Genomic DNA, 115,343 nt, shown 5'->3' with positions numbered 1-115,343 from the left:
CAAGTCCCTCGTCAAACCGTTCACAAAGCCATGCCTTCTTTGAAGCGACCTGCACATCCTTGTTATTTGAAATGGCACAGCAGATGTGTTCCTTTGAAAGATCGTCTTTTGTAAGTTTAATGTAATCCATATGCGTCATTCTCCATTATAATCTGTATTCCAGCTGACAGTCGCAGGGTTCATTTTCAACGTGTGGAGGACTGTATTCCTCGGTTTCTGTGCAGCCCATAGCCTTGTAGAAGCTCTGACTCTCCACCGAGGAATGAGCGGATATGTAAAGCTTTTCCGCTCCCTGCTCCCTTGCCCATTCACATATGAGCCTGAAAAGCATTTTGCCGATCCCGCTGCCACGCAGCTCTTCGGTCACGTGAATGCTTGAAAGCTCAAGATACTGCCCCCTGCTTCCGAAAAATGTATTCTCCGCCGAGGCAAAACCCGCAAGCTTTGAGCTTTGAAATGCTCCGATGACCACGCCGCCTGTTCGGACGGTGTTTTTCAGACATTTTACAAGATATTCAAACTCCTTTTCGCCCCAGTCCTCCACAAAGGGGTTGTCGATGATGACCCATTCGCCGTTTATTTTTCTGTGGCATTTTGTAACCACCTGATGACGGTGGAAATCGGAAAATAGATCCGTATTTATCCTCTCGTCCGTAAGCTTTATGAAATCTGTATTCACTTATTACCGTCCTTTCTGTAAACCACACAAAATTCCTGAAATATCACGGGCATATCCTCGGAAAATTCGTATCCAAGCTCTTTGCCCTCCTCGGTGAAAAATGCCCTGTGACCCTCCTGCCAGGACTTTAGATCATCGTCCTCGCCCTCACGGCTGCATATGTCGAATGTGATATCCTTAAAGGGGATCATGGTCACAGCTGTGGTCTCTATGACACATTCGGGCTCGCCGTTCCAGTCTGTGACAATGCTCAGCTCGCCCTTTTCGGGAACTTTATCCCCCTCAAGCTCATATCCCCACAAACTGCTTGAAGTTGCCTTCTTCCTGCCCTCAAGCACAAGGCGCAGAAGCTCGTTTGCCCAGTATTCCGTCAGCTCGAAGTGAAAGCACTCGGAATATCTGAGCTTAGGGTCTCTGCCTGTTTCCCTGAGAAACTCCTGCCAAAATTTTTCTGCTTTTTCATTCATATGTCAGCTCTCCCATATCCTTGAGTCCATATTAAAAACCAGCTGCCATTTTCCGTCAGCTTTTTTCCAGACCGAAGCTACATGAAATACTCCTGCCAGATCGGCGTTTTCGGGTTTGTCGGCGCAGGTCCTTACTATGTAATGAACCGACGCAAGCCCGTCATTTTCTGCTGTGACCTCAAAGTCTGTTATTTCAAATCCCGATATCCCGAAGTCCTTTATCAGCTCCGAATATTCCGCTCCCGAACAGCGGTACCCTCCGCATACCATTACCGCTCCCGGAGAGACAAGCTCCGAAAAGCCCTCGCTGTTTCCTGCTTTCGCCGCATTCCACATTCCGGTCTCAAGCTCATAAAACATATTCATATTTGGCTCCCTTCCTTTCCTGCTGCTGCTTTTATTCCTTCCATAAGCACGTCCAGAGATACCTCAAAGCTTTCGTCAATGTCCGCAGGGTGTCCGAAGGCACCATTGTTCACAAGCAGAGCAAAGCCTTCCAGAAAGCCTCTCAGCGTTCGTATCAGATGCTCTGTTTTATCACGCGATATACCCATATTTTCCATTATCCCGTACAGGCGGGAAAACAGCCCCGAGGTCGCTTCCATTGAGCCGTCATCGGCGTATTTGTTGTACCAGAGCATTGCGCTGAAAATGCCCTTGTTTTCCGAGGCATATCTGTAAAATGCACGGCACATCGCTCTTACCGCTTCATAACCGCTGCGGTTTTCGGCGGCTCGGAGTATGCTTTCCTCAGCCTGCTTCCAGCCGTAGAGCATTATTTCCCTTCTTAGCTCCTCAAGTCCCGAAATATGATTATACAGGGAGGGGGAACGTATTTCCAGACTGTCGGCAAGCTCCTTGAGCGTTACATTATCAAGCCCTTTTTCGTTTGCCAGCAAGGCTGCACGTTCAATGACCGCTTTTTTATCAAGACCCTTTTTTGACAATTATTTCATCTCCCGAAATGCTGATATCATATATATTATAACTAATCGAATTAGTTTTGTCAATAGGGAGTATAAAAATGTTGAAATAATTTTTGTAAAATATACCGAAAAACTGTTTACAACCGAATTTGTTTGTAGTATAATAATACTATAAGTCCGAAAATGAAAGGAATCCGATTATGAAGATCGACTGGAACAGCAAATACACCACCATTTCAGCTTATACTGTAATAACCTTTGCGATATGCCTTGCGTTAGTGCTTGTGGTGGTATGCTTCTCGTCAATTATGGGCGCGTTCGGAGCGGCTGTGAATACATTATCCTCATTTGTATGGGGATTTGTGATAGCTTTTCTGTTAAATCCCGTTATGCTTGTCACAGAGAAGCTTTTCAAGAAACTGCTGGAGAAAAAAAAGCCCCACCCCAAGCTTTGCAGATTTTTAAGCACGATAATCGCCATAATTTTCGGTATTGCTGTAATTGCGGCATTGATAGCCATTATCGTTCCCCAGGTGCTTGAAAGCGTTATGACGATTTTCAGCAACGCTCAGAATTATATCAATAACATTTATGGCTGGGTAAACACTACCTTAGCCGAATATCCCGACATTGTCACATATCTTAACAGTCAGCTCGACAGCATTGAAGATACAGTTTTAAATGCTGTCAACAGTCTCATACCTAAGGTCGGGGACTGGGCGTTAAAGCTGAAGGACGGCGCTGTGGGATTTGCTGTGGGAATAAAGGATTTTGTTATCGGATTTATTGTAGCGGTCTATCTTCTCCTTGACAAGGAAAAATTCATCGCTCAGGGCAAAAAGCTTACTGTCGCCCTGTTCCCCGAAAAGGCTGCTTATGAGATAAGGCGTATATGCGCAAAGATAAACAAGTCTCTCAACGGCTTCATTACAGGCAAGATACTTGATTCCTTCATCATCGGTATGATATGCTTTATTCTGATGACCATATTCAAGATGGAATTTCCGGTCCTTATCAGTACCATTATCGGAATTACCAATATTATCCCGTTTTTCGGACCCTTTATCGGTGCCATTCCATCAGCTCTCCTGCTGCTTATCTCCGCGCCGTCTCAGACATTGCCCTTTATCGTGCTGATATTTGCGCTGCAGCAGTTTGACGGAAATATCCTCGGTCCTCATATCCTGGGCGACTCTACGGGACTTCCCGCGTTCTGGGTAATGTTTGCTATCTTCCTTGGCGGAGGACTGTTCGGCTTTGCGGGAATGATACTGGGTGTGCCCATATTTGCGGTCATTTATGCGCTTATCCAGGAGATAATTGAGTCGCTCCTCAAGAAAAAGGGTCTCCCTTCCGAAACTGACGCATATCTTCCCGAAACGGCGCCCATTGAGAAACACAGCAAACCTCAGAAAAGTAAAAACAAAGCCTGAACATGATCCTTTTAAAACTGACCGTATCTCTGCGGTCAGTTTTTATTTTATGACAAATGAATAAAGCCTTCGGATAACACATATTTATTTTACAGGAGGCGATATTCTGAATAAGGTAATAAACCGTTTCAGGACTGACGATACAAAGGAAATGTTCAACAAGTTATGGGCAAAATACGTAAGCCTTATGGAAAAGCTTTCGTAAATATGTTAAACAGCGGCTGTCGGTGTAATATCACGTAACAGCCGTTTTCATTTTATACGGGAGGGCACAGAGGTGGACAAAGCGGCTATTTATTGCAGACTTTCGGAAGAGGACAGAAATAAAGTCTGCGAAAGGGACGACAGCGAAAGCATAAAAAATCAGAAGGCAATGCTTACCCAATATGCCAATGAGCATTTATGGGAGATATATGACATATACAGCGATGACGACTACACAGGAAGTGACAGGAGCCGTCCTGCCTTCAATCGGCTGCTGAGTGATGCGGAAGCAGGGAAATTCAACATTGTGCTCTGCAAGACCCAGAGCAGGTTTACAAGAGAGCTTGAACTGGTTGAAAAATATATCCACGATCTTTTCCCGATATGGGGGATAAGGTTTGTGAGCGTGGTGGACAATGCCGATACGTCTGTGCGCGGAAATAAGAAATCCAGGCAGATAAACGGACTGATAAACGAGTGGTATCTTGAGGATATGAGCGAAAACATAAAGGCGGTGCTTACGAACCGAAGAAAAAACGGACTGTTTATCGGTGCCTTCGCCCCATACGGCTATAAAAAGGACCCCGACAGAAAGGGTCATCTGATAATTGACCCCGAGGCTGCCGGGGTTGTCAGAGAGATTTTTGATATGTACATAAGCGGCGCAGGGCGGACAGCGATAGCCCGTTATCTCAATGAAAGGGGAGTGCTGTCACCGGGAAGATACAAGGTGTCAAACGGCGAAAAATACAGGAACACTTCAAAAACAGACAAAGCCAAATGGCGTGACCGGACTGTGGCGGCAATACTGAAAAACGAGGTCTATATCGGAAATCTGGTACAAAACAAGTCTCACAGTATTTCATATAAATCCAAAATAAAAAAGCCTGTTCCGCAATGTGAATGGATAAGAGCCGAGGGGACTCACGAGCCTATTATCGGCAGGGAAATATTCAAGGCGGCGGGGGAAATTTCCGAGAGCAGGGCAAGATCTAAGCATTCAGACAGGAAAGCGGTCAATGTTTTTTCAGGAAAGATATTCTGCGGAAAATGCGGCTGTGCGCTCAGAACATCGGTTTGCAATCACAAGCGATATCTGAGGTGCGGCGGAAAGGTATGCGACAGAAGCAGCTGTGAGGGGACTTATGTCCTTTATGACCGTATTTATAACGAGGTATTGTCGCAAATCAGAAAGCTTACCTGCGAGCTTGCGGACATAGAGTTAATAAAAGAGCATACCGTATTTACGGACACTGCGGAAATAAGCTTTAAGAATGTTCGGAAAAACATTGAAACGGTCAGACAGCAGATAAAAGATACACGGAATTGTATCAAAAGGCTTTATATTGACAAAGCGAAAAATGAGATAACACCTGAGATATATTCCGAGCTTATGGACGGGTTTACGGCGGATGAGGCACAGCAAAAGGATATTCTTGAGGAGCTTGAGAAGAAGCTTGTTCAATATGATGACTTGAAAGGACGGGATAATTCCGAATTGATAGAAAAAAATCTGGAATGTGACAGTCTGGACTTTGAAATGGTACGTCTGTTTATTGACAGAATAGTGGTTTACAAGGATACTGGAAAGTCAAGGAGCTTTACACTTGAGATATTCTGGAATTTTTGATCGGACTATTGACTGTCAAGTTGTAATTATCGGGCGGCAGCAGAGCAGAAAGCACGCACAACTTATGACAATATCCTGCGCTTTGCCGATGACCCCGATGTAAGGGATCCCATCAAGTTCCTCAGACAGAGAGAGATCGTGCATTTCCAGAGGTTTGGCGAAGCTCTCCGCATAACCCAGGATAATCTGAACTCAAGAAATTTCTATGCCTTTAATCCCGAGTTTGATAAATAACAAAGGATAAGGCAGACATAAAAAAACGTGTCCGGCACACAATTTATGTACCGAACACGTTTTTTTATTGATGGAAATGATTACTGAGCCATCAGGCTGCATACCTTGTTTGAAAATTCAACGGGATCGTCTATCTGCATACCCTCGATAAGGAGAGCCTGATCGTAGAGAATGGAAGCGTAGTCCTTGAATTTGTCCTTGTCTGTCTCGAAAAGCTTCTGCATTGCGGCAAATATCTTGTGATTGGGATTTATCTCAAGCACCTTTTCGGAGGTGACCTTCTGGTTCTGGGGATTCTGATTGAGTATCTTTTCCATTTCAAGGGATATCTGACCGAAGCTTGAAATGCATACGGGGTGGGATTTCAGCTTGTCGGAAATACGACATTCCTTGATCTTGCCGCCCAGAGCCTCGGTAATGAGCGCAAGCATATCCTTGTTATCCTCGGACAGCTTCTTTGTCTCCTCCTTCTGCTCCTCGGTGTCAATGCCCAGGTCGCCCTCGGAAACGTTTCTGAACTCCTTCTCACCGTGTCTCATAAGCACCTTGATGGCAAATTCGTCCACATTATCGGTGAGGTAAAGTATCTCATAGCCCTTGTCACGAAGCAGCTCGGTCTGAGGAAGAGCCTCGATCTTGCTTACGCTGTCGCCTGCGGCATAGTAGATGTACTTCTGATCTTCCTTCATTCGTGAAACATACTCGTCAAGTGTTACAAGCTTCTTTTCTGCGGAAGAGGTAAAGAGCAGCAGGTCTTCAACAGCGTCCTTGTCTCTGCCGTAGTTGTCGTAAACGCCGAATTTAAGCTGAACGCCGAAGGATTTCCAGAATTTCTCGTAATTCTCACGGTCATTGTTCAGCATTTTTTTCAGTTCGCTCTTGATGGACTTTTCAATGGATTTTGCAATGAGCTTGAGCTGGTGATCGTGCTGGAGCATTTCTCTTGATATGTTGAGAGAGAGGTCGGCGGAATCCACAAGTCCCTTTACAAATGAGAAATAATCAGGGAGCAGGTCTGCACACTTATCCATAATAAGAACGCCGCTGGAATAAAGCTGGAGACCCTTTTCGTAATCCTTAGAATAGAAATTGTAGGGTGCCTGAGAGGGGATAAAGAGGAGTGAGTCATATGTGGTCGCACCCTCGACCTTGGAGTGAATGTACTTGAGAGGGTCGGTGTAATCGTAGAATTTCTCCTTGTAGAAATTGTTGTAATCCTCGGGTTTAAGCTCGTTCTTGTTCTTTCTCCAGAGAGGTACCATACTGTTGAGAGTCTCGTTCTCAATGTATTTCTCGTATGCCTCGTCGGAATAATCGTCCTCCTTGGCGTCGTCCTTTCTGCGGGATTTCTCTACGTCCATCTTGATGGGGAAGCGGATATAGTCGGAATATTTCTTTACAAGCTCCTTGATACGGAAGTCGCTGAGATATTCGCTGTACTTCTCGTTTTCGGTATCGTCCTTGAGGGTAAGGCGTATCTCGGTACCAACGGTCTCTTTGTCGTCTTCCTCAATTGTGTAGCCGTCAACGCCGCAGGAAGTCCATACATATGCCTTATCGGAGCCGTATGCCTTTGAACGGACTCTTACTTCCTTTGCGACCATAAATGCGGAATAGAAGCCTACGCCGAACTGACCGATGATATCAACGTCCTCGCTCTTTTCGTTCTCGTTCTTGAACTTGAAGGAGCCGCTGTTTGCGATGATACCGAGGTTATTTTCCAGCTCGTCGGCGGTCATACCTATACCGTTATCGGTAATGGTAAGTGTGCCTGCGTCCTTGTCTGCGATGATATTTATCGCAAAGTCGGATTTGCTCATTCCCACCTTGTCATCGGTGAGGGACTTGAAATAAAGCTTGTCGATAGCGTCGCTGGCATTGGAGATAAGCTCTCGGAGGAATATCTCCTTATGAGTGTAGATCGAATTGATCATCATATCCAGGAGCCTTTTGGACTCGGCTTTGAACTGTTTGGTTTCTGCCATTGTAATGCACTTCCTTAAAAATTATATATAGTGATTAGCACTTTACGGTTGTAAGTGTTAGCACTCGTTCTTGTTGAGTGCTAAAATAATTATAGCTCACCTGTATATAAAAATCAAGAGGGACTTGCATATTTTTACAATTTGTTAATATATTTTCTGCTTTTATATCCAAAACAAAAAAATGCCAGGAGAACTTTGCAATAATCAGTATATTTGAACTGAGAGCTATTTTATTTGCCTTCTGAACTGCTTCGGAGAGCTTCCCGTCTGAGCCGAAAATGCCTTGTAGAAATTGGAGTAGGTGGAAAATCCGCAGCTTTCGCATACCTCCTGTGGGGAAATGCCCTTTTCAAGGAGCTCCTTTGCCAGATTTACCTTTTTCATCAAAATGTACTGATGAACGGTTGTTTTGGTGTGCTCCTTGAATTTGTGGGAAAGGTAATATTTGGAAACGAAAAACCTGACGGAAAGCTCTTCCAGCGAGGGTGCGTTCACAACGTTTCTGTTGATATAGGAAATTACCTGACGGATAAGGTCTTCCTGTTCCTCTGCCGCCCTGGGAGCGGTTTTCAGCTTGCGGAGAATGGCTTCTGATATAAGAGTAATGCAGCTCCCGGCGGTAAATACGGCAAGAGGGTCGGAGGAAACATAGCTTTCAAGCAGCTTGTCAAAAAGCCCTGTCAGCGCCCTAAGCTCATCGCCTTCAAAGGAGGTCAGTCGGGTGTTCTTTTCCTCGGTCATTTGTATTATTTCATTGGTAAAGCAGGCTATACCCCTATTTGTCGAGGCATAACGGCTGCTTATCCACAGCACATAGCGTTCATATACCTGATCTCCGTCAATTACGGGGCGGTGGAGCTTTCCCGGGGGAATTATCAGCACATCTCCTTTCGATAAAGCATAGCTCTCGTTTTCAATGTAGTATTTTACATTGCCGTCCACAAAGAAGTAGATCTCGTAAAAATCGTGGCTGTGAAAGTATATTGGGTCGGTGTATTTTTCCTTGTTGTGGGAAATTCGGTAATTCTCATTCATATACTTTATCATACAGCAATTTTTGAAATATTTCAAGGGGATATCGGCAAATTCTGATATTTTATTTTGAAAAGATATGTGGTAAAATAAGGATAACGAAAGGAGCGGATCGTCCTATGGAATACTACGAAAAGGAATATTTTGAAAAGCTTGTCACCGCAGACTCGATGATATATGACAGATTTAGGAAAAAAGAGTCCTTAAACGGTCATTGGCATTATGCTGTTGACCAGTATGACACATTTATCAGACAGAAATGGTTCGAGGAAAACTATTATGACGGCGGGGGAAATACTCTGCCTGTGGACTTTTCCTTTGATGAGTGGGAGCTTATGACTCTCCCGTGCTGCTGGAATACTGCGGATAAGATGTATATGCTCTACGAGGGCAGCATGATATTTACAAGGAAATTCCTGTACGCAAAGCAGAACGATGATGAGCGTATGATACTGAAGATCGGTGCGGCAAATTATCTGTGCAGAGTGTTTATCAATAAAAAATATGTGGGTATGCATCGGGGCGGCTCAACACCCTGCTATTTTGACATCACCGATTTCCTGGAGCATGACAACCGCATAATTATTCAGGCAGACAGCGCAAGACGGAATGAGCAGGTGCCGCCCTCAAATACCGACTGGTTCAACTATGGCGGGATCTACCGTGATATCGAGCTTATCCGTGTGCCGAAGGTACATATCAAGGAGCTTAAGATAGCCCTTGAACCGGGAAGCGGCTTTAAGAAAATACGTGCCTGCGTTACTATGTCCGAAGCGGTAAACGAAAAAGCGGTACTCACCATAGACGAGCTTCACATTTCCGAGGAAATAGCTGTGGAAAACGGAAAGGGTGAGCTTGTATTTGAAGCATCTCCCGAGCTGTGGTCGCCCGAAGATCCGAAGCTGTATGATGTTTCGCTCTCATGCCTTACCGATACAGTGCGGGACAGAGTGGGCTTCCGCGAGATTCGCAGGTCGGGTATGGATATTCTTCTTAACGGCAAGCCTGTATTCCTCAGAGGAATAAGCTGCCACGAGGACAGCGTGTCAAACGGCAAGGCGCTTACCGATGAGGAGCGCATAGAAAATATCCGTGCGGCAAAGGAACTGGGCTGTAATTTTATGCGTGTGGCGCATTATCCGCACAGTGAGAGAATGGCTCAGCTTGCAGACGAGCTGGGGCTGCTTCTCTGGGAAGAGATACCCGTTTACTGGGAGGTGCATTTCTGGTCGGAGGATACCTACAGTGATGCTCAAAATCAGCTGAGGGAGCTTATTACACGGGACTACAACCGTGCAAGCGTGATAATATGGTCGGTGGGCAATGAAAATTCCGATACGGACGACAGACTTAAATTTATGGGCGGGCTTGCGGAATGTGCCCGCAAAAACGATCCCACAAGGCTTGTTTCCGCCGCCTGTCTTGTAAATTTTGAGAAAAATGCCATCGAGGACAGGCTTGAGCAGTATCTTGACATTATCGGCGTGAACGAATACTGCGGCTGGTACACAGCAGACCTGCGGATGCTCCCCGAGCTTTTCCAAAACAGCGACCCGAAAAAGCCTGTTATCATTACCGAGTTCGGCGCAGACGCATATCCCGGACTGAGAGGCACCGTTACCGACAAGGGCACTGAGGACTGTCAGGCATATGTATATGAAAAGCAGATAGAAAACATCAGAAAAATCACATACATCAAGGGTATGACCCCCTGGATACTTCATGATTTCCGCTGCCCAAGAAGAACTTCCGTTAATCAGCGGTACTACAACACAAAGGGTCTGCTTTCGGCTGATAAAACTCATAAAAAAGCGGCGTTTTATGTTCTTCGGGATTTTTATAATTCCATAAAATAAGATGATAGATATTTCGGTAATATTTTTTTCAAAGCGGTAAGCAGGGGCTTGCCGCTTTAGTGTTCTATTTAATATCATTTCTGCAAATTTGAAAAAATTTCCTATATGCAAATATGATAAAATTCCCTATAACGGTTGAAATCTGTTTGATTATATGGTATAATAAGCAATATGTGATCAAACGGGAGGTTCTTTAATGGAAAAAAAGAATAGCTTTACAAGCAGGATAGGGTTTATCCTTGCTGCCGCAGGCTCAGCTGTGGGACTTGGAAATTTATGGAGATTTCCATATCTTGCGGCAAAATACGGCGGAGGAATGTTCCTGCTCATCTATCTGCTGATAGCAGTCACATTCGGCTTTGCACTTATGATAACCGAGGTTGCCATAGGCAGAAAAACGGGAAAAAGCGCCCTGGGTGCATTTGCCGCGCTGAATGAAAAATGGGGATTTGCAGGTGTGCTTGCAAGTCTTGTTCCCTGTATTATTTTCCCGTATTACAGCGTTATCGGCGGCTGGGTGGTCAAATATCTTATTGCATTCTGCTCGGGTCAGGGCAAGGCTGCGGCAGGGGATACATATTTTACAGGATTTATTTCTCAGACAGCCGAACCTGTTATTTGGCTCAGTGTATTTCTGATACTTACTGCCGTTGTAGTTATGCTCGGCGTACAAAAGGGCGTTGAAAAAGCAAGCCGAATACTTATGCCCGTGCTTGTGGTGCTGTCTGTTATAATTGCTGTCTACAGCGTAACGAGAGACGGAGCAATGGACGGCGTTATCTACTATCTGAAACCTGATTTCAGCAAATTTTCGATAAGTCTGGTTTTTGCGGCTCTGGGACAGCTTTTCTATTCCATGTCTCTGGCAATGGGAATTATGATAACCTATGGTTCCTATATGAATAAGGACAGCGATCTGGAAAGCTCTGTCCGTCAGATCGAAATTTTTGATACTGGTATCGCATTCATTTCGGGACTTATTATTATTCCCGCAGTTTTCGCCTTTTCGGGCGGAGATGAGTCGGTGCTCAGCTCAGGTCCCAGCCTTATGTTTATTACTTTACCGAAGGTTTTCGACAGTATGCCCTTCGGCTCGGTAATGGGAGCGGTATTCTTTATCCTGGTACTGTTTGCGGCTCTGACCTCTGCCATTTCCCTTATGGAGACCATAGTATCCTTCATCGAAGAAAAGACATCGCTTAAAAGACCTGTTATCTGCCTTATCGTTGCAATTGCTTCGTTTATAATGGCAGTGCCCTCATCTCTCGGATTTGGACTCCTCGAAAGCGTTCAGATACTCGGTCTTTCAATACTCGATTTCTTCGACTTTATCAGCAACAACGTTCTTATGCCTGTCGTTGCCTTCCTTACCTGCATTTTTGTAAGCTATGTTGTCAAGGTCGATACGGTGACTTCTGAGGTGGAACTCAGTTCGTCGTTTAAAAGCAAGAAGCTTTATACTGTAGTTATCAAGTATATTGCGCCTGTTTTTATTCTGATAATCTTTGTAAGCTCCGTTCTTAGAGGTCTTGGAATAATTGATTTCTGATAAAAAATGTGCCTCTCCCTGTTGCTGCGGGGAGAGGCACATTAAGTTTATATCATAAATAACGGATAAGCTCTCTTCTTACTTTTTCCATTCTGTCATCGGCAATTCCGAAGTTCATTTCCTTGTAGCTCCAGACCGCACGGGAGATATCAAGCCTGTCGAAAGCGGTGTTTATCGCCTTGAACCATTTCAGAACATCCTCGGGCTCGGCATTTTCGATAACTCCGTATTCGCCGCAGTACAGCACAGTACCGTTTTTCTTTGCTGCTTCATAAGCACGGCTGAATCTGTCCATGAAAAATTCGGGAGTTACGGGGGGATCGCACTTATCAAAGCTCATTCTGAATTTTGTGTCCATTCCCTCGTACCAGTATGCGCCCTGGTGCGTAAAGTTCATAGGGTCATAGCAATGAAAATTATATACCACCTTATCATCATAGGGCGCTTCAAGGTCGGGCACGGCGTCGGGACTGTTCTGCCAGTAACCGCCTACGAGGATGAAGGTGTCGGGAGCAAGCCTGCGGATACGCTCGATACAGCATTTGATAAGCTTGTTCCAGGTCTCACTGTAGCTCTGCTCTGTTACTTCGTTCAGAAGCTCAAATGCAATTGTGCCGTCATTTACTGCATAACGCTCCGCAATGCGTTCCCAGAGCTTTAAAAAGCGCTCCTGCAGAGCAGGACTTTCAAAAAAGCCCGATTCGCCCTCGCCTTTATCGAAGGAGTAGCCGGCGGTCTTATGCAGGTCCAGGATAATATTAAGTCCGGCATTTTTGCACCAGCTTACGGCATTGTCGATATATGCAAAGCCTTCCTCCTTGAAGTTTCCGTTTTCGTCCTCAAGAAGATTGTAGTCTATCGGCAGGCGGACATGATCTGCCATCCAGGTGGAAATTTTCTTGATATCCTCTTCGGTGATAAAGCTGTCATAATGCTCTTTGGTATGGCAGCACTGCGAGAGCCAGCCGCCTAAGTTAACTCCTTTTTTGTAGCCTGTAAAATTAACCATAAATTATTCCTTTCAGCTTTTCAAATCTCCCCCTGCATTAGCAAGGGGAGATGATGTTTTGGGATATTCCTCAGAAATTTTCTTCGATCTGCTTGTTAAGCGCGTCGATCTCGTTCTGAACTGCGCCGCTGATCTCATCGCGGGTAGTTGCCCAGTCCTTGCCATTGTAGGAAGCGTCCTTGATGGGGTTGTGGACCATATCGTAAATGTCGGAGGAGGTGCCTGCATAGAAGTCGATAACGGGGTTTTCGTTTGTAAGCTCCTTAGTCTTGTGCCACATATCGATCATCTCGTCACTCCAACCGTAATCCTCTCTGTACTGCTTTTCTGCGATCTCCTGAGTTCTTTCGTCGCCCACAGCCATAAGCTTGCACTTCATAAATGCTGCAGCTCCCTCGGGATTGGGTGCGCTCTTGCAAAGAGCGTAAGCGTCAACGCCTGAAGGCAGATAGTAATTGTCAGCCTCGGGATCCTTGGGCATGGGAACGAACATTATCTCGCCCTCAGCGCCGAATTTGGAAAGGTCTGCCTCATAAAGCGCCCAGATACCGCAGGGATAGAAGAGGGTGTTGCCCTCGGCAATTCGCTGGGGCTGTTCTACCCAGGAATACTCAGCCTTGGGAAGGGGAAGGTTTATCTTGTTCATCTCAAGCATAAAGTTTTCCGCACGCTCCATTTCAGCACTTAAAAGATTGCTTGTGATAACGCCGTCCTTCATATCGATAACGGGCTTTCCTGTGGTGAGGAGGAAGTTTATCTCAAACCACCAGCCGTCAAAGCCGTATTTCTTGTTCTCGGGGTCGGAGAACTCAACGCACATATCCTTGAAGGTGTCCCAGGTCCAGTTTCCTTCTTCGAGCAGCTCTGCGGGATCGGAAAGACCGTTTTCTTCAATGGTGCGCTTGTTGTAAATGCATACGCAGCCTGCGTCTGTGGAAACTACTGCAACATAGTGCTTGCCGCCCAGAGTGTGCGCATCGGAAAGCTTCTTTGCGCCTACGCTCCAGAGGTCGCTGTCAAAATCAAGATAATCGTCAAAGGGCTCAAACATTCCTGCGATAGCCTTGCCGGGGAATGTATCAAGGTCTGCGGCAGGGAAGAGGTCGGGAGAGGTTCCGCCAAGTACCTGTGTTGAAAGGTCGCTGTAACGGGTCTCGTATGTAGTGGGGATATACTCTATCGTACCGCCGTATTTTGTCTCAAAAAGCTCAAGCTCAACGGACTTGGGCTTGCCGTTTGCAGGATTTAAGTCCCAGAAGGAAAGCCACTTGACTGTACCGTTTTCCAGCTTTTCATCTTCGCCGATATCAATTTCGGCAACAGCAGCCTTATCCTCCTCGTCCAGCTCCTTTGCGGGAGTGGTCTCTGTGGTCTGGGAGGTCTCCGCAGCTGTTGAGGCAGTTCCCTCATCGCTGCCGCCGCAGGCTGTGACTGTTCCCATAAGTGCAAGTGCGGATACGAATGCCAAAGTCTTTTTCATATTCTTCATAAAAACATCTCCTCTGTTTTTTTTGCCGTGATCTATTGTACTTATAATTTATCATATTTCTGCTTGAGAAAATATCATTTTTTTGCTTTTATTATCAAAATTTTGTTGCAATTTTTCGGCGGGTGTGATATAATAAAATAAATGAGGTGGTATGATGTCTCAGTCTGAAAAAGAGCTTACATATAGGGCGTTTCTGAACAGGGAATACGAGTTCAGGCATTCGCCCTTCGAGAAGGAATTTGAATTTTATGACTGCGTAAAAAACGGCGATACCGACAGTGTGGAGCGGCTCATGACCCCACTGGGCAGCAGCGGAGCGGGAGTCCTTTCTCACGACCCTCTGAGAAACCTTAAATATCATTTTATTGTCACCATAGCGCTGATAACCCGTTTCTGCGTTGAGGGCGGTATGGAGATGGAAACTGCCTATACGCTGAGTGATCTGTACATTCTGAAGGCTGACAAATGCAGCTGTGAAAAGGATATCCATGCTCTGCACAGTGAAGCCGTTCTTGAATTTACCCGTCAAATGAATAAGCTTGCCCACGGGAATGTATATTCAAAGCCTGTGATAATGACAATGGATTATATATACGATAATCTTCATTCGAAGATATCCGAGGCGGATATCGCAGATTATATTTCCCTCAGTCCCTCATATATTTCCCGACTCTTCAAAAAAGAAGTCGGGGTGACCATATGCACATATATTGCCATAAAGCGTGTTGAGACGGCTCAGAATATGCTGAAATATTCCGATTATTCTCCCGTTGACATAGGAAATTATCTTGCGTTTACATCTCACAGCCATTTTATAAGCGTTTTCAGAAAATATACGGGAATGACGCCTAATGAGTTCAGAAAGAAATACTATCGGGACAACTGGGGCGGTATCAGACGCAATAGTGCAAAATAATGACACAAAGTGCAGATATCTGATATATTGTGAAGATGCATAATGTATAATAGAATTATAATTAACTGCAGAAAGGACAAATAAAATATGAAAAAGAAAAATATTCTTATTTATACTGCCGCACTGCTTTCCTGCGGAGCGCTTTTATGCTCATGCGGGGCTGCAAACGAAGCTCCAGCCGCTTCGGAGGTCACAGCGGCAACGGAAGCTGCAGCAGAGGATATATCCGCTGTCAGCTTTAAAAACGGTGCCTCGGGGCTTTTTGAATGTGCCGACGGCTGGTGCAACGGCAGTATGTTCAATGTTACCTGGCGTAAGGAGAACTGTACCTTTGAAAACGGCAGAATGCAGCTCATCATCGACAGGGACAAGAAGGACGGAAGCGTTCCCTATTCGGGCGGCGAGTACCGTTCAAAGGATTTTTACGGCTACGGAAGATATGAGGTAAGAATGAAGGCTATCAAAAATGACGGTGTTGTATCCTCATTCTTTACCTATACGGGTCCTTCCGACAATAATCCATGGGACGAGATAGACATTGAGATACTCGGCAAGGATACCACAAAGGTGCAGTTCAACTATTTCACCGACAGCAAGGGCAATCACGAATATCTTTACGATCTGGGTTTTGACGCTTCCGAGGATTTCCATGATTATGCCTTTGAGTGGCACAAGGATAAAATTGTGTGGTTTGTTGACGGAAAGGAAGCCTATACAGCAGATAAAAATATCCCTGTTACACCGGGTAAGATCATGATGAATGCCTGGTGCGGTACGGGAGTTGACAGCTGGCTCAACGCCTTTGACGACAGCAGAATGCCGCTTACAGCTGAGTATGAGTCGATCTCCTTTACCCCATTTGATGAATAAAAGCTTCGGCTGAAAGGATGCGCTGATATGAACTTTACAGTAACGGAAACGCCCTGCAAAAGCGGGGAAAACAAGATATTCGGTGTGCTCTGTCTTCCAAAGGAGCATAACGGAAAGCTGCCTGTTGTGATATTGAGCCACGGCTATAATTCCTCTTATTCCCATGTTCTGGATATTGCCCAAAGTCTGGCGGAAAATGGATTTGCGGCATATTGCTTTGATTTCTGCGGAGGCTCTGCTATTTCCAAAAGCGGGGGAGTCTCAACGGATATGAGCATTGAGACGGAAATATCAGATTTAAAGAGCGTTATCGCAATGATATCCGAATGCAGCTTTGCGGACAGGGAAAGGATATATCTTTACGGCGAGAGCCAGGGCGGATTTGTTTCCGCTCTGACAGCAGCTCAGATGACGGACAGGATAGCGGGCATGGCGCTTTTATACCCTGCCTTCTGCATACCCGACAACTGGATATCGGAAGATCCCGAAAAAATGACCGGACCTGTTGAATTTATGGGAATGAAGCTGTCAAGGAAATTCAGGGAGGGATTGCCCGAATATGATGTTTTTGAAGCGGTAAGCGCATTTAAAGCACCCGTTCTGCTGCTTCACGGGGACAGTGACAGGCTGGTTGATATATCATATTCCGAGAAGCTTTGCTCTGTGCTTGAAAACTGCCGCCTTGAAGTGTTTGAAAACGAGGGGCACGGATTTTCTCCCAAGGCGAGAAAACGTATGCGTGAAATGACCGTGAATTATTTTTCAAAGCTTGCTTTCTGATACTGCAAAAAAAACGCCGTTCTCCGATTGTACAGAGAACGGCGGTCGCTTTTTTATTAAATTTATGCTCTGAGTCTGGAAATTTGTTTTTTTAGCTCCTTGGACATACTGCTGAGAGTTTCGCAGGAGGCAGCCGATTCTTCGGCGGTGGCAGAGTTCATCTGAACAACGCCCGATATCTGATCTATTCCCGAGGTGACCTGATGAACTGCCTCGGACTGAGATGCGGATGCCTGAGATATCCGTGTGATTAGCTCATTTGTCTGTTCCGCAAAGGTCTTTACTGCCTGCATAGAGTCCGCAGTAGCTTCCGCTATGCGGGAACCGTTTTCCACAGCGGTAACGGTTGCTGTAATGAGGTCTCGTGTGCTCTGTGCTGCCTCGGAGCTTTTTGCCGCAAGATTTCTTACTTCGTCGGCAACAACTGCAAAGCCCTTTCCTGCGTCTCCTGCACGGGCGGCTTCAACGGCGGCGTTAAGGGCGAGGATATTCGTCTGGAACGCAATGTCCTCGATCGTGTTAATTATCTTGCCGATCTCCTGGGACTGGTACTGGATATCGTTCATAGCCGAGATCATATTCTTTATCTCCTCGTCCTGAACGGAAATCTTTTCTGCGGTGCGAAGGGACAGCTCGTTGGCTGTGCTTGCGTTATCCGCTGTATTGGTTATCTGAGAGGAAATATCGCTTATCGAGGAGGACAGCTGCTCAATAGCAGCCGCCTGGGTGGTGGTGCCGTTTGCAAGAGTCTGGGAACCGCTTTCCATCTGCTCCGCGCCGCTCAGTACCTCGTCTGCGGATAGAATGATATTGCGGATTATCCCGTGGAGATTTTGATTTATCTGCTTAAAGGACTCGTTTATCTTTACAAAATCACCCATATATTCAACAGAGGGGGAGTGGGTAAAATCGCCGTTTGCCATGGAAGAAAGCACTTCTGAAATATCGGTGATATATGTGCTCAGAGCATTTTTGGTATTCTCGAGCCTTCGGGCGAAAAGCCCCATCTCATCGTTGCTGAAATCAAAGCTGCTGTCGGGCGCGCTCAGGTCGCCGCGGCTCATATTTTCGGCAATATTATTTACCTCAATAATGGGCTTTTCTATCATTTTTCTGATTATCATAAAAAGTATCACCGAGGATATGACCATAACGACAATGCCGATGATTATAACGATTATCAGCATATTTCTGAAAAGTGCGTTTGCGCTTGCTGCGGAAAGACCTGCAAAATATGCACCCACAAGCTTGCCGTCCATATCAAACATCGGCTGATAGATAACATAATGCTCCTGACCCACAAGTACAGCCTTGCCGCGGTATTCTTCGGAGCTGTCTATAACTATTTTCTTAATAGAGTCGGACATATCCGTTCCGACGATCCTGTTGCCGTTTTCATCTATAAGGGTGGTGGCATATCGTGTGGGACCTGCAAAAAGTGTGACTTCCGTTTCGGACTGTGCCTTTATATTGTCGAGATACGTAGGCTCTGAAAGATCCATTCCGACAACTACTGCGCCTACAATGGTGCTGTTGTTGTACTTTACGGGAGCAATGTATTCAATTGCCAGAGCAATTCCGCAGTCTGCGGCAATACCGCTTTTAGCATTTCCTGCAAGTGCTTCCGAAACGTCAAAGGAGGTCACATTGCAGCCCTCGGACTGCCATAGAACATTGCCCTCTGTATCGGTGAGGATAACAAAGTCGTGATCTGTTTCCCTGACCTCGTTCCATGCGTTTTCAAAGTTTCGTGTATTGCCGGAAAGGGCGGCTGCAGAGGCACCCTGATTTATTGAGTCTGCCGCTCTGACAAGACGTGCTTCCTCCTCAGTTATTGAATTTTCAAGGATATGTATTCCTATAACTGCGTGTTCGGTCATAAGCTCGTCTGTCTGCTTGCCTGCCATAATAAGCGCTGTGGCAATTACCACAACGGTAAGGATAAGCAGCATACATATTACAGTAGTAATTATCTTCCTGCTGATTTTTGACATTATTTTAGTCTCCTTTATGCTGTTATTACTATAGTCGATAGTGATATTTTACTATAATTTTACACAAATGTCAATAGATTGTTGGAAATTTAGTCGATTTTTTTGCAAAAAATTGATACAAATTCCAATAATAATCTGGACAGAATATCATAAAACGGCATATTTCGATCTTATTTTTCCCCACTGCATTTTCTTTCCGCCTTTTTAACGCAGTAAAAGCACATCGGCACGATATAAATGCAGGCGGCAAGCCACGCTGACTGATCTGCAAAGCAGATTGCAGTAAAGCCGTATGTATCCACGAAAAATACGCTCACCGCTATCCTTGCGATCATTTCCATAATACCCGAGATGACCGCTCTGCCCGAATATCCGAGCCCCTGAGTGGTCATCCGGCATACATTCAGAAAGCCTATTGCCCAGTAAAAGCAGCCCAGACAGCGGAGATATTTTGCCGCAGCGTCAAGCACAGCTGTCTCGCCGGGGTCGATAAATATGCCTGAAAGCGTTCTGCCGAAGAAAATAAGCACAAGCCCTGCCGCAATTCCGTAGCCCACGCCCACAGCAATTCCCCGTGCAAGCCCTGCTTTTACTCTGTCCGTTTTTCCCGCGCCCAGATTTTGTCCCGCAAAAACCGAGACTGCTGTTGCAATGGCGTCAAACGGACACATAATGAACTGCTTTATCCTCATTCCTGCAGTAAATCCCGACACATAAACGCTTCCGAGACCATTGTTTGCCGACTGCATGACCATGCTTCCTATGGCGGTGATGGAATACTGCAGACCCATGGGGATACCCATAGATATCATAGTTGTAAGCGCCTTTGAGTTTAATTTTTTGTCCGACTTTTCAAGGCACAGCTCGGGCTTGTTCTTTCTTATGAAAACAAAACAGCATATTCCGCTGAGCGCCTGTGCCGTGACCGTAGCTGCCGCAGCACCTGCACAGCCCAATTTAAAGCAGACTATAAAAACAAGGTCGAGAAGGATATTCAGCAGGGTTGATACGGCGAGAAAGAAAAACGGTGTCCTGCTGTCGCCCACAGCTCTCAGCACAGCCGAAAGAAAATTGTAAAGAAGTGAAAACGGTATACCCAGAAATATTATCAGCAGATAGCTGTATGCGTTTGTGAAAATGTCCTCGGGGGTAGACAGGAGCTGTAATATCCCGCTGCAAAAAGCTGCGCATACGCTTGTGATGATGACAGCTGCAGCTCCCGTCAGCAGATATCCGTGAAAGATAAATTTTTTAGCTTTTTTTTATCTCCTGCACCGAAAGCCTGGGCAAGGGGAATACCGAAGCCGCAGCAGATACCCATACAAAAGCCCAGCACAAGAAACTGAACGCTGCTTGAAGCTCCCACAGCAGCCAGCGAGTCCGAGCCGAGTATTCGTCCCACAATGGCTGCGTCGATAACATTGTAGGTCTGCTGGAGAATATTGCCGATCAAAAGCGGCAGGGCAAATCTGAAAATAAGAGCAAGGGGCTTTCCCTCTGTCATATTTCCCGTCATTTAAAATAACCTCTTTCCGTGTATTGTATTACTTTTCGATTATACTACATAAATATGGATTATCTAAGGGAAAGTATTTGAATTTTTCATTTCATATCTGTCTTGACATTTTATTGCTGCCGTTTTATAATTTACTTATGTAATGCTGCAGGAGAGCTGTAAAATGAGACAAATTTCCGGCAGCTTTGAATAATGAAAGGAAAACTGTACCATGCTTCTGATGATAACCGTAGTTGCCCTCTATTCCATTACCTCGCTGAACGATAAATATGCCGTCAGCAAATGCAGATACACAGGCTCTCAGCTGACCTTTTTAATGGCTTCGGGAACTATATTTTTCTTGCTATTTACCTTACCTTTTTCGGATATGCATTTCACCCTCAGTCCCATGAGCTTTCTGTTTATCGGGCTTATCGCACTGAGCAAATATCTGGAATTTGGTATGAGTGCGAAGATACTTGCGGAGATGTCGGTATTCGAGCTTAAAGCATGGCTGGGTCTTACACTTTTTATGTCCTATTTTACTGACGTATTCCTCTACGGACAGGACATAAAGGGCTTAAAGATTCTCTGCATAATCGTAACCGCCGCAGGATTGTTCCTTATCGCACGGGAGGGACGCAGGCAGGTAGAATATAAAAGGATAGTCCTGCCACTTGTGCTGTATCTTGCCGCAAAATTCAGCTACGGCTTTATTATGAAAGCTGCCGAAAGCTATATATCCTCCACAATGACGCTTTTATGCGCCCTTGTTATACTTGCTCTTATTATGCTTCCTGCCGCAAAGCCACTGAATATTCCTAAGGAAAGCCCCGAGGGACTGAAAGGTATGCTCATTGTCCTTGCCTGCAAGCTGCCCAATGCTCTGGGACTTCTGTGTGAAAACCGCATTGCCGCCGAAAGCCTTACGAATTATTCGTTCATTCAGCCGATGATACTTATAGTTATGTTCGTTTCGGGATTTTTTTCGCAGAAGGAAAAGCCCTCAAAGCTTTCCCTTGCAGGAAGTCTCTGCGTTATTGCGGGAATATTCGGATTTCAGGCGGCGGGGCTTATATGAAGGCTTTCTCCATTAATCGGTCAGCTTTTTAAGTAATTTCTCACAGCCAAGCTTAACATCGGCGTATGTCTCGGCAAAATCTCCCGTATACCACGGGTCGGCAACGTCTTTTTCCATATCCGCAAATGTCATAAGCTTATATATTTTTTCACTGCTGCCCACTATTCTGCGCATATTACGGATATTTGCGGAGTCCATTCCGATAAGCAGGTCAAAATGTATTTCATCAGCCTTTGTAAGCTGTCTCGCACGATGGGGGATAACAGGGATATTGTGCCTGCGCAGCTCTCCCACGGTGCCGTAATGGGGCGGATTGCCTATCTCCTCGGTGCTTGTTGCCGCCGAATCTATTTCAAAGCTGCGGTCAAGTCCCGCCTTATTCACCATAAACTGAAACACGCTCTGAGCCATGGTGCTTCGGCAGATATTTCCGTGGCAGACGAATAAAATTTTTATCATTGTTATGACCATTCCTCTTTCCTGAGAGTTTTGTTGGTTATGGCAATTATAAATTGCCGTAAGCAAATCGCGGAGACAGCCAGATCTATAAGAAACAAAACTCGGTTTGAAAATCTTTGTTTATCAAACTTATCTCCTATCCTGAAATGCTGTGATTTGCCTGTTTTGGCGTAAACTTATACTAAACATTATATAATAATTTCGGGAGATTTTCAAGAGGAAGCGGTAAAATTACTGTTGCCGCTTTGAACAGGAAGTTTTTACATATGCAATTTACGGCTTTTGAACTGTTTTTTTACTATGTTGTTACAAAATTATAGTTTGATTTTGAAATGACGCTTTTCACTGTTTTTACAAAATTTTATTCAAAACTACAAAAAATGGTTGAAAAGATTGTTGGACTGTGGTATAATACAAACAATATAAACCCGGAAAGGATTGCATATCATGAGCACCAATGAAAATGTAGACATCCTGAAAAAAGCAGGCAATAAATTTTTTCATCCGTTTCTTATGACCATACTGGAAAAGCTTATATCTGACAATGTAAATCTGTGGGACAACCTGAAAAATGAGGATCAGCAGAAGAGAGATCCCAAACACCGCATATTGGATAACAGATCACGTCTGAATGAGCTTGATCTTCAGGCATGTCAGAAGCTGTTTTATTATCGTTCTGAGGTGACGGATCAGTTCGAAAATTCATTTGGTAAACCATTTATTTACAGGATACAGATGAAGACTGCTATTGATTGCAGAAATGATTACAGCCATGATGACTTTGATCCGGAATCGCTTGATGATGTGCTCACCGGTCAGTATCTTATGAATTATCATGAATTGATGAAAGGACTGGCTTTCACATCTGATGAAGCTGAAAAAATATTCAATGAATACAGCATATACATGGGAAAAAACGCTGAGATTACCATTGCAAAATCCTACCCGATAAGTGAGCTTGCCGTGAATAAACTGAGCGGTTATTCGGAAGAGGATATAGCAAAAGCGTGTGTAGATCTGAAAATATCGCTGTATGATGATAACAGTTCGCTGCGCTCGGTAGACCCGGAGCGTGATATTTCACGAATAGAAAAACACCTGAAGTCGCAGCGGGAGCAGCTTCCCGTCCTTTCCTATATCCTGCCGCCTGAGACAAAGAACTTCATCGGCAGAAAAGACCTGTTTGAGCAGATAAGCGACCGTCTTGCGCAGAAACACATCGTTATCCTGAAAGGCATGGGCGGAATGGGAAAATCCTGCACGGCAGCGAAATATGCTAACACCCACAAGGAACAGTACAGTACGGTACAGTATGTGTTCTTCAAGAAAGACCTGTATCACACCATACTTTCAATGTCGTTTGCGAACCTCATGGAAAATGAACGCTCAGACGATGAAAAGTACGCCTCCAGACTGGATATCCTCCGCCGCCGAGGCAGCAGTGTACTGCTTGTGATAGACAACATGGACATTGAATTTGATGACCATTTTAACGATCTGATGGAGTGCGGCTGCGATGTGATAATCACGTCCCGCTGCAATATCCTGGGCGCAGAGGATCTTCTGCTGCCTGTACCTCCGCTCTCCCGCGATGAGCAGGTCGCACTTTTCGAGAAGCACTACCGTCCTCTGAACGATGATGATGAGCGAAATGCGCTGGACGAGCTGCTGACCGCCATTGATGGCCATACTTTGCTCATTGAGCTTTCAGCGAAGACGATCCTCAACGGCGACCTGGAGATCAGGGATATCACCGTCTGTCTTTCGCAGGACGGCAACACCAGCCCGGAGGAGTTCGTCAACATTACCAAGGACGGCAAAGCTTCCCAGGATACACTCGATGGCTTCATAGATAAGCTCTACAAAGCCTCCAGCATTGACGATGACGAAAAGGACGTGCTGTCTATGCTTGCCCTGGTACCCCTGTCCGGCATAGGCAGAAAAGATTTTCAGCGGCTGGCTGGGCTTAGCAACAACAATATCATAAACGGTCTTGGTGACAAAAGCTGGGTGATGATAAACAACAGCCAGAATCCTGTGCTGATACACCTCCACCCGATGATACTCAAAACGGTGAACAACAATATTTCCAGAACATACACCCGTTACGAGGTTTTTCTGGAAAGGCTGCGCGATTTCATATCTGACGAGGACGTCTCCCGGCAGAGCCTGACTGCGCTGTGCGAGACCGCAAAGAATACCGTAAGACGTATCCCGATGGAAACGGAGGAGCAGCTCGGCGCAGGCTGCGATCTTGCAAGGCTGGTCAATGACAGATGCAGCTATAATAACGCCTGCAAGATGTGCGGCATGCTTGTTGATAACGCACGGAAACTTGGCAGGGACAGGATCATCGTCCGACTGCTGGAGATAAAGGCAGAGTCTGAGACAAGCCTTGGCAGATACAACGACGCGATAAATGACTTTTCAGAGGCGATAGACCACTACACCGATGAGATAACGGAATATTCGGTGTGGTATCTATATAACAGGCTGGCGTTTGTCTACCGCAAAAAGTCCGATTATGACCAGGCTCTGAAATACTATGACAAGACCCGCGAAGAGCTTAGCAAGGACGAATACAAAAACAACAATGCCCGTCAGCTGGAGCTTGCCACCACGATGAACGACATCGGTATAGTAAAGCTGAACCAGGGCGATCATGAAAATGCACTGGACAGTTACAAGAGATCCCTGCAAATCAGAGAGAATACACCCGGTGCAAAGGATTCCGACATTGCCTATTCATATCACAATATCGGCACTGCATACCAGAAGATGGGTAATTTTGAACTGGCAAAGACTTACCATGAAAAGGCACTGGAGATACGCCGTGAACGCCTGAATTATCCCAACTATCACCCTGATGTCTCCGCATCGCTGGCGCATATAGGCAACGATTATCTCGGAATGGGCGACTTTGAGAATGCTAAGAAGCTGTACGACCAAACGCTGGAGATACGCCTGAAGCAGTTCGGTGAGATCCACCCGCAGACTGCGTGGGTATACTGCAACATCAGCGAATGGTATGAGAAGCAAGGCAAATATAAATATGCTCTGGAGTATATGAGCCGAGCGGTAGAGATACGCAGGTCATGTCTCGGTGAAGAGCACATCTATACCAAAAATGCTGTCAAAAAGCATAAAATGCTTGCCGAAATGCTTGAAAAGGCGTCTGTCTGAAACAAATCAAAAACACTCGTAAAATAGGTAGTCAGTCTGTTGAATAACCCCTAATTCTGCCGCAGAATTAGGGGTTTAAATCGTATGTTGCTCCAAAACAGGGATAAAAATCAAAAATACAGAGAAAAAATCATTATCTGCGTTTTTTACTTTTTTTATTTCTTTTTTATGGGGGGCTTTTTTATTTGGTTCAGGCGGTGCAGCTGCTTCTTTTTGCTCCTCTATGTAATATGACGCCAGGCTAACAGAAATAATAATGAATATGACACCTATCCACACGAGAATTATGCCGCCTACATCACCCGATTCCAGTACCCATGAAATGTCTGATATATTTCCGTTCCGGATAATTGTGGGAAGGGCATAGGGGTCATCGTCAGACTCGCTTCTGTACACAGATATCTCGTTATCACAGACCGCGGATGGTCCGCACACAAAATTATTTTACTTGACAAAAAAGTACATTTGTGGTATAATGTATAAGTATAATTTTGCTTACAAAACGATTATTTATATTAAGTGAAGTATTAAGCGGCATAATTTTTCCCTATGCCTTAACCAAAAATTTTGAGGTGAATATATGTTCTCGGATTTGGATAACAGTTCGTATTACTTTGGCCGCAAGTCTTTTGAAAGTATGACGCTGGACATTTATGACGATGATACTTTGGAGTATTCTTCACTCTATGGCGATCTGAAAAGGAAAAAAGATGATCTGGACAAGCTCAGGTTTGTTACCCCTGCACGTCTTCCCGCGGAAAGAGGAGGCGTTGTAAATATACGGGAACTGCTGGCATATGACGGCGAAAAATTTGTTAATATGGCTTATATGACCATTATAGGAAGAGTTCCCTCAAAAAGTGAAGCAGAGTCATTGCTTGCGCTATTATCAAAAGATAACAGCAGAAATGCAAAGCTTGAACGCATGAAGGTAATGGCTTCATCTCAGGGCGGAAAGCAGAGAGGAATAATCCTTACGGGCTATGAAAGTATAAATGTCGATCAATTATATAAGTTTACCGACAGAGAATTTATAGAGAAAGCATACATCAATATTCTTTGGAGAAAGCCTGATGCTCAGGGAGGAAAAAAGTTTCTTTCCAGGCTTCGGTCTTTAGAGTATTCTCCTGCTGAGATATTACATATGCTGCGCTATTCCGCTGAGGGTGAGAAGTGCGGTGTGGATATTATCGGGCTTGACAGGGATTACAAAAAGAGAATGCGAAATAAAAAGCTTATGCGTATTCCTGTAATAGGCAGGCTCTTTAGTTGTTTTGTCAGCATTTTCAGAGTAAACAGCAGAATTAACGCGCTGGTAAATGAAAATTATCGTCTGCGTGATGAACTGTACAATGAACGTATCGCTCTTGATGATAGAATAAATAATGTTAACGGTAGTCTTGCAAAGAGAATTGGCAATAATGACCGAAAATTGGCAGAGCTTACCGGTAAAATAAGCAAGCTTTTGAATCAGTCGGAAGTAATAAACAAAAAATCCCAAAAAATTGCTGAAAGCCTGGCCGAGCTTGATATCTTTGCTCATCAGATAGACGACAGCACAAACGATTTGCTTAAAGCACAGGAGAACTATGACAGAATTTTGGGTGAGCAAGCTGCTTCCATCGTACAGCTGGCGGAAGATGTGCAGGCAAGAACAGATTCCTTCGAAAACAGTTTAAGACAGCTTGACGGCTATACTCATCAGATAGGTGATAATGTCGGAGATATAAACAAAGCATTATCAAATTACGACAGTATTCTTTCCGAATTTGTCGATGGGGACAAAAAGACCATTCAGCTCCTGCTTGCGGAGGTCTTCAGTCTGAAAGCAAGAATAAATTCTTTGGAAAAAGGAACTCAAAAAAATGCCGGGACAGCTTCTTCTCAGGCGGAAAGCGTTCAGTATTCTGCACCGGAAAATTCCAATGTCTATAATTCGATAGATTATTTTGACTTTGAAAATCATTTCAGAGGAAGCAGAGAGCATATTAAATCTGTTCAGAAGATATATATCCCGTATTTCAAAGGCAAAAAGAATGTCCTGGACCTTGGCTGCGGCAGAGGAGAGTTCACCGAGCTGCTTTCGGAAAATAACGTGGGAGTTACAGGTGTGGATCAGTACGAGCCATATGTGGAATATATGAAATCTCTGGGGCTTCCTGTGGTTCTCGATGACGCAATTGCTTATCTGAGCCGTCAGGAAAGCACTGATGGAATTTTCTTGGGACAGGTGGTTGAGCATATCACTACAGATCAGATAGTGACTATATGTAATATGGCGTATGAAAAGCTGGAGGACGGCTGCTGCCTTATTATGGAGACTCAGAATCCACAGACGCTGGCAATTTTTTACGGTGCATTTTATATCGATCCTTCGCATCAGAAGCCTGTACACCCGTTAACACTGAAATATCTCGCTGAAAAAGCCGGCTTTTCAAAGGTAGACATCATTTATCTTGAGAGCAGCAGGTATCCGTTAAGCATACCGAAAATCAAAGAAGACGAAACAGAATTCGGAGAATTTAACGAGTCTATGCAGAAAGTTTCCGAACTCCTTTTCGGATGCCGTGATTATGCGGTAGTTGCAAGAAAGTAAGGTGTGGGAGCATATGATAAATATTGAAGAGATCAAAAAAGCGACCCCCAAAGAAAGCCTTCTTTGCGAGCTTATTGAGACCGAGCTTATGGGCGTTATTATTGACGAATGCTGTACCGAAGACCAAATGGGAATGGTGATAAACGCCGTTTATCTATATAAAAGAGCCTGCGGTGAAAACATCAGAGTCTTTGCAGTGGGGGACCATAATGATACGCCATATATCAGAATGCTTATGAAGGGCTATGCGGTAACTGACAATATTGAATTTGTCAGAATTTCCGAAGCTGACAGTCTGCTTACACGTTTCCTCGGAAGCGAAGCATTGATCACTTCCGACAAGGAAAGTGACTGTTCTCGCCTGGCAAAAGATTTTTATGTTCCGAGGCTTTGTTTGTCGGACTGTAAGGATTTTTTGCTTTCAGACGGAGTTCTTTATATCGGGTCAGAGCCTTCGTCCGTAAGCGCAGGACTAATGGTCATCAGAGAAAGAAAATATTCCGATGAGCTTTCGGGACACAAAAGATTAGTTTAATGGGAGGATCATAATGAGAATTGCTATTGTTACTGTGCAGGTCCCTTTTACCACAGGAGGGGCAGAGATCCTGACAGAAATGCTGAAGGATGAACTCATAAAAAGGGGACATAAAGCAGATATAGTATCTATCCCATTTAAATGGTATCCTCAGGAAACGCTGATAAAGGCTATGAATATGGGCAGAATGATCGATCTTTCCGAAGCAGGCAGGGAAAAAATCGATAAAGTTATTGCAATGAAGTTTCCTGCATATTATATCCAACATGACAATAAAGTGCTTTGGCTAATGCATCAGCACAGACAGGCATATGATATCTGGGGGACTCAGTACGGTGATATAAATTGCTGGCGGGACGGCGAAAAAATAAGAGATTTTATTGTTGATTGTGATAACAGATACCTTTCTGAATACAAAAAAAGATTTACAATAGCTCAGAATACGTCAAACCGACTTAAAAAATATAACGGATTGGATTCAACGGTGCTTTATCACCCTCCTTTAAATTATGAGAAGCTCCACTGTGAGGATTATGAGGATTTCGTGTTTTATCCCAGCCGTATCAACACAATAAAGCGTCAGAGGCTTCTGGTAGAAGCAGCAAAATATATCAGGTCTGATGCAAAAGTTGTTATTGCAGGCGGCGGAGATTCCGGGGAGATAGAATACTTAAAGCAGCTTATCAGTGAAAATGATCTGGAGAATAAGGTCATTCTTGCAGGCTTTATTTCGGAAGAGGAAAAGATCTCCTACTATGCAAGGTGTCTTTGTGTATATTTCGGCGCATATGACGAGGATTACGGTTATATTACGCTGGAAGGCTTTTTCTCCGAAAAACCCGTTATCGTTCATACCGATTCGGGTGGACCTCTTGAGTTTGTTGAGGATAATGTTAACGGATTTATTCTTGAGCCGGAGGCAAAGAAGATAGCCGAAAAGATAGATTATCTTTATAATAACCGCAGCGAAGCTGAAAGATTAGGAAAATCAGGAAAGAGATCGCTGATCGACAAGCATATGGACTGGGATTATGTTATAGACAGTCTTCTTTCTGAATAAGCGGGGTGTATCGATGAGTAAACCAAAACTTTTATATGCAAGTCCGTTTCCGCCGATGAAAAGCGGAATTTCGGATTATTCAGTGGTACTTGTAGATGCACTCAAGGATAATTTTGATATCACTTTGTTTTCAGACAACTATGATATCACCGATGATTCATTGAAAAAATATCCTGTTCTGAAATTTGGCGCCGATATAGTCGATTTTGATAGCTTTGACTATATTCTGTACAATATGGGAAATAATGCTGAGTTTCATTCATACATATATGAAACTGCATTGAAACACCCCGGAATTATTATTCAGCATGATCTGGTTCTGTTCCATTTTATCTGGGGGTACTATAAAGAACAAAAGAGGACGCTTTTTACATCTTTATATAAAGACTTTTCCATTGAGGAGTTTGTTTCTTTCAAAGAAGGGTTTAAAAATCATCAGATCAATATACAATTAGCGTCCAAACTGCCCCTGAACACCGAGCTGCTCAGATCGGAAAACAGGTTTATTACACATTCGGAATATACAAAGAATAAAATCCTTGATACCGGATTAGTTAAAGCTGACCGTATTGCGCATATCAATTTAATTGAGCAGATATCCGATAATGCGGTTATCATTGACAGGGAAGAGCTTTTCGGGAAATACAAGATTCCTACAGATGCAGTGGTTATTTGCGCATTCGGTTATATTCAGAATACTAAGCTCAACAGGGAAACATGTCATGCTGTAAAAAAAATCGCAGCAAGATCCGATAAAAAGATATGCTATGTTATGGTGGGAAAGGGCGAATATGTTAATGATGAGCTGGAAGACGGTCTTATCATAAAGACAGGCTTTACCGAGCTTGATGAGTTCAACAGCTTTGTAAGTTATGCCGATATTATAGTAAATCTCAGAAATCCCACTATGGGTGAGACATCGGGTGCAATGCTCCGTATCTTACAATTGGGCAAGGTATGCATTACAAATAACGGCGGATGGTTTTCCGAGCTTCCCGATGACTGCGTTTGCAAAATTGACCTTGATGATACCGAAAAAAATCTTGAAGTGGCTCTTAGTGAGCTTATTTCAGATAGAGACAAATGCTGTCAGATGGGAAAAAATGCTGCAAGGTATGTTAAAGAGGAGTGTTCGGCAGGAGTCATTTCAAAAAAGATGACGGATTTTATTGTTGGATAGCGGATTTAGTCCGGGAAAAGGTACATCTTCTCTTATCCATTTAAGCTTGATTACAAATTCGGAGGAATGGTATATGGATATAATAAAAAAGACAAGTGTTATTGTTTTTTTACTCATTATCTTTTTGCCAATGATACTGATGGCAGCCAAAAAATTGTTTGAAATTGATGTAGATGTTGAGCTTAAAGGATATACTGACAAAGTTGAAAGTAAGGAATTAACGTTTGAGAATTTTGTTTCGGGCGAATATCAATCGTCAGCATCCCAAATGACAGACAAGCAGTTACCGTTACGCGGTATTTATACAAAAACATATAATACATTAAGATATAATTTATTTAATGAAGCCAGAGATCCGATGGGTAAGGATCATTATATTATTTCAAAACATTATATTTTATCAGAACTCAATATCGGCAATTCCAATGATTTTTCAATAGAAGAAAATCAGGAAATGATGGAAAAATTTGTAGGTCATCTCTCAAGCGTTCAGAAAAAATTAGATAAATGGGGCAAAAAATTATATATATATATTATACCAAGCAAGGCACATCTTTTTTTGGATAAAATACCCGAAAATTATGTTTACTTGAAGAACGATACTAATATTTATTCTGCAGATCTGTTTAGGGATAAAATTTCAGCTACTGATGTAAAAGCGCTTTTTTGTGAGGACTATGCAGACCAATTGAATTATCCGACATATTATGCTTCGGGAGTTCACTGGTCACGCATTTATGAACAGACTACAAGCCAGCGGATCATAAAAGAGCTGAATGAAATAACAGGAAAAAATTACAGAAATATGGTTTTTACCGGTGTTGAGGAAAGAAATACTCCGTTCTGGCGTGACGCGGATGTATGGGATCTGGCAAATGTATGGAATAAACTTGATGAAACATTTTATCAGTATTCCACTGCTCCGGCAGAATATGAATGTTATGATAATATGCATTTATTGTTATATGGTGATTCATTTGCGGAAGGGTTTATCAAGGATGTTACCACAATGTATCCGGACGAAGAAATATACTTTGTAAGTTATAACAATTATATAAAGGATCCAAATGGTGATATCACAAGGATAGATGGCGATTGGGGCAAAATGGATTTTAATTATTATCTTGACAATTCTGATGCAGTAGTAATTGAATTGGTTGATTCAATGATAAAGAACCGTACAAACGGATTTATAGAGAATCTTGATGCAGCGCTTGATAATTATGTGCCCGGAAAAGTATATATGTCATCTTTTGACGGTGCATCAAATGAACAATATAATATGTCTGAGAATATTGGAGTATATGAGAAAGAGAATGGCTTTGTGTGGGTAAATAAAGAATTTTCTTTTACTTTACAGTCTCCTGAAATAAGTAATAAGGGTTTATTCATAAGATATGTCGTTCCGGGTCAGGTCTTTGATGGTACGAATGAGGATATGGTCACATTTTATGTAAATGGTGAGAAGGTGGCGGAAAATGTTTGTTCCGAAGCCGGGGCATATGAGCTGATCCTAACGCCTGATATGCTGGAAAAGAATGATAATCATATCTACACGATCTTTGGAAAGTGCAGCAATTCGTTTGTTCCCAAAGATGCCGGATTAAATGATGATGCCAGAGAGCTAGCACTCAGGATAGAATATTTGGGGGAGGCCAAATAAGTGGTTTTTTCATCGACTGTTTTTTTATTTATATTTTTGCCTGTGGTTCTTATCCTGTATTTTCTTTCCGCTGAAAAGTATCGGAATGTAATATTACTTCTTGCTTCGTTATTTTTCTATGCCTGGGGAGAACCTAAGAATATTCTGGTAATGCTGGCTTCAATATTGATCAATTATGGTCTGGGATTTCTGGTTCAAGAAAACCGAAAGGGTCGTTCTCTGTTTTTAGCTTTTTCTGTGATCTATAATTTAGGCGTACTTTATGTATTTAAATATCTGAATTTTACAGTAGATACGATAAATTCAGTATTCGGAAGCAGCATACAGATTCAAGAAATACTTCTTCCTATAGGTATATCATTTTATACATTCCAGATAATGTCCTATGTTATTGATGTATATCGCGGAAATGTCAAAGTCCAGAAAAATCTTATCAATTTAGCGCTTTATGTATCGATGTTTCCTCAGCTCATTGCGGGACCTATTGTAAGGTATGTTGATGTTGAAAAACAGATTCTTGATCGTAAGACTACATGGGATAATGCATACACAGGTGTTATGCGTTTTTCAGTTGGTTTTTCCAAAAAAGTGCTTATCGCAGATCAACTGGCTAAAATCGCCGACACGGCATTTGGCGGAGAGTATGGCTCGATATTTGTGAATTGGATAGGTATAATTGCATACTCTTTACAGATATTTTTTGATTTCAGCGGATATTCTGATATGGCGATCGGCTTAGGTAAGATCTTCGGATTTGATTTTCCCGAAAACTTTAATTATCCGTATATATCTCAGTCAATTCAGGAATTCTGGCGCAGGTGGCATATCTCATTAAGTTCTTGGTTCAGGGATTATCTTTATATTCCTCTTGGCGGAAGCCGTGCAGGCAAAATGAGAACATATATTAATCTTATCATTGTTTTCTTTATGACAGGTCTCTGGCATGGAGCAAGCTTTAATTTTATTGTCTGGGGACTGTTCTATGCAGTTTTCCTGATAATTGAAAGATTAGGGTTTTCAGAGGTTCTTAAAAAGATACCGTCAGTATTCAGGCACATTTATGCGCTGTTTGTCATTCTGATCGGCTGGGTGTTCTTCAGAGCGGATTCTCTGTCCGCGGCGATCGAATTTATAAAGGGTATGTTTACACTATCAGGCTCAGATTACAATAATTTCAGATTTGTAATGACAAATGAATATTGGTTCTTTTTGATCGCAGGAATAATTTTTTCAATTCCTCATTCAAAACTTACCGGACTTATTAAAAAGAACAGTGTTAAGGAGAGCATATATCAGACGTGTGTGCTGTTGATTTTCTTAGTAGCAGTTTGCTATATGGTCGGCAGCGGATACAGTCCTTTCCTTTATTTCCGTTTCTGACATATTAGCGACAGACATAAAAGTGTATACGGGATTATCAGAAAAACATTGACTTTATAATATGAATGTGCTAAACTATTAAGTGTATATCAATTTGAATGGTATGCTCTATTGTATTTTAAAATGATCACTAAATGGTTATTGTCTTAAAAAGAGGTTATATGTATGATAAAAAAGATAGTTGGGAAAACAGACCTTTTTCAATGGCTTGCGTTAGCATTTGAGATCAGCTTCATGCTGTGTATGTTTGCACCAATAGACATTTTTTTTGCAAATAAAGATGAATATTGGTTTTCGTTCGGTCAGCTGATGTCTGTATCGGCAATTGTATTTGTTTTGGCTTTCCTGATACTGTCTGTATGTTTTTTTGGAATAAGCAAGCTTGGCATATCCAATTATGTGTATGCTGCGCTTGTATGCGGATTAGTTTATCTGTATATACAGGGAAATTATATCCCCAGAAATTACGGAGTGTTAAATGGCACTGATATTGATTGGAATTCATATGTAAGTTATGGAATAGCCAGTATTGCAGTAATAGCAATATGCATAATTTTATGTATCATACTTTGCGTTAAATTCAAAGAAAAGGTCCCTGTGTTTGGCAAGGGAGTTTCTGTATTTCTCTTTTTGATTCAGCTCGTTACTACCGGAACACTTGTTGTGCAAAATATCGGAGGTATGCAAAATACATTTCAAGCAGTCAACACCGATAAGAATTTGTTTGAACTTTCATCAGACAGGAATATTGTTGTATTCATACTTGACACTTACGATGGAGAATATTTTAGCGAACTGCTCGACAGTGATAATGAAAAATATTCTGAAATGTTTGCAGATTTTACATTCTATAAAGACACATTAGGCGCATATCCTACTACGAAATGTGCTATTCCATATATGCTTACAGGAAAATGGTATGAAAATGAAGAACCCTATGTTGATTATATAAAAAAGTCATATATTGATAACCCTGTGTATGAAAAATTTAATGAAAAAAACTTTACTTTGAATGTATATACTAATTCCATGTATCTTTCACCCGAAAAAATAGAATATGAAAATATAGAAGTCGGTCATTATATAATATCAGATAAATCGGAATTTGCAAAAGAAATATATAAATTGGTTTCTTTTAATTATATGCCTCATCAGTTAAAGCAGTATTTCTTTACGGATACGGATACAATATCAAAATTAAAAACGTCCGATACATCAGGAGCTGCTTTTTCACCCGACGTTCAGAAATTTGCAGAACGTTTCGAAAAAGAGGGGCTTAGTCTGTCAAAGACCGGTAATCTGTTTAAGTTTTATCATTTAGAAGGAACACATTCTCCATATACGTTCGGAGAAGATCTGAAATCTGATAGTGATGTTCAATATACACCTTATGATGAAGCTGCGGGAAATGCTTTACTTGTAAAAAAATATATAGATAGTCTAAAATCCAACGGAGTTTATGATGATTCAACAATAGTTATTCTTGCAGATCATGGTCAAGTCGGATATAGCCAAAATCCGATATTTATGATAAAAAATGCGGGCGAGCATCATGAATTTCAAGTATCTGATACAAGTATGTCATTTGAATTTCTCGATGATATATGGATAGCGCTTGCAAATGGAGAAATAGTTGATGATAACTTTATCAGTAACTGTTCTCTTGAGTACGGAAGCCGGAGATTTCTTTTCTATAATTGGGACGATGCCTGGTCAAGGCAGTTTATGCCCGGAATGGAAGAAATGTTCTGTAAAGGTACAGCCTATGATACTGCAAATCTGGAGCCTTCGGGAAGAATGTATTTGTCCGAGAATGCCGACTATTCATATGCATTAGGAACAGTTCTTGAATTTACCGATGGCAGAACCGGATATACATATTGTCCATATGGTATTTCCTATGGTAATGTAAATCAAAAAGCGCTGCTGAAATTTGATCTGAGTGGTCAGAAATTTGAAAACATTAAGGTTACTGTTCATACTGCAGACAAATGTGGTGACGGAGCAGTTTCGCTTTATGCAAATGATCAGCTTACAGCTGAGCTGTCATATGGAGCGGCAGAAGATATTAGCTTTATTATTCCAAAAGCATCAATCAGTGATGATAATATCCTTGAATTGGTGTTTGATCAGACGGGCAGTGAAGACAGCGAAATAAGTTTGCTCAAAAAGACCAATCTTAAAATTGATACTGTTGTTTTGGAAAATTCGTCTGAGGAATTTGATTTAAAGAAACAACGCACAGCATTTTCATTTGATCTTGGAAAAACGGTAAGTCATAATGAATTTCCTCGTTTTATTCAAAAAGGCTTTTCGACAGTTGAAGAATCTCTCATCTGGACTAATGGAAATGAGGCAGAACTCAAGGTCAACATCAATGAGGATTTCCATAATATTAAATGGGATATAAATTGTAAATCATATAACGGGGAACAGCCGGTACAGGTATATGTAAACGAGTCCTTGATTGCAAGATTTACTGCAAAGGGAAAGGACAACTATTCCATAATTATTCCCGGAGAACTGATCACGGACGGAGAACTCGTAATAAAGCTGCTGCTGCCAAATGCAGTCGCACCTTGTGATGTGGATCCAAATTTCGGGGACAAAAGAATGCTTGCATTGGCATTTTATGAAATGACATTCTCTGATACTGATGAAGAAATGTCAGTAGATGCTGCCTCCGGTTCAGCTTATTATGATTTAGGTACTGAGCTTTATTTTGACAAAGAAAGAAATACGGTCAGCAAGTATTGTATTTCGGGATTTTCCGATTCGGAGACAAACGGTACCTGGACTGATAAGACAGAATCGGAAATGAAATTTATGATAAAGAATTTTGACAATACAGATCTGGAACTCACTTTGAATTATAAAACATTCAACGAGTTTCAAAATGTAACAATTTATGCCAATGGCAAAAAAGTTGAATCATATATCGCAGAGGATGACCAGACAAAGACAGTTTTAATTCCTGCGGATTGCATCAAAGATGGCGTGCTGGACCTGATATTTGAACTTCCTGATGCTATATCACCTAAGGAACTTGGAAAAAGTGATGATGGCAGAACTTTGGCTTTGTATTTTAAAACAATTACAATTTCTGAAAAATAGAGGTAATACATGTGAATATATTATATGCGGCTCTGGAATGGGTTATGAATATATGTTACGGCATATGCCATAACTATGGTTTAGCAATAATTCTTTTTACTTTGATAAGTAAGATAATTTTGCTGCCGGTATCATTGTGGACATATTTTAACTCAATAACAATGCTGAAGATCCAGCCGGATATTAACTTTATAAAAGTGAAATATTACGGTCAGGACGATCAGATAGCCGAGGAACAATCCAAACTGTTTAAGGAAAAGAAATATCATCCTCTGGCATCGACTATTCCCACAATTATTCAATTGGTTCTGCTGATGGGAGTTGTTGAGGTCATAAAACTTGGAATTGCCAATCCTTCAATTGATATGCGTTTCGGTCCTGTAGATTTGGGACAGGTTCCCAGTCAGGTCGGGGTCAGCTTGATCTGGTCACCGATAATTGCCGGTCTGGCAGCGCTTATCCTTTGTATCGCTCAGAATAAGAGCAATGTTTTACAGGCAGAGCAGACAAAGATAAATAAATACGGAATGACCATTTTTTCAGTAGCGCTTTCCTTATATCTTGGCTGGTTCGTAGCTGTGGGAACTGCATTTTACTGGGTATGCAGCAACTTAATGGCAGTTTTACAGATGTATATCTGTAACTGGATAATTCGTCCTCGTAGATTTGTGGATTATGAACGCCTGGAAGAAAGCAGAAAACAGCTTGCCGAACTTCAGAGCATAGGCAAGAAAAAGAAGGAGGGCTATTTCTCAGAAAACAGAAGAAAAGAACGTGCTGATTACAAGAGATTTTTTTCGGTAGTCAACAAGCATCTCGTCTTTTATTCCGAAAGTAACGGCTTTTATAAGTATTTCAAAGGATTTATTGAATACATTCTAAAGAATACCAATATTACCATTCATTATATTACAAGCGACCCAAATGATAAAATCTTTGAAATGGAGAAGGCTGAGCCTAAGATCAGAGCATATTACATCGGAGAAAACAAGCTTATCACACTGATGATGAAAATGGACGCTGATGTGGTAGTTATGACCATGCCCGATCTGGAAAATTTCCATATCAAAAGAAGCTATATAAGGGATAACATAGAATATATTTTTGTGCAGCACGGAATGGGCAGCAACAATATGGGTATGCGCAAAGGCTGCACAGAACATTTTGATACGATTTTCTGCTCCGGTAAGCATCAGAAGGAAGAGGAAGAAAAAACCGAGAAGATGTTTTATAAATCAAGCAGAAATCTTGTGGAGCTGGGATACCCGCTTATCGACGAGCTGAGGAAGGATTACAATTCCACAGAGCACAAGCCGAATGAAAAAAAGAAGATTCTCATTGCTCCGTCATGGCAGAAGGATAATATCATTGATAACTGCCTTGAAGAACTGCTTGACAGTCTAAAAGGCAAGGGATATGATATCACAGTAAGACCTCATCCCCAGGAAGTCCGTCTGAAAAAAGAATATATGGACGCATTGAAGGAAAAATATTCTTCCTCTGAAATAGAGATACAGACTGACTTTTCTTCCAACAGTCCTATTCTTGAAGCGGACCTGCTCATCACTGACTGGAGCGGAATCAGCTGGGAATATGCTTTTACAACGCTTAAACCCATACTGTTTATCAACACCCCCATGAAGGTGATGAATCCCGATTATGAGGCGATAGGCGTTACTCCTCTTAATATCTTACTGAGGGATAAGCTTGGAAAAAGTCTTGATCTGGATAACCTTAGTGAAACAGAAAATACGGTGGACTATCTTCTGACCCATACTGAGGAATATCGTCGGCAGATCAATGATCTTGCCCACGAATATCTGTATAATCTGGATCATTCTGCCGAAGTTGGCGGAAGATACATTATCCGGGCTGTTCAAAATAAAATTCAGGAAAAAAAGGAGAAAGATAAAAATGAAAAATAAGTTTGGTGCAATAATTGCAGGCTCTTCGGTGATTTTTGGAGCAATGCTGTTCTTTGGCGTTAACGGAAGAGCTTACATTGACCCTTCCGTTATGACATATCTCATACAGGCTATTGCAGGCGTGGTTATTGCAGTAGGAGCAGCTGTAGGTATTTATTTCAGAAAGGCAAAAAAGAAAATAAACGACAAGCTGGGTATTGACGAGAATAAAAATAAAGAAGTGGAGAGCGACGACATCATTGTAAATGAAACTGATGGGAAGGACGAAAAGTAAGCTATGCAGTTATTGATCCTTTCCGATATCCACGGCAATGTCAGCGCATTGAACAGCGTTCTTTCGGATGTGAATAAAAGATTCAGACCCAACGCACTTGCGCTGCTGGGCGATAACATTGATTACGGTATGCGCTCAAATGAAGTAATTGCTGTTTTAAAGACCGTTCGGATACCTATGGTTTGCTCATTGTGGGGCAATCACGAGTATGCGATATTAAAGCAGGATTATGCTCATTTTTCCTCCGAAAGAGGTGTTGCGTCCGCCAAAAGGACTCGGCAGATATTAACGGCTGAGTCTATGGATTACCTGAATAAAATATCGGGTAAAGAGGGATATGCTGAATTTGAATTAAACGGAAAGAAATTTTTAGCTGTTCACGGAAATCTGGAAAACAAATTCTGGGGAGGTCTGAAACCCGAGGGCAGTTTATCCGGATATGAGAAATATGATTATGTTCTTTCGGGGCATACTCATTATGCCCACATTTTTCCGCGGTTTTACGATTCGGACGACAAGGCTCACAGAAATAAAAAAAGGACTATTTTTATAAATCCAGGCTCGGTGGGACAGCCCAGAAACCACGATCCAAGAGCTCAATATGCGGTTTTGGATCTTGAACAGGGTATATTTCTATGCGGTACAGATTACGATATTGCATATGAACAAAGTCTGTTTACGGATGATGTAGACCCGTTTTACAGAGACAGACTGACATTGGGGGTTTAAGCACATGAATACGGCAGAGGAGACTTTGCAGACCGTTAAGCGGCAGCTTAACTCTTTTTGGGACGTTTCGGATATTGACGACGCTCAGTTCCTTGAGGATATCAGAGCGGCGATAAAATCTACAACAGACAGCTATGACAGATCAAACAGGATCTATTATCTTAAAACAGGTTTTGATGTGATGAATACTACTGTTTATGCTGTATTTTTATATTACCTTGCACATAGAACAGGCGTTCGGGGGGGTAACCCCATTAGCTGATAAACTCTATTACCTAAATAAAATTATGAACGGGGTAGAGTGGTACTGGAATATTGAGCTGCCCGAGCATTTTATTGTTGAGCATCCGATAGGTTCTGTTCTCGGCAAAGCAAAATTCGGAGATTATTTTTGTATTTATCAGGGAGTTACGGTAGGTGCAAACTTCAAAAACTCCGATTGCATCTGGCCTGAAATAGGCGATAATGTAACTATGTATGCCAATTCGTCTGTTATTGGCAATTGCAGGATCGGCAATAATGTAATTATCGGCGCAAACAGCTTTGTTTTTGATCAGGATGTCCCAGACAACTGTATCGTACTTGGAAGCAGCCCCGATCTGATAATCAAAAGCAGAACGGAAGAAGATATAAAAAGGAGGCTTGTCAGGATCTGGAATTTTGACAAGATATAAAAAACGAAAGTGTGTTTAGGAGATGAAGAGATGAAAACTCTTATCATAACAGTTGCAGGAATGGCTACAAGATTCAGTCAATCTGTCGGTAATGAATGTGTGAAGTGCTTGTATTATGAAAATGATTTTGAAAAATCCATTCTTTACAGACTGCTGAAGAGCAATTATGAGTTTTGCGACAATGTAATTCTTGTAGGTGGCTTCAGGTATGGCGAGCTTCAAAAAGCTGTCGCTGAAAAAATGTCAGGTTTTGATAAAGATATCATTTTGATAAAAAACACACATTTTTCAGATTACGGTTCGGGATACAGTCTGCTGTTGGGGCTGCAAAAGGCTTTTGAGCTTGGTGCTGATGAAATAGTGTTTGCCGAGGGCGATCTTTATGTCAGACCTGAGACATTTGAAAAAGTATGGAGTGCTTTTGGAGATGTTTTAACTGCAAACTGCGAAGCTATATTTGCATCAAAGGCGGTTGCCTTTTATTCAGATGTGAATGGATTTATTCATTATATTTTTGACTCGAATCACGGGGCGTTGGAAATAAAAGAACCGTTTACATCAATACGCAATTCTGCGCAGATATGGAAATTTAAAGATACAGTAAAATTAAATCATATATGCAGCAGTCTGTCTGAAACAGAACAGCAGGGTACCAATCTTGTGATTATTCAGAAATATTTTGAAAACAGAACTGCGGACGATTATGAACTATTGACAGTTCGTGACTGGATAAATTGTAATACCGTTGAGGATTACCGAAATATCAGAAAAATGGAGGAACGCTAAAGTGAAAAGTACAAATGAAAAGCTTAATATAATGAGAGAAGCGCTTAAAAGCAGAAAAGCAAGAGTAATGATCATCGGTCTTGGAAGCGTGGGCAATTATCTTCTTGACTATCTTATGTCAACAGCTGATGAGGATCTGGAGATCTGTGTTGTTGGCAGAAATGATGCGAAGCTGCAGTCCGACGTAAATATCGTAAGAGTTGCTTCAATGATCAGAAGGCAGAATAAAAGCACAGTTTCGGTTATAAGCAATGTGGATCTTACCGATGTGGATGCCATTGCAGAGGCAATAAAAAGCTTCTCACCCGATATTATCGTGAACAGCAGCCGTGCATATCCGGGCTTGAAGTATGGAAGCATTTCCTGGGCAAATATCAGAGCGTATGGTATATGGTCGCCTCTGGCAATAAGATTTACCAAGAATATTATGGCGGCATATGAAAAAGCACAGTCTGACGCTATTGTTATCAATACCTCCTATTCAGACGCAGTAATTCCCTGGCTTAAATCTGCGGGAATGGCATATCCTGATTTCGGAAGCGGAAATATCAATCATCTCCTGCCCAGAATTAAATTTGCAGTGGCAAAGGAATATGATATCAAGGATTATTGGAATATAGATATCACATTTGCAGTAGCACATTTCCACGATGTTGTCATTAGCAAGGAAGGACATACAGAGGGCGTGGATATGCTTATTGATATAAGATACGGCGGAAAAAAGCTTGAGCCGGATATGAAGAAGATACTGTCCGAGTGCAGTATTCCTATGCCTGTTGACGCTAAAAGAAATCAGATGAATGCGTCAAGCAATTTTGAGATAATTGAAGCTATTCTTGGAGCAGTAAGAGCAGGTAAAAAGACAAAGCTTCATTGCCCCGGTGTATTTGGTGAGATCGGTGGGTATCCTGTTATCGTTGACGGCAGTGAAGGAGAAGTTAAGGCATATATATGCGAGGAGCATTTTACTCTTAATGAAATGAGAGCAAAAAACAGAGAGTCCATATATCTTGACGGCGTGGAAAATGTTGAAAACGGCGTGCTGACTTACACAGATGAACTGATTGCCAAGGTCAGAAAGGCATTCGGAGTGGATCTGGTAAAGACAGTTGCTTTTGATGAAATCGACGCAACTGCAGCTTTTATAATCAAAGAGATCATAGAAAAAAATGTCTGACGGGAGAAAAAGCTATGAGTTTTGTATACACGTGTTTTACAACAGATATTATTCACGAAGGTCATCTGAATATAATAAATGAAGCTAAAAAATACGGCGATGTTATAATCGGTGTACTGGCTGATAAGGTAATGGTCAGATTTAACCGCTTTCCCACACTTGAAGAGTCGGAAAGGGTAGAAATGCTCAGAAGCATAGAAGGTATCAGAGACGTTATAATTCAAAAAGACCTTATGTATGATTCTGTTATAGATGATCTGCATCCCGACTATATCATTCACGGGGACAACTGGGTGTCAGGTCCTATGAAAGCAATAAGAGATCACGTGGAAATGCGCCTTAGTGAATACGGCGGAAAGCTTATTGATGTTCCCTATACCTATAATGAAAATGTTAAGCATGCTGACGATAAGATAAAAGAAAAGCTTGCTATGCCCGAGTACCGAAGAAAGCGTCTCAGACAGCTTATCAGGCTTTGCCCTGTGGTCAAGGCCATTGAGGTCCACAGTGGATTGACAGGCCTTATTGCAGAAAAGACCGTTGTCGAAAATAACGGAGAGCTGGATCAATTTGATGCAATGTGGATCAGTTCCCTTTGCGACTCAACTGCAAAGGGAAAGCCTGATATTGAGCTTGTGGATATGACCTCAAGATTCAGAACCATCGATGACGTTATGGAAGTAACCACCAAACCTGTTATCTTTGATGGTGATACAGGCGGACTTATAGAGCATTTTGTCTATACGGTAAGATCCCTTGAAAGAATGGGCGTATCCGCAATTATTATCGAAGATAAAGTCGGACTTAAAAAGAATTCTTTGTTTGGTACAGAGGTCGAACAGACGCAGGATACTATTGAGCATTTTTCCGAGAAGATCAGAGCGGGAAAAAAAGTTCAGCTTACTGATGATTTTATGATAATTGCCCGTATTGAGAGCCTTATACTTGAAAAGGGAATGGAAGATGCACTGACAAGAGCTAAAGCTTTTGTAGAAGCGGGAGCAGACGGAATTATGATACACAGCCGCAAGAAGGATCCTGCCGAGATACTGGAATTTTGCGACAAATTTAGAATGGAGGATAAGGACACTCCCATCGTTGTAGTTCCTTCATCTTTCAATTCAGTTACAGAGGCGGAACTTGCTGAACACGGAGTAAATATTGTCATTTATGCCAATCAGCTTACCAGAAGTGCTTTTCCCGCTATGGAGCAGACAGCTAAGGACATTTTAAAATACCACCGTGCTCTGGAAGTTGATGATAGACTGCTTCCCATCAAGGATATTATTTCTTTGATCGATGAACTGTGACAGCTTTTATATTTCTCAAAAAGGATGGGTGTTTGTTATATGAAGGTTGAAAAGCTTACAGAAATTATTGATTCGGATTTTTACACAGGCGTTCCTGATTCACAGCTGAAAGCGCTTTGCAATTATCTGATGAATAAATATGGTATAGATCCTCAGCATCATATCATTGCTGCAAATGAAGGAAACTGCACTGCGCTTGCCGCAGGATATCATCTTGCAACGGGCAGATTGCCTGTTGTATATATGCAGAACAGCGGAGAGGGAAATATTATCAATCCCGTAGCTTCTCTTCTGAATGATAAGGTATATGCTATCCCTATGATGTTTATCATAGGCTGGAGGGGTGAGCCGGGTGTTCACGACGAGCCTCAGCACATTTATCAGGGGGAAGTGACTATAAAGCTGCTTGAGGATATGGACATAGCTTCCTTTGTCATTGGCAAAGAAACAACCGATGAAGAGGTCGCAGCAGCAATGGAAAATTTCCGAAAACTCCATAAACAAGGAAAGAATACTGCTTTTGTTATCCGAAAGGGCGCACTTTCCTATGATGAAAAAACGGTTTACGGCAATGAGAATAAAATGGTACGTGAAGAGATCATTCGGCACATTGTAAAGGTTTCGGGTGAGGATCCGATAATTTCCACTACAGGAAAAGCAAGCCGTGAGCTTTTTGAAATAAGAGAAGCAAACGGACAAAGCCATAAATATGATTTTCTCACCGTAGGCTCAATGGGACACAGTTCTTCTATTGCATTGGGCGTTGCACTTAATAAGCCCGATACAAAGATATGGTGCATAGACGGCGATGGCGCTGTGCTTATGCATATGGGTTCTATGGCGGTGCTGGGAGCCAATGCGCCGGGAAATATGGTTCATATTGTTATCAACAACGGAGCTCACGAAACTGTGGGAGGAATGCCGACCGTTGCCTCAAAAATCAATCTGACTGCAATTGCCGTAGCCTGCGGATACCCTTATGCTGTTTCTGTGGATAGCTTTGACCTGCTGGATAAAGAGCTTGAAGCTGCTAAATTACGTAACAAATTAAGCTTTATTGAAGTAAAATGTTCTATCGGAGCAAGAGACGATCTGGGCCGCCCGACTACAACAGCGCTTGAAAACAAGCAAAACTTTATGAATTATCTGAAGACATTGAGGTAACCGGATGAAAAAGCCGTTCAGCACATCAGATAAAAAAAGAAAAAAATTTTCAAACAAAGAAAAGTCATTATTAAAATGGCTTTTCTTTGTTTGTGCTGTTTTTTTAGCAGCATGGTATGTATCAACGTTTTGGTATCAGCTTATGCTTATACAGGGCAGCTCAATGGAGCCGTCGTACCGTAATTTACAGCTTGTGGTGCTTGACAAACATTCAAAGGATTATAAAAAAGGGGATGTTATTGCATTTACTTGTGATGAACTATCATCGGTGTTGGTAAAGCGAATAGCGGGCGGTCCCGGAGAAAGTGCGCAGATAATTGACGGTTCGTTATTTATAAATGGTACAGAGTCTGTTTTTTACCATTATCAGAAATTTGATTATGCAGGTATTTTGACAAATGAAGTAAAAACAGGAGAAAATGAATATATTGTCATTGGAGATAATATTTCAGAAAGCATAGACAGCAGGTATGAGCAGGTAAATGTTGTAAATTCGGAAAATATTATCGGTAAAGTGATTATTTTTCCGTGATCAGTCTATTGCTTTCTTCAAAACGATATTGATAAGTATCAATAAAAATCCCAATGAAAAATAAATCGTCATTCATGATATTGAGTGATTTATAAAATAAACGAAAAAAGCTTGACAATCGAAGCGGAATGTGGTAAAATAACCTTATGCGGATATGTCGGAATTGGCAGACGAATCAGACTCAAAATCTGACGGGAAACCGTGTGGGTTCGACCCCCACTATCCGCACCAATCCCACAGCAGAGTTATTTTGCTGTGGGATTTTTTTGTACAAAAAAACTTCCCGCAAATCATATTCACGGGAAGTTTTTAATATGTCAGTTATTCGTTTGACGAGCTTGCAAAGCCTAATATTTCAATAGTTCTGTCTCCGTTTCCTTCGGAAGGAACTATCTCAATATCCATATCCTTAACGCTCTGGAACTTAATGACCTGCTGTGAAAAAGCCTCACCCCAGCCGTCTGACTGATTTGTATTGACAGTTTTCAGCTTTGCGCCGTTCATATAAACATCAAAGCTGCCCATCGTGTCGGAATTGTTACGCTTAAATATAACAAAGAAAGCATTTGCTGTGGTATTAAGCTTCAGCGGTTCGTTGCCGCCCTTATATTTCCAGGAGCAGGGAAATCCCGACGTGCCCGACTGTACCGCTTCGAAGGAGCCTGTCTCGGTAATGACGATCTTGTCGTTTTCCGCTTCGGGAGTTGCAAGAGCCGCATTTTTGTAAGCTGTTCCGAATTTCGGAATATCGGGAAGTGTGTATTCTCCGCTGTCGGCACTGTTTTCGGCAGATGTGAGAAGATTTTCAATAAATTCGCATAAAAGCTTGTGACCATCAGTGTTGGGGTGGGATTTGTCGCCCGAATATTCCTTCCAGGTCATTCGTCCTTCTTCAAATTCGGGAGTGAGAGCGTCTGCCGCCGAAACCATAGGCAGCTCGTAATGCTCACCGATCTCCTTCATATGAGCCTGAGCCGTGTATCCCGACTCGATCACATTAAAAATGAGCACTACAGCAGGAGCATTTTCCTGCTCAAGAACAGTTCTCACCAGCGACTCATAAGACTCCTTTGCAATATCGTCCTGACTGTCATTGACCGCAAATTCCACAAAAACGATATCTGGACTATAGCTCAGCACGTCCCTTTCCAGACGGAGAACTCCAAGATTTGAGGGGGTCCCGCTAAGTCCCGCATTCACGTATTCCACATTGTCACCCGTACCGTAGGTATCTCGGAAAAATTCATATGAAAGCCTTGCATAGCAGCTGTCCGCATTTGCTCCAACGCCCTCGGTAATGGAGCCGCCTATGTATGCCACAGTGGTTTTCTCGCCCGACCGTGCCTGCTCCATTTTAGCCTTTAAACGTGATGTGTTTCCCAGACTGTATAAAGAGCGGTCAACCATTGCCTTGTGAAATTCCTCGGGTGTTTCGGGTGCTTTTGTTGTTTCCGAAACCGACCGGGTCTCCTCAGTCTGTATGCTTTCAGCAGGGGGATTTTCAGTATTTCCGCAGGAAGCAAGCATTATCGCCGACAGCAAAACCGCTGTTGCTGCAATTCTCTTTTTCATATTCAAACTCCTTATTCTCTGAATGAATTATCCACATATTTTTTCGAGCCGATGTAAAGCTGCATAAATTCCATATCGTCAAGAGGCGGATATTTTTCCTGGAACTCCTCAAATGTCATACCGTATTTTTCGCGGTAAAACTCGTCCCGTTTTTCAGCCTCTTCGGGAGTGATACCATTTTTATCCAAATCTCTCACCTTTCTTCCAAAACCTCCGAAAGCCTGCATATTATTTCATTAGACACCAGAAATCCCGTAGGCGTAAGTATTATCCTGTTTCCATTTATTTTCAGAAGCCCGTGTTTTTCCATAGGTACAGCCGCAGCTCTGAGCCTGTCCGCATACTCTCCCGCCCGAGACAGCAAAAAGCCTTCCGAGAGCCGCAATGCAAGCATAAGCCGTTCGGATATTCCGCAGGGAGCATCATCTGTAATGACCTCTTCCTGCTTTTCACTGTTAATAAAGCCCCAAATATCCTTAGGTACGGCAAAACGTTTACCGTCCATACAGGAATGAGCCGACGGACCGATACCAAGATAATCCTCGCACCGCCAATATTTCATATTATGGCGGCACTCATAGCCCTCTTTGGCAAAATTGGATATCTCATATTGCTTATAACCGTTTCTTTCAAGACAATTTACAGCCTCCAGATACATATCAGCAGAAAACTCCTCATCGGCAATATGTGAGATAAGCTCCTGATTTTCCGAAAGGGGAGTGCCGCCTTCGATTTTGAGCATATATGCGGAAATGTGGCGGACACCAAGCTCCGAAAGCCTTGCGATATTTTCCACGACCGTCTCTGTGCGCTGATAAGGCAGCCCAAGCATAAGATCTGCGGAAATATTATCGAAACCTGCTTTGCGAGACGATAAAATTGCATTTTTTGCCTGCGCCGAATTGTGCAGTCTCCCGAGAAATGCAAGCTCACTGTCATCAAGGCTTTGTATACCTATGGAAATGCGGTTTATGCCTGCCGCTTTGAAATCTCTGAGCTTATCCGGATCTGCCGAATCGGGATTTATTTCAGCCGATATTTCCGCTCCCTCGGCAATGTCAGCCGCCGAAAGAATATCGCTTATCTGCCTGCCGCTTAGCAAAGAAGGCGTTCCGCCGCCGAAATAAACGGTGTCGAAGGTACCTCCCGCAAGGCGTATATTCTTAGCCACAGCCTTAACGTATTCGTCGATGATATCATCTTTTCCCGCAAGGGAATAGAAATCACAGTAAACGCATTTTCTGCGGCAGAACGGAATGTGGATATAAAGTCCGATGAGCTTATTCATCGAGCTTAAGCACCGCCATAAACGCCTCCTGAGGCACCTCCACAGTACCCAGCTGGCGCATACGCTTCTTGCCCTCCTTCTGCTTTTCGAGCAGCTTCTTCTTACGTGTTATATCGCCGCCATAGCACTTTGCAAGCACATCTTTGCGCATAGCCTTGACTGTCTCACGGGCAATGACCTTGCCGCCGATAGCTGCCTGGATAGGTACCTCGAAAAGCTGACGGGGAATATTATCCTTGAGCTTTTCGGCGATCTTTCTGGCTCTTGCATATGCCTTGTCCGCATGGATAATAAAGCTGAGCGCGTCCACGATCTCACCGTTAAGCAGCACGTCAAGCTTTACAAGCTTAGAGGGAGCATATCCCATAAATTCGTAGTCAAAAGAAGCATAGCCCCTTGTGCGCGACTTGAGAGCGTCAAAGAAATCGTAAACTATTTCATTGAGGGGCAGCTCATAATGAAGCTCTACTCTCGTCTCGTCAAGATATTTCATATCCTTGAAAATGCCGCGTCTCTCCTGACAAAGGTCCATAATGCTGCCCACATAATCGGAAGGGGAGAGAATTGAAGCCTTGACCATCGGCTCCTCCGCAGAAGAAATAGAAGCGGGGTCGGGGTAATTTGAAGGATTATCGATAAATACAGTCTCTCCGCTTGTGAGAGTTACCTTGTAAATAACCGAAGGAGCGGTAGTCACAAGGTCAAGATTATATTCTCTCTCAAGTCTCTCCTGGATGATCTCCATATGAAGAAGTCCCAGAAATCCGCAGCGGAAGCCAAATCCCAGAGCCGCAGATGTCTCGGGCTCAAAGGAAAGGGAAGCGTCATTGAGCTGCAGCTTTTCAAGAGCTTCTCTCAGGTCGCCGTATTTTGCGCCGTCTGCAGGATAAATACCCGAGAATACCATGGGATTGACCTCTCTGTAGCCGGGAAGCGGCTCATCACATAGGTTTTCGGCGTCTGTAACGGTATCGCCCACCTTTGTGTCGCCAATGCTCTTTATTGAAGCAGCGATGTAGCCGACCTCGCCTGCATGAAGACCTCCTGCGTTCACAAGGTCCACAGCACCCATATAACCTGCCTCAACAACAGTAAATTCGGCACCCGTCGCCATAAGTCTGATAGTCTGACCTGTTTTTACCGTACCGTCAACCACTCTTACATAAATGATAACGCCCTTGTAAGAGTCGTAATAGCTGTCAAAAATAAGAGCCTTGAGCGGGGCGTCGGGGTCTCCCTTGGGAGCAGGAACATCGGTAACAACTCTCTCAAGGACTTCTTTGACATTAGTGCCAAGCTTTGCGGATATTCTCGGCGCGTCCATAGCAGGTATACCGATAACGCTCTCCACCTCAGCGCATACTCTTTCGGGGTCTGCGGAGGGCAGGTCTATCTTGTTCACCACAGGAACTACTTCCAGGTCGTGTTCGATGGCAAGATAAGTGTTAGCCAGAGTCTGAGCCTCAATTCCCTGAGAAGCGTCCACCACCAGAACAGCACCCTCGCAGGCAGCAAGAGAACGTGACACCTCATAGTTGAAGTCAACGTGACCCGGGGTGTCGATAAGGTTAAAAACATATTCTTTTCCGTTGTCGGCAGTATAAAGAAGCCTTACCGCACGTGCCTTGATGGTGATGCCCCTTTCCCTTTCGATATCCATATTGTCAAGGAGCTGATCCTCCATATCTCTGAGCGCCACCGTTGAGGTAAGCTCAAGTATTCTGTCGGCAAGAGTAGATTTACCGTGGTCTATATGGGCAATTATACAGAAATTTCTGATATTATCCTGATTATGATCCAAAAATAACACATCCTCTGAATGAAATTTACTCTTTATTATAACATATTCTTTGTGATTTGTAAAGCGCTGTATCGGTATTTTTCACATTTCGTAACCGAAGCTCTGCAAATTTTTTTCGTCAAATTCGGAAAAAACTATGTACAAATGCAAAAATATATGTTATAATAATGTATAACTATTTGAATTTGATGAAGGGAGCAGCGCAGCTACATATGGACGAACTGAGCGAACTGCTTATTGATAACAAGACCGATGAAAAATTCAACCGTCTTTTCAGAACGGCTCTGAAAAAGAACAGGTTTTCAGTAGAAAAACGAGGCTCGAGAGACTATTATACCGTCACCGACGGCTCATCCTCCTTAGGCTTTGATGTTTCGTCTGAGAAATACGAATATGCCAAGAGCAGGTCGCCCGAGGCGGTCAACAGGCTTATAGAGCGTGTGAGGCGGGATTTTGATATCCTTGAGCGTCTGGTATCCTTTACCAACGGACAGGAATTTATCCGTTTTACCGTAATGCGTGAGGAAGAAATAGGCAGGGATATGATCGCCGATGATTTTATGGGCGGTCTCAAGCGTGTGATCTGTTATACCGGGGATAATGTCCGTTCCAGACTTCTCCCCGAAGAATATATGAAAAAATGGGACGTTCCCCGTGAGGTGCTTTTTTCCGTTGCCGACAGGAATATGTGCAGGCTCCTGAAAAAAACCGAGTATACCGAAAGCTCGGTGGACGGTTCGGGAACTATCAGATGTCTTGATTTCAAGGCAGAGGGCAGCGATTTCACCGTTGCGCTGATGATGTGTTCGGAGTTTCGCAGCTATATTTCCGAGCGTCTGGGACACCGTTTCCTTGTGGCAGCACCCTCGAAGGATACGCTGCTTGCGCTTTCGGACGTGACAAACAACGTGCTTGAGCGCCTGGGAACGGCGATAGTAGGTGAATACCGCTGGGCGCCCCGCCCTCTCACAACGGATATTTTCCATTACAGCTCCTCAGGGATAACTGTAGCAGGGCATTTTTCCGAGGTGGACGGATAATTCGGCAAAGGGCAGTCAATAATATGAAAGGAAATGATTGGCAATGAGAAAAATGAGCGAGCAGAAAAAGAAAAATATAATGCGGATAATAATGCTTGTAATGGCAGTGGTAATGCTTCTGAGCTTTGTAATTCTTCCGCTTACGATCGAAGTTTCTGCCGAAGAAACGGGCGTGTCTGTAACGGTAACAGAATTTGAAACGGGAAAGCTTTCCGAAGCCATTGAAAAGGCAAAGGACGGAGCCGACCTCAATACCATCACAAAGCTTGCCGTAAGCGGAGGAGTGATGAACGCCTCCGACTATTCCGCGGTATGCGGATATCCGAACGTTGAATTTATAGAGCTTGCAGGCTGCGATACCGAAAACGGTGTCATTCCCGAAAATGCGATGCAGTCCAGAAATCAGCTTACTTATATTAGTCTCCCCGCAAATACCGAGACCATAGGCGCAAGGGCTTTTTCGGGAAACCGAAAGCTCCTTAAAATTTCCATTCCCTCGACTCTCCGTGTTATCGGAGATTACGCCTTTGAGGGCTGTGAGAATGTGGAGGAATTTGCCATTCCCGCGGAAGTGACCTCTATCGGTACGGGAGCCTTTTCCGATTGTAAGGCGTTAAAGGCATTTTCCCTTCCCGAAGCAGTTACAGTCATTCCCGATTACTGCTTTAATAAGTGCAGCTTTACCGAAATGCATTTCGGTCCCCAGGTCGAGAAGATAGGAGAGGGCGCATTTTCCGATTGCTACAGCCTTACAGACGTTTATTATTACGGAGAAAAAGCCCCTGCATTAAGCGACAGTTCCTTTCAGAACGTCAAGGTAACTATCCATACCTACGAAAACGGAGAGGGCTTTGACGGACTTGCCAACAATTTCGTTTCCATAGGCTACGACCTCAGTGAGGACAGCGAGTATATCCCTCCTAAATCTGTAGAAACACAGCCTGCGCAGACATCTTCCGAAACCGAGTCTGAAACAGCCGAAGCTGTCTCAGAGACCGAAACAGCCTCAGAAACCGAAGCTGCCGAAACAGAGACTTCTTCTGAAGAAACAGCCATTTCTGAGGAAGCAGCCGAGACAGAGGCAGTGACCGAAGCTGCCCCCGCAGCAGCTCCCGCAGGCTCATTCAGCGGACTTTCCGTGCTGATAATCGCACTGCTCTGTGCTGCTCTTGCAGTTACCGTCACACTTCTTGTTGTAAAGAAAAAGAAATAATAACGTTCAGCAGCCGGATAATCCATATTCTTCCGCTGCTGATTTGCTATGTGCCTAATACTAATCTCTAACCAACCTATAGACAAATACGACAGCTATAACCCAGACACTCGTCGTCAGGTTGCCTTATAAGGCAACACTCCTTTGCAAGGCGGCAAGCCTTGCTGCGGTCGCTTTCCTAGATTGGCTGTGTTCTATCTGCCGTCTTTGTCTACAGAACGATCAGAGATTAGTATAAAAATGGAGGAAAATAAAATGACAGAAAGACCCGCCGATAAAAACGCAGTGATATCTGCGCTCATAGAAAATGTAGAAAAGATAATCGTTGGCAAAAAGCAGTCCATAGAGCTTGTCATAGCCGCAATGCTCACAGGAGGACACGTGCTTATCGAGGACGTTCCGGGAGTGGGAAAGACCCGTCTTGTCTCCTCGGTAGCCCGTTCCTGCGGAGGTACCTTCGGAAGGATACAGATGACTCCTGACGTAATGCCCTCGGATATCACAGGCTTTACCATGATAAATACCGCCACAGGAGCAAACGAGTTCAGAAAGGGAGCTGCCTTCTGCAATTTTCTCCTTGCCGATGAGATCAACCGCGCCTCGCCCAAATCCCAGTCCGCCCTTCTTGAGATAATGGAGGAGGGACAGGTGAGCCTTGACGGTGAGATATACCCATTGCCAAAGCCTTTTATGGTGCTTGCAACCCAAAACCCCGTTGAGACCTACGGCACCTATCACCTTCCCGAAGCCCAGATGGACAGATTTGTAATGAAAATAAGCATGGGCTATCCCGACAGAACGGACGAGCTTTCAATTCTTGAAAGGAACGAAAGCAGCCTTACACCGAAAACTCTTGAGCCTGTCATTACCTGCGAGGATATCCTTTCACTGATGGATAAGGTGAAGCTTGTCCGCTGCAGCGAGAATATAAAAAAATACATTATCGAGCTTGTAAATGCCACAAGAACAGCGGAATATATAAAGCTCGGTGTCAGCCCCAGAGGCAGCATAGCGCTCTATAACACCGCCAAAGCCATGGCAATGATCTCAGGCAGGGGCTATGTTATCCCCGATGATGTAAAGCTTCTTGCTCCATATGTCCTTGCTCACAGGATAATTCTTACTCCCAAGGGCAGATCGGTCTGCGCTACCCCCGAAGGAGCGGTGGCAAAGCTTCTGACCGAGGTGCCCGTACCTGTGGAATAATACCTATGAAGATGAAAATAAATAAGCTGAAGCCCCTTTTGGGCGGACTTGTAAATTATTTTGCCGCAGTGGCGCTGGCGGTCATATTCGCCCTTTTCCTCAGCGGCAGAGTGGGCTGGTTCCTTGTGACAGCTTTTGTTGCCGCACCGGTCATTTCCGTACTTATGACATTGATGTTCGTCCGCAGGATATACGTTTCCTGCGATGCCGACTCGGTGATAATGTGCAAGGGAGACAGCTGCGAACTGACGGTAAACGTCACGAACGGAGTGTTCCTTCCCACCCCCCCTGTGCTTGCGGATATGTCCGACCTGCCTTCCGTAACAGCTTCGGAAAAGCATTACAGCATATCTGTTCTGCCGTTTGATACCGAAAGCTTTACCGTCTGCTATAAGGCTGTAATATGCGGTCCTGCTGTCATCGGCGTGAAAAGTCTCAGAGTTTCCGATTATTTCGGTATATTTTCCTTTGAGATAAAAAGTGCGGATATAAGCGAAATGACCTATACAGTCTCGGTTATCCCGGATATTGTCCGGGTCAACTTCTCAGACCCCGTTGTCTCACGTGCAGCAGAGCTGTCCGCCTTTGCAGATGACAGCGAGGATACAACAGACGCTCCCGCAGGCAAATTCGGAGGCTTTCCCGGCTATGACAGCCGTGAATATGTGCCCGGAGACCCTCTAAAGCGCATAAACTGGAAGCAGTCCGCCAAGCGTGGAAAGCTCCTTGTGAGACTTGACGATGAAACGGTATCCTCCGCAGTCTCCATAGTACTTGACAGCGTATTTGATAAAGAGAGCGTGTTCCTGCCCGCAGTAGCCGCAGAAGGCAGGTTTTTGGGAGCAGAAAACGAAGCGCTCACAGCACTTATGGCTCAGGACGCCATTGAGCATTCCCTCGGAATTACCCGGGCATTTATAATGCAGAATTACTCGGTAAGCTATTTTCTTATGGGCAAAAACGGCTGGGAATGTTTTCCTGCCGCCGATGAAAACGATCTTGCAGCTCTCAGGACAGAGCTTGCCTCCTACAGCTTTTTAAAAACGGGCACACGCTTTCCCGAGGAGGAGCTTAAAAATCAGAAGGGCAGCGTTTCGGTTTTCTGTACGCCATACCTTGACAATGCCCTGAATGAACAGCTTTCATCGGAAGCAGCTGACGGCAGGGGAGCGCTGCAGACTGTCATATATCCCTCCGCCGTTTCACCCCGCGTCAATTCTCCGAAAGGGGGAGAAGCCGAATGAACGGTAAAACTGCCGATTTTTTCAAAAAAAGTCAGCGTGAGATAATCCCCTTTGCTCTGGCAGCTGTTCTGAGCCTTGCGGTGTTCTCGGTGTATTCTGTGCCCCTTTTTTCCCTCTGGACAGCGGGAATACTTCTTGTTACCGCCGTAATGTTCCTTATATGCCGCTTTACCGATAAAAATCATCTGGCAGGCGGCGCAATAATAATCATTCTGGCGATGTTCCTTCTGCGCACCTTTATCATACTTGTTCTGGGAAATGACTGGGGAACAGGCTTTCAGCAATGGTTCCTGACAGGCGCTGAAAAGGCGGAAACGCAGTTTGATTATCTTCTTGCCCTGCTCATAAGCTTTGTTCCGTTTTTTGCGTTAACGGTCTACTATTTTTCCTGCGTCCTTTACCGAATGTCCTTTCTGACCCTTGTGAGTCTTATTCCCTGCGCACTTTCCGTAAAGGTCCTGACGGAGATAAACAACGTGTATGTGGCACTCATAGCAATGCTGAACATCGCCGTCCTTATGACTGCCCTGCGCACAGATAAAAACAAGGAACGTGTGACCGCCGGACGGACAGCCGCAGTTTTTTCCGCCTGCGTTTTCGGCTTTGTGCTCCTTGTATTTTCCGCATTTTTTCCCAAGGAAGACGAAGCACGTTATTATGACCAATTTGAAAGACTGTTTATGAACAGCGAAAATAATTCGCCGCTTTCAGATTATTCAATGTTCAGCGAATTTTCGGGCGGACCGGATCTTTTCAGAAATTTCTCCAATAAATACCTTTATATGCTTTACGGCAATGATCTTCCCTATTTCAAGCGTCAGACCTTCGATCTGTATGATTTTGAAAATCTGCGCTGGTACAGCGATGAATACTATTCAGAACCCTATTATCTGAATGACGAGTGGGCTGAAGAACATCGCAGGCTAAGTCTCCAGAAGCTTAAAGAAGGCATATCCGCCGCCGAAGGATACTCTCCGGGATTTGTATCCGAGTACGGACTTTCGGAGCTGTCAGAGTATGAGGGCTTTACGGAAGAGCTGAAAGTGGTAAATATCATTCCCGAGAATTTCGGAGCGGTATATTACATTGCTCCCGCCAGAGCGGTAAAGGTACTTCCCTCGTCAGACAGCAGCGTGATATACGTCACCCGAGGAGGAGTTTTCAGAAACAAACTGCTGCCTCATGACCCGCAGCTCATATATCAGGTGCTGTACTACGATGAATTTTACCCGAGATACTTCTGGCTGGAGCTTGGGGGAGCAGATTTCTCCAATGAAAAATGCGAAGAAATGCTCACAAAGCTTTGCGGCATATTAAGCGAAAATAACGACCCGCTTTACGAAAATGCCGCCGCATTTCTTGATGCTCACAGCGAAGCAATGACCTATCGCACACCCGAATACGAGGAAAACTGTGATAGGATACCCTCGGAAATAAAGGCACTTGCCGAGCAGATAACCGCAGGACTTACCTACGACTGGCAGAAAGCAGAGGCTCTCCAGAGCTATTTCACAGATAACGGATATGTCTATGACCTGAACTATATCCCCCCTGACCCGAGCGTAGAATATTTCCTATTTGAGAGCAAGCGCGGAAGCTGTACTCATTATGCCACAGCCTATGTCCTTATGGCTCGTTCACTGGGACTTACCGCCCGTTATACCGAAGGCTATTCACCCGATATCACAAGCAGAGAGAATGTATTTTCCGTTAAGGACAGTTCATCTCACGCATACCCCGAGGTATATATACAGAATATGGGCTGGATAGTCTTTGAACCGACTGTAGCCTCCGATTACAATCGTCTTGCCTCCGACAATACAAACGCAGGCTTTGACTTAAAGATAGATTACAGTCTTGTTTTCGTGATCTGCGTGATATCGGGAGCCGTTCTCGTTATTGCTCTTATTGTGATATTCACAATACCTGCGGTTTTAGAAAAAAGGTTTGTCCGAAAGGTGACCGCAATGCCGCCCGGAGAATGTATAAAGCAGGTATATCTAAGAATATCCCGAAAGACCGCCGCAGCAGTAATAAAGCGGGCAGAGGCGCTTACCCCCTTTGAGCTGGCTTTGACGCTTGAAAAGCTGACAGGCTGTGAAACGAATGACTTTGCCTACATCGCAGAAAAGGCTCTTTTTGACGGGACCGCCGATGATACGGGAAAGCAGAAAGCCTGCAAGGCATATACCGATATACGTGAAGCAGTAAAAAATTATGTTAAGGAGCAGAAAAAGCTCAGACGAAAAAAGTATAAAATGAAAGGAAAATCTCAAAATGAAAAATGATTTCTGGGATCCCTCAAAGGAGCACTGCGCCGTAATAACAGGCGCAAGCTCGGGGATAGGAGCGGAATTTGCAAGACTCCTCGGAGCCATGGGCTGCTTTCTCGTACTGTCTGGCAGAAACGAGGAGGCGCTTAACAAGCTCCGAAAGGAGATAGGAAAGGATAACTGTGTAGTTATCCCCGCCGACCTTTCCGACCCCAAAAGCTGTATCGACCTATATGCAAAGTCGAAAAAATACAGCCCCGATATCCTCATAAATAACGCAGGCTTCGGACTTTACGGGGAATTTACCGAGACCTCCCTCTCAAAGGAGCTTGAAATGATAGACGTGAACGTAAAAGCCGTCCATATCCTTTTCAAGCTGTTCTTAAAGGACTTTACAAAGAATAACAGAGGATATATCCTAAACGTTGCCTCCACCGCAGGACTTCTCCCGGGACCCCTTATGAGCACCTACTACTCCACCAAAAGCTATGTGATAAGGCAGACCCAGGCGGTCTATGAGGAGCTCAGAAGAAGGAAAAGCGCAGTTCACGTGTCCGTCCTATGTCCGGGACCAGTAAGCACCGAGTTTAATACCCGTGCAGGCATAGAAGGCTTTATGAAGGGCATAACTCCAAGGTACTGCGCCGCATACACTCTCAGTAAAATGAAGCAGAACAAGCTGATGATAATACCCACAGCAAAAATGCAGCTTGCGACAGCAGCAGTAAAAATAGCGCCCATATGCCTTGCCTGCGCCGTTTCCTACACTCTCCAGAGTGGCAAGAAGCGTATAGAATAGACCCTTATATACCGCAAAGAGCGACCCCTTTGCGGTATATTTTTGAGATGAAGCTTTGTTCATAAAATATTTACATAAAAACGCCATAAAATCAGCCTATCCAAAACGTATAAGAATATGAAAACGGTCAGACGGGGTGAAGTAAATGACTGAAAGCAGTTTTGCGGAAAATGCCGCACTCATAAAACAGGGCGATATGCAGGGACTGAAGGCGATATACGAGGAATACGGAAAAATGATATATTCCTCGGTGCTGAGAATATGCCGCGACCCTCATACAGCAGAAGACGTTACCTCCGAGTTCTTTCTGAAGCTGAAAACAGCAGCGTCAGTTTACAAAGAGGGACTCGGACACAAAAAATGGCTGCTCATATCTGCGAGAAATCTCACTTTTGATATTCTTCGCAGGCAGCGCAGGGAAATACCCTCAAGCGTCACAGGCGGGGACGAAGAAAGTCACCCCCTTTCGGAAATACCCGACAGCACAGACGCGGAGGAAACGGTAACGTCCAATGTGACCGCAGAGCAGCTGCTCCGGGAGCTCAGCGAGGAGCAGCGAAGTGTGGTACACCTGAAGATCTACTGCGGGCTGACGTTTGCTGAAATAGCGGACGTGCTGCACATACCCGCAGGAACAGCGGCATGGCGCTACAGTCAGGGTATAAAGAAACTCAGAAAGCTTTATGAGGAGGTGCACTGATGAATAAAGATTTCGAAAAGGACTACATAAATTCGGTTGATTCATCAGCCCCCGATATGGAAAAGCTCTGGGAAAGAATATCCTCTTCCGAGTCTGCAGATACGGACATCACCCCCTTCGTGTCCGCAGCCAATGAATGCAGGAAAATATCTCCCATCCGCAACAACACTTTCAGAGCCTTTGCCGCCGCCGCAGCCGTTTTCATTGCAGTAATATGCGCCGTTTCGGTCATATCCGACAATGACATTGCCCTATCCGAGAGCGGAAATGCTGCTTATTTCGATGAAGCGGAAGACTATGACTATGCAGCCGAAGAAGCCGCGGAAAATGAAGCAGCTCCTTCCGTCAGCTCCTCAATGGGCTGGGAATACAGCGACCGTCTCGAAGCTTCGGAGAATTTAAGCTATCTTTCCCTGAACCTTGCCGACACCGAAAGCAGTATCTATACTGCCCTGTCCCGCAATACCGACGATGAGGAATATTTCGTGGAGGACAACGTCCTTTCCGAGACCGACTTTTTCCTTGACGGCAAGGTTATATCCGAGGAGCCTGTAGGTGACGGCGGAATAAAGTACACCGTTCTGGTGATACACGCCGTTTCCGAGGACAGCAGGGATTTTTCCGAGACCGAGGAGGTATATTCATACTCTCCGTACGCTCTCAGAACAGGCAGGGAATATCTCCTTCCCATAAGCGAGGAAAACGGACGGTACACAGTCATATTCGACAACGCACCTCAGATCGAATTTACTCTTGACAGACAGCTTGTCTGCCACAACGGCTGGAAGACCCTTACCGAAAACGGCGTATATCTTGAATATCCGCAGGCTTATCCCGATGATTTCTTTTATGACCGAATGAATCTTGCCGCCGAAAGCTCTCTTGAAAACCTTTTTGATAAGTGGGAGAGTTTAAAGGCATAATTTCCGAAAGGATCTGATCTTATGACAACAAAAAGAACAAAGCTTATCCGAATGATATCCGCACTTACCGCCATTTCTCTCATTACCGCCTGCGGAGGCGCTTCCGATATGGAAACAGCTTCCGGCGATTCGGGAATGACAAAGCTATATCCGGAGACTAATGACGGAGCCTATGAGACCTATCCCCAGACCACTGCCGCTAATAACGCAGTTTATGAGACTAGTCCGATCCATCAAGCGATCCAAGGCGACGCTTATGAAGAAGCTCCCAATGCAGAAGAAGCTTATGTTTATGAAAAATGTTTCGATGAAGCAGCACCTGCGGCAGATGACAGCTTCTATACATTTCCCGAGGAATACAACACCGAGGAATATAACTACATAGAGGAAAACGGCTATACAGCAGTATCCTCCGCACCTCTCTCCACCTTCTCCGCCGATGTTGACACCGCCTCCTACACCAATATCCGCCGAATGATATACGACGGCTATGACGTCCCCCCCGAGGCAGTGCGTATCGAAGAGATGATAAACTACTTTGACTATCATTACTCCGACCCCGACGAAAACGAGCCCTTTGCCGTTCATGCCGAGCTTTCCGACTGCCCCTGGAATAAGGATACAGAACTGCTTATGATAGGCATAAACACCAAAAGCACAGACGCACTTCTTGATGACAGAGAACCTATGAATTTGGTATTCCTCATCGACGTCAGCGGCTCGATGTACAGCGAAGATAAGCTGCCCCTTGTTCAGAAGTCCTTCTCAATGCTCACCGATAATTTAAACTCCCGTGACAGGATATCCATCGTCACCTATGCAGGCTCAGACGAGGTAGTCCTCGAAGGAGCGGACGGAAATGACAGGGAACGGGTCCTTGATGCAATAAACAGCCTTGAAGCAGGAGGCTCCACCGCAGGAGCCGCAGGCATAAACACCGCCTATGAGATAGCCGAGAAATATTTCATAAAGGGCGGCAACAACAGAGTGATACTCGCCACCGACGGCGATCTTAACGTTGGACTTTCCTCCGAATCCGAGCTTACCCAGCTTATCGAGGAGAAGCGTGAAAGCGGCGTGTTCCTCTCCGTTTTAGGCTTCGGCACGGGAAATCTCAAGGACAATAAGCTTGAAGCCCTCGCCGACCACGGCAACGGAAATTATTCCTATATCGACAGCGAAAGAGAAGCCCGGAAGGTGCTTGTTGACGAAATGAGCGGCACCCTCTACACCGCCGCCAAGGACGTAAAATTCCAGCTTGAGTTCAATCCCGCAAATATCAAGGGCTACCGTCTCATAGGCTATGAGAACCGAACAATGGCAGCCGAGGATTTTAACGATGACACCAAGGATGCAGGCGAAATAGGCGCAGGCCACAGCGTGACCGTTCTTTATGAGCTTGTCCCCGTTGACAGCCCTATGGAAATAGGCTCCGAACTGAAATATTCCGAAAATCAAGGAAGCAAAAAAATGGGCAATGAGCTTCTCACCGTAAATATCCGCTATAAAGAGCCCGAGGGCAGCGAAAGCAAGCTTCTTTCCTATCCCGTTGAGCGCTCTCTCTACAGCAAAACGAAATCGGAGAATATGACCTTTGCCGCCGCAGTTGCTGAATTCGGAATGCTGCTCAGAAACAGCCGCTATATAGGCGATATCACCTATTCAAACATCGCTACCCAGCTTTCCGAGTACGACTATCATTCCGATGAGTTCAAGGACGAGTTTGTTTACCTTGTAAACACAATGAAGCGCAGAGCGGTAAATTCTTACAATGATTAAATTATAGCACAACTGTGCCAAATACCAATGTGCAATCAGAACAAATTTTCCAAAAATCTTTTGTATAAAACAAACGGGCTGACTAAAAACAGCCCGTTGTCTTTAATATACGCTGCAAAAAAATTCAACTTATTGAAAATGAAAAAATCTATTGCAATTTCCGCAGAAATGGTATATAATAATATTAAACGCTGATTTTGCACATATGAAAGGTGGCTGTTAAAAATGATAGAAGAGATCATTGCAACTGTGGGAAAATATGCCGATGAAAAGGTGAAGATATCAAAAGGACTGCTTATTCTTCTGACAGTAGGAGCTTTTGTTGTGGGAATACTCACAGGCACCGCCGTAACAAAGCTTGTTTCGCATAAAAAGGCTGTCTGCAGATGCTCCTCAGACGAGGACTTTGACGCAGACGAGTATGTACGCAATCTCAGCTTTGACGACGAAGAATAAATGCAAAGGAAATCGGTAATATGAAATTAGGTATGGTTGGTCTTCCGAATGTCGGAAAAAGTACGCTTTTTAATGCTCTTACAAACGCAGGCGCAGAGTCGGCAAATTACCCGTTCTGCACTATCGAGCCTAACGTGGGAATAGTTTCTGTTCCCGACAGCAGGCTGGACAAGCTCAGAGAGATGTACGAGCCCGATAAATTCACCCCTGCGACTCTGGAATTTGTTGACATCGCAGGTCTTGTAAAGGGCGCTTCAAAGGGCGAGGGACTGGGCAACAAGTTCCTGGCAAATATCCGTGAGGTGGACGCTATAGTTCACGTTGTCCGCTGCTTCGAGGACCAGAATATAATCCACGTTGACGGCAATATCGACCCTCAGAGGGATATCGAGACTATCGATCTGGAGCTTATATTCTCGGATATAGAGCTTCTTGAAAGGCGTATCGACCGCACAAAAAAGCTTATCAAGGGCGATAAGAAATACCAGATAGAGCTGGACTTCCTTGAGGAGCTGAAGGCTCATCTTGAGGAGGGTCATTCCGCCCGTTCCTTCGGATTTACCGAGGAGCAGAACGAAATAATAAAGACAACTCCGCTGCTGTCCGCAAAGCCTGTTATCTATGCGGCAAATCTCAGTGAGGAGGACTTCAAGAATAATATCGAGACCTCCGAGCATTACAAGACCGTATGTGATATCGCAAAGCGTGAAAATGCGGCTGTGCTTCCCATCTGCGCTCAGCTTGAGGCTGAGATATCCGATATGAGTGATGAGGATAAGGAAATGTTCCTTTCCGAGCTTGGTCTTGAGGTGTCGGGTCTTGACCGTATCATCAAGGAGGGCTATTCTCTTCTCGGACTTATTTCCTACTTGACAGCAGGCAAGCCCGAGGTAAGAGCCTGGACTATAACTAAGGGCACAAAGGCTCCTCAGGCTGCGGGAAAGATACATACAGACTTTGAAAAGGGCTTTATCAGAGCGGAGGTCGTTTCCTTTGACGACCTTATGTCCTGCGGCTCAATGGCAGCCGCAAAGGAAAAGGGACTTGTACGTTCCGAGGGCAAGGAATACGTTATGCAGGACGGGGATATAGTCCTGTTCAGATTTAACGTATAAATGCCAATTTATGCAGATTTAACGGGGTATATTTCCTAAGAAATATGCTCCGTTTTTGTATTATTTGTTAGTTTTGTCAATTTAAAAAAATATACAAGTGTGATATAATTATTTTGGTAAACTTTACAAAATTTTTGTCGGGTTAGGATGGTAAAAACAATGAGCTTTGTTTCACTGAAAAATGTTTACAAGCGATATAAAATGGGCGAGGTGACCATAACTGCCTCGGACGGAGTTTCCTTTGATATCGAAAAAGGTGAGTTTGTTGTTATCACAGGAGCCAGCGGCGCGGGAAAGACAACCGTTTTAAACCTTTTGGGCGGTATGGACGTCTGTGACGAGGGCGAGATAATCGTTGACGGAAACGACATTGCAAAATACAAGCCGAAGGAGCTCACAGCCTACAGAAGATTTGATATAGGCTTTGTGTTCCAGTTTTATAATCTGGTACAGAATCTGACTGCCCTTGAGAATGTTGAGCTTGCCGCACAGATATGCAGAGAGAGCAGAGACGCCGCCGAAGTGCTCAGTCAGGTGGGTCTTGCGGATAGAATGAACAATTTCCCTGCACAGCTTTCGGGCGGAGAGCAGCAGAGAGTTTCCATCGCAAGAGCACTTGCAAAATCCCCGAAGCTCCTGCTCTGCGACGAGCCTACAGGAGCACTCGATTACAATACGGGCAAGACCATTCTCAAGCTCCTGCAGGATACCTGCCGTGAAAAGGGAATGACAGTTGTGGTCATCACCCATAATCAGGCAATAACCCCTATGGCAGACCGCGTTATCAAGATAAAAAACAGCAAGGTCGCAAAAATATCTCTTAATCCCAATCCCACACCCGTTGAAAATATAGAATGGTAGGTCGGCGGCTTATGAAGAATATGTTATTGCAGAATACGCTGAGAAGCGTAAAAAAAGCCCCGGGGCGTTTTGCCGCCATTGCAGCAATAATTGCGCTCAGCTGTGCATTCTACTCGGGAGTAAAGGCTGCCTGTCCCGATATGAAAAATTCCGCCTGGAAATATTACGAGGAACAGGCGCTTGCGGATATCCAGCTGAAATCCACTCTCGGATTTAACGAGGGAGACTGCGAAAAGCTTCTTGAAAACGAGGAATTTACCTCGGGCTATGCAGGATATTCGGCAGACCTGTTTACCGAAAGCGAACAGGGAAATGCGGTCGTAAAGGTCATGTCCTATTCCGAGGACTATCCTCTGAACAAGCTTTACCTCACCGAGGGACGACTTCCCGAAAAGCCGGGAGAATGTGTTGCCGACTCCGCTCCCAGGGACAAGCTTTCCTTTAAGGTGGGGGACAAGATAACCCTCAGCGCCGAGAATAATGACGAAACCTCCGATTATCTTTCTCAGACCGAGTTTACTATCGTTGGACTTGCCCAGTCGCCTCTTTACGTTAATTTCGAGCGAGGCAGCACAACGGTGGGAACGGGAAATATAAGTGCGTTTATGTACATTCCCGAGGAGGATTTTGCCCTTGACGCATATACCGATATCTATCTTTCGGTAGGCAAGGCTCACCAAAAGGGTGTAGCGCCTTTTTCTGATGAATACGAGGATATCGTTGAAGAGGGAGAATACCTTGCGGAGACCCTCGCTGACTCGTTTCTGGCACAGCGTGAAGAGGATATCCGTGCCGAAGCCGATGAATCCCTTGCCGAGGCAAGGGAAAAGCTTGCCGACGGAGAAAAGAAGCTTGCTGACGGAAATACGGAGTATCAGAAGGGGCTCAGGGATTATAACAGCGCTTATGACGAGCTGAAAGCCCAGCGCGAAGACCTGGACTCTGCTATGGCAGAATACAATGACGGTCTGAAGCTGCTTGATGAAAATCAGGCGAAGATACAGGAGCTTTACGATACCTGTCCGAGAGTTGACAATATCCTGAAAAGCCACAAGGACGTTTATATGAAGGTGCTTCCCGAGGAGCTTCTGAGCGTTCTCAAGGACATTCAGCGCATTTATGACGATAACGATGTTGAAGCGTCCATTTCCGACCTTCTTGCAGTATATATAATCACCGACCCCGAGCGTGACCCCAACTCAAAGGCGGCAGCCGGAGCTGCCATAACAGGTGCTAATGAGCAGGTCAAAGCCGCTGCCTCCGCCGCACTTACGGAGATAGACAATCAGAGAAAGGCACTTGAGGAATCTGGAAAACAGTTTGAGGAAGCCGAAACAGCTCTTGCCGACTTTGAAAAGGAGCTTGCCGATGCCAAGCACGACCTTGATGACGCTCAGAAGGAGCTGAGTGACGCTCAGACACAGATAGATGATGCAAACAAGGAGATATCCGACGCCGAGAATGACCTTGATGAAATGCTCGAGGATAAAAAATGGTATGTATGGAACAGGGGAGAATGGAGCCCCGACTGTCTTACCTACGGCGATGATGCCGAAAGGATAGATTCCATTGCAGCCGTTTTCCCGCTGTTCTTTATACTGATAGCGGCTCTTGTCTGTTGCACTACAATGTCCCGAATGGTCGAGGAGCAGAGAACGGAAACGGGAACTATGAAAGCCCTGGGCTTCGGTTCCGGCGCCATTATTTCCCAGTACGTGCTTTATGCTTCCTTTGCCAGCATTATAGGAAGCGTTATCGGAACGGTCATCGGTTTTCCGCTGCTTCCCACCATTATTTTCAAGTGCTACCGCACTATGTATAATTTCCCGATTTTTGAAGCGCCCTTTATGCCGCTGTTTGCGCTGGGCTGCTGCGGCGTATCACTGCTCTGCACGGGACTTTCGGCGGTATATACCTCTTATGTGGAGCTGACCTCCGTTCCTGCCGCGCTTATCCGTCCCAAGCCCCCGAAAGGCGGCAAAAGGATATTTCTTGAAAAGATAGGATTTATCTGGAAGAGACTTAAATTCACTTCCAAGGTAACATTCAGAAATCTTTTCCGCTACAAGAGCAGATTTTTCATGACGCTTATCGGTATCAGCGGCAGCACAGCTCTGCTTCTTACAGGATTTGCACTGAAGCAGTCCATTTCCTGCATTGCCGACAAGCAGTATGATGAGATATTCCTGTATGACGCAACTGTGATACTCAGCGACAAAGCTTCCGATGAAGAGCTTGCCGAGGCAGACAGAGTGATATCCGAAAATGAAGCTGTTACATCATCTATGAAAGCCATAATGACCGTAAAGGACATTTACGGAGACGATAACAACAGCGTTGAAGCTTCACTCCTCGTCCCCGAAAAAACAGAGGAGCTGGGCGGATATATCGTCCTGAAGGACCGCTCGTACAAGTCTCCTCTTACACTTGAAGACGGCTCTGTTATCCTTACCGAGAAGCTTTCAATTCTTCTGAATGTTAAAACGGGAGATACAGTGTTTATCGAAGGCTCCGAAAAGCCTGTCAAGGTGGCAGCCATTGCGGAAAATTACACGTATCACTTTGTTTATATGACCTCTGCGACATACAATGAGCTTTTCGGTGAAGGAACCGTAAATACCATACTTCTGAACACCTCAGAAAATGCAGATCAGGACGAGATATCCTCCGAGCTTATTTCCTGCGACGCAGTCATCTCCGCTGCATTTACCGTCAACGGAACGGACAAGTTCAGAAAGCTTATCTCAAGCCTTGACCTTATCGTTGCGGTAATTGTAATATTTGCAGGCGCACTTGCGGTGGTAATACTCTACAACCTTGCAAATATCAACATCAACGAGCGTGTCAGGGAGCTTGCTACCATCAAGGTGCTTGGCTTCTTTGACGGGGAAGTGGGAGCCTATGTTTACAGGGAAAATACCGTTTCGACCATTATCGGAATAATCCTGGGACTTTTTGTGGGCATTTTCTTCGAGCACTTTGTAATTGTCACCGCAGAGGTGGACGAGGTGATGTTCTCCCGTGACATACCTTGGTTCTGCTATGTTCTGGCAGCTGCGTCAATGGCGGTGTTCACTGTGTTTGTAAACCTTCTGCTGTATTTCAAGCTCAAGAAAATAGATATGGCATCTTCAATGAAGGCAATCGAATAATAGTCAGAATAAACATAAATTCAATGACAAAATTGTACAATTTGGATATGTTAGATATTGACATTATTCGGCAATTGTGATATCATAATTAACGGTTTGTTCGGCGGTGCTGATTATCAGCTGCCGCCGAATATTTTTGTGGGATTTTTGGAGGTTTAAAATGTTAATTGCGGATTATGTAAAGATCCTGAAAAGGGAATTTTCGGGGTATAACGGAAAAAAGTTCGGTAAGGACGTTCTTGCGGGAATTACCGTTGCAGCGGTGGCACTGCCTCTTGCTCTGGCATTCGGAGTAAGCTCGGGAGCAACAGCGGCATCGGGATTGGTTACCGCTATCATATCGGGTCTTATCATCGGCGTGCTTTCGGGCGCTTCCTATCAGATAAGCGGACCAACGGGAGCAATGACGGCAATCCTTGTATCTCTTGTGGCTCAGTACGGAATGCAGGGCGTTTTCGTTGCAAGCCTTATGGCAGGCATACTCCTGCTGCTGTGCGGCATATTCAAGCTGGGCGGGCTTGTTTCCTATCTTCCTTCGCCCGTTATAACCGGCTTTACAAGCGGTATCGCTATTATTATCGCTCTGGGTCAGATAGACAATCTTACAGGTATGAGATCCTCGGGACTTACAAATCTTGCCAAGATCGCAAGCTATTTCACCACTTCTCAGACCGTAAATTACACCTCGCTTATCATCGGTCTGTGCGTTATCGTATTTATGTTCATTTACCCCAAAAAGCTTGGTCAGTACTGCCCGGGCTCGCTGGCGGCTATCATAATAGCAACTGCGGTAAATCTTATCTGCAAGTTTGATGTTAATACAGTCGGTGCTATCCCCAAGACCATTTTCCTTGATGACCGTCTTTCACTTTCCGAGTTTGATATGAGCAATGTGGGCGCTCTTATCGTTCCTGCTGTTTCCATAGCTGCGCTGGGACTTATCGAATCCCTGCTTTGCGGTGCTTCTGCGGGCAGAATGAAAAATGAAAAGCTTAATGCAGATGTAGAGCTTGTGGCTCAGGGAATAGGCAATATCCTCCTGCCCTTCTTCGGCGGAGTGCCTTCCACAGCGGCTATCGCACGAACCAGCGTTGCCATTAAGAGCGGCGGCGAAACCAGATTTACCTCTGTTGTACACGCTGTTGTGCTGCTCCTTTCCATGTTCGTTTTAGGCGATGTTATGTCCAATATCCCCCTTTCCGCCCTTGCAGGCGTTCTTATCGTCACCGCCTGGAGAATGAATGAGTGGAGCACCATTAAGTCCATTTTCGGAAAGAAGCTTAAAACCGCTATTTTCCAGTTCCTTATCACAATGGCTGCAACCGTTGTTTTCGACCTTACCAAGGCTATTCTCATCGGTGTGGTATTCTCACTTATCATGTTCGTTGTAAAGGTATCGGATATGCAGGTAACTGTTGCGGACGTGGACCCCGACAAGCTTGATATGGATAACGTAGACCCCGAAAAGCTGAAATACACAAGTGTTGTTTACATCACAGGACCCCTTTACTTCGGCACCTGCTCCAAGCTTGAGGACAAGGTCTCTTCTCTGGGTGACAGCTACAACATCATCTTCTCCATGCGAGGAGTTACCGTTGCGGATATCTCGGGAATTGAAGCACTCCACGAATACTGCGAGAGGCTTATTTCCCAGGGAAGAATGGTATATTTCTCCTGCGTTCAGCCCCCTGTAATGGATCTGTTTGAACGCACAGGGCTCAAGGAGGACCGATTTAAGCACAATATGTTCTTCTGGAGCACAGATAAGGTCTTTGAGCATATCTCAAGTCTCTGATACATAATACTAATGCAGAACCGGCTGCCGTTCATCACGAACAGCAGCCGGTTATAATTATTTCTTATCAAAAAACAGCACATAACCCATTCCGCCAACCACAGTAAGACACATCATACCGATGATTATTTTCAGCGGCAGGGGAACCTTCGGGTCCTTCTCATCATCATCGCTTTTTCCCGATGTTTCGGAGGACGTTTCTTCCGAAGCGCTTTCATCTGAGGTCACCGCAGTCTCCGATGTCACGTCTTCCTCAGATGTGACCACGGTAATTTCGGTCTCAATAAGATCGGGAACCGTTTCATCGGAAGGGTCAATATATTCATACTCTGAGCTTTCGGTAACGCTGACAGCTTCCTCTGAGCTTTCGGATATCTCGGAGATATCGCTTTCCGATGTGATGTCCGTAATATCCGTTTCGGTCTCGGAAGGGTCTGTGACCCATACGCTGTCGGTCTCTTCTGTTTCAGCTTCGGGAACAGTGCCTCTCAGTATAAGCATATAAGCGCTTGTTGTATCGGCAGAAAAGGAAATTATATTATCGGCGCACTCAAACATCTCGGTATCGGGCTGATAGATATCGGCAGTTTCCTTATCTATGGCAGCTGCGCTCTCCAGTTCATAGGTGTATTCGTCCGATATTATCTCAATACGGAGATCCTTTTCGTTTACCATCTGCTTGTTTGTGAGGATCACCCTCAGCAATTCGGGGTCATTGTCGTCCAGAGCGGCATAAACGGAGCTCATATTATCATTTTCGTTGTCCGAATAAACAAGAGAGGTGCCGAAGCCGCTTCCCTTGCCGTCATAATCGGTAAACAAATTCATAGCCGCTTTCTGAAAAGGATAACTATCCGACTGAGGTGACAGGCAGGCAAGATATACCTCCTGTGAAGCAAATGTGCCCAGTGCGTCTATCTCGGCAATAGCTCCGCTGATATTATCGCCGCCGCCGAAGTCATATTCCGAAAAGGACAGCCTGGTTTTGGGATAATTCATACGGATAGAAGCCTGGAGCGTAGGAATGATAGGGGTAAACTGCTTGTACATCATTACAGTGGGGGAGGTCTCGGTATAATCGGGGTCCCACAGCGTTCTTACCGACTGCATTCTGAAAGCATTGGATATATCATCTGTCCCCGTGAGGATATCAACGCCCAGGGGAGTCTGTGCTTCGGTGTAATAGTGAACGTCCAGCACATCAAGGAGACGATAGCCCTTTTCAGCGCTTCTTGCACGCATTTCGCTGAGATAGTAATCGATGAACCAGGAATACTCGTTCTGAGGGTCGGTTACCGCCCGCCCCGAGCTGTTGCCCAGGTCGATACAGCCTTTTAGACCGCTGAGAGAAGGTCCGAAAACAAAGGCATTGCTGTCAATGGCTTTGACTGCGTTTGCAAGCTCTGCAGATCTGTCCACAAGCTCTGAAAAGGTAAGAGGCGGTTCGTGGAGCACAGGGAAATTTTCCGACCATTTATCAGGCTCGCTGTCTAAAAAATATCCGTTTATCCCACCCTCGGCAGAGGAGCCGAAGCGGTTGACAAGAAAGCTTACATATTCGTCAACATACACCGTATCGTCATCGGTATCGGGGTTATTGAGGTATGTATCGTTCTTGTTGAATTTCACCTTATGCCATCTTGTGCTCTTGGAAAAATCGTCGTCCGAAACGATACCCATTGAATCGGCGGCAACATAACCCATCATGGGAAGGGTTATGAGCTTTACGGGAATTTCATACGACCTGCTTTTTGCAGCGAGCTTTTCCGCATATAGAGCAGGAGTGTCCCATTTGGAGGAAGGATAATCGTCTACCAGAGATATGTCGTTGGTATTCATTCCGAGAATACCCGAATTGGAATAATTTGTCTCCCAGTTATAAGTGGAAAGGGATATCCCTGTCTGCTTGATAACGGTAGGGGAAATGCTGCGGATATCTCCGATGTCATTGATACCGTAAATGTAGGGGCTTATCTTTCTTATCTCCCTGCCGGTATCGACAGTAACGTTCACGCTGCCCGTTTCGGGGATTATTTCCACAAACATCTCATTATCCGCAAATGCTCCGCCTGTCAGTCCGCAGATAAGAGAAAGGGCGGCGGAGAATGATATTATCTGTTTATACTTTTTCATAGGCAGACTCCTAAACTACTTATAGGATACAAGTATATTATATACCTGCGCCGAATTTTTTTCAAATGTAATTTATGGTTATCCTACAGGATAAACAGCTTTGCGAAGATACCGAGTACCGCAAGGAAAATAACGTTCATTATGGTAAAAACTCCGAGAAATTTCTTTGTCTGAGCGCCCTCGGAATTGATATAGCTTTTATAGGTGATAAGACTTGCGAGAGAAGCGATAAGAGTTCCCAGACCGCCAATATCCGCTCCGAGGATAAGTGCCTTGTAATTATCCGTAAAGCCCGAAAGCATCACAGCGGCAGGAACATTTGAGATTATCTGGCTAAGAGCAAGGGAACATTCATATTCATGGCCGTTCAGAACGGTGATGATGAATTTTGATACCTCGGGAATATTTTTCAGATTTCCCACAAAGATGAAAAAGCAGGAAAATGTTACAAGCAGACCGTAATCCACCTTTGCAAAGACGCTGGGCTGGAGTATCGCCACCACAACGCACACTGATGCCAGCACATAGATAATATTTATTACCTCAAAAACCGACAGTATGCAGAGAACGAAAAGGATCGCGTACAGTGCGATATATCTCGGACGCTGCAGCGTGATATTTTCGTCTCCCTGCGCAATGGAAATATCCTCTTTCCCGATTAACATGACCGAGACCGCAAGCATAGCGAAGCTTATCACAGTAATGGGCAGGGTTATGGAGAAAAACTCCGAGGCTTTCATTCCCGAGACTGAAAACAGCAGCAGGTTCTGGGGATTTCCGAAGGGTGTGAACGCTCCGCCCATATTTGCTGCAATGGTCTCAAGTACTATCACATAAACGGGAGAACGGCCTATTTTTTCATACAGCATTACGGTAAAGGGAACAAACGCTATCAGTGCAACATCGTTAGTAATGAGCATTGAAATGAAAAAGACCGTAAATACCAGGGAAGCCGCCAGAAGCCTTGTGTTCTTGGCAGTGCGGATAACGCTTACGGAAAGCTTTCTGAAAACGTTGTTTTCCGAAAGTCCTCCCACAACAGCCATCAGGCAGAATAATATCCCGATAAGGTCGGCATCGATATATTTAACATAATCCGTAACTGGTACGAACATACATGATATAAGAGCAGCTGTTGCCGAAATAATGGCAACGGTCTCTTTTTTCAAAAGCTCCTTGAAGCTCAAAGTAAAGTCACTCCTAAAATGCAGCGTTTATCAGTATGCCGCTGACAACGCCTATGATATAGAGATACAGGACAAAAATAAGGTTGTCCTTCAGTTTTTTATTTGCTCTGAACAAAACGGCGAGACCCATTCCTGCGCCTGTGCAGAGCCCCCCCACAGCGGTGCCGAAGGGAATGCTGCCGTTTGCATACAGCTCGGTGATGATAACAGACGCTGCGCAGTTGGGTATCATTCCCACAAGAGCTGCGGCAAAGGGCTGCCATACGCCCATATTATTAAGAAATGCCGAAACGTTTTCTTCACCTGCAAAGCCGATCACAAGCCCCAGGACAAGATTTACGATAAGGATAAAAAGAAATATGGAAAGAGTATGCTTGAAGGCGGAAAACCAAATGCTGTGGTTCTCACAGCCGCAGCCGCTGCACATCTCTTCAAAATCCGCCTCATCGTCCTTTGAAAGCATAAATTTCCCGATAAACGAGAACAGCACGCCGCCGATAACAGCAATCACAAGCTTTGCTGCGATAAGCTTCCAGAGGGAGCCGATTTGGTCGGGGTGGGCAAGCAGAACGGGTATTGCCTCGTCAGAGGTGGAGATATACACCGCCATAAGTGTGCCTGCGCCGATTATACGGCTTGCGTAAAGGTTTGACGCGGCAGCTGAAAATCCGCACTGGGGAATACAGCCCAGCGCCGCTCCTGCCGCTGCGCCGCCCAGCCTTGAATGTCCCGCCTTTTCAAGAGCCAGGGACAGCTTGCCTGCTGCGTGATGTTCGATAAATTCCATCAGCAGAAACGCCGCATAAAGAAAGGGTAGGGTCTTCACCGAGTCGATAACTGCGTCAAGAACAACATCTAAAATAAGCTCCATATATTTTCTCCGATATTTAAGCAAATATAGTTTTACATTATAATTGAAACATATTCTGACCGATTTGTCAAGAGATATTTCCCATTATTTTACCTCGTTAATAAGCTTTCCGATACCCTGTACCTCGCACTCGATAACATCGCCGCTTTTGAGATACTTAGGCGGTTTGAAGCCCATTCCCACACCGCCGGGCGTTCCCATTGAGATTATGGTGCCTGCCTTTATGACCATTCCGATTGAAAGCTCCTCAAGGGCATAGGGGATATTGTGGATATAAAGGGCAGTGTTGCTCTTCTGTCTCAGTTCGCCATTGACCTTGCAGGAAATATCAAGCTCTGGAGGAAACTCAAACTCGTCGGCGGTAACAAGGCAGGGACCCATAGGAGCAAAGCCGTCAAAGCTTTTTCCTCTGAACCACTGCTTGTGTCTCATTTGTATGCACCGTGCGCTGACATCGTTCATTATGGTGTAGCCGAACACGTATTCTCCCGCATTTTCCGCTTTGACGTTCACAGCGTCCTTTCTGACGATAAACGCCATCTCAGCCTCGTAGTCAAGCTCGGTGACAATGTCAAAATGACCGTTGATATGATCGCCGCAGGGAACGGCTTCGTTAACGTGCTTTGCAAAGTAAATGGGATATTTTCTTTCTCCGCCGTATTCTGCACCCATAACACCCACGCTTTCCTCTGCGTGGTCCTTGAAATTGACCCCGAGACAGATTATATCCCGCGAAGGACGGGGAACGGGAGCAAGGATCTTAACCTCGGACAAAGGGATACCGCCGTTAAAGCCTGCAAGCTTTTCTTTCATACCGAAAAGCTCCTCATCGCTGATATGAGAAGCAAGGGTCTCCATATCGGGATAATCGGCTCCAAGCTCCGAGCAGGGAACTGCTTTCTGTCCGTCGGGGGTGATAGCTCCGACTATTTCCTGTGAATTGTATAAAAAAGTAATAAGCTTCAAGATAACTTCCGCCTTTCAGATAAAAATGTACCATTTTATTTTAGCATATTTCTACAAAAAAGTCAATCAGAATTTGTTGCCCCTAAAAATTTTCCTTTGCAAAAATGTTGCATTGTGAGGAAAAATCTGATATAATAAAATAGATATTGCTTTTGTCCCGAAAGGATTGATTATAAAATGACCACCGAGGATATTTTAAATGTCACAGGTATATTGCTCAATTATCTTGTTCCGACGCTGAAGGTTTTCGGCTTCACTCTGCTTTTCTCCATTCCCCTCGGTATGATAGCCGCTGTGCTGAAAATGTGCCGATTTAAGCCTATATCCTGGCTTACAAATGTCTATATCCTGATAATGAGAGGAACTCCTCTTATGCTTCAGGTAATTGCGGTTTATTACATAATCCCTTACTTAAAGCTTGCGGAGGGACTGCCCGGTCCCATCGCCTCCATACTTGCGGGGATAGACATACGAAGCGAAAATTATATGTTCTATGCCGTGCTGGCGGCGTTCTCGCTCAACTATGCGGCGTATTTTGCCGAGATATTCCGAGGGGGCATCGAGTCCATTCCCAAGGGACAGTATGAGGCTGCTGCGGCGCTGGGATTTACAAGATCCCAGACCTTTTTCAGAATAATACTGCCACAGGTGGTAAAAAGGATAGTTCCCGCCTCTTCAAATGAGGTCATTACCCTTGTAAAGGACACTTCTATTGCAAATGTGGTCGCCTATGCGGAGATAACTCTCAAGGCTCGTCAGCAGATGCAGGTTTACAGCTCCCTTGTTCCGCTTATCATTGCAGGCGTTTTCTATTTCGTCCTTGCAACGGTGCTCACATTCCTTTTCTCCTTGATCGAGAAAAAGCTCAATTACTACAGGTAACGGGAAAGGATATTTGTTATGTCAATGCTTGAAATAAAAAATATCTCAAAAAGCTTCGGCAAGGTGGAGGTGCTCAAAGACATTTCCTTCTCGGTGGAAAAGGGACAGGCTGTGTCCATAATCGGTCCATCGGGAAGCGGAAAATCCACTCTGCTCAGAATTGTCAATCAGCTTGAAAAGGCGGACGGCGGCTCTATTTCCATATGCGGTACGCCTATGATAACTTGCGGAGAGGACGGCAAGGCTGTTTACGCCGACGCAAAGACGCTGAGAAATGTCCGTCTCAAAATAGGGCTTGTGTTTCAGAATTTTAACCTGTTCCCTCATTTTTCGGTGCTCAGAAACATTACAGAAGCTCCCGTTTGCGTTCTGGGAATGGACAAAAAGGCTGCCGAGGAGAAGGCTATGGAGCTTCTTGGAAAAATGGGGCTTTCCTCAAAGGCAAATGAATATCCCTGCAATCTTTCCGGCGGTCAGCAGCAGAGAGTTTCCATTGCGAGGGCACTTGCGCTCAGTCCCGAAATGCTGTTTTTTGACGAGCCGACCTCAGCTCTCGACCCCGAGCTTACCGGGGAGATACTTAAAGTTATCCGAAGCCTTGCCGAGGAGCAGATGACAATGGTCATAGTTACCCACGAAATGGCTTTTGCAAAGGAGGTCTCCGACAGGGTCATCTTCATGGACAAGGGTGTTATCATCGAAAACGGCACCCCCGAAGAGGTCTTTGAAAAATCGGAAAACGAGCGTACAAAGCAGTTCCTTAAAAGATACAATAATACATAAGCCTTGAAAGGATATCGTATCTCTGCGGTATCCTTTTGCTGATTTTTGCTTCGGAAAAAATTATCCGAATATCCCTCAAAGGGGTTGCATAGAGGAAAGATTTGTGCTATAATAAAAGATAACTATGAAAAAGCTATCAAGGAGCGTGCTTATTTGATAATTCTCGGAATAGACCCGGGCTATGCCATTGTAGGCTATGGTATTCTGGATTATGACGGCTACACCTTCAAGCCCAAGGGCTATGGAGCTATCACCACCGAAGCAGGGGCAGATTTCCCTCTGAGACTGCTGGATATTTACAACGATATGAAAACTGTGATAAGCAAGTACAAGCCCGACGCTATGAGCATTGAAAAGCTTTTTTTCAACACCAATCAGAAAACAGGCATCGATGTGGCTCAGGCAAGGGGAGTTATCGTTCTTGCGGCGGCAGAAAGCGGTATACCGATCTATGAATATACGCCTTTGCAGGTGAAGCAGTCCGTTGTAGGCTATGGCAGAGCGGAGAAAAAGCAGGTTATGGAGATGACAAGGAGCATCCTCGGTCTCGCAAGAGTGCCGAAGCCCGATGACACCGCCGACGCACTTGCTCTTGCAATTTGTCACGGACACTCATCATCTGCCATAAGCATCGGATAAGGAAAGGAATGTAACTTATGATATACAGCGTGAGAGGAACGCTAATTATAAAGGAAGCGGGACTTGCTGTTGTGGAATGTGCAGGCGTGGGCTACGGCTGCCGCACCACCTACAACACTCTTGCTTCTCTCGGAAATATCGGCGACGAGGTCATTCTCTACACCTATTTACAGGTGAGGGAGGACGGCACGGAGCTTTTCGGCTTTTACGACAAAAGGGAGCTTGGCTGCTTTAAAATGCTGCTGGGCGTTTCGGGAGTAGGCCCCAAGGCTGCTCTTTCCATTCTGTCAGATATCGACCCGAATAATTTCGCCCTTGCTGTTGCAACGGGAGACTTCAAGCAGCTTACAAAGGTCAAGGGAATTGGACCTAAAATGGCTCAGCGTATCGTGCTCGAGCTTAAAGACAAGATATCCAAGGAGCAGATGAATTTTACTCAGACCATACCTTCGGGACCTGTAAACAAGGCATTCATATCGGGCGGAGCCGCTTCCGAAGCTGTGGACGCACTTCTTGTGCTGGGATACACCCAGGCGGAGGCGGAGAGTGCTGTTTCAAAGCTTGACCCGTCTCTTTCTCCCGAGGAGCTTATCCGTCTTGCTCTCAAAGGACTGGCAAAATTTAAATAAGGACTGGTTTTTGTGCTTGTTTTTCCGAATTATAAAAAATGCCCGGTCAATGTAATATCGTCCGTTAAGAAGTTTTACCGTATACCCTCAAATGTTCCGTCTATCGAAAAGCTGGACAACGAGCTTAACAGAATGTACAAGAACGTTGTGCTGATAGTGCTTTGCGGAGCGGGGGAGAATATGCTCAGAGCGTCCTTAAAGCCCTCGGATATCCTTATAAAAAAGATGTCCGAGCAGCTTACAGCGGTATGCCCATCATACCCTGCGGCGGCGGAGGTCAGCTGTATCTCGGGGCTTTATCCCAATGAGCACTGCAGGCTGGGGCAGACTATGTTTTTCAAGGAGTTCTGCCGCACGGCTGAGCTTTCCTCAAACCTTGACCCCTATTCGTCTCAGCCCGTTTCGGTAGCAAATGCCGCCGATTTTATCCTCCCCTTTGAAAACATCTTCGGGGAGATAGCAGGCTCCATAATCGGCTCGGTACAGCCCTTCTCCATTGCAATGCCCGGAGTGAAGATAGCCGAAAACAAAAGCTATCATAAAACAGCCGACAATCCCAAGCGAATGTTCGAGCTTATCAAAAAAATTGCCGAGACCGACCAGAATACCTTCACCTATGTTCAGTGGAACGCTCCCCGTGACGCTGCGGCAAAATCCGGCTGCGAAAGCGACGAGGTCAAGGGCATTATCAGGGATATAAACGATACGGTGAACGGTCTGTCAAAAAGTATGACCGACACCCTGCTTATCGTTACATCGGCATACGGAATGACGGATATTTCCTCGGAAATTATGCTCAATCTCAAGTATGAGCTGTGCGACTGCCTGCTTATGCCCCCTGTATTCGGCGGACGGGCTGTGAATTTTTATGTAAAATCCGACTGCCGCACCGATTTTGAAAAGCTTTTTGCAAGAGATCTCTCCGAGGATTTCCATCTTATGAGCCGAAGCGACATTCTCAGACGAGAGCTTTTCGGCGTGGGCAAGAACAATAAGAGGATATACGATTTCCTCGGTGATTACGTTGCCTTTGCAATGGGTGACAAGTCTCTGACCTTCAGAGCGTTAAATCAGAAGCACCGCTCTCCCGACAAGGCAGGCTCGGGCGGTATCACCTCCGACGAAATGTGCCTGCCCCTGTGCATAATCCCAACAAAGCAGACATCAAGGTGGAAACGGCCTTTTACTGAAAATATTGCACCTGTATCCTTTGACGGTAAGGATATGATAGTTAACTGAAAGGAATGACTTTAGCTTGCTGGAACAAAGCGATATGGAGCTTGATCTTGAGGAGCGCATGGTCTCGCCCGAGGCTATGCCCTCAGATGATGATATAGATTATTCCCTTAGACCCAAGACCCTGAACGAATACATCGGTCAGGACAAGGTCAAGGAAAATCTTGCTGTCTACATCAAGGCTGCAAGGCAGAGAAACGAGTCTCTTGACCATGTTCTGCTCTATGGTCCTCCGGGACTTGGAAAGACCACTCTTTCAACCATAATCGCCCACGAAATGGGCGTAAATATACGAACTACCTCGGGTCCCGCTATCGAAAAGCCCGGAGATCTGGCGGCGCTGCTTACAAATCTTTCCGAGGGAGATGTGCTGTTTATCGACGAGATACACAGACTTTCCCGTGCCATCGAGGAGATACTTTATCCCGCTATGGAGGATTTTGCCTTGGATATCGTTGTGGGGAAGGGTCCCTCCGCAAGGTCTCTCAAGGTTGATCTTCACCGCTTTACCCTCGTTGGCGCCACCACAAGGGCAGGTCAGCTTACAGCTCCCCTGAGAGACAGATTTGGCATCATACAGCGCCTTGAGCTGTATTCCAACGAGCAGCTTTCGGATATTATCATGCGAAGCGCCGTAATACTTGGCATTGCCTGCGACAATGACGGAGCGGCGGAGATAGCAAAGCGCTCCCGCGGAACTCCACGAATTGCCAACAGGCTCTTAAAGCGCGTCCGCGACTTTGCCGAGGTCATCGGACAGGGAAGGATAAACGGTGAGATCGCCGCGATAGCTCTTGACCGTATGGAGATAGACTCTCTGGGACTTGACAGCCTTGACAAGCGCTTTCTCAATATGCTTATCAAGGGCTACGGAGGAGGCCCTGCGGGGCTTGAGACCCTGGCTTCGGCAATAGGCGAGGAGTCTGTTACGCTTGAGGACGTATGCGAGCCGTATCTTATGCAGCTGGGGTTCATTTCGCGCACCCCCAGAGGCAGATGCGCCACCGCTCTTGCATACAAGCATATGGGCTATAACGTTCCCGAGGGACAGACCTCAATGTTTGAATAATTTCAAGGAGACTGCAAAATATTATGAGCATATCATTAGGTCCCGAGGGGGATTTCTTCGCATTGTCAGGGGATATTTCCTGCGAAGCTGCATTAAGGCTCGGAAGAGCTGCCGCAGATGTTCTCTGCGGGAAAAACGGCGGCAGGCTCCTTGTGGGAAGGGATACAAGGCGTTCGTCCCGGGCGTATGAAGCGGCTCTGACGGCAGGTATCCTGTCTGCCGGGAAGGACGTTACAAGCCTTGGGGTCATACCTCAGCCTGCGGGGGCTTATCTTGTAAAAAAAATCGGGGCTGACGGCTTTATCATGACCGGCGATCCCGACAAAGGCAGAGGATACTGCGGCTTCAGCATTTACGGCTCGGACGGGCGGAGAATATCCGAGGATATAAGCGAAAAGATAAATGAAAAGCTCTGCACTCACAGCGAAAAAACGGAAGCCTTCGGCAGCATATCGGAGATAGATGACGTGATATCCGAATACATCGGTCATATCCTCAGAAACTGCGGCTCGGAGCTTTCGGGTATGACCGTTGCCGCCGACTGTGCAAACGGAGCAGTGTTTGCTGCCGCAGAGAAGCTGTTTTCCGCTCTCGGAGCAAAGGTATATCTTTTAAACTGCGACCCCGACGGCGATAACATAAACAAGGACTGCGGAATTTCTCATATGGAAACTCTTGCGGAATTTGTGAGAAATAAAAAATGCGACCTCGGGCTTGCCTTTGACGGCTTTGGAGCAAAATGTCTTGCCGTCGACGAGAAAGGCGTTACAGCAGACGGAGAAAAGCTCCTTGCCGTGTTTGCAAAGGATATGCGGGAAAGAGGCGTTCTTGCAAACAACTCTGCCGTGGTTTCCGCTTCGGCAAATCTGGGATTTTCCGTTTTCGCCGAGGAAACAGGGATAAGACCAGTTGTAACAAAGGCTGGCGGCAAATACATAACCGAAAAAATGCTTGCAGGGGGATTTTCTCTCGGCGGAGAGCAGTCGGGAAATATCCTTTTCGGAGATATCAGCCCCGAAAGCGATGGTCTGCTTACCGCTGTGCTGCTGTTATCGGCGGTGAAGCGCTCGGGAAAAACTCTCGGACAGCTCTGCTCGGTAATGGAGAGATATCCTCAGGTGGCAATAAATGTCAAGATCTCCGACAGGTGGCGTGAGGTATGGAAAAATATACCCGAGCTTGAGGAGCTTATCGAGAAAAAGGAGAGAGAGCTTGGAGACTTTGGCAGGATAATCGTAAGGGAAAATCCGACCGAGCCTGTTATCCGAGTAAGCGTTGAGGGCAGGCGGTTCGACGCTGTAAACAGTATGGCTCTGGAGATAGCCGAAGCTGTGAAAAGGCTCTGCCCCGTACATTAATACTAATAACCAATTAACCTATGGACAAAATACAGCGGCTATAATACGCCAACTCTGCGTCAAACTCCCTTGCCGGTGTCAAGCTTCGCTTGACATATGCCTGCGGTCGTTTTCCTTGATTTGTCGTATTCTATCCACCGTCTTTATCCATAGAACATTTGGTTATTATAGCAATCCACAAAAATATCCTGCCAAGTTCGGCGGTTCAAAGCTTGAATAGTGTCGTCACTCACCCTTGACAGGCGGCAAGCCTGCCTGCGGGTTCGTTCCTAACTCTTCAAGCTTTTCACTCGCCTCCTTTTGTCAGTCTATTTCTGTGTCTTGCTATAGTATAAGTTTATGAAAGGATCATGTTTTAATGAGAATTGCTGACAGATGGACAGATTACAGGCTTATCGACTGTTCCTGTTCGGAAAAGCTTGAATATTGGGGCAGATATTCCCTTGTACGCCCCGACCCCCAGGTCATATGGAAAACCGAAAAAAAGTCCCCCGTCTGGGATAAGGCGGACGGTCATTATTACCGCTCGGACAAGGGCGGCGGTCAGTGGAGCTTTGCAAAGAAGCTGCCCGAGAGCTGGCAGATCTCCTATGAGATGGGAATAGGGGAGAAGCTTGTTTTCAATATCCGTCCCACAGGCTTCAAGCATACGGGGCTTTTCCCCGAGCAGGCTGTTAACTGGGAGTTTACTTCCGAGCTTATCAGAAAAAGGATAAGTGAGGGCAGGGAGGTAAACGTTCTTAATCTCTTTGCCTATACGGGAGGAGCGACCCTTGCCTGTGCAGCGGCGGGCGCTTCGGTATGCCATGTGGACGCTTCAAAGGGAATGGTCCAGTGGGCAAGGGACAATGCCGCTTCATCGGGACTTTCGGACAGACCTGTGCGCTGGATAGTGGACGACTGCGAGAAATTCGTTGCCCGTGAGATAAAGCGCGGCAGGAAGTATGACGCTGTGATAATGGACCCGCCCTCCTATGGCAGAGGACCAAATCAGGAGGTATGGAAGCTTGAGGACTGCATTTACGACCTTGTAAAGCTCTGCACAGGCGTTCTCAGTGACGACCCTCTTTTCTTTCTCCTAAACAGCTATACCACGGGGCTTTCTCCCTCGGTAATGGCTTATATTATCGGTGAGACCGTGGGCGAGAAATATAGGGGCACCGTTTCGGCGGACGATATTGGTCTCCCTGTGGAAACGGGAAAATACGCCCTGCCCTGCGGCTCTACGGCAATATTTGTTGCCGGGAAATAAACGGAGGCTCATATGGATAATATAATCTCTGCAAAAAATCTGATGTTCTATTACTCCGAGCCTTCAGAGGAGGAGCAGGATAACGGGCAGGAGGATAATAAGGTACTTGTTTTCGAGGATCTGGACCTTAGTATCGAGAAGGGCAGCTTTACCGTTATTCTCGGTCACAACGGCTGCGGAAAATCAACTTTTGCAAAGCACACCAATGCTATACTTCTGCCCTGCGGAGGAAAAGTAACTGCGGCAGGCTTTGACACTGCCGATGAAAGCAGGCTTTTTGATATCAGAAAGCACATCGGAATGGTATTTCAGAACCCCGATAATCAGATAGTGGCTTCGGTGGTCGAGGAGGACGTGGCTTTCGCTCTTGAAAATATGGGCGTTGAGCCCGATGAAATGCGCGTGAGAGTTGACGAGGCGCTGAAGGCTGTGGGAATGTACGAGTACAGGGAGCATTCTCCTTCACAGCTCTCCGGCGGTCAGAAGCAGAGGGTGGCTATTGCGGGAATAATCGCTATGAAGCCCGACTGCATCGTTCTTGACGAGCCGACTGCAATGCTCGACCCTGCCGGGCGACGGGAGGTAATGAAGACTGTAAAGCGCCTTAACCGTGAAAACGGCGTTACAATTGTGCTTATCACCCATTATATGGACGAGGCGGCGCAGGCGGACAGAGTGGTTGTCATGGACGGCGGAAAGGTCATTCTCGATGATACGCCGTCAGAGGTGTTCTCCCACGTGGAAAAGCTCAGAGAGGTGGGGCTTGATGTTCCTCAGTCCACTCAGCTTATGTATCTGCTTCGCAAAAACGGCAGAAAGGACGCTGACACTCATATAATCAGCGAGGAAGAATGCGCCGTTTATCTTGAAAGGCTTCTTCTGGGAAATTAAGTTTTAATCATATTCTAATCCTTTTTCAGCGCAGATTTAAGGAATATGCGGTATTATAATACTACAGCCAAAGGCTGATATTCTGAAAGGGGATTATTTATATGATGATCTTAACGCTTATTTCTCTTATTGCTCTTCTTATTGTTGCGGGCATTACTGTTTTCTCGCTCTTTTCGGGAGTAGGCATACTGCTGTTTATGTGCATTGCGGCGGCTGTCTGCATCATTGCGGGGGTATGGATGCTGGTTTCGCTTCTCGGCAAGGGTGTATTCTCGCTTCTCAAATGTGTGGTGTATCTCTTCCTTATGCTGATACCTGCGGTCAATATCATTGCTCTTATCGCTCTGGCAATAATTGCTTACAGATCGCTTAAAACCGAGTAAGGAGGTGTACTTAGTTGGCTGCGGTAATTATTTCGCTCATCATTACTGTCGGTGCCGTGGGATATTTCATTGCCGACTGCAGCGGAAAGCTGAACAGAGATTATATCGGCACAGGTCGGATATACCTTGCTTTTCCCGTCCTTCATGCTCTTGCGGCAGGAATTTCATCGGCTGTTATGTTCGGCGTTAAGCCCGATCTTGAATTGGGTGACGGCTCGGGCGGAAAAATGCTGTATATGTTTCTGTGCCTTCTTATCGCTGTTCCCGAGCTTATGGTTTCTGTCATCGGGGCGGTGCGGTTTATGCGTCACAGCAGAAAAAAAGGTTATTCCGATGACCATCTGAAGCTGGGTATGACCTCTGCAGCAATAGCTATACCTGCTGCGGTCATTGCCCTTGTACTTGCAGCATTTGTATGTGTTTATCTTATCGGTACATTTGCTTACAGTACGGCAATTGTTTTGTTATTATCACTGTTTGCCTTTTGCATAGGCTTTGTTATTGTGATAGTCTTTGTTCCCTTGTTTATAGCAATTGTCGGCATCAGCTTTGCGGCGACCTGTCTTCCGCTCATAAATCTTCTGATAATATTTTCAGCTCTTTTCGGAGTTCTTTACTGCATTGCCGCATACGGGGGAATAAGTTCTGCCATTGCTTTGTGCAGAGAGGGAACCATCAGCAAGAAAAAAGCAATATTGTATTCGGTATTATCGCTGTTTATGTTCACTGATCTTTATGCTCTTTCTCAGATGAAGGGCAAATAATTTATCGGACAAGAAAACATTATCCGTTTTTCGGAAATGTATTTTAAATTCGGAGGAATGTGTGAAAATCTTTGATTTTCACACCGAGTTTTGTTTCTTTGGTCCCACCAAAGATTTCCTGCGGAAACCACAAAACTCTCAAAAAAGGAATGGTAATTAAAATGTCTATAATCAAAGCTGAAAAACTCACCTACACCTACAGTCAGGGGACGCCCTTTGAAAAGACTGCGGTGAATAATGTTGACCTTGAGATCGAGGAGGGCGAGCTTGTGGGCGTTATCGGGCACACAGGCTCGGGCAAGTCTACCCTTATCCAGCATTTCAACGGTCTCATCAAGCCTACCTCGGGCAGGGTGCTTATTGACGGAACGGATATCTGGAGCAAGGACGTGAAGCTTCGGGATATCCGTTTTAAGGTGGGGCTGGTCTTTCAGTACCCCGAATATCAGATATTCGAGGACACGGTCTACAAGGACATTGCTTTCGGTCCCAAGAATATGGGGCTTGACGAAAAGGAGATAGACAGGCGCGTGAGAGAGACTGCGGAGCTTGTGGGGATAAGCCCCGAGCTTCTGAAAAAATCTCCCTTTGAGCTTTCGGGCGGTCAGAAGAGGCGCGTCGCCATTGCAGGCGTTATGGCAATGCGTCCCAAGGTGCTTATACTTGACGAGCCTACGGCAGGTCTTGACCCCAGAGGCAGAGAGACCATACTCGGGCAGATAAAGCGCTATCATGCCGAAACCAGATCCACGGTCATGCTTGTCTCACACAGTATGGAGGACGTTGCACGGTTTGCAAGCAAAATTCTTGTTATGAACAAGGGCGAGGTGCTGTGCTACGATACGCCCCCTGCGGTATTTGCAAGGGCGGAGGAGATAGCTTCCGTGGGGCTTTCCGTTCCTCAGATAACAAAGATATTCGGGCTCCTGCGCAAGAAGGGCATTGACATAAGAGGGGACGTTTATACGGTCGAATTTGCGCTCAAGACCATAAACGAATACCTTGAGGCTCACGGCAGAGGAGGACTTGAAAATGCTTAAAGATATCACCATCGGACAGTATTTTCCTATGGACTCTGCTGTTCACAAACTTGACGCGCGTTTTAAAATAGTGATAACGGCGGTCTTTATCGTGATGATATTTTCCGCTGACAGCTTTTTGTCGCTGGGTTTAGCGTTTTTATTTTTTGTTATAGCTTTTGCGGCTTCAAAGCTGTCCCCGAAGCTTATTCTCAAAAGTATGAAGCCCATCGTGCCTATCATAATATTTACATCGGTGCTGAATATTTTCTTTATTGACGGCGTGACGGTCTTTCAGATATGGAAAATTCGCATAACGGATAACGGCCTTATTACCTCCGGATATATGATAATAAGACTTATCGCACTTATCTGCGGTTCATCGCTGCTTACCTACACCACGTCGCCCATCGTGCTTACAGACGCTATCGAGCAGATGCTCAAGCCCCTGGGAAAGCTCCATTTCCCCGTTCATGAGCTTGCAATGATGATGACCATCGCTCTGAGATTTATCCCCACCCTTATCGAGGAAACGGACAAGATAATGTCCGCTCAGAAGGCAAGAGGCGCGGATATGGACAGCGGAACGCTTATTGAGCGCGCAAAGGCTCTGGTGCCTATCATCATTCCCTTGTTCGTGTCCTCCTTCAGAAGAGCAGAGGAGCTGGCGCTGGCAATGGAATGCCGCTGCTATAACGGCGGAGAGGGACGCACTAAGCTTAAATCGCTGGTTTCGGGCGGCTCGGATTATGCGGCGCTGTGCCTGTCGCTGCTGTTCTTATGCGGCGTTATGATAATAGATATGGGCAGAGTTATTTTATGATACAAAGGGAGGCGTGAGGCTTGTCAGTCCGCAATATCAAGGTCAAAATTGCATACAACGGTGCGGCATATCACGGCTTTCAGCGGCAGGAAAATGCCCTGTCCGTTCAGAATGTCCTTGAGGACAGGCTTTCCCGTCTTACGGCTTCCGAGGTAAAGATCAACGGCTGCTCGCGGACGGATACGGGAGTTCACGCAAATGAGTATTTTTTCTCCTTTCTGACTGAACACTCCATTCCCTGCAATAATATTATCCGCGGAATGAACAGCTTGCTGCCAAACGATATAGCTGTGCTTGACTGCGAAGAGGTATCTGCGGATTTTCACGCAAGATATTCATGCAGGGGAAAGGAGTACATCTACAAGATACTTAACCGAAGCGTGAGGGACCCGTTCCTTGATGAGCTTGCTCTCCATTATCCCTATGAGCTTGATGTTGATAAGATGAACAGGGCGGGGAAATATATAGAAGGCACTCACGATTTCCTCTCCTTCTGCGGTGCTTTGGGAGTTAAGGAAAATACTGTGCGCACAGTTTCGCTATGTGAAGTAAAACGTGAGGGAGACCTTGTTATCCTTACCGTCAGGGGAGACGGATTTCTTTACAATATGGTGAGGATAATTGCAGGCACGCTTATATACGTGAGTGAGGGACGGATATCGCCCGAGGATATCCCGAAAATTATCGAGAGCAGGGACAGAGAGCTTGCGGGAGTGACCGCAAAGCCCTGCGGACTTTATTTAAACCGCGTTTTTTATGACTGAGGAGGGAACTTTATGCCCGTTACTGATATTTCTGAGCTTAGAAAAAAAAGACAGGCGAAGCAGACCAAGAATATGCTTATTAAGGTGTTCGTAATTCTTCTGCTCTGCGGCGCTGTGCTGGTGGCTGCTTTTACAAAGGATATGTGGCTGCCTTATTTCAAGGGGATAATGACTTCTATCCCCGAGAATATTTCTTCTGAGGGCACGGCTGACCTGTCCGAGGGAAAGTTCCCGCTGAAGGTCGAGGGCGGCTCGGGATTTCAGCTTATGGATATGGACGGGTCTCTCGCTCTGCTGGACGAGTCCCGCTTTCACGTTTACAGCGTTGACGGAAAGGTCATGAATGAGCGCCAGCACACCTATGCAAATCCCATTCTCTGCGTTTCGGGCTCAAAGGCGCTTATTTACGACGAGGGCGGAAGAGAATTCAGTCTGGAGAGCAAATATAAGAATATTTACACAAAAACTGCAGATGATGTTATCTACATCGCCGAGCTTTCAAAATCGGATTATGCTGCGGTCGTTACCAGGTCCGACAAGTATCTTGCTATGCTCAAAATTTATGACCCGAGCGGCGATCCGATATTCACATATTTCAGCTATGACAGCCGTATTATTGATGTGACCTTCAATGAAAACAGCAGCGGCTGCGTTATTACCGTACTGACTGCGGAGGGCGGTCAGCTCATTTCAAAGATGAAGAGGTTTGATTTCAACGATACGGAGCCTATGTGGGAAAGCGACAGCGTTCCTACCCTTGCTCTTGACGTTAAATTTACGGACGACGGCATAATCATGATAGGGGACACTATGACTGCGGGCTTTACAAGGGACGGTGTTCTTACGTCTGAGTATGTTTACAGCGACCCCATCACCGATTACGACACCTCGGGAAACATTTCGGCGGTCATTACAGAAAATACCGACCTGAGAAGGACAAAGCTTATTTCTTTCAGCGGCTCTGACGGCGCTTCTCCCGTTGTTACCGTTCTGGACGCGGAGGCTAAAAAGGTTTATTCGGGCAATTCCCAGGTCTGCATTTTAAATGATTCGGGCATTGACATCTACAGCTCGGACGGCGTCCTCGGAGGTCAGATACTTCTTGAGGACGATTACGACGATTTCTGCAAATGCGGAAAATACATATTCCTGCTGGGCTATGACAGCGTTAACCGCATAAGCTACAGCGGCTGAGCATTCCGGTCAGAGGTGAACTTATTTAATAATGATCCCATATATTTATGATATTGCTGCGGCAATTATTCTTATCGCTTTTATAGGACGGGGCTTCAAGAGGGGCGTCCTGAGGACGGTGCTGAGCCTTATTTGCCTTATAATTGCTTTTTCGGCGGCTGCAGCCTGCTCCTCCTATCCCGTGACTTCAAAAATTTACGATGATTATTTTGCCGAGTCCATCGGAGAGCATATTGACAATGCTGTCATCAAAGCCAGAGATGAAGCGGCAAGGAAGCTCAAGGATGAAGCTGAACAGTCCGCAGACCGCTTCATTGACGATAATCTGGGCGGGTCGGAGGAGCTCAAGCAGATAGTGAAGGATTATCTCAGCACAGATGATGAAGAACTGAGAAGTCAGTTATCCATGGCTTACTCATATCTGGGAATAGACATAAGTACCCTCTTGACTAATCCCGATTTTCGTGCTAAAATAGAAGAGATAGCTTCGCAGTACAGCGGTCTGGTCGCCGATGAAATAAACAGCAGGCTTCCCCTTGGGCTCAAGGTCTCGAAAAGCTCGGTGGAGGATATCCTTACCGATGAAAAGGTCCCGGAGGCGATAGTTTACGATTTGTTCGGCATAAAGTCCGAAAGCTCACAGACTGAGGGGACTGCTGATTATATTGAGAATACCCTTGTCCGTCCTGCGGCTATAAGAATGATAAGCGCTGTGGTATGGGCTGCGGTCTTTACTGCGGTGAACATTGTGCTGAAAATTATTGTGAATATTATTCTCATTGTCAGAAAGATAGAGCCTGTAAAAGCCTGCGACTCCCTTCTCGGAGGCGTTCTGGGCGCGGCGGTGGGAGCTGCGGTGCTTGCTGCGGCGGTTATTCTCATAGTTCTTATCATTCGCTTTACAGGCGGTATGACATATTTGAATGAAGATATTTTTTCGGATACGTTATTCTTCGGCAGGCTTTATGAGCTTGCAAAGGGTCTTGATTTTCTGAACTGATAGAGGATTATTTTTTCATTGTCCGACGTTTTCGGGCGGAAAGGATTGATTTAATGCTTTGCAGCAGATGCAAAAAAAGAGAGGCTATGGTTTTCATCACCTCAATGCAGGGCAGCGAAAAGCGCAATGAGGGACTCTGCCTTGTCTGCGCCCGTGAGCTTAATGTGCCCCAGATAAAGGAATATATGGACCAGATGGGCGTTACCGATGACGATATAGAGGAATTTGCCGACGCTATGAGCGGCGTAAAGGACAGCTTTGATATGGAGATGTTCAATCAGGGCGGTACTAATTCTCTGCCCGGATTTTTCAATGCGCTTTTCGGCGGCGGTCAGAATGATAACAAGGCTCCGACCGAAAAGAACAATGCGGCAGACTCCGTTTCGGAAGCCTCCGAGCGCCGCGAAAGAATAAAAAACGGCAGGGAAGGCAAAGAGGGCAGAAATAAAAAGAGAAAATTTCTTTCCTCCTTCTGCACCGACCTCACCGCCCGTGCAAAAGAGGGCAAGCTTGATACCATTATCGGCAGAGACAAGGAAATTGCACGCACTATTCAGATACTCTGCCGCAGACAGAAAAATAATCCCTGTCTTATAGGCGAGCCGGGCGTTGGAAAAACTGCAATTGCAGAGGGTCTTGCTCAGAAGATCGCCGCGGGAGAGGTGCCCTTTCAGCTGGCAGACAAGGAGGTTTTCCTGCTCGACCTTACCGCTCTTGTGGCAGGAACACAGTTTAGAGGTCAGTTTGAGAGCCGTATGAAGGGTCTGGTTGACGAGGTCAAGGCTGAGGGCAACATTATCCTCTTTATTGACGAGATACACAATATCGTAGGCGCAGGAGACAGCGAAGGCTCTTCCATGAATGCCGCGAACATTCTGAAGCCCCCTCTCAGCCGAGGCGAGGTTCAGGTGATTGGCGCCACCACCTTTAAGGAATACAGAAAATATATCGAAAAGGACAGCGCTCTTGAGAGACGCTTCCAGCCTGTTACCGTAAATGAGCCCACTGTGGAGGACACGGTCGAGGTATTAAAGGGCATAAAGCATTATTACGAGGAGCATCACAAGGTCAAGATAAGCGATGAGCTTATCAGGCTCTGTGCTGTTCTTTCCGAGAGATATATAAATGACAGATATCTTCCCGACAAGGCTATTGATCTGCTGGATGAAGCCTGCGCAAACAGGAGCATTTCCAGCGCTGAGCTTGCTAAGCATAAGAAGAAAACTGCGGAGGTCGCTGCTCTGGAAACTGAGATAAAATCTCTCGAGGACGGTGACGAGCCTGATTTTGAGGCTCTTGCAGAGAAAAAATCTCAGCTTATCAGAGAACAGAATGAGCTTGATGCTCTCACGAAAAAGATATCCAATATAAACGTTACCGAGCAGGATCTGGCAAGAGTTATCGAGCTTTGGACGGGTATCCCCGCAAACAAGATCGAGGAGACGGAGCTTAAAAAGCTTGCTTCTCTCGAAAGCTCTATGAAAAAGCGGATAATCGGTCAGGATAAGGCTGTGGAGCTTGCCGCAAAGGCGATCAGACGTTCACGCGCCCAGCTTTCAAAGCGCCGCAGACCTGCCTCCTTTATCTTTGTAGGTCCTACGGGAGTGGGAAAGACCGAGCTTGTCAAGGTGATAAACGACGAGCTTTTCAGCGGCAACGATACTCTTATCCGTCTCGATATGACCGAGTATATGGAAAAACACGCTGTTTCGCGCCTTATCGGTTCTCCTCCGGGATATGTGGGCTATGATGAGGCAGGTCAGCTTACGGAAAAGGTGCGCCGTCACCCCTATTCGGTAGTGCTTTTTGACGAGATAGAAAAGGCTCACCCCGATATTATGAACCTGCTGCTCCAGATACTTGACGAGGGCAAGGTGAATGACGCTCAGGGCAGGTCGGTGAACTTTGAGAACACTATCATCTGTATGACATCAAACGCAGGCTCCTCGGATAAGACCACAAGTCTCGGATTTAACAAAACGGAAGAGGAGATAACTAAGGAAAAGGCTATGAAGGCGCTTTCCGAGTTCCTGAGGCCCGAATTTATGAGCCGTGTTGACGAGATAGTTGTTTTCAGTCCTCTTTCCAAGGAAAATTACGCGGAGATAGCAGGACTTATGCTTTCCGAAATGAAGGACCCCCTTTCCGAAAAGGGCATTGCTCTTAAATATGACAAGCGCGTGCTGAACGCTGTCGCCGAAAAGTCCTTCGGAAAGAAATTCGGCGCACGTGACATCAGAAGCGTTATCCGCACGGATATCGAGGATAAGATAGCCGATATCATTGTGGAAAATGCAGGCAGCGAGCCTTCGGTCATCAAGCTGTCGGTCAAGAAGGATGCTATTGAGGTTACAGGAGAATAAAATATGTATCAGATATGCGCGTTTTCCGTTAATGGATATCGTGCATATTTATTCTCATTATACTAAAGATTAGTATTAAAAACAGATTAAAAAACGTGTTGATATAATGAGAATTTGCCGAAGGTGGTTGACAGAACGGAAAAATAAGGTTATACTTAAATCATAGAAAGCAACCACTTCACTATAAAATATTTTATCAGGAGGAAAATACTATGTTTGAAAAATTTGTTGAAACTCTTAACAACACCGGAAAGGCTGTTACCGAAAAGACCAAGCAGGGCACCGACATTGTTAAGGCTAATCTCAAGATCACAACCGAGGAAAGAGAGCTTAACGATCTTTTCCTTGAGATCGGCAAGATGTACTACAAGAACAACAGCGAAAATCCCTGCTGCGAGCAGATGAAGGAGCTTTTTGACAAGGTTTCCGAAAAGGAAGCAGCTGTTGAAGATCTTAAAAACAAGGTTCGTGCTCTCAAGGGCGTTGTTATCTGTCAGAACTGCGGTGCGGAAGTCGGTGACGACAACTCTTTCTGCGGCAAGTGCGGCGCAAAGATCGAAAGACCTGAGCCTGTTGAGACTGTGGAGGAGACAAAGGAAATTTCCGATACAGTCGTTGACCACGAGGATAACGTTGAGGTAGTTGACGAGAACGGCGAGCCTTCTATCAAGATCGAGCTTGCTAAGGACGAAAATACCGAAGAATGATTTTCTTCCCCCATTTCGGGCGCTGCACAAATGTGCGGCGCCCTTTTTCTGCATTTTTATGAGATATACCTCTTGACAAATCAGCATATTTGTGCTACAATTATATTAGAAAATTATGCGCTGCGGGAGATGTTTTTTTTGAGCGGTATCTTATTTGGCGTGAGTGTGGGCCCCGGTGACCCGGAGCTTATTACCCTCGGGGCTGTGAAGGCTATTGAAGAGTGCAGAGTCATTGCTGTTCCAAGGACAAAAGGGGAAAGCTCCCTTGCACTGTCAATTGCGGAGAAGGTCGTCAGTATGTCGGAAAAAGATATCGTTTTTTACGATTTTCCGATGTCGCGTGACAGGAACGAATGGGAAATGAGCCATGGGAAAGCAGCTGAGGATATATGCAGCAGGCTTTTATCGGGTGAAAGTGTGGCTATGCTCTGCCTTGGGGATATTTCCGTTTATTCCACATTTTCATATATTTCGGAGCGTGTGAAGCAGAGCGGATATGTCTGCAGGTGGATACCCGGTGTAACAAGCTTCTGTGCGGCGGCTTCGGTATGCGGAAGTCCTCTTGTGAGCGGAAATGAGCCGCTTATCGTTATTCCCGCTTCGGCAGATAATTTTGACGAGCTTATGGAACAGAGCGGCACAAAGGTAATTATGAAGCCGAGAGTTATTTCCGAAAGGCTTCGCTCCGTGCTTGAGAGCCGTCCGTTTTTTGCCGTGTCCGACTGCGGTATGCCCGATGAAAAGATCTATACGGATATAAATGATGTTCCCGAAAGAGGCAGCTATTTTACCGTTTTTATCGTAAAGTGATGGTGGGACAATGCTTGATGAATATGTTTCAAAGGGCGGTCAGAGGCTGAGACTGGGCTACACCACAGGCTCATGCGCTGCGGGGGCTGCTAAGGCGGCTGCACAAGCTCTTCTGGGCGGCGAATTTCCCGAAAGGGTTACGCTTATGACCCCGAAAGGAATTGGGCTGGAGCTTGAGATACTCGATAAAAAATCGGGAGAGGGCTTTGCTTCCTGTGCTGTAAAAAAGGACGGGGGCGATGACCCCGATGTCACAAGCGGCATACTTGTTTATGCGAGAGCCGAGAAGATCTCTTCGGGAGTTGACATCGTGGGCGGCGAGGGCATAGGAATCGTCACAAAGGCGGGGCTTGACCGTCCTGTGGGGGACTATGCCATAAACACCGTTCCCAGGAAGATGATAAATGCGGCAGTGACGGAAATTGCCGAGCTGTACGAATACAAAGGCGGTTTTCGCATTACGGTTTTTGCTCCTGAGGGTGTGGAGATCGCCAAAAAAACCTATAATCCCCGTATGGGCATAGAAGGCGGTATTTCCATTATCGGCACAAGCGGTATCGTGGAGCCTATGAGTACGGCGGCGCTTATTGACACTATCCGTGCGGAGGGAAATATGCGGAAGGCTGAGGGAATAAAAAATCTCGTTATTACTCCCGGAAATTACGGCGAGAGCTTCCTTTCTGCATATATTCACGGCGCTGCCGAGAAATGCGTTAAATGCAGCAATTTTATCGGGGAAGCTGTTGACATTGCAATGGAGCTTGGGTTTGAAAGCGTTCTTATTGTGGGCCATATGGGCAAGCTTGTGAAGCTTGGAGCAGGGATAATGAACACTCATTCCGCTGCTGCTGACGGGCGCATGGAGGTGCTTGTGACCTGCGGACTGCTTGCAGGCTGCGACAGGGAGGCACTTATTGATATCACAAAGTGCGCTGTTACAGATGGGGCGATAGATATCATAAAAAAAGAGGGCAAGCTTGAGGAGACGATGAATATTTTTTGCGGCAGAGTGCAGTATTACCTTGACGCGAGAGCAAAGGGGCGGATAAAAATCGGTGCGCTGATATTCTCAAACGCTTACGGCGTGCTTGGAGTTACAGAAGAGGGACAACGGCTTATTCGGGTTATTTCGGAGGAATACGGAAATGGTTAATTTTGTGGGAGCAGGCTGCGGTGCGGCAGATCTTATCACTCTCAGAGGAAAAAAACTGCTGGAAGAGGCTGACGTTATCATTTATGCGGGGTCGCTCATAAATCCCGAGCTTTTAAACTATGCCCGTCCCGACTGCGAGCTTTATAACAGTGCATATATGACCCTTGAACAGGTCATTGAGAAAATTTCCGAGGCGGAAAGTCAGAGTAAAATGACGGTTCGTCTTCATACGGGCGATCCTTGTCTTTACGGGGCGGTACGCGAGCAGATGGACTGCCTTGACAGACTGGGGATAGCCTATGAGATATGCCCCGGAGTAAGCTCCTTCTGCGGTGCGGCGGCGGCTTTAAAGGCTGAATACACTCTTCCCGACGTATCTCAGACGGTCATTATCACACGAATGGCGGGGCGGACGGCTGTTCCCGACAGAGAGAGCATTTCCGCTCTTGCGGCGCATGGCTCGACTATGGTGATTTTTCTAAGCGCCGGTATGCTTCCGGAGCTTTCCGCAGAGCTTTTAAGAGGGGGGTATACGGAAAATACCCCTGCTGCCATTGTTTACAAGGCAACTCACCCCGATGAAAAGGTATGCCGCTGTACGGTGGGAACTCTTGCGGAGACTGCCCAAAAAAATGATATCCGAAAGACCGCTCTTATTACAGTGGGAAATTTTTTAGGCGATGATTATTCCCTGTCAAAGCTTTATGACAAGGCATTTTCCACCGAATACAGAAAGGCTTCCATATGAATATCGCTGTTATTACCGTTACGGAAAACGGCGTCAGGCTCGCTGAGACTATTCGGGAAAAGCTATCGTCCGAATTTGAAGTTAAAATCTTCTGCTTCGGAAAATATCCTGCTTCGGAGGGAGAATGCTTTGATAGTATCGGCAGGCTTACCGGAAAAATATGGGGGGAGTTCGGCGCACTTGTATTTATCAGTGCCTGCGGCATTGCGGTCAGAGCAATTGCTCCCTTTGTAAAGTCAAAGCTTTCCGACCCTGCGGTAATTGCGGCAGACGACAGCGGACGGTTTGCGGTATCTCTCCTGTCGGGGCATATAGGCGGCGGCAACAGGCTTGCGGAGATCATCGGGGAATGTATCGGGGCTGTGCCTGTTATCACAACGGCTACGGACAATTCGGGACGGTTTTCTCCGGATATGTTCGCAAAGGCAAATGACCTTGCTATCATGGATATGGAGACGGCAAAGCTTATTGCGGCGGCTTCTCTCAGAGGCGAGGTCATCGGGCTTTATTCGGATATTCCGTTAAAAAATATCCCAAAGGAACTTCTCGGGAAAAATGATAAGTACGGGATATGCATAAGTCACTATGCGGAAAAAAAGCCTTTTGATATTACACTCAGTCTGATACCAAAAAATTTAGTCATAGGTGCAGGCTGTCGGAAAAATGCCGACCCCGATGAGCTTGAGAAGCTTATTCTCGAAACGCTTTCAGATTCGGGTTTATCGCCTTTGGGAATACGTTTTCTTGCTACTGTAGATATTAAAAAGGACGAGCCTGCAATTATTTCTTTTGCAAAGAAATACGGTGCAGAGCTTCGGACATTTACGGCAGAGGAGCTTTCGGCGGCGGAAGGTGTTTTTTCTTCTTCCGAATTTGTGAAAAAAACTGTTGGCGTTGACAATGTGTGCGAGAGAAGCGCTGCTGCCTGCGGAGGAGATATTATCGTTCCGAAGGTCAAGGGTAATGGCGTAACCTGTGCGGTGGGCGTTGTTCCTGTTTCGGCTGATTTTGAAAGGAGAGCTTTATGAAGCTTTACATTGTGGGGTTTGGTGCAGGCGGCATTGACGGAATGACTCTTGCGGCAAAAAATGCTATCGAGGACTGCGGTCTGATAACGGGTTATACGGTCTATACGGAGCTTATCAGAAAAGAGTTTCCCCATAAGGAATATTACTCTACTGCTATGAGGCAGGAGAGGGAGCGTGTGGAATATGCTCTTTCCGAGGCTCAGGAAAGGAATGTGGCTCTTGTTTGCAGCGGTGACTGCTCGGTTTACGCTATGGCAGGGCTTGCGTATGAGCTGTGGGAGAGATATCCCGAAACGGAGATAATCCCTGTTGCAGGGGTCACGGCGGCTCTCAGCGGCGGCGCTGTTCTGGGCGCTCCTCTTACAAATGATTTTGCTGTTATAAGTCTCTCAGACCTGCTCACGCCAAGGAAAAAAATCGAAAAGCGGCTTGAATGCGCGGCTATGGCTGATATGTGCGTGGCGCTTTATAATCCGTCTTCGAAGAAAAGGAGCGATCACCTTAAATGGGCTTGTGAGATAATGCTCAGATACAAAAGCCCCGACACCGTTTGCGGATATGTTCGCAACATTGGCAGAGATGGGGAGGAAAGCTGTGTGCTTACTCTTGCCGAGCTTGCTGACGCTAAAACGGATATGTTCACCACTGTTTTTATCGGCTGCGCGGAAACTAAGGTGATACGCGGAAAAATGGTCACACCGAGGGGATACAGGCTTGAATAGATTTCTTATTTTCGGCGGGACCACCGAGGGGCGGCTCCTTGCCGAATACTGCAATCAAAATAAGATATTCTGCGTTGTGAGCGTAGCTACGGAATACGGTGCGGAGCTTCTCCCAAAGTCCGTATATGTTGCGGCGGAAATAGGCAGAAAAGACAGAAATGAAATTGCCGCATTTATTTTATCGGGAGGATTTTGCGCTGTTTTTGACGCAACTCACCCATATGCGGAAGATGTCGGGAAAAATATCTCGGGAGCCTGTATTGACACGAATACGCCCTGTTATCGGGTGGTGAGAGAGCCTTCTCCGGTTTGTGAGGAAGCCTTGTATTTTGATACTGCGGCTGAAGCTGCCGATTTTGCGGAAAAAACGTCGGGAACTTTTTTCATTGCCACGGGCAGCAAGGAGCTTTCGCTTTTTTGCAGAGAAGGACTCCCCGAAAGATGTGCTGTAAGAGTGCTTCCCGATGATGAGATCGTCCGCGAGTGCGAAAAATCGGGCTTTATGAGGATAATAAGCGGCAAAGGCCCTTTCGGATCTGAGGAGAATTGTGAACATTTCAGGGGCTGCGGTTATGTTATAACCAAGGAGAGCGGCGCGGCAGGCGGATTTGAGGAAAAAAGACGTGCGGCTTCTGCTGTTGGCGCAAAGCTTATTATAATAAAGCGTCCCCGGGAAAAGGGAATGTCGCTTTTGGAGGCAGAAAAGCTTTTATGCGAGTTTTCGGGAAAGGTGTGAGGATATGACTGAGCCAAATGTTATTATTGCGGGAGTGGGAATGGAGTGCTCGGATAGTTTGACTGTCAGAGCAAAAAATGCGGCTGAGAGTGCGGATATTCTTATCGGCGCTGGGCGTATACTTCGGGGCTTTGAATATCTTCGCAAGGAAACCTTCTGTTCGTATAACGCCTGTGAGATTGCCGATTTTATATGCGGAAAAGGCGATAAGAAAATAGTGGTTCTTATGTCGGGTGACTGCGGCTTTTTCAGCGGTGCAAGAAAGCTTTCGGAGGAGCTTGACAGGCGTGGAGTAAAATATGAGACAATTCCGGGTATCGCTTCGCCTGTTTATCTATGCTCAAGGCTGGGGATAGGCTGGGAAAGACTGAGGTTTGTTTCGCTGCACGGGGCGGAGGCGAATATCGTGAGAGAAGTCTGCTCCAACGAATATGTTTTTGCTCTTCTCGGCGGTGAAAAGGACTGCGGCGAGGTTTGCAGAAAGCTTACGGAGTATGGCAGGGGAAAGGTCACGGTTTTTATCGGGGAAGAGCTGGGATATCCCGGGGAGAAGATAACAAAAGGCTTGGCAGAGGAGCTTTCGGGGGTCATAACGTCAAAGCTTTGCTCAATGCTTATTGTTAACAGTGAATATGAAAAATATCTTGCTTCGGGTATTCCCGACGATGAATTTATAAGGGGAAAGGCGCCTATGACAAAGGCGGAGGTGCGCTGCTCGGCGGTATCAAAGCTTTGTATCGGGGAAAATGACATCTGCTGGGATATCGGCAGCGGAACGGGCTCTGTTTCGGTGGAAATGGCACTGAGATGCCCTCGGGGCAAGGTTTACGCTGTGGAAAAGGACGGGGAGGCGGCGGAGCTTTCGGAAGAGAATTTCCGGAAATTCGGCTGTGATAATGTTATCTCAGTTTGCGGCAGGGCAGAAAATGTTATAAAGGAGCTGCCTGCTCCCGACTGCGTTTTTATCGGCGGCTCGGGCGGTGTATTGTCTGAGATAGTTTCTGCCGCTTTAAGCAAAAATCCGTCGGTTCGCATAGTTATGACGGCGGTAACTCTGGAAACGCTTTCGGAAAGCGAATGCCTGGGCGAAAGAGAGATAGTTGAGATAACTGCGGCTCGGACGGTCAGAGCAGGCAGATACACTATGCTTAGGGGAGAAAATCCTGTTTTCGTGATAAGGAGGCTGTCACGATGAATCGGCTGATGATAGCAGGTACGGGCAGCGGCTGCGGAAAGACCACCATTGTATGCGCTTTGCTTCAGGCACTTGTTGACCGCGGGATAAAAACGGCTTCATTTAAATGCGGTCCCGATTACATTGACCCCATGTTTCACAGAAAGGTTATAGGCACGGAGTCGTATAATCTTGACAGCTTTTTCTGCGATGAGAACACTCTCAGATATCTGCTTCACAGAGGAGCGGGGGAGATATCTGTTATTGAGGGCGTTATGGGCTTTTATGACGGGCTGAACGGTAAGGGCTCTTCCTTTGAGGTGTCGCAGGTGGCTGATACTCCTGTTGTCATTGTTATCAACGCAAGGGGAATGAGCGAGTCGCTGGGGGCTGTTATAAAAGGTTTTTTGACCTATATTCAGCCGAATAAAATTGTGGGATTTATCTTCAACCGTCTTGCGGAGAGCAGGGAGGGAGCTGCCGAAAAGCTTTGTAAGGAGCTTGGGACGGAGTATCTGGGGCGTTTCCCTGCAGATGAGGAGTTTGCTCTGGAGAGCCGTCATCTGGGGCTTGTTACGGCGGCGGAGGTTTCGGGGCTTAGAGAAAAGCTGAAAAGGCTTGCGGACGCGGCAGAGAAATATATACGCATTGACAGGCTTATTGAGCTTGCAAATTCTCCCGAGCTTGTTTTTTCGGAGCCTGATATAAAGCGGAGACACAAGGTAAGGATAGGTCTTTCGGCAGACGAGGCTTTCTGCTTTTTCTATCCCGAAAACGGAGATATGCTTGAGAGAATGGGTGCGGAGATAGTTTACTTCTCTCCTTTGAGAGATGAAAGGCTGCCCGAGGACATAGATGGGCTTATTCTCTGCGGAGGTTATCCCGAGCTTTATGCACAAAAGCTCTCGGAAAATGCTTCTATGCTCGAGTCAATACGGTGGGATGTCAATTCCGGGCTTCCCTGCATTGCCGAATGCGGAGGATTTATGTATCTTCACAACGAATTTGAGGGTATGGACGGGATATTCTGCAAAGGCGCGGGGGTCATAAACGGAAGGGCGTTTAAAACTGCGAAACTGAAAAATTTCGGATACAGCGTTATCACTGCAAATGCAGATAATATTCTTTGTAAAAAGGGTGAAAGCTTTCCCGTCCACGAATTTCACTATTTTGACAGCGACTGCTGCGGTGATGGGTTTATTGCCCGAAAGCCCGGTAAAAGCGGCGAACGGAAGTGCGTTATTGCAAATAACTCGCTCTGGGCGGGATTTCCTCATCTGTATTTTTATTCAAATCCCCAAATTGCCGAAAATTTTCTTTTGACGTGCGAAAGGTTTAAGGAAAATGGATAGAATAAAACTTATTGTACCTGCCGACAGGGAGGCGGAAGGAAGGGCTTCCGAAAAATGGAACAGCATTGCAAAGCCGCTTCACAGCCTTGGTTTGCTTGAAGATATGGTCATAAAGCTGGCAGGTATTTTTGGAAGCGAGAGCTTTTCCATCGACAAGCGGTGTGCGGCGGCAATGTGCGCCGATAATGGGGTTGTCTGCGAAGGGGTCACTCAGACTGACAGCAGTGTTACGGCGATCGTTGCAAGGGCAATGGCTGAGGGCAGCTCTAATATCAATCTGATGGCGAAAGCTGCGGGGGCGGAGGTATTTCCCGTTAATATCGGCATAAATGGCAGCCTTGATATCCCCGGGCTGTTTGACAGGAAAATTGCGGACGGGACGGGTAATATCGCAAATGGTCCTGCTATGACCCGTGAGCAGGCTGAGAAGTCTGTCTGCGTGGGGATAGATATGGTGAGAGATCTCAAGGATAAGGGGTATAATATCATTGTGACGGGGGAAATGGGGATAGGAAACACCACTACGTCCTCGGCAATTGCCTCTGTTCTGCTCGGACTTCCGCCCGAGGAGACCACAGGCAGGGGAGCAGGGCTTGACAGCGAGGGAATAAAGAGGAAAATCGCCGTTATCGGAAGGAGCATTGAGATAAACAAGCCCGACCCAAATGACCCGATTGACGTGCTTTCAAAGGTTGGGGGATTTGACATCGGAGGAATTACGGGGCTTTTTCTGGGCGGGGCGATATACCGTATTCCCATTGTGATGGACGGGTTCATCTCTGCCGTATCTGCGGCTCTGGCGGCGCTTATTTGCCCTGTTTCAAAGGAATATATGCTATGCTCACACGTTTCAAAGGAGCCTGCGGGACGGAAAATGCTTGAGTTTCTGGGATTTGAGCCGCCTATAACTGCGGGGCTTTGTCTTGGGGAGGGAACGGGCGGTGTTCTGCTCCTTCCGATGCTTGACGCTGCTCTGGCGGTCTACAATTCCGCTCATCTTTTCGATAATCTTCCTATGGAAAAATATAAGGAGCTTTGAATGCTGACTGTTATCACGGGTGGGAGCAAGTGCGGAAAATCCTCCATTGCAGAGGACATCCTGTCGGACTTTCACGGCAAAAAGATTTACATTGCCACTATGGAGCCGTACTGCGAGGAGGCTCACATCGCTATTGAACGTCACCGCAGAATGCGCCTGGGGAAAGGCTTCGAGACGGTGGAAAAATACACCGATATTCACGAAACAGACCTTCCCGAGAGGTGCGGCGTTCTGCTGGAATGTGCCTGCAATCTTATGGCAAACGAGATGTTTTCGGCGGGGGAAAAAGAACCTGTCCGAAAGATAATAAATGGTATTGAAAAGCTTTCGGAGCGCGCTTCGGAGGTTATCATCGTTACTAATTCCGTTGGCGAGGACGGGATAGTATATCCCTCGGAAACAATGGATTATATAAAAAATATGGGTATTTTAAACTGCGCTCTTTCTCAGCGTGCCGACAGGGTGATAGAGGCGGTTTACGGTATTCCCGTTATGCTGAAAGGGAGCCTTTGGCAATGCTTATAAAATCGCTGATATCTGCATTTTCAATGTATTCAAGGATACCTATGCCGCATATCGAATGGAAAGAGGAAAACAGAAGATATGCTCTATGCTTTTTCCCTTTTATCGGGGCGGTCATCGGCGGAATGCTTCTGCTGTGGCGCTATATTGCCGATTTGCTGGGAGTCGGAGAGGTCCTTTTCGGGGCTGTTTGCACGGTAATTCCCATTGCTGTGACAGGCGGCATACATCTGGACGGCTTTTGCGATGTATGTGACGCAAAGGCTTCTTATGCTCCGAGGGAAAAGGCTTTGGAAATTATGAGCGATTCTCATATCGGCGCTTTTGCGGCTATATCTCTCGGGATATATCTGCTGCTTGAGTGTGCTTTTTTTGCCGAGGTAAGGGATTTTAAAACTATGCTCGTTATTGCCTGCGTTTTTGTTATTTCAAGGACACTCAGCGGTCTTGCGGCGGTAACGTTTAAATGCGCAAAAAAAGAGGGGGCTTTGCAGAGCTTTGCGAGACCTGCTCATAAAAATGCTACGATCACGGTGCTGATAATAATGCTTATCCTGTGCTGCGGGATAATCGTATATATAGATCCTGCTGCGGGCGCAGGCGGCATAATTGGCGGTCTGGGTGCTTTTGCATATTACAGGAGCTTTTCATACAAACGCTTCGGCGGCATTACGGGAGACCTGGCAGGATATTTTTTGCAGGTGTGCGAGCTGGTTTCTCTTATTTGCATTGTTATTGCGGAAAAAATATTTATGGCTTTGTAAAGGGGTGGCGATATGATACTTATAATTGGCGGAGCGTATCAGGGCAAGACCGATCATGCCCGTTCTCTGGGTATTTCGGATATATGCAGCGGGGCTTCGGAAGATATGGACAGGGTCGGGGAACACTCTGCTGTGAATGATTTTCACCTCCTTATAAAAAGACAGCTTGAGGCAGGGCTTGACCCTTTGGAGGAAGCGGAGAAATTGCTCGAAATAAATCCCGATATCGTTATTATTTCCACGGAAATAGGCGGCGGTATCGTTCCGATGGAAAAATCAGAAAGAATATGGCGTGAGGCTGTGGGAAAAACCTGCTGTTTCCTGGCGCAAAAAAGCAGCAGGGTCGTAAGGGTCATATGCGGTATTCCGACGATCATCAAGGAAACGGGTGATAATAAGTGACGCGGCTTATTTTTATTCGGCACGGTAAGACAGGCGGCAATCTCAGGGGGGCATACATCGGCAGGACGGACGAGCCTTTATGCGATGAGGGAAAAAGTGAGCTTGAAGCAAAGATGTTTCCCGAGGCAGATATTGTTATCTCAAGCCCCATGAAAAGGTGTGTTCAGACAGCGGATATCATTTATAATAAGCTGCCCATACGAATTTATGACAATCTGCGGGAATGTGATTTCGGGGATTTTGAGGGGAAAAATTACAGTGAGCTTAACGGAAATGCCGATTATCAGGCGTGGATAGACAGCGGCGGTACTATGCAGTTTCCGAATGGTGAGGGGCATACGGATTTTACAGACAGGTGCTGCAGGGCTTTTTTGCAGGCGGTCTCAGAGAACGAAGGAAAAACAATTGCTTTTATTGTTCACGGGGGAACTATAATGTCTGTTCTTGAGCGGTTTGCTGAGCCGAAAAAGGGGTATTACGATTATATGGTAAAAAATGGCTGCGGCTTTCTGACGGAATTTTCGGACGGGAGCATCAGGGCCATCAAAGAGATATAATAGTATAAGATCATTATTGAGAAAGGACGGTTTTGGATATGCCTGTTATTCCTCTTGTTATCGGTTTTCTTCTTGACTTATTATTGGGAGACCCTCATTCTCTGCCTCACCCCGTAAGACTTATCGGGACGCTCATTTCAAAGCTGGAGGACTTTTTCAGAAACAAGATAAGCGATGAAAAGAAGGCGGGTACCCTCCTTTGCGTTTCGGTACTGATAATATCGGCGGGGATACCTGTTTTGCTGCTTTTGCTATGCTATAAGATACACATTGTTCTCGGAATTGCCGTTGAGAGTATCCTGTGCTATTATCTGATCGCGGCAAAATGTCTGAGGGACGAGAGTATGAAGGTATATAAGGCCTTTGAGGAGGACGATACCGAAAAGGCAAGGTGTGCTGTTTCTATGATAGTAGGAAGGGATACCAATGTTCTTGACAGGGACGGTATTATTCGTGCTGCGGTGGAAACGGTGGCGGAAAACACCTCTGACGGTGTTACTGCGCCCTTGTTTTATATGGCGATAGGCGGTGCGGCATTGGGATCTTTCTACAAGGCGGCAAATACTATGGACTCTATGATAGGCTACAAAAACGAGAAATATCTGAACTTCGGCAGGACGGCGGCAAAGCTTGACGATGCGCTTAATTTTATCCCCTCACGGTTTACGGCGCTGCTGATGATAATTTCCGCTTTCTTTCTCGGTCTTGACGGGGACGGAGCTTTCAGGATATGGCAAAGAGACAGGAGAAATCATTCAAGTCCGAACTCTGCTCAGACTGAGGCTGCTGCTGCGGGGGCTTTAGGCGTAAGGCTCGGGGGCAATGCTTATTACTCGGGCAAGCTGTGCGAGAAGCCTTACATAGGCGACCCTGTCAGAGAGATAGTGAACGAGGATATTGTGAGGGTCAACAGAATGATGTATGTATCAAGCGTGTTGATGCTCGTTATTGCCTGTGTGGTCAGAATGATAGTTTTCGCTTTGTTTGGAGGCTTTTGATATGGATAAATACGAGCACGGCGGAGATATTTATTCAAGAAATATCAAGCTGGATTTTTCGGCAAATATCAATCCACTGGGAATGAGCGAGGGCGTTATGGAGGCTTTGCACAGGGCTGTGGACAGCTGCAGGTTTTATCCCGACCCTTTATGCAGGGAGCTTTGTGCAAAGATAGGAGAGAAAGAAAATGTTCCTTCCGAATATGTCTTATGCGGAAACGGTGCGGCTGACCTTATATATCGGGCGGTTTTTGCCGTAATGCCTAAAAAGGCTCTGCTTATTGCTCCCACATTTTCCGAATATGAACGGGCGCTTGAGGCAGCGGGCTGCGAAACAGAATTTTTCGGCTTATCCGAGGAAAACGGCTTTGAACTGACTGAGGATATCATTTCAAAGCTCAGCGGAATGGATATGCTGTTTCTCTGCAATCCCAATAATCCTACAGGAAAGCTTATTGCCCCCGAGCTTCTTTCGGAAATTGCGGACAGATGCCGTGAGACGGGAACAAGGCTTATTCTCGACCACAGTTTTATTGATTTCAGCGAGAGAGCGGCGGAATATCCTTCGGCTGAGCTTATCAAAAAGGGCGCTGTTATCATCAAAGCGTTCACAAAAATGTATTCTGTCCCGGGAGTGCGGCTTGGATATATGCTTTGCGGCGACGGGGAATTTATGCGAAAGGTCGGGCTTGCCGGACAGAGCTGGAGCGTCAGTGTTCCCGCTCAGGCGGCAGGGCTTGCGGCTCTTGCGGATGAGGATTTCGTAAGCAGGACGGTAACGTATATTTCAAGGGAAAAGCGGTATATAAACGAATATATGGGAAAATTTCCGGTAATCGACATTTTTCCCTCGGAGGCGAATTTCCTGCTTTTTAAATCGGAAAAGCCCATTGAGGAGATACTGCAAAAATATGAAATTGCCATACGCTCCTGCAAGAATTTCAGGGGGCTTGGCGAGAATTTCTACCGAATGGCTGTAAAAAGCCATGAGGACAATCTGAAGCTTATTTTTATTCTCAGAAAGGAGTTATCCGATGGCTCTGAAGCTTATGATCCAGGGTACCACGTCGAACGCTGGGAAAAGCTTTTTCTCCGCGGCACTCTGCAGAATCTTTTATGAGGACGGCTATTCCTGCGTTCCCTTTAAATCCCAGAATATGGCACTCAATTCTTATATAACCTCGGAAGGGCTGGAGATGGGGCGTGCTCAGGCTATGCAGGCAGAGGCAGCCTGCGTTGAGCCATCGGCGCTCATGAACCCGATCTTGTTAAAGCCCACCTCTGACATCGGCTCGCAGGTGATCGTAAACGGCAGGGTCAGGGGCAATATGCGTGCGACCGAGTATTTCAGGAATAAGAAAATGTTCATTCCCGAGATAATGAGCGCTTTTAACGAGCTGGATAAGAAATACGACATCATCGTTATCGAGGGGGCGGGAAGTCCCGTTGAGCTTAATCTGAAAGCAGATGATATCGTTAATATGGGTATGGCAAGGCTTGCAAATTCACCTGTTCTGCTTGTGGGGGACATTGACAGGGGAGGCGTTTTCGCTCAGCTCCTCGGTACCCTCATGCTCCTTGAGGAGGACGAGCGGCAGATGGTGAAGGGACTTGTTGTAAACAAATTCAGAGGGGACAAGACCCTTTTTGACGATGGCTGCAGTATACTTGAAGAACGGGGCGGAGTTCCTGTGGCGGGGGTAATTCCCTATATCGACTGCGATATCGATGATGAGGACAGTCTGTCGGACAAGCTTGAAAGCAGGCGGCAGGGAGTTGTAAGCATTGTTGTTATCCGACTGCCGAGAATATCCAATTTCACTGATTTTGATGTTTTTTCCCAATATGATGGGGTTTCGGTGACATATGCTTCAAAGCCATCGGAAATTTACGGCGCCGATATGATAATTATTCCCGGAACAAAAAGCACCATTTCGGATATGAAATGGCTTAGGGAAAGCGGTATTGAAGCGGCTGTGCTCAGAATGGCGGAAAAAGGAGTCCCCATTTTCGGCATATGCGGCGGATATCAGATGCTCGGTGAGATGATATCCGACCCCGAAAATACCGAGGGAGGCGGTGAGATAAGGGGAATGGGGCTGCTGCCCTGCGTTACCGTTTTCCGCTCCGAAAAGACGCGGACTCAGATAACGGGAAGAATGGAGGCTCTGACAGGTCCCCTTGCGGCTCTTTCGGGAAAGGGATTTTCGGGATATGAGATCCATATGGGTGAGACTATGGTAAAAGGAAATGCTTTGTCCCGATTTGAAAACGGCATATCTGACGGGTGCAATGTCAAAAATATTTACGGAAGCTATGTTCATGGGATATTTGACAGCAGCGAGGTATCATTTGAGACAGTGAAGTGTCTGTTCGATGCAAAAGGGATGACATTCGGCGCAAAGGCGATGAGCCGCAATGAGTACAAGGAGAGGCAGTACAGGCTGTTGGCTGACAGGGTACGTGAAAATATCGATATGGAGCTTATATATAAAATTCTGAGGAATGGAATATGAATAACGAAAAAGGACTTATCCACATTTACTGCGGAGAGGGCAAGGGAAAAACCACGGCGGCTCTGGGGCTTGCTCTCAGGGCGGCGGGAGCAGGAAAAAGGGTACATCTTGTACAGCTTTTGAAGGGAAATCCCACTTCGGAGCTTAACAGCCTGGAACTTCTTCCCGGTATAACTGTTGACCGTCCGGAAAAAGCCTTCGGATTTACCTTTAATATGACAGAGGAGCAGAAGTCGGAGCTGACGGGTATCCACAACAGACTGCTGATATCCGCTTTTGAAAAAATGAATTGCGGCGATACGGATATGCTTATTATAGACGAGTTTTTTGCTGCATACAATAAAGGTCTCCTTGACAGGCAGATCGCCGACAGGATAGTTTTTGAGAAAGCATCTTCCTGCGAGCTTGTTCTGACGGGGAGAGGGCCTGACAGGAAATTCATTGATACCGCCGATTATGTAAGTGAGATAAAATGCGTGATGCACCCGTATGAACAGGGCGTTTCGGCTCGGAAGGGGATAGAATACTGATGCTTGAATATGTGCGTCCCGAGGATATTGAAAAGCGGAGCTTTGAGATCATTTCCGGGGAAATTGCGGAAAGGGGCGTTACCCTTGACCCAAAGCTGGCTCCTGTGATAATGAGAGTTATCCACACTACGGCTGATTTTGATTACCTTGATAATCTGAAATTTTCCGAAAATGCGGTGGACACCGCTTTAAAGGCTCTCAAAGAGGGAGCGTATATCGTTACCGACACGAATATGGCTCTGTCGGGTATAAACAAGACGGCGCTCAGCAGGCTTGGCTGCGAGGCTTACTGCTTTATGGCGGATAACGATGTGGCTCAGGCGGCAAAGGAGAATGGCGTTACAAGAGCCTGCGCTTCTGCGGAAAAGGCTTCAAGGCTCAGCGGAAAGCCCATAATTCTCGTTTCGGGAAATGCGCCTACATTTCTTATAAGGGCAAGAGAGCTTATGGACAGCGGAGAGCTTGCCCCTGCTCTTGTCATCGCTATGCCTGTGGGATTTGTGAACGTGGTGCAGTCAAAGGAGCTTATTATGGCTTCTGGTGCTGAATATATTGCTGCCCGTGGACGAAAGGGCGGCAGCAATGCGGCGGCGGCTGTGGTCAATGCGCTGATGTATATGCTCACACGGTGAGATTTTTCTGCCTGGTATCACGAAAATGCTTCGGCGTGGTACCGTGGTGCTTTTTAAAGCTTTTTATCATATGGCTGCAGTCGGAAAAACCCGTTTCCTGGCTGATATAGGTGAGGTCAAAGTCGGTGAAGATAAGAAATTCCTCAGCTTTATAAATTCGCATATCTTCGATATATTCCTTGCAGGTCTTTCCGTAGACCGCAAGGAATTTTTTTGCAAAATACGAGTAGCTCATTCCGCACTTTTCCGCTATTTCAGAGACCTTGGGATTTTGTGACATACTGCTGTCGATATATTCGGTGATGTTGTAAATGTCATAGCGGCTGTCCTCGGCAAATGCCTCGCTGTCAACACGAAAGCCCTTATCCTGCCAGCAGCGCAGGACGTTTATCAGCAGTCTGCATATTTCCGAGCGTATCATTATATCATAGCCGTATCTTCCTCGGTTCATCTCGCCGATACACCGCTCAAAGCTTTCGGCAGCGCCCATTGCGGCTGTTTCATCAGAGGAGAAAAATACAGTCATTCCTTTTTTCTCTGCACATCTGAAAATGCTTCTCAGCTTGGGACTGTAGGCAGAGGACATATTCATTCGGTTGATATCCAGCTTGATTACGTCCAGCTTTAACGGCTTTCCGTCGGCGCTGTAGATAGAATGCACCGATTTGGGGTGAAAGATGACCATATCTCCTTTGGAGGCATGATATACATTGTTTCCGTCGTGCATTTCGGCGTTTCCGTCAATGGTATAGATTATCTCCATATAGTAATGCCAGTGGGGACGGACGGGATAATTCGAAAAGAAACAGAAACATTCCACGGGATTATTCAGCATATCGTTTTCTTCAAAAAGATATCTCATTTTTTATCGTCCTTTTATGATAGATTTTTACAATTTATGTGCTTTTTATATTATATCATAAAAAAATCCTGTATGCTATACTTTGTTTAAGATTTAAAATATTTTTCATACATAATTCTTTAAAAAAGAGGGATCTCTATATGAGTGATATCTTTATAAGTCAGGCAGGATACAGACCTGACAGCGTAAAAAAGGCTGTAATGCCGTTTCCCGCAGAGTCATTTGAGATAGTCGGCATAGACGGAAGTGTTCGCGCTGCAGGCAGCACAGTTTATGCAGGCGCCGACAAAAATTCGGGAGACGTTTTATATACCGCAGATTTTTCCGATTTTTCGGAAAAGGGAACCTTCCGCATTCGTGCAGGTAATTTGACCTCCGAGCCCTTTGAAATAGGGGAGAGCGTTTATGAAAAGGCTCTTGACTGCACTTCAAAGGCTTTTTATTACCTGCGCTGCGGCTGCGGTCTTCTTGAAAAATATGCAGGCAGATTCAGACACAGCGTTTGTCACAGGTCCCGCGGTCTTCTGTGGGAAAACAGGGATATTTCTCTGGAAATAAGCGGCGGCTGGCACGATGCGGGGGATTATGGAAGATATGTTACCCCGGGCGCCTGTGCGCTGGCTCACCTGCTTTACGGATATATACTTTTCCCCGACGCTTTCAACAGACAGAAGCTCAATATTCCCGAAAGCGGCGGCGTTCTTCCCGATATACTTGCGGAATGCCGCTATGAGCTTGACTGGCTGCTGAAAATGCAGAGAGAGGACGGTGCGGTATATCACAAGGTCACTTCCGCTCATCATGCTCCTTTTATAATGCCCGAGGAGGACAGGTCGCAGATGTTTGTATTTCCCGTATCTTCATCTGCAACAGCTGACCTGGCGGCTGTGTGCGCTCTTGGAAGCAGGGTCTACAGGCAGTTTGATGAGGATTATTCCGCACGCCTTCTGGAAGCGGCTCAAAGAGCATTTGAGTGGCTTGAGAAAAATCCCGGGTTTATCGGATTTAATAATCCTCCCGGCTGTGCTACGGGTGTTTACGGCGAATGCTGCGATGATGATAACCGTTTCTGGGCTGCGGCAGAGCTTTTATCCGCTTAGGGTGACGAAAAATACCGAAATGCGGTCCGAGAATACCTAAAAAAGGATTTTTCGGTTACCGAGCTCGGATGTTATTCCGTGGGAGGCTTTGGGGCGCTTTCCTATGTTCTCGGAGCAGGCGGAGACAGTGACATTATAAAGCGGCTTGAGGACGCATTTATAAATGAGGCGTACAGGCTGAAGGAGCTTGCCGATAACTGCGGCTATGGTGCTGCTATGGGCGAATTTGAATATTGCTGGGGAAGCAATATGAATTTGTTAAAGCACGGAATGATATTTGCCATTGCCGACAGGTGCTTCGGAAAAAGAGAGTTCAGAAGGTACGCTCAGGCTCAGGCAGATGTGCTTTTCGGAGTTAATGCTCTCGGTATCAGCTATGTTACGGGAATTGGCGGAAACTGCTGCAAATATCCCCATCTCAGACCTGCCTATGCCGACGGGGTGGAGGAGTGTATCCCGGGAATGGTATGCGGCGGTCCGAACAGGAACCTTGACGACTCCGAGGCAAAATGCATTATAAAGCCGGGTACTCCTCCTATGAAATGCTTTGCGGATAATGTGGGGTGCTATTCGCTGAACGAGGTCGCGATCTACTGGAATTCGCCTGCGGTGTTCCTGCTGGCATATCTTAGCTTGTAACAGCGCAGACTTTACATATATGACATCAGCCGACTTCCTTTCTGTGAAGTCGGCTGATGTGTTTTTATTAAAGTATAAAACCCTTTTCTCTGACCACATTTTCCACCATTGAGACGTATTTTTCGCAAAGCTCCTTTGTCTGAGCTTCTGCCATAATTCGGAGAAGCGGCTCCGTTCCGCTGGGACGGACAAGCATTCTGCCGTTGTTTCCAAGCTCGGTCTCCGCTTGCTTTACAGCGGCAAGCACATCGGGGTCGCTTAATACGGCGTTTTTGTCGGTTACGCGCACATTTTTCAGCAGCTGGGGATAAATGGTAAGGGGAGCGCAGAGCTTTGCAAGGGTGGTTTTCTTGCTGCACATTACCTGCATAAGCTTTATTGCGGTGATGATGCCGTCTCCCGTATTGGCATACTTGCTGAAAATTATATGACCCGAATTTTCGCCTCCAAGCTTGTAGCCCTTTTCGTTCATACATTCGTATACGTATTTATCTCCCACAGCGGTCTTTTCGTAGCTTATGCCAAGCTCGTCAAACGCCTTGTAAAGCCCGATATTGGACATAACGGTAGTTACCACGGTATTATGCTCAAGGGTGCCTTTTTCCTTCATGTAGCTGCCGTAGATGTAGAGTATCTTGTCGCCGTCAACCACGTCGCCGTTTTCATCTACCGCAAGGCAGCGGTCAGCGTCTCCGTCAAAGGCAAAGCCTGCGTCAAGATGCTGTTCTTTTACAAGCTTCTGCAGTCCTTCTATGTGGGTAGAGCCGCAGTCGGTGTTGATATTCAGACCGTCGGGGTCATTGTTGATAACATAGGTCTTGGCTCCGAGTGCGTCAAAAACGCTTTTGGCAATAGTGAAGGAGGAGCCGTTTGCACAGTCGAGACCGATACGCTTGCCCTTGAGGGAATAAACCGCAAGGGAAATAAGAAATCCGATATATCTGTTCCTGCCTGCGGAATAGTCGCTGGCGCAGCCTATCTTATCCCTTTCCGCAAGGGGTATCTCGGGATATTCGCCGTCTATGTATTTCTCTATCTCAAGGATAACGCTTTCTTCAAGTTTTTCTCCCTTGTTGTTGAAAAGCTTTATTCCGTTGTCATAATAGGGATTATGGCTGGCGGAGATCATTATGCCGCAGTCAAAATCATCGGTGCGTACAACGTAGGAAACGCAGGGGGTGGTGGTGACGTGCATAAGGCTCACGTCCGCTCCCGATGCGGTAAGACCTGCAACGAGGGCATATTCAAACATATAGGAGCTTCTTCTTGTATCCTTGCCGATGACCACCGAGCAGCGGTGATCTTTTCCGTAATAATAACCGAGAAAACGTCCTATTTTAAAGGCGTGTTCTACGGTAAGGGTCTTGTTGGCTTCTCCGCGGAAGCCGTCTGTTCCGAAATATTTAGGCATTGTCATTCTCCGTTCAGATATATTTTTATGGTATATTTTATGATTTATTTGATTTTATGGTGAAAACACTCACAAGCTTTATTTTATCATTTTATTCCATATTTGTCAACAACAGCGCAGTTAAAAATTATAACAATATGATTACAGAACAGGCACAAAACGGTACAGCAATTGACAGAAATTTTTTGGGGTGTTATACTAATAATATATCATATTTATGGGGGCTTTATATGAAAAAATCACTGTTAATGCTTGCTTGTATGACTTTTCTGCTCACCGCCTGCGGAAATGAGACAAGAGAGCCGGAGGAGACGGATATGATCGAGACAACGGCGGAAACGCTTTCAAAAAATGTGGAGGAGCCTGACGATGATACAGTATATCCTTGGCTTGATCTGACCGAATTTGCGGAGGAAAGCTACAGACCTATTGGTGTCCTTCCCGCAGGAGGTGACAGCATTATCGTGACATATGACTCAAACAAAAAATATGATGTGGAGGACAGGAATAATTCAGCTGAATATGCCGATTACATTTCGTGTATTGATATTACTGATAAGAAAGAGTTTTATCGTATAGATGCTCATGTGAATGACAGTTTCTTTCAATTTTATGAGCACTTTGAAAATGGCAAAAAATCTGTCTGTGCAGTTCTCGGAATTGTCGGCAAGGATAAGGCAGTTAAAAAAACATCTCTTATCGAGTTCAGTCCCGATGGAGAATATAAGCTTACGGAAGATATGGGAGAAAAGGATATCGTGTATAGCTGGGGTGAAAGAGCGGTATCGGATTATTACGGAAGTATTTCCAATGTGCTTGACGGCAGCATGATAATGCAGGCTGAAAAAACGATAGGACCTGAAGTTGAAGAAATTATGTTTTATCGTTTTTCTATGCCTTTGGACGAAAACAGATTTTTATATCAGATATATCGTATCGAGGGCTGGCAATGGGTTGATGGTATAGGGATATATGATCTTGAACAGGATAGCTCAGCCGTTATTCCCGACAGCAGAGACTCCGAGGTTTTAGGCGTTCATAACGGCAATATCTATACCTTAATGACAAATGCTGAAACAACAATTTATGTTACCGATTCCGAAAATCTTGAGAGCAGGGTTTTGTGCGGTTCGCCCTTTGAGCTTGGACAAAATGATTTTATAGATTTCAATATGACCGAAAGCGGCGAATATTTTTCGGCGTATAAAAAGACAATAATAAATTCAAATAGTCCGAATAAAAAAATTGTTCCTGCCGAATTGGCTCTGCTTGGCAGCGATACGGGAAAAATTATAAAGACATATTCCTTTGGGGCAGAATTTGAGTCCGGTGCTGAACTATTTTTCACCGACAGCTATATCTGCTTTTTCGACTATCAAACGAATATGATATACGCGGCAAAAAGACCGTAAAATTTGAAATGGGGACTTTATATGAAAAAAACACCGCTTGCGCTCATCTGCCTTTCTCTTCTGCTTTCCGCCTGCGGAGCCGAGACAAGGGAACCCGAGGAGACGGATATGATCGAGACAACTGCTGCTATGGAAACAGCTGCTTCCGTATCGGAAACATCGTTCGAAGCATTTTCTGAAACACTGTCCGAAACAGATAATGAAATAATAAAGCCTGTTATCATTGACGAGAGAGAAGCTGTTCCCGATGGCTTCACGCCTGCCCTTGAATTTAATGAATTTGCAGACGAGGGATATTATTATGGAAGTCATTCCGTTTCGGGCAGCGATGTTCTTCTTGTGTGTTTCTGCTATGACCCCAACAGGGGAGACGAGATAAAGCCCTGTTATCTTGTAGGAATATCCTTAACGGATAAAAAGCAGCTGTTCAGGATAGACGCACCCTCCTCAGACTGTTACTTTGATCTGACAGAAAATATAACAGATGGAGAAAAGTCTGCCTGTGCTGCTTTGGAGAAAATAGGCGGCGAAAAGGTTTCGCTCATAGAGTTTGACAAGGACGGGAATTACAAGATAACCGAGGAAGCAGGCTCGGACGATATTGTTTATTCATGGGGCGACAGAGCTGTCAAGACTGTTAACGGCAGCATTGTAAATGCTCTTGACGGAAGTGTTCTTTGCCAGCGGTATGACGAGGAAAATGACCCCGATTTTGTTAATAGCAAAGTATACCGTTTCTCCATGCCTTTGGATAATGACCGCTTTATTTATCAGATGTTCGGTTATGAATGGTCTGAGGGTGCAGGGATTTACGATCTCAGTACGAGCACCTCGGTAAATTTTCCCGACAGTATGAATACCGCTCCTTTAGGCGTTCATAACGGTATGGTCTATACTGTTGATAGCTTTGACGGGGTGGGGGAGAATATCTATATTACCGACCCCGCCACTCTCGAAAAAAAGCTTTTCTGCGGTTCTCCCTACGAGCTTCAGATGAACGATATGCTTTATTATGAGATGCCTTCAAGCGGAGAGTTTATATTGGCAGTATATGCACCTTGGTTTGAACGTGAGGAAAATGCAAAGCTCGCTCTGCTTAGTCCCGATACGGGAGAGATCATGACCGAATACACGCTTCCCGATATTCCAAATTACTACCCGCCCTTTTTTACCGATAATTATATTTGCTTGTTCGATTATACTGACGATATTATCTACACCTTGCCTATGCCCCGGGGAGAATTTTCCCTTGAGGACAAGGGCGATAGCACAGAGCTTTGTTATACATATCTTGGCAAGTCCGAAACGCTAAGAGCTTATGATAATACCCAAATGTGGAACCTGAGCAGCTGTACTGTCAAGGATTTTAATGATGTGATGGGGTATGACGGTGTGATATATACCGAGACGGCAGCAACAAGGTATTGGTCGGAGAACTTTTATCTTTCGGTAATTGACGGCAAGCCCGTATGCATTGCGGAAAGCTTCGGCAATGGAGACGGCGAGAATGACAGCATTGCCGACATTGACGGAGACGGCATTAACGAGCTTATCTGCAACTGTATTTACGGAGCGGACGGAGCGCAGGTCTGCTACATTTACAAAATAACTGACGAGGGCATTATGAGGGCAAGCGGACACGATCTTATGGGCGAGGAAATATTAAAAATGCAGGTTGTTGCGGGCAATACTTCCTCGGAATATCTTCCCGAAAAGAATAAAATGCTTTGCGGATATTTTGAAGATGAAGAATATGTAACTGCCGAATATGATATAGATATGTCTGCGCTGAATTTCGAGCCTTTCGTATCATCATTCTTTGATGTGCCTTCGGACGAATAATTTAACATGGGCGTTCATATATTTGACTATATGCTTTTTAACAGAAAGGTCGGATATGAATGCCCAGTGTTTTTTTAAGCCCGTCCACACAGGAGTGGAATAAATACGCCACCAGCGGCAATGAGGAGCAGTATATGAATATGCTTGCGGATCTTATGGAGCCGTATATGCTTGCTTCGGGAATTACATTTACCCGAAACGACCCTGCAAGGAACGTGAACGGTGCTATCGAGGATTCAAACAGCGGCTGGTATGATGTTCACCTTGCGCTCCACACCAATGCAGGGGGAGGACAGTATGCAGGAGTTTCACGGGGTATCGAGATATATTACTCTCCCTATTCCGATTACAGCCGCCGCCTTGCAACTATAATCGCTAACAATATGGAGGTAATTTATCCCATACCCTCAAAGGTAAGCACCATTCCAACCACCTCTCTTGCGGAGGTCACAAGGACAAAAGCGGTGGCTGTTCTTGCTGAGCTTGGCTATCACGACAACTACGAGGACGAGGCTTGGCTCAAGGATAACCTTGAGCTTATCGCAAGGACTATGGTGCAGTCTCTCTGCGATTATTTCGGCATACCCTTTGTGGAGCCGTCTCCCGTTCGGACGGGAACAGTTCGGACAGACGGCTCAAATCTCAACATAAGAAGCTATCCTTCGACCGACTCCTACATAGTTGGCAAGATACCCAATTGCGGTCAGGTGAATATTTACGGCGAGACGGATAACTGGTATGTGGTGAAATACAACGGTATAACAGGCTATGCGGCTATGGATTTTATTGAAGTGAACTGATTTTCTCAGCTCTCCCGGTTTTCGGGGGAGCTGTTTGTGTTATACTAATAACCAATTGTTCTATGGATAAAGACGGTGGATAGAATACGACAAA

General features: G+C 45.5%; 103 protein-coding genes, 1 tRNA gene and 2 pseudogenes (1 of these 106 running past the window's edge). 83 read left to right on the top strand and 23 right to left on the bottom strand.

The window, feature by feature from the left end:
* The 5 genes in view from ACI4J0_RS12055 to ACI4J0_RS12035 are tightly spaced (at most 15 nt apart) and all read right to left on the bottom strand, a layout consistent with a single transcriptional unit that may run on beyond the window.
* Positions 1–130 carry the beginning of a GNAT family N-acetyltransferase gene (locus ACI4J0_RS12055; protein ID WP_439766060.1) on the bottom strand. It extends 626 nt beyond the left edge of the window, so the window shows 130 of its 756 coding nt (coding positions 1–130); the start codon lies at positions 128–130; the stop codon falls past the left edge of the window.
* 15 nt (positions 131–145) lie between these two features.
* The gene (locus ACI4J0_RS12050) at positions 146–679 is read right to left on the bottom strand and encodes a GNAT family N-acetyltransferase (RefSeq protein ID WP_439766059.1); all 534 of its coding nucleotides are present in this window, start codon (positions 677–679) and stop codon (positions 146–148) included.
* Positions 676–1,146 carry an ASCH domain-containing protein gene (locus tag ACI4J0_RS12045; RefSeq protein ID WP_439766058.1) on the bottom strand — a complete coding sequence of 157 codons (471 nt, stop codon included), beginning with the start codon at positions 1,144–1,146 and terminating at the stop codon, positions 676–678. Before ACI4J0_RS12045 ends, ACI4J0_RS12050 begins: the two co-directional genes overlap by 4 nt.
* Positions 1,147–1,149: 3 nt before the next feature.
* A complete protein-coding gene (locus ACI4J0_RS12040; RefSeq protein WP_439766057.1) occupies positions 1,150–1,512 on the bottom strand; it encodes a nuclear transport factor 2 family protein in 363 nt (120 codons plus the stop codon).
* A complete protein-coding gene (locus ACI4J0_RS12035) occupies positions 1,509–2,093 on the bottom strand; it encodes a TetR/AcrR family transcriptional regulator (RefSeq protein WP_439766056.1) in 585 nt (194 codons plus the stop codon). The genes ACI4J0_RS12040 and ACI4J0_RS12035 overlap by 4 nt, the downstream gene beginning before the upstream one ends.
* Positions 2,094–2,272: 179 nt before the next feature.
* Here ACI4J0_RS12035 and ACI4J0_RS12030 point away from each other — a divergent pair, with 179 nt between their 5' ends.
* From ACI4J0_RS12030 to ACI4J0_RS12020, 3 genes and pseudogenes are all read left to right on the top strand, one after another.
* A complete protein-coding gene (locus ACI4J0_RS12030) occupies positions 2,273–3,505 on the top strand; it encodes an AI-2E family transporter (protein WP_439766055.1) in 1,233 nt (410 codons plus the stop codon).
* 277 nt (positions 3,506–3,782) lie between these two features.
* Entirely contained in the window at positions 3,783–5,339 is a 1,557-nt protein-coding gene (locus ACI4J0_RS12025; protein WP_439766054.1) for a recombinase family protein, read from the top strand.
* Between the two features lie 36 nt (positions 5,340–5,375).
* Positions 5,376–5,573 (top strand): annotated as a pseudogene (locus ACI4J0_RS12020) (manganese catalase family protein); the annotation flags it as partial.
* Between the two features lie 80 nt (positions 5,574–5,653).
* Here ACI4J0_RS12020 and htpG read toward each other — a convergent pair.
* Together htpG and ACI4J0_RS12010 are read right to left on the bottom strand one after the other, a co-directional pair.
* The gene (gene htpG / locus ACI4J0_RS12015) at positions 5,654–7,558 is read right to left on the bottom strand and encodes a molecular chaperone HtpG (protein WP_439766053.1); all 1,905 of its coding nucleotides are present in this window, start codon (positions 7,556–7,558) and stop codon (positions 5,654–5,656) included.
* A gap of 225 nt (positions 7,559–7,783) precedes the next feature.
* Positions 7,784–8,605 (bottom strand): helix-turn-helix domain-containing protein, encoded by an 822-nt coding sequence (locus tag ACI4J0_RS12010; protein WP_439766052.1) that lies wholly within the window; start codon positions 8,603–8,605, stop codon positions 7,784–7,786.
* Between the two features lie 104 nt (positions 8,606–8,709).
* Between ACI4J0_RS12010 and ACI4J0_RS12005 the strand changes: the two genes are divergently transcribed.
* Both ACI4J0_RS12005 and ACI4J0_RS12000 read left to right on the top strand, forming a co-directional pair.
* Entirely contained in the window at positions 8,710–10,446 is a 1,737-nt protein-coding gene (locus ACI4J0_RS12005) for a glycoside hydrolase family 2 protein (RefSeq protein WP_439766051.1), read from the top strand.
* 196 nt (positions 10,447–10,642) lie between these two features.
* A complete protein-coding gene (locus ACI4J0_RS12000) occupies positions 10,643–11,995 on the top strand; it encodes a sodium-dependent transporter (protein ID WP_439766050.1) in 1,353 nt (450 codons plus the stop codon).
* Between the two features lie 52 nt (positions 11,996–12,047).
* Here the strand turns inward: ACI4J0_RS12000 and ACI4J0_RS11995 are convergent, their stop codons facing one another.
* Together ACI4J0_RS11995 and ACI4J0_RS11990 are read right to left on the bottom strand one after the other, a co-directional pair.
* Positions 12,048–13,004: a glycoside hydrolase family 5 protein gene (locus ACI4J0_RS11995; RefSeq protein WP_439766049.1), complete on the bottom strand. Its 957-nt coding sequence runs from the start codon at positions 13,002–13,004 to the stop codon at positions 12,048–12,050.
* 70 nt (positions 13,005–13,074) lie between these two features.
* Positions 13,075–14,493: an ABC transporter substrate-binding protein gene (locus tag ACI4J0_RS11990; protein ID WP_439766048.1), complete on the bottom strand. Its 1,419-nt coding sequence runs from the start codon at positions 14,491–14,493 to the stop codon at positions 13,075–13,077.
* A gap of 151 nt (positions 14,494–14,644) precedes the next feature.
* Here ACI4J0_RS11990 and ACI4J0_RS11985 point away from each other — a divergent pair, with 151 nt between their 5' ends.
* The 3 genes from ACI4J0_RS11985 to ACI4J0_RS11975 all read left to right on the top strand — a co-directional run bounded on the left by ACI4J0_RS11985 (position 14,645) and on the right by ACI4J0_RS11975 (position 17,059).
* Positions 14,645–15,409 (top strand): helix-turn-helix domain-containing protein, encoded by a 765-nt coding sequence (locus ACI4J0_RS11985; protein ID WP_439766047.1) that lies wholly within the window; start codon positions 14,645–14,647, stop codon positions 15,407–15,409.
* Positions 15,410–15,496: 87 nt separating this feature from the next.
* A complete protein-coding gene (bglS, locus tag ACI4J0_RS11980; RefSeq protein WP_439766046.1) occupies positions 15,497–16,279 on the top strand; it encodes a beta-glucanase in 783 nt (260 codons plus the stop codon).
* A gap of 27 nt (positions 16,280–16,306) precedes the next feature.
* Positions 16,307–17,059, top strand: coding sequence for an alpha/beta hydrolase family protein (locus ACI4J0_RS11975; RefSeq protein WP_439766045.1), 753 nt, complete (start codon positions 16,307–16,309; stop codon positions 17,057–17,059).
* A gap of 62 nt (positions 17,060–17,121) precedes the next feature.
* Here ACI4J0_RS11975 and ACI4J0_RS11970 read toward each other — a convergent pair whose 3' ends face one another.
* Both ACI4J0_RS11970 and ACI4J0_RS11965 read right to left on the bottom strand, forming a co-directional pair.
* Positions 17,122–19,053, bottom strand: coding sequence for a methyl-accepting chemotaxis protein (locus ACI4J0_RS11970; protein WP_439766044.1), 1,932 nt, complete (start codon positions 19,051–19,053; stop codon positions 17,122–17,124).
* Positions 19,054–19,223: 170 nt separating this feature from the next.
* Positions 19,224–20,557, bottom strand: a pseudogene (locus tag ACI4J0_RS11965) (MATE family efflux transporter).
* 223 nt (positions 20,558–20,780) lie between these two features.
* Between ACI4J0_RS11965 and ACI4J0_RS11960 the strand changes: the two are divergent.
* Positions 20,781–21,629, top strand: a complete 849-nt coding sequence (locus ACI4J0_RS11960; protein ID WP_439766043.1) for a hypothetical protein — start codon at positions 20,781–20,783, stop codon at positions 21,627–21,629.
* A gap of 12 nt (positions 21,630–21,641) precedes the next feature.
* Here the strand turns inward: ACI4J0_RS11960 and ACI4J0_RS11955 are convergent, their stop codons facing one another.
* Positions 21,642–22,088, bottom strand: a complete 447-nt coding sequence (locus tag ACI4J0_RS11955; protein ID WP_439766042.1) for a low molecular weight protein-tyrosine-phosphatase — start codon at positions 22,086–22,088, stop codon at positions 21,642–21,644.
* Between the two features lie 447 nt (positions 22,089–22,535).
* Between ACI4J0_RS11955 and ACI4J0_RS11950 the strand changes: the two genes are divergently transcribed.
* Entirely contained in the window at positions 22,536–25,271 is a 2,736-nt protein-coding gene (locus ACI4J0_RS11950; protein ID WP_439766041.1) for a tetratricopeptide repeat protein, read from the top strand.
* 75 nt (positions 25,272–25,346) lie between these two features.
* Here ACI4J0_RS11950 and ACI4J0_RS11945 read toward each other — a convergent pair whose 3' ends face one another.
* Positions 25,347–25,667 carry a hypothetical protein gene (locus tag ACI4J0_RS11945; protein WP_439766040.1) on the bottom strand — a complete coding sequence of 107 codons (321 nt, stop codon included), beginning with the start codon at positions 25,665–25,667 and terminating at the stop codon, positions 25,347–25,349.
* A gap of 241 nt (positions 25,668–25,908) precedes the next feature.
* On the opposite strand from ACI4J0_RS11945, the gene ACI4J0_RS11940 reads away from it, so the two are divergent.
* The 18 genes from ACI4J0_RS11940 to ACI4J0_RS11855 all read left to right on the top strand — a co-directional run bounded on the left by ACI4J0_RS11940 (position 25,909) and on the right by ACI4J0_RS11855 (position 45,601).
* A complete protein-coding gene (locus tag ACI4J0_RS11940) occupies positions 25,909–27,867 on the top strand; it encodes a methyltransferase domain-containing protein (RefSeq protein WP_439766039.1) in 1,959 nt (652 codons plus the stop codon).
* Between the two features lie 13 nt (positions 27,868–27,880).
* Entirely contained in the window at positions 27,881–28,402 is a 522-nt protein-coding gene (locus ACI4J0_RS11935; protein WP_439766038.1) for a hypothetical protein, read from the top strand.
* 13 nt (positions 28,403–28,415) lie between these two features.
* Entirely contained in the window at positions 28,416–29,462 is a 1,047-nt protein-coding gene (locus tag ACI4J0_RS11930; protein ID WP_439766037.1) for a glycosyltransferase family 4 protein, read from the top strand.
* 13 nt (positions 29,463–29,475) lie between these two features.
* On the top strand, positions 29,476–30,642 hold the full coding sequence (locus ACI4J0_RS11925) for a hypothetical protein (protein WP_439766036.1): 1,167 nt from the start codon (positions 29,476–29,478) through the stop codon (positions 30,640–30,642).
* Between the two features lie 73 nt (positions 30,643–30,715).
* Positions 30,716–32,305: a hypothetical protein gene (locus ACI4J0_RS11920; RefSeq protein ID WP_439766035.1), complete on the top strand. Its 1,590-nt coding sequence runs from the start codon at positions 30,716–30,718 to the stop codon at positions 32,303–32,305.
* A complete protein-coding gene (locus ACI4J0_RS11915) occupies positions 32,306–33,685 on the top strand; it encodes an MBOAT family O-acyltransferase (protein WP_439766034.1) in 1,380 nt (459 codons plus the stop codon).
* Positions 33,686–33,850: 165 nt separating this feature from the next.
* Entirely contained in the window at positions 33,851–36,799 is a 2,949-nt protein-coding gene (locus ACI4J0_RS11910) for a hypothetical protein (protein WP_439766033.1), read from the top strand.
* A gap of 44 nt (positions 36,800–36,843) precedes the next feature.
* Entirely contained in the window at positions 36,844–38,724 is a 1,881-nt protein-coding gene (gene yidC, locus ACI4J0_RS11905; RefSeq protein ID WP_439766098.1) for a membrane protein insertase YidC, read from the top strand.
* Positions 38,714–38,998, top strand: coding sequence for a hypothetical protein (locus ACI4J0_RS11900; protein ID WP_439766032.1), 285 nt, complete (start codon positions 38,714–38,716; stop codon positions 38,996–38,998). The genes yidC and ACI4J0_RS11900 overlap by 11 nt, the downstream gene beginning before the upstream one ends.
* Positions 38,999–39,001: 3 nt before the next feature.
* Positions 39,002–39,727 carry a metallophosphoesterase family protein gene (locus ACI4J0_RS11895; RefSeq protein ID WP_439766031.1) on the top strand — a complete coding sequence of 242 codons (726 nt, stop codon included), beginning with the start codon at positions 39,002–39,004 and terminating at the stop codon, positions 39,725–39,727.
* 4 nt (positions 39,728–39,731) lie between these two features.
* Positions 39,732–39,989: a hypothetical protein gene (locus tag ACI4J0_RS11890; protein WP_439766030.1), complete on the top strand. Its 258-nt coding sequence runs from the start codon at positions 39,732–39,734 to the stop codon at positions 39,987–39,989.
* Between the two features lie 25 nt (positions 39,990–40,014).
* Positions 40,015–40,401 (top strand): hypothetical protein, encoded by a 387-nt coding sequence (locus ACI4J0_RS11885; RefSeq protein ID WP_439766029.1) that lies wholly within the window; start codon positions 40,015–40,017, stop codon positions 40,399–40,401.
* Between the two features lie 30 nt (positions 40,402–40,431).
* Positions 40,432–41,187, top strand: a complete 756-nt coding sequence (locus ACI4J0_RS11880; protein WP_439766028.1) for a DUF6564 domain-containing protein — start codon at positions 40,432–40,434, stop codon at positions 41,185–41,187.
* Position 41,188: 1 nt separating this feature from the next.
* Complete coding sequence (locus tag ACI4J0_RS11875; RefSeq protein ID WP_439766027.1) at positions 41,189–42,364, top strand: saccharopine dehydrogenase NADP-binding domain-containing protein; 1,176 nt, start codon at positions 41,189–41,191, stop codon at positions 42,362–42,364.
* Positions 42,365–42,378: 14 nt separating this feature from the next.
* On the top strand, positions 42,379–43,674 hold the full coding sequence (aepX, locus tag ACI4J0_RS11870; protein ID WP_439766026.1) for a phosphoenolpyruvate mutase: 1,296 nt from the start codon (positions 42,379–42,381) through the stop codon (positions 43,672–43,674).
* Between the two features lie 39 nt (positions 43,675–43,713).
* Positions 43,714–44,838 (top strand): phosphonopyruvate decarboxylase, encoded by a 1,125-nt coding sequence (gene aepY, locus ACI4J0_RS11865; protein WP_439766025.1) that lies wholly within the window; start codon positions 43,714–43,716, stop codon positions 44,836–44,838.
* Positions 44,839–44,842: 4 nt separating this feature from the next.
* On the top strand, positions 44,843–45,370 hold the full coding sequence (lepB, locus tag ACI4J0_RS11860; RefSeq protein ID WP_439766024.1) for a signal peptidase I: 528 nt from the start codon (positions 44,843–44,845) through the stop codon (positions 45,368–45,370).
* Positions 45,371–45,518: 148 nt separating this feature from the next.
* Positions 45,519–45,601: transfer RNA gene (locus ACI4J0_RS11855), tRNA-Leu, on the top strand.
* Between the two features lie 90 nt (positions 45,602–45,691).
* On the opposite strand, the gene ACI4J0_RS11850 is transcribed toward ACI4J0_RS11855, so the two are convergent.
* The 4 genes from ACI4J0_RS11850 to lepA are packed head-to-tail and all read right to left on the bottom strand — an operon-like array spanning position 45,692 to position 50,031.
* Positions 45,692–46,942, bottom strand: a complete 1,251-nt coding sequence (locus ACI4J0_RS11850; RefSeq protein WP_439766023.1) for a GDSL-type esterase/lipase family protein — start codon at positions 46,940–46,942, stop codon at positions 45,692–45,694.
* 11 nt (positions 46,943–46,953) lie between these two features.
* On the bottom strand, positions 46,954–47,130 hold the full coding sequence (locus ACI4J0_RS11845) for a hypothetical protein (protein WP_439766022.1): 177 nt from the start codon (positions 47,128–47,130) through the stop codon (positions 46,954–46,956).
* Positions 47,131–47,135: 5 nt separating this feature from the next.
* A complete protein-coding gene (hemW, locus tag ACI4J0_RS11840; RefSeq protein WP_439766021.1) occupies positions 47,136–48,230 on the bottom strand; it encodes a radical SAM family heme chaperone HemW in 1,095 nt (364 codons plus the stop codon).
* Positions 48,223–50,031, bottom strand: a complete 1,809-nt coding sequence (gene lepA / locus ACI4J0_RS11835) for a translation elongation factor 4 (RefSeq protein WP_439766020.1) — start codon at positions 50,029–50,031, stop codon at positions 48,223–48,225. Before lepA ends, hemW begins: the two co-directional genes overlap by 8 nt.
* Before the next feature lie 212 nt (positions 50,032–50,243).
* Here lepA and ACI4J0_RS11830 point away from each other — a divergent pair, with 212 nt between their 5' ends.
* The 14 genes from ACI4J0_RS11830 to ACI4J0_RS11765 all read left to right on the top strand — a co-directional run bounded on the left by ACI4J0_RS11830 (position 50,244) and on the right by ACI4J0_RS11765 (position 68,587).
* Positions 50,244–51,071, top strand: a complete 828-nt coding sequence (locus ACI4J0_RS11830; RefSeq protein ID WP_439766019.1) for a hypothetical protein — start codon at positions 50,244–50,246, stop codon at positions 51,069–51,071.
* Between the two features lie 43 nt (positions 51,072–51,114).
* On the top strand, positions 51,115–52,284 hold the full coding sequence (locus ACI4J0_RS11825; RefSeq protein ID WP_439766018.1) for a leucine-rich repeat protein: 1,170 nt from the start codon (positions 51,115–51,117) through the stop codon (positions 52,282–52,284).
* A 255-nt stretch (positions 52,285–52,539) separates the two neighbouring features.
* On the top strand, positions 52,540–53,490 hold the full coding sequence (locus ACI4J0_RS11820) for an AAA family ATPase (protein ID WP_439766017.1): 951 nt from the start codon (positions 52,540–52,542) through the stop codon (positions 53,488–53,490).
* A 5-nt stretch (positions 53,491–53,495) separates the two neighbouring features.
* Positions 53,496–54,734 carry a hypothetical protein gene (locus tag ACI4J0_RS11815; RefSeq protein ID WP_439766016.1) on the top strand — a complete coding sequence of 413 codons (1,239 nt, stop codon included), beginning with the start codon at positions 53,496–53,498 and terminating at the stop codon, positions 54,732–54,734.
* Positions 54,731–57,022, top strand: a complete 2,292-nt coding sequence (locus ACI4J0_RS11810; RefSeq protein WP_439766015.1) for a transglutaminase-like domain-containing protein — start codon at positions 54,731–54,733, stop codon at positions 57,020–57,022. Before ACI4J0_RS11815 ends, ACI4J0_RS11810 begins: the two co-directional genes overlap by 4 nt.
* Positions 57,012–57,806 (top strand): SDR family NAD(P)-dependent oxidoreductase, encoded by a 795-nt coding sequence (locus tag ACI4J0_RS11805; RefSeq protein ID WP_439766014.1) that lies wholly within the window; start codon positions 57,012–57,014, stop codon positions 57,804–57,806. The genes ACI4J0_RS11810 and ACI4J0_RS11805 overlap by 11 nt, the downstream gene beginning before the upstream one ends.
* 145 nt (positions 57,807–57,951) lie before the next feature.
* The gene (locus tag ACI4J0_RS11800; RefSeq protein ID WP_439766013.1) at positions 57,952–58,506 is read left to right on the top strand and encodes an RNA polymerase sigma factor; all 555 of its coding nucleotides are present in this window, start codon (positions 57,952–57,954) and stop codon (positions 58,504–58,506) included.
* Positions 58,506–59,429, top strand: a complete 924-nt coding sequence (locus tag ACI4J0_RS11795; protein ID WP_439766012.1) for a hypothetical protein — start codon at positions 58,506–58,508, stop codon at positions 59,427–59,429. Before ACI4J0_RS11800 ends, ACI4J0_RS11795 begins: the two co-directional genes overlap by 1 nt.
* A 21-nt stretch (positions 59,430–59,450) precedes the next feature.
* Complete coding sequence (locus ACI4J0_RS11790; RefSeq protein WP_439766011.1) at positions 59,451–61,208, top strand: vWA domain-containing protein; 1,758 nt, start codon at positions 59,451–59,453, stop codon at positions 61,206–61,208.
* A 225-nt stretch (positions 61,209–61,433) separates the two neighbouring features.
* The gene (locus ACI4J0_RS11785; RefSeq protein ID WP_439766010.1) at positions 61,434–61,664 is read left to right on the top strand and encodes a hypothetical protein; all 231 of its coding nucleotides are present in this window, start codon (positions 61,434–61,436) and stop codon (positions 61,662–61,664) included.
* A 20-nt stretch (positions 61,665–61,684) separates the two neighbouring features.
* On the top strand, positions 61,685–62,779 hold the full coding sequence (ychF, locus tag ACI4J0_RS11780) for a redox-regulated ATPase YchF (RefSeq protein ID WP_439766009.1): 1,095 nt from the start codon (positions 61,685–61,687) through the stop codon (positions 62,777–62,779).
* Between the two features lie 159 nt (positions 62,780–62,938).
* Positions 62,939–63,640 carry an ABC transporter ATP-binding protein gene (locus ACI4J0_RS11775; RefSeq protein ID WP_439766008.1) on the top strand — a complete coding sequence of 234 codons (702 nt, stop codon included), beginning with the start codon at positions 62,939–62,941 and terminating at the stop codon, positions 63,638–63,640.
* A gap of 11 nt (positions 63,641–63,651) precedes the next feature.
* Entirely contained in the window at positions 63,652–66,792 is a 3,141-nt protein-coding gene (locus tag ACI4J0_RS11770; protein WP_439766007.1) for an FtsX-like permease family protein, read from the top strand.
* Positions 66,793–66,952: 160 nt separating this feature from the next.
* Positions 66,953–68,587: a SulP family inorganic anion transporter gene (locus ACI4J0_RS11765; RefSeq protein ID WP_439766006.1), complete on the top strand. Its 1,635-nt coding sequence runs from the start codon at positions 66,953–66,955 to the stop codon at positions 68,585–68,587.
* Positions 68,588–68,644: 57 nt separating this feature from the next.
* Here ACI4J0_RS11765 and ACI4J0_RS11760 read toward each other — a convergent pair whose 3' ends face one another.
* From ACI4J0_RS11760 to ACI4J0_RS11745, 4 genes are all read right to left on the bottom strand, one after another.
* The gene (locus ACI4J0_RS11760; protein ID WP_439766005.1) at positions 68,645–70,720 is read right to left on the bottom strand and encodes a glycoside hydrolase family 44 protein; all 2,076 of its coding nucleotides are present in this window, start codon (positions 70,718–70,720) and stop codon (positions 68,645–68,647) included.
* A gap of 83 nt (positions 70,721–70,803) precedes the next feature.
* Positions 70,804–71,907: an SLC13 family permease gene (locus tag ACI4J0_RS11755; RefSeq protein ID WP_439766004.1), complete on the bottom strand. Its 1,104-nt coding sequence runs from the start codon at positions 71,905–71,907 to the stop codon at positions 70,804–70,806.
* Positions 71,908–71,920: 13 nt separating this feature from the next.
* Positions 71,921–72,778, bottom strand: a complete 858-nt coding sequence (locus ACI4J0_RS11750; RefSeq protein WP_439766003.1) for a putative manganese transporter — start codon at positions 72,776–72,778, stop codon at positions 71,921–71,923.
* 84 nt (positions 72,779–72,862) lie between these two features.
* Positions 72,863–73,744: a fumarylacetoacetate hydrolase family protein gene (locus ACI4J0_RS11745; protein WP_439766002.1), complete on the bottom strand. Its 882-nt coding sequence runs from the start codon at positions 73,742–73,744 to the stop codon at positions 72,863–72,865.
* A 177-nt stretch (positions 73,745–73,921) separates the two neighbouring features.
* Here ACI4J0_RS11745 and ACI4J0_RS11740 point away from each other — a divergent pair, with 177 nt between their 5' ends.
* The 36 genes from ACI4J0_RS11740 (at position 73,922) to ACI4J0_RS11565 (ending at position 107,183) form a co-directional block, all read left to right on the top strand.
* A complete protein-coding gene (locus ACI4J0_RS11740) occupies positions 73,922–74,626 on the top strand; it encodes an amino acid ABC transporter permease (protein WP_439766001.1) in 705 nt (234 codons plus the stop codon).
* An 18-nt stretch (positions 74,627–74,644) separates the two neighbouring features.
* On the top strand, positions 74,645–75,409 hold the full coding sequence (locus ACI4J0_RS11735) for an amino acid ABC transporter ATP-binding protein (RefSeq protein WP_439766000.1): 765 nt from the start codon (positions 74,645–74,647) through the stop codon (positions 75,407–75,409).
* A gap of 153 nt (positions 75,410–75,562) precedes the next feature.
* Positions 75,563–76,048 (top strand): crossover junction endodeoxyribonuclease RuvC, encoded by a 486-nt coding sequence (gene ruvC / locus ACI4J0_RS11730; protein WP_439765999.1) that lies wholly within the window; start codon positions 75,563–75,565, stop codon positions 76,046–76,048.
* A 17-nt stretch (positions 76,049–76,065) separates the two neighbouring features.
* A complete protein-coding gene (gene ruvA, locus ACI4J0_RS11725) occupies positions 76,066–76,677 on the top strand; it encodes a Holliday junction branch migration protein RuvA (RefSeq protein WP_439765998.1) in 612 nt (203 codons plus the stop codon).
* Between the two features lie 12 nt (positions 76,678–76,689).
* A complete protein-coding gene (locus ACI4J0_RS11720; RefSeq protein WP_439765997.1) occupies positions 76,690–77,916 on the top strand; it encodes an alkaline phosphatase family protein in 1,227 nt (408 codons plus the stop codon).
* Positions 77,917–77,950: 34 nt separating this feature from the next.
* Positions 77,951–78,982, top strand: coding sequence for a Holliday junction branch migration DNA helicase RuvB (ruvB, locus tag ACI4J0_RS11715; protein WP_439766097.1), 1,032 nt, complete (start codon positions 77,951–77,953; stop codon positions 78,980–78,982).
* Positions 78,983–79,005: 23 nt separating this feature from the next.
* Complete coding sequence (locus ACI4J0_RS11710) at positions 79,006–80,340, top strand: phosphoglucosamine mutase (RefSeq protein WP_439765996.1); 1,335 nt, start codon at positions 79,006–79,008, stop codon at positions 80,338–80,340.
* A 358-nt stretch (positions 80,341–80,698) separates the two neighbouring features.
* Complete coding sequence (locus tag ACI4J0_RS11705; RefSeq protein ID WP_439765995.1) at positions 80,699–81,592, top strand: class I SAM-dependent methyltransferase; 894 nt, start codon at positions 80,699–80,701, stop codon at positions 81,590–81,592.
* 12 nt (positions 81,593–81,604) lie between these two features.
* Complete coding sequence (locus ACI4J0_RS11700) at positions 81,605–82,483, top strand: energy-coupling factor transporter ATPase (RefSeq protein WP_439765994.1); 879 nt, start codon at positions 81,605–81,607, stop codon at positions 82,481–82,483.
* 101 nt (positions 82,484–82,584) lie between these two features.
* Positions 82,585–82,866, top strand: a complete 282-nt coding sequence (locus tag ACI4J0_RS11695) for a hypothetical protein (protein WP_439765993.1) — start codon at positions 82,585–82,587, stop codon at positions 82,864–82,866.
* A 14-nt stretch (positions 82,867–82,880) separates the two neighbouring features.
* A complete protein-coding gene (locus ACI4J0_RS11690; RefSeq protein ID WP_439765992.1) occupies positions 82,881–83,630 on the top strand; it encodes a hypothetical protein in 750 nt (249 codons plus the stop codon).
* 161 nt (positions 83,631–83,791) lie between these two features.
* Complete coding sequence (locus tag ACI4J0_RS11685) at positions 83,792–84,670, top strand: energy-coupling factor transporter ATPase (protein WP_439765991.1); 879 nt, start codon at positions 83,792–83,794, stop codon at positions 84,668–84,670.
* Entirely contained in the window at positions 84,663–85,472 is an 810-nt protein-coding gene (locus ACI4J0_RS11680) for an energy-coupling factor transporter transmembrane component T family protein (protein WP_439765990.1), read from the top strand. Before ACI4J0_RS11685 ends, ACI4J0_RS11680 begins: the two co-directional genes overlap by 8 nt.
* A gap of 20 nt (positions 85,473–85,492) precedes the next feature.
* Positions 85,493–86,236, top strand: coding sequence for a tRNA pseudouridine(38-40) synthase TruA (gene truA / locus ACI4J0_RS11675; RefSeq protein ID WP_439765989.1), 744 nt, complete (start codon positions 85,493–85,495; stop codon positions 86,234–86,236).
* Between the two features lie 12 nt (positions 86,237–86,248).
* The gene (locus ACI4J0_RS11670) at positions 86,249–87,430 is read left to right on the top strand and encodes a DUF5711 family protein (protein WP_439765988.1); all 1,182 of its coding nucleotides are present in this window, start codon (positions 86,249–86,251) and stop codon (positions 87,428–87,430) included.
* 31 nt (positions 87,431–87,461) lie between these two features.
* The gene (locus tag ACI4J0_RS11665; RefSeq protein WP_439765987.1) at positions 87,462–88,430 is read left to right on the top strand and encodes a hypothetical protein; all 969 of its coding nucleotides are present in this window, start codon (positions 87,462–87,464) and stop codon (positions 88,428–88,430) included.
* 53 nt (positions 88,431–88,483) lie between these two features.
* Positions 88,484–90,793, top strand: a complete 2,310-nt coding sequence (locus ACI4J0_RS11660; protein WP_439765986.1) for an AAA family ATPase — start codon at positions 88,484–88,486, stop codon at positions 90,791–90,793.
* Between the two features lie 212 nt (positions 90,794–91,005).
* Positions 91,006–91,500, top strand: a complete 495-nt coding sequence (locus tag ACI4J0_RS11655; RefSeq protein WP_439765985.1) for a zinc ribbon domain-containing protein — start codon at positions 91,006–91,008, stop codon at positions 91,498–91,500.
* Positions 91,501–91,638: 138 nt separating this feature from the next.
* Positions 91,639–92,310, top strand: a complete 672-nt coding sequence (cobI, locus tag ACI4J0_RS11650) for a precorrin-2 C(20)-methyltransferase (RefSeq protein WP_439765984.1) — start codon at positions 91,639–91,641, stop codon at positions 92,308–92,310.
* Between the two features lie 10 nt (positions 92,311–92,320).
* On the top strand, positions 92,321–93,463 hold the full coding sequence (cbiD, locus tag ACI4J0_RS11645) for a cobalt-precorrin-5B (C(1))-methyltransferase CbiD (RefSeq protein ID WP_439765983.1): 1,143 nt from the start codon (positions 92,321–92,323) through the stop codon (positions 93,461–93,463).
* Positions 93,456–94,211, top strand: coding sequence for a precorrin-4 C(11)-methyltransferase (cobM, locus tag ACI4J0_RS11640; RefSeq protein ID WP_439765982.1), 756 nt, complete (start codon positions 93,456–93,458; stop codon positions 94,209–94,211). Before cbiD ends, cobM begins: the two co-directional genes overlap by 8 nt.
* On the top strand, positions 94,208–95,239 hold the full coding sequence (locus ACI4J0_RS11635) for a cobalt-precorrin 5A hydrolase (protein WP_439765981.1): 1,032 nt from the start codon (positions 94,208–94,210) through the stop codon (positions 95,237–95,239). Before cobM ends, ACI4J0_RS11635 begins: the two co-directional genes overlap by 4 nt.
* Complete coding sequence (cobJ, locus tag ACI4J0_RS11630) at positions 95,236–95,961, top strand: precorrin-3B C(17)-methyltransferase (RefSeq protein ID WP_439765980.1); 726 nt, start codon at positions 95,236–95,238, stop codon at positions 95,959–95,961. The genes ACI4J0_RS11635 and cobJ overlap by 4 nt, the downstream gene beginning before the upstream one ends.
* Complete coding sequence (cobK, locus tag ACI4J0_RS11625) at positions 95,954–96,697, top strand: precorrin-6A reductase (RefSeq protein WP_439765979.1); 744 nt, start codon at positions 95,954–95,956, stop codon at positions 96,695–96,697. The genes cobJ and cobK overlap by 8 nt, the downstream gene beginning before the upstream one ends.
* Before the next feature lie 4 nt (positions 96,698–96,701).
* Positions 96,702–97,892, top strand: a complete 1,191-nt coding sequence (gene cbiE / locus ACI4J0_RS11620) for a precorrin-6y C5,15-methyltransferase (decarboxylating) subunit CbiE (protein WP_439765978.1) — start codon at positions 96,702–96,704, stop codon at positions 97,890–97,892.
* Positions 97,889–99,223, top strand: a complete 1,335-nt coding sequence (locus ACI4J0_RS11615) for a cobyrinate a,c-diamide synthase (RefSeq protein WP_439765977.1) — start codon at positions 97,889–97,891, stop codon at positions 99,221–99,223. The genes cbiE and ACI4J0_RS11615 overlap by 4 nt, the downstream gene beginning before the upstream one ends.
* Complete coding sequence (gene cobT / locus ACI4J0_RS11610; RefSeq protein WP_439765976.1) at positions 99,216–100,262, top strand: nicotinate-nucleotide--dimethylbenzimidazole phosphoribosyltransferase; 1,047 nt, start codon at positions 99,216–99,218, stop codon at positions 100,260–100,262. Before ACI4J0_RS11615 ends, cobT begins: the two co-directional genes overlap by 8 nt.
* Positions 100,263–100,787: a bifunctional adenosylcobinamide kinase/adenosylcobinamide-phosphate guanylyltransferase gene (locus ACI4J0_RS11605; protein ID WP_439765975.1), complete on the top strand. Its 525-nt coding sequence runs from the start codon at positions 100,263–100,265 to the stop codon at positions 100,785–100,787.
* Positions 100,778–101,548 carry an adenosylcobinamide-GDP ribazoletransferase gene (locus tag ACI4J0_RS11600; protein WP_439765974.1) on the top strand — a complete coding sequence of 257 codons (771 nt, stop codon included), beginning with the start codon at positions 100,778–100,780 and terminating at the stop codon, positions 101,546–101,548. The genes ACI4J0_RS11605 and ACI4J0_RS11600 overlap by 10 nt, the downstream gene beginning before the upstream one ends.
* A 12-nt stretch (positions 101,549–101,560) precedes the next feature.
* A complete protein-coding gene (locus ACI4J0_RS11595; protein ID WP_439765973.1) occupies positions 101,561–101,950 on the top strand; it encodes a bifunctional adenosylcobinamide kinase/adenosylcobinamide-phosphate guanylyltransferase in 390 nt (129 codons plus the stop codon).
* Positions 101,947–102,507, top strand: a complete 561-nt coding sequence (locus tag ACI4J0_RS11590) for a histidine phosphatase family protein (protein WP_439765972.1) — start codon at positions 101,947–101,949, stop codon at positions 102,505–102,507. Before ACI4J0_RS11595 ends, ACI4J0_RS11590 begins: the two co-directional genes overlap by 4 nt.
* 38 nt (positions 102,508–102,545) lie before the next feature.
* The gene (cbiB, locus tag ACI4J0_RS11585) at positions 102,546–103,505 is read left to right on the top strand and encodes an adenosylcobinamide-phosphate synthase CbiB (RefSeq protein WP_439765971.1); all 960 of its coding nucleotides are present in this window, start codon (positions 102,546–102,548) and stop codon (positions 103,503–103,505) included.
* Between the two features lies 1 nt (position 103,506).
* Complete coding sequence (locus tag ACI4J0_RS11580; RefSeq protein ID WP_439765970.1) at positions 103,507–104,625, top strand: pyridoxal phosphate-dependent aminotransferase; 1,119 nt, start codon at positions 103,507–103,509, stop codon at positions 104,623–104,625.
* Positions 104,540–106,021: a cobyric acid synthase gene (locus ACI4J0_RS11575; protein WP_439765969.1), complete on the top strand. Its 1,482-nt coding sequence runs from the start codon at positions 104,540–104,542 to the stop codon at positions 106,019–106,021. The genes ACI4J0_RS11580 and ACI4J0_RS11575 overlap by 86 nt, the downstream gene beginning before the upstream one ends.
* Positions 106,018–106,551: a cob(I)yrinic acid a,c-diamide adenosyltransferase gene (locus ACI4J0_RS11570; RefSeq protein ID WP_439765968.1), complete on the top strand. Its 534-nt coding sequence runs from the start codon at positions 106,018–106,020 to the stop codon at positions 106,549–106,551. Before ACI4J0_RS11575 ends, ACI4J0_RS11570 begins: the two co-directional genes overlap by 4 nt.
* Positions 106,551–107,183, top strand: coding sequence for a precorrin-8X methylmutase (locus ACI4J0_RS11565; protein WP_439765967.1), 633 nt, complete (start codon positions 106,551–106,553; stop codon positions 107,181–107,183). Before ACI4J0_RS11570 ends, ACI4J0_RS11565 begins: the two co-directional genes overlap by 1 nt.
* Here the strand turns inward: ACI4J0_RS11565 and ACI4J0_RS11560 are convergent.
* Positions 107,173–108,045, bottom strand: coding sequence for an AraC family transcriptional regulator (locus tag ACI4J0_RS11560; RefSeq protein ID WP_439765966.1), 873 nt, complete (start codon positions 108,043–108,045; stop codon positions 107,173–107,175). The genes ACI4J0_RS11565 and ACI4J0_RS11560 overlap by 11 nt on opposite strands.
* Positions 108,046–108,185: 140 nt before the next feature.
* Here ACI4J0_RS11560 and ACI4J0_RS11555 point away from each other — a divergent pair, with 140 nt between their 5' ends.
* Together ACI4J0_RS11555 and ACI4J0_RS11550 are read left to right on the top strand one after the other, a co-directional pair.
* The gene (locus ACI4J0_RS11555; protein ID WP_439765965.1) at positions 108,186–109,145 is read left to right on the top strand and encodes a glycoside hydrolase family 9 protein; all 960 of its coding nucleotides are present in this window, start codon (positions 108,186–108,188) and stop codon (positions 109,143–109,145) included.
* Between the two features lie 78 nt (positions 109,146–109,223).
* The gene (locus ACI4J0_RS11550) at positions 109,224–109,784 is read left to right on the top strand and encodes a glycoside hydrolase family 9 protein (RefSeq protein ID WP_439765964.1); all 561 of its coding nucleotides are present in this window, start codon (positions 109,224–109,226) and stop codon (positions 109,782–109,784) included.
* Positions 109,785–109,851: 67 nt separating this feature from the next.
* Here ACI4J0_RS11550 and glmM read toward each other — a convergent pair whose 3' ends face one another.
* Positions 109,852–111,195, bottom strand: coding sequence for a phosphoglucosamine mutase (gene glmM, locus ACI4J0_RS11545; protein WP_439765963.1), 1,344 nt, complete (start codon positions 111,193–111,195; stop codon positions 109,852–109,854).
* Between the two features lie 230 nt (positions 111,196–111,425).
* Here glmM and ACI4J0_RS11540 point away from each other — a divergent pair, with 230 nt between their 5' ends.
* From ACI4J0_RS11540 to ACI4J0_RS11530, 3 genes are read left to right on the top strand one after another with little or no spacing between them, the layout of a single operon-like run.
* On the top strand, positions 111,426–112,607 hold the full coding sequence (locus ACI4J0_RS11540; protein ID WP_439765962.1) for a hypothetical protein: 1,182 nt from the start codon (positions 111,426–111,428) through the stop codon (positions 112,605–112,607).
* 21 nt (positions 112,608–112,628) lie between these two features.
* Positions 112,629–114,449 carry a hypothetical protein gene (locus tag ACI4J0_RS11535; protein ID WP_439765961.1) on the top strand — a complete coding sequence of 607 codons (1,821 nt, stop codon included), beginning with the start codon at positions 112,629–112,631 and terminating at the stop codon, positions 114,447–114,449.
* 59 nt (positions 114,450–114,508) lie between these two features.
* Positions 114,509–115,249, top strand: coding sequence for an SH3 domain-containing protein (locus tag ACI4J0_RS11530; protein WP_439765960.1), 741 nt, complete (start codon positions 114,509–114,511; stop codon positions 115,247–115,249).
* The last annotated feature ends 94 nt before the right edge of the window (positions 115,250–115,343 follow it).

The sequence above is a fragment of the Huintestinicola sp. genome, from assembly GCF_051882455.1.
Classification (GTDB): domain Bacteria; phylum Bacillota; class Clostridia; order Oscillospirales; family Ruminococcaceae; genus Huintestinicola.
This window is presented reverse-complemented; position numbering and strand designations above follow the sequence as displayed.

Coding starts and splice junctions, on each gene's coding strand:
- ACI4J0_RS11615 (WP_439765977.1), top strand. CDS start 97,889: ATGAATCGGCTGATGATAGCAGGTACGGGCAGCGGCTGCGGAAAGACC.
- ACI4J0_RS11885 (WP_439766029.1), top strand. CDS start 40,015: ATGAACGGGGTAGAGTGGTACTGGAATATTGAGCTGCCCGAGCATTTT.
- ACI4J0_RS11805 (WP_439766014.1), top strand. CDS start 57,012: ATGAAAAATGATTTCTGGGATCCCTCAAAGGAGCACTGCGCCGTAATA.
- ACI4J0_RS11555 (WP_439765965.1), top strand. CDS start 108,186: ATGAGTGATATCTTTATAAGTCAGGCAGGATACAGACCTGACAGCGTA.
- ACI4J0_RS11560 (WP_439765966.1), bottom strand. CDS start 108,045: ATGAGATATCTTTTTGAAGAAAACGATATGCTGAATAATCCCGTGGAA.
- ACI4J0_RS11535 (WP_439765961.1), top strand. CDS start 112,629: ATGAAAAAAACACCGCTTGCGCTCATCTGCCTTTCTCTTCTGCTTTCC.
- yidC (WP_439766098.1), top strand. CDS start 36,844: ATGAATATATGTTACGGCATATGCCATAACTATGGTTTAGCAATAATT.
- ACI4J0_RS11540 (WP_439765962.1), top strand. CDS start 111,426: ATGAAAAAATCACTGTTAATGCTTGCTTGTATGACTTTTCTGCTCACC.
- ACI4J0_RS11530 (WP_439765960.1), top strand. CDS start 114,509: ATGCCCAGTGTTTTTTTAAGCCCGTCCACACAGGAGTGGAATAAATAC.
- ACI4J0_RS11660 (WP_439765986.1), top strand. CDS start 88,484: ATGCTTTGCAGCAGATGCAAAAAAAGAGAGGCTATGGTTTTCATCACC.
- ACI4J0_RS11800 (WP_439766013.1), top strand. CDS start 57,952: ATGACTGAAAGCAGTTTTGCGGAAAATGCCGCACTCATAAAACAGGGC.
- ACI4J0_RS11775 (WP_439766008.1), top strand. CDS start 62,939: ATGAGCTTTGTTTCACTGAAAAATGTTTACAAGCGATATAAAATGGGC.
- ACI4J0_RS11680 (WP_439765990.1), top strand. CDS start 84,663: ATGCTTAAAGATATCACCATCGGACAGTATTTTCCTATGGACTCTGCT.
- ACI4J0_RS11565 (WP_439765967.1), top strand. CDS start 106,551: ATGCTTGAATATGTGCGTCCCGAGGATATTGAAAAGCGGAGCTTTGAG.
- ACI4J0_RS11695 (WP_439765993.1), top strand. CDS start 82,585: ATGATGATCTTAACGCTTATTTCTCTTATTGCTCTTCTTATTGTTGCG.
- ACI4J0_RS11750 (WP_439766003.1), bottom strand. CDS start 72,778: ATGGAGCTTATTTTAGATGTTGTTCTTGACGCAGTTATCGACTCGGTG.
- ACI4J0_RS11570 (WP_439765968.1), top strand. CDS start 106,018: ATGAATAACGAAAAAGGACTTATCCACATTTACTGCGGAGAGGGCAAG.
- ACI4J0_RS11710 (WP_439765996.1), top strand. CDS start 79,006: ATGAGCATATCATTAGGTCCCGAGGGGGATTTCTTCGCATTGTCAGGG.
- ACI4J0_RS11595 (WP_439765973.1), top strand. CDS start 101,561: ATGATACTTATAATTGGCGGAGCGTATCAGGGCAAGACCGATCATGCC.
- ACI4J0_RS11635 (WP_439765981.1), top strand. CDS start 94,208: ATGAATATCGCTGTTATTACCGTTACGGAAAACGGCGTCAGGCTCGCT.
- ruvA (WP_439765998.1), top strand. CDS start 76,066: ATGATATACAGCGTGAGAGGAACGCTAATTATAAAGGAAGCGGGACTT.
- glmM (WP_439765963.1), bottom strand. CDS start 111,195: ATGCCTAAATATTTCGGAACAGACGGCTTCCGCGGAGAAGCCAACAAG.
- ACI4J0_RS12040 (WP_439766057.1), bottom strand. CDS start 1,512: ATGAATATGTTTTATGAGCTTGAGACCGGAATGTGGAATGCGGCGAAA.
- ACI4J0_RS12010 (WP_439766052.1), bottom strand. CDS start 8,605: ATGATAAAGTATATGAATGAGAATTACCGAATTTCCCACAACAAGGAA.
- ACI4J0_RS12030 (WP_439766055.1), top strand. CDS start 2,273: ATGAAGATCGACTGGAACAGCAAATACACCACCATTTCAGCTTATACT.
- ACI4J0_RS11830 (WP_439766019.1), top strand. CDS start 50,244: ATGGACGAACTGAGCGAACTGCTTATTGATAACAAGACCGATGAAAAA.
- ACI4J0_RS11910 (WP_439766033.1), top strand. CDS start 33,851: ATGATAAAAAAGATAGTTGGGAAAACAGACCTTTTTCAATGGCTTGCG.
- ACI4J0_RS11850 (WP_439766023.1), bottom strand. CDS start 46,942: ATGAAAAAGAGAATTGCAGCAACAGCGGTTTTGCTGTCGGCGATAATG.
- ACI4J0_RS11685 (WP_439765991.1), top strand. CDS start 83,792: ATGTCTATAATCAAAGCTGAAAAACTCACCTACACCTACAGTCAGGGG.
- ACI4J0_RS11605 (WP_439765975.1), top strand. CDS start 100,263: ATGCTGACTGTTATCACGGGTGGGAGCAAGTGCGGAAAATCCTCCATT.
- ACI4J0_RS11820 (WP_439766017.1), top strand. CDS start 52,540: ATGACAGAAAGACCCGCCGATAAAAACGCAGTGATATCTGCGCTCATA.
- bglS (WP_439766046.1), top strand. CDS start 15,497: ATGAAAAAGAAAAATATTCTTATTTATACTGCCGCACTGCTTTCCTGC.
- ACI4J0_RS11760 (WP_439766005.1), bottom strand. CDS start 70,720: ATGAAAAAGTATAAACAGATAATATCATTCTCCGCCGCCCTTTCTCTT.
- ruvB (WP_439766097.1), top strand. CDS start 77,951: ATGGAGCTTGATCTTGAGGAGCGCATGGTCTCGCCCGAGGCTATGCCC.
- ACI4J0_RS11975 (WP_439766045.1), top strand. CDS start 16,307: ATGAACTTTACAGTAACGGAAACGCCCTGCAAAAGCGGGGAAAACAAG.
- ACI4J0_RS11880 (WP_439766028.1), top strand. CDS start 40,432: ATGAAAACTCTTATCATAACAGTTGCAGGAATGGCTACAAGATTCAGT.
- hemW (WP_439766021.1), bottom strand. CDS start 48,230: ATGAATAAGCTCATCGGACTTTATATCCACATTCCGTTCTGCCGCAGA.
- ACI4J0_RS11995 (WP_439766049.1), bottom strand. CDS start 13,004: ATGGTTAATTTTACAGGCTACAAAAAAGGAGTTAACTTAGGCGGCTGG.
- ACI4J0_RS11955 (WP_439766042.1), bottom strand. CDS start 22,088: ATGATAAAAATTTTATTCGTCTGCCACGGAAATATCTGCCGAAGCACC.
- ACI4J0_RS11765 (WP_439766006.1), top strand. CDS start 66,953: ATGTTAATTGCGGATTATGTAAAGATCCTGAAAAGGGAATTTTCGGGG.
- ACI4J0_RS11790 (WP_439766011.1), top strand. CDS start 59,451: ATGACAACAAAAAGAACAAAGCTTATCCGAATGATATCCGCACTTACC.
- ACI4J0_RS11950 (WP_439766041.1), top strand. CDS start 22,536: ATGAGCACCAATGAAAATGTAGACATCCTGAAAAAAGCAGGCAATAAA.
- lepB (WP_439766024.1), top strand. CDS start 44,843: ATGAAAAAGCCGTTCAGCACATCAGATAAAAAAAGAAAAAAATTTTCA.
- ACI4J0_RS11670 (WP_439765988.1), top strand. CDS start 86,249: ATGCCCGTTACTGATATTTCTGAGCTTAGAAAAAAAAGACAGGCGAAG.
- ACI4J0_RS11815 (WP_439766016.1), top strand. CDS start 53,496: ATGAAGATGAAAATAAATAAGCTGAAGCCCCTTTTGGGCGGACTTGTA.
- ACI4J0_RS11970 (WP_439766044.1), bottom strand. CDS start 19,053: ATGTCAAAAATCAGCAGGAAGATAATTACTACTGTAATATGTATGCTG.
- ACI4J0_RS11785 (WP_439766010.1), top strand. CDS start 61,434: ATGATAGAAGAGATCATTGCAACTGTGGGAAAATATGCCGATGAAAAG.
- aepX (WP_439766026.1), top strand. CDS start 42,379: ATGAGTTTTGTATACACGTGTTTTACAACAGATATTATTCACGAAGGT.
- ACI4J0_RS11890 (WP_439766030.1), top strand. CDS start 39,732: ATGAATACGGCAGAGGAGACTTTGCAGACCGTTAAGCGGCAGCTTAAC.
- ACI4J0_RS11920 (WP_439766035.1), top strand. CDS start 30,716: ATGGATATAATAAAAAAGACAAGTGTTATTGTTTTTTTACTCATTATC.
- ACI4J0_RS11795 (WP_439766012.1), top strand. CDS start 58,506: ATGAATAAAGATTTCGAAAAGGACTACATAAATTCGGTTGATTCATCA.
- ACI4J0_RS11580 (WP_439765970.1), top strand. CDS start 103,507: ATGGATAAATACGAGCACGGCGGAGATATTTATTCAAGAAATATCAAG.
- ACI4J0_RS11735 (WP_439766000.1), top strand. CDS start 74,645: ATGTCAATGCTTGAAATAAAAAATATCTCAAAAAGCTTCGGCAAGGTG.
- ACI4J0_RS12045 (WP_439766058.1), bottom strand. CDS start 1,146: ATGAATGAAAAAGCAGAAAAATTTTGGCAGGAGTTTCTCAGGGAAACA.
- cbiD (WP_439765983.1), top strand. CDS start 92,321: ATGCTTGATGAATATGTTTCAAAGGGCGGTCAGAGGCTGAGACTGGGC.
- ACI4J0_RS11600 (WP_439765974.1), top strand. CDS start 100,778: ATGCTTATAAAATCGCTGATATCTGCATTTTCAATGTATTCAAGGATA.
- htpG (WP_439766053.1), bottom strand. CDS start 7,558: ATGGCAGAAACCAAACAGTTCAAAGCCGAGTCCAAAAGGCTCCTGGAT.
- cobM (WP_439765982.1), top strand. CDS start 93,456: ATGGTTAATTTTGTGGGAGCAGGCTGCGGTGCGGCAGATCTTATCACT.
- ACI4J0_RS11930 (WP_439766037.1), top strand. CDS start 28,416: ATGAGAATTGCTATTGTTACTGTGCAGGTCCCTTTTACCACAGGAGGG.
- ACI4J0_RS11900 (WP_439766032.1), top strand. CDS start 38,714: ATGAAAAATAAGTTTGGTGCAATAATTGCAGGCTCTTCGGTGATTTTT.
- ACI4J0_RS11895 (WP_439766031.1), top strand. CDS start 39,002: ATGCAGTTATTGATCCTTTCCGATATCCACGGCAATGTCAGCGCATTG.
- ACI4J0_RS11925 (WP_439766036.1), top strand. CDS start 29,476: ATGAGTAAACCAAAACTTTTATATGCAAGTCCGTTTCCGCCGATGAAA.
- ACI4J0_RS11705 (WP_439765995.1), top strand. CDS start 80,699: ATGAGAATTGCTGACAGATGGACAGATTACAGGCTTATCGACTGTTCC.
- ACI4J0_RS11740 (WP_439766001.1), top strand. CDS start 73,922: ATGACCACCGAGGATATTTTAAATGTCACAGGTATATTGCTCAATTAT.
- ACI4J0_RS11940 (WP_439766039.1), top strand. CDS start 25,909: ATGACGCTGGACATTTATGACGATGATACTTTGGAGTATTCTTCACTC.
- cbiB (WP_439765971.1), top strand. CDS start 102,546: ATGCCTGTTATTCCTCTTGTTATCGGTTTTCTTCTTGACTTATTATTG.
- ACI4J0_RS11770 (WP_439766007.1), top strand. CDS start 63,652: ATGAAGAATATGTTATTGCAGAATACGCTGAGAAGCGTAAAAAAAGCC.
- cobJ (WP_439765980.1), top strand. CDS start 95,236: ATGAAGCTTTACATTGTGGGGTTTGGTGCAGGCGGCATTGACGGAATG.
- cobT (WP_439765976.1), top strand. CDS start 99,216: ATGGATAGAATAAAACTTATTGTACCTGCCGACAGGGAGGCGGAAGGA.
- ACI4J0_RS12000 (WP_439766050.1), top strand. CDS start 10,643: ATGGAAAAAAAGAATAGCTTTACAAGCAGGATAGGGTTTATCCTTGCT.
- ACI4J0_RS11990 (WP_439766048.1), bottom strand. CDS start 14,493: ATGAAGAATATGAAAAAGACTTTGGCATTCGTATCCGCACTTGCACTT.
- ACI4J0_RS11960 (WP_439766043.1), top strand. CDS start 20,781: ATGCTTCTGATGATAACCGTAGTTGCCCTCTATTCCATTACCTCGCTG.
- ACI4J0_RS11985 (WP_439766047.1), top strand. CDS start 14,645: ATGATGTCTCAGTCTGAAAAAGAGCTTACATATAGGGCGTTTCTGAAC.
- ACI4J0_RS11810 (WP_439766015.1), top strand. CDS start 54,731: ATGAACGGTAAAACTGCCGATTTTTTCAAAAAAAGTCAGCGTGAGATA.
- aepY (WP_439766025.1), top strand. CDS start 43,714: ATGAAGGTTGAAAAGCTTACAGAAATTATTGATTCGGATTTTTACACA.
- ACI4J0_RS11935 (WP_439766038.1), top strand. CDS start 27,881: ATGATAAATATTGAAGAGATCAAAAAAGCGACCCCCAAAGAAAGCCTT.
- ACI4J0_RS11825 (WP_439766018.1), top strand. CDS start 51,115: ATGAGAAAAATGAGCGAGCAGAAAAAGAAAAATATAATGCGGATAATA.
- ACI4J0_RS12005 (WP_439766051.1), top strand. CDS start 8,710: ATGGAATACTACGAAAAGGAATATTTTGAAAAGCTTGTCACCGCAGAC.
- cbiE (WP_439765978.1), top strand. CDS start 96,702: ATGACTGAGCCAAATGTTATTATTGCGGGAGTGGGAATGGAGTGCTCG.
- ACI4J0_RS11700 (WP_439765994.1), top strand. CDS start 81,605: ATGGATAATATAATCTCTGCAAAAAATCTGATGTTCTATTACTCCGAG.
- ACI4J0_RS11655 (WP_439765985.1), top strand. CDS start 91,006: ATGTTTGAAAAATTTGTTGAAACTCTTAACAACACCGGAAAGGCTGTT.
- ACI4J0_RS11575 (WP_439765969.1), top strand. CDS start 104,540: ATGGCTCTGAAGCTTATGATCCAGGGTACCACGTCGAACGCTGGGAAA.
- ychF (WP_439766009.1), top strand. CDS start 61,685: ATGAAATTAGGTATGGTTGGTCTTCCGAATGTCGGAAAAAGTACGCTT.
- ACI4J0_RS11665 (WP_439765987.1), top strand. CDS start 87,462: ATGATCCCATATATTTATGATATTGCTGCGGCAATTATTCTTATCGCT.